This window comes from Duganella kummerowiae, from assembly GCF_053572355.1.
The window spans coordinates 1-113935 of the sequence record NZ_JBKFEH010000004.1 but is presented as its reverse complement, the minus strand read 5'-3'; the positions used below and the strand labels follow the sequence as shown (position 1 = coordinate 113935).

General features: G+C 65.8%; 98 protein-coding genes, 1 tRNA gene, 1 pseudogene and 2 riboswitches (1 of these 102 cut by a window edge). Of the genes and pseudogenes, 57 read left to right on the top strand and 43 right to left on the bottom strand.

Annotated elements, in window-relative coordinates; all coding sequences use genetic code 11:
* From rhlP to ACLB1G_RS03865, 6 genes are all read right to left on the bottom strand, one after another.
* Positions 1-67 carry the 5' end (the start) of a rhombotarget lipoprotein gene (gene rhlP / locus ACLB1G_RS03890; RefSeq protein WP_491625873.1) on the bottom strand. The gene continues 770 nt to the left of window position 1, outside the view, so 67 of the gene's 837 nt are visible here — the first part of the coding sequence; it begins with the start codon at positions 65-67; its stop codon lies off the left edge, out of view.
* Positions 54-770, bottom strand: a complete 717-nt coding sequence (locus ACLB1G_RS03885) for a CPBP family intramembrane glutamic endopeptidase (protein ID WP_491625872.1) — start codon at positions 768-770, stop codon at positions 54-56. Before ACLB1G_RS03885 ends, rhlP begins: the two co-directional genes overlap by 14 nt.
* A gap of 141 nt (positions 771-911) precedes the next feature.
* On the bottom strand, positions 912-3095 hold the full coding sequence (locus ACLB1G_RS03880; protein ID WP_491625871.1) for a TonB-dependent receptor: 2184 nt from the start codon (positions 3093-3095) through the stop codon (positions 912-914).
* 289 nt (positions 3096-3384) lie between these two features.
* Positions 3385-3705, bottom strand: a complete 321-nt coding sequence (locus ACLB1G_RS03875) for a hypothetical protein (RefSeq protein WP_491625870.1) — start codon at positions 3703-3705, stop codon at positions 3385-3387.
* A gap of 37 nt (positions 3706-3742) precedes the next feature.
* Positions 3743-4366, bottom strand: coding sequence for a LuxR C-terminal-related transcriptional regulator (locus tag ACLB1G_RS03870; RefSeq protein WP_491625869.1), 624 nt, complete (start codon positions 4364-4366; stop codon positions 3743-3745).
* 34 nt (positions 4367-4400) lie between these two features.
* The gene (locus ACLB1G_RS03865; RefSeq protein ID WP_491625868.1) at positions 4401-4772 is read right to left on the bottom strand and encodes a hypothetical protein; all 372 of its coding nucleotides are present in this window, start codon (positions 4770-4772) and stop codon (positions 4401-4403) included.
* A gap of 165 nt (positions 4773-4937) precedes the next feature.
* On the opposite strand from ACLB1G_RS03865, the gene ACLB1G_RS03860 reads away from it, so the two are divergent.
* From ACLB1G_RS03860 to ACLB1G_RS03835, 6 genes are all read left to right on the top strand, one after another.
* Complete coding sequence (locus ACLB1G_RS03860) at positions 4938-5624, top strand: response regulator (protein WP_491625867.1); 687 nt, start codon at positions 4938-4940, stop codon at positions 5622-5624.
* 131 nt (positions 5625-5755) lie between these two features.
* Positions 5756-6409, top strand: a complete 654-nt coding sequence (locus ACLB1G_RS03855; RefSeq protein ID WP_491625866.1) for a hydrolase — start codon at positions 5756-5758, stop codon at positions 6407-6409.
* A 74-nt stretch (positions 6410-6483) separates the two neighbouring features.
* The gene (locus tag ACLB1G_RS03850) at positions 6484-6747 is read left to right on the top strand and encodes a XapX domain-containing protein (RefSeq protein WP_491625865.1); all 264 of its coding nucleotides are present in this window, start codon (positions 6484-6486) and stop codon (positions 6745-6747) included.
* Between the two features lie 21 nt (positions 6748-6768).
* Complete coding sequence (locus tag ACLB1G_RS03845; protein WP_491625864.1) at positions 6769-8691, top strand: amidohydrolase; 1923 nt, start codon at positions 6769-6771, stop codon at positions 8689-8691.
* Positions 8692-8834: 143 nt separating this feature from the next.
* Positions 8835-9245, top strand: coding sequence for a DoxX family protein (locus ACLB1G_RS03840; protein WP_491625863.1), 411 nt, complete (start codon positions 8835-8837; stop codon positions 9243-9245).
* Positions 9245-9898: a YoaK family protein gene (locus ACLB1G_RS03835; protein WP_491625862.1), complete on the top strand. Its 654-nt coding sequence runs from the start codon at positions 9245-9247 to the stop codon at positions 9896-9898. The genes ACLB1G_RS03840 and ACLB1G_RS03835 overlap by 1 nt, the downstream gene beginning before the upstream one ends.
* Here ACLB1G_RS03835 and ACLB1G_RS03830 read toward each other — a convergent pair.
* Together ACLB1G_RS03830 and ACLB1G_RS03825 are read right to left on the bottom strand one after the other, a co-directional pair.
* Positions 9890-10537 carry a response regulator gene (locus tag ACLB1G_RS03830; RefSeq protein WP_491625861.1) on the bottom strand — a complete coding sequence of 216 codons (648 nt, stop codon included), beginning with the start codon at positions 10535-10537 and terminating at the stop codon, positions 9890-9892. The genes ACLB1G_RS03835 and ACLB1G_RS03830 overlap by 9 nt on opposite strands.
* A 74-nt stretch (positions 10538-10611) precedes the next feature.
* Positions 10612-11562, bottom strand: a complete 951-nt coding sequence (locus ACLB1G_RS03825; protein WP_491625860.1) for a tetratricopeptide repeat protein — start codon at positions 11560-11562, stop codon at positions 10612-10614.
* 157 nt (positions 11563-11719) lie between these two features.
* Here ACLB1G_RS03825 and ACLB1G_RS03820 point away from each other — a divergent pair, with 157 nt between their 5' ends.
* The gene (locus ACLB1G_RS03820; RefSeq protein ID WP_491625859.1) at positions 11720-13501 is read left to right on the top strand and encodes a putative bifunctional diguanylate cyclase/phosphodiesterase; all 1782 of its coding nucleotides are present in this window, start codon (positions 11720-11722) and stop codon (positions 13499-13501) included.
* A 20-nt stretch (positions 13502-13521) separates the two neighbouring features.
* Here the strand turns inward: ACLB1G_RS03820 and ACLB1G_RS03815 are convergent, their stop codons facing one another.
* The 5 genes from ACLB1G_RS03815 to ACLB1G_RS03795 all read right to left on the bottom strand — a co-directional run bounded on the left by ACLB1G_RS03815 (position 13522) and on the right by ACLB1G_RS03795 (position 18224).
* Positions 13522-14808 (bottom strand): D-amino acid dehydrogenase, encoded by a 1287-nt coding sequence (locus ACLB1G_RS03815; protein ID WP_491626025.1) that lies wholly within the window; start codon positions 14806-14808, stop codon positions 13522-13524.
* A gap of 23 nt (positions 14809-14831) precedes the next feature.
* Positions 14832-14942: riboswitch (glycine riboswitch) on the bottom strand.
* Positions 14943-15034, bottom strand: a riboswitch (glycine riboswitch).
* 41 nt (positions 15035-15075) lie between these two features.
* Complete coding sequence (locus tag ACLB1G_RS03810; protein ID WP_491625858.1) at positions 15076-16944, bottom strand: DUF885 domain-containing protein; 1869 nt, start codon at positions 16942-16944, stop codon at positions 15076-15078.
* Between the two features lie 69 nt (positions 16945-17013).
* Entirely contained in the window at positions 17014-17382 is a 369-nt protein-coding gene (locus ACLB1G_RS03805) for a hypothetical protein (RefSeq protein WP_491625857.1), read from the bottom strand.
* Positions 17383-17430: 48 nt separating this feature from the next.
* Positions 17431-17853 (bottom strand): hypothetical protein, encoded by a 423-nt coding sequence (locus tag ACLB1G_RS03800; RefSeq protein WP_491625856.1) that lies wholly within the window; start codon positions 17851-17853, stop codon positions 17431-17433.
* Positions 17781-18224, bottom strand: coding sequence for a hypothetical protein (locus tag ACLB1G_RS03795; RefSeq protein ID WP_491625855.1), 444 nt, complete (start codon positions 18222-18224; stop codon positions 17781-17783). Before ACLB1G_RS03795 ends, ACLB1G_RS03800 begins: the two co-directional genes overlap by 73 nt.
* 116 nt (positions 18225-18340) lie before the next feature.
* On the opposite strand from ACLB1G_RS03795, the gene ACLB1G_RS03790 reads away from it, so the two are divergent.
* On the top strand, positions 18341-19450 hold the full coding sequence (locus ACLB1G_RS03790) for an HAF repeat-containing protein (RefSeq protein WP_491625854.1): 1110 nt from the start codon (positions 18341-18343) through the stop codon (positions 19448-19450).
* 43 nt (positions 19451-19493) lie between these two features.
* On the opposite strand, the gene ACLB1G_RS03785 is transcribed toward ACLB1G_RS03790, so the two are convergent.
* On the bottom strand, positions 19494-21011 hold the full coding sequence (locus ACLB1G_RS03785) for an FAD-dependent monooxygenase (protein ID WP_491625853.1): 1518 nt from the start codon (positions 21009-21011) through the stop codon (positions 19494-19496).
* A gap of 125 nt (positions 21012-21136) precedes the next feature.
* Between ACLB1G_RS03785 and bla the strand changes: the two genes are divergently transcribed.
* Positions 21137-22000 (top strand): class A beta-lactamase, encoded by an 864-nt coding sequence (gene bla / locus ACLB1G_RS03780; RefSeq protein WP_491625852.1) that lies wholly within the window; start codon positions 21137-21139, stop codon positions 21998-22000.
* Positions 22001-22012: 12 nt separating this feature from the next.
* On the opposite strand, the gene ACLB1G_RS03775 is transcribed toward bla, so the two are convergent.
* Together ACLB1G_RS03775 and ACLB1G_RS03770 are read right to left on the bottom strand one after the other, a co-directional pair.
* Positions 22013-22633, bottom strand: coding sequence for a 4'-phosphopantetheinyl transferase family protein (locus ACLB1G_RS03775; RefSeq protein ID WP_491625851.1), 621 nt, complete (start codon positions 22631-22633; stop codon positions 22013-22015).
* A complete protein-coding gene (locus ACLB1G_RS03770; protein ID WP_491625850.1) occupies positions 22630-26679 on the bottom strand; it encodes a Pls/PosA family non-ribosomal peptide synthetase in 4050 nt (1349 codons plus the stop codon). Before ACLB1G_RS03770 ends, ACLB1G_RS03775 begins: the two co-directional genes overlap by 4 nt.
* 160 nt (positions 26680-26839) lie before the next feature.
* On the opposite strand from ACLB1G_RS03770, the gene ACLB1G_RS03765 reads away from it, so the two are divergent.
* The 20 genes from ACLB1G_RS03765 to ACLB1G_RS03670 all read left to right on the top strand — a co-directional run bounded on the left by ACLB1G_RS03765 (position 26840) and on the right by ACLB1G_RS03670 (position 55613).
* Positions 26840-28339, top strand: a complete 1500-nt coding sequence (locus ACLB1G_RS03765; RefSeq protein WP_491625849.1) for an AMP nucleosidase — start codon at positions 26840-26842, stop codon at positions 28337-28339.
* Positions 28340-28598: 259 nt separating this feature from the next.
* Positions 28599-31205 (top strand): TonB-dependent receptor, encoded by a 2607-nt coding sequence (locus ACLB1G_RS03760; RefSeq protein WP_491625848.1) that lies wholly within the window; start codon positions 28599-28601, stop codon positions 31203-31205.
* Positions 31206-31275: 70 nt separating this feature from the next.
* On the top strand, positions 31276-32628 hold the full coding sequence (locus ACLB1G_RS03755) for an MFS transporter (RefSeq protein ID WP_491625847.1): 1353 nt from the start codon (positions 31276-31278) through the stop codon (positions 32626-32628).
* An 18-nt stretch (positions 32629-32646) separates the two neighbouring features.
* On the top strand, positions 32647-33594 hold the full coding sequence (locus tag ACLB1G_RS03750; protein WP_491625846.1) for a glycoside hydrolase family 43 protein: 948 nt from the start codon (positions 32647-32649) through the stop codon (positions 33592-33594).
* A 168-nt stretch (positions 33595-33762) separates the two neighbouring features.
* A complete protein-coding gene (locus ACLB1G_RS03745) occupies positions 33763-34824 on the top strand; it encodes an aldose epimerase family protein (protein WP_491625845.1) in 1062 nt (353 codons plus the stop codon).
* Between the two features lie 127 nt (positions 34825-34951).
* Positions 34952-36691 carry an IlvD/Edd family dehydratase gene (locus ACLB1G_RS03740; RefSeq protein WP_491625844.1) on the top strand — a complete coding sequence of 580 codons (1740 nt, stop codon included), beginning with the start codon at positions 34952-34954 and terminating at the stop codon, positions 36689-36691.
* 27 nt (positions 36692-36718) lie between these two features.
* The gene (araD1, locus tag ACLB1G_RS03735) at positions 36719-37711 is read left to right on the top strand and encodes an AraD1 family protein (protein WP_491625843.1); all 993 of its coding nucleotides are present in this window, start codon (positions 36719-36721) and stop codon (positions 37709-37711) included.
* On the top strand, positions 37708-39279 hold the full coding sequence (locus tag ACLB1G_RS03730; protein ID WP_491625842.1) for an aldehyde dehydrogenase (NADP(+)): 1572 nt from the start codon (positions 37708-37710) through the stop codon (positions 39277-39279). The genes araD1 and ACLB1G_RS03730 overlap by 4 nt, the downstream gene beginning before the upstream one ends.
* A 153-nt stretch (positions 39280-39432) precedes the next feature.
* A complete protein-coding gene (locus tag ACLB1G_RS03725; RefSeq protein ID WP_491625841.1) occupies positions 39433-40203 on the top strand; it encodes an SDR family NAD(P)-dependent oxidoreductase in 771 nt (256 codons plus the stop codon).
* 92 nt (positions 40204-40295) lie between these two features.
* Positions 40296-42278 carry a glycoside hydrolase family 97 protein gene (locus tag ACLB1G_RS03720; protein ID WP_491625840.1) on the top strand — a complete coding sequence of 661 codons (1983 nt, stop codon included), beginning with the start codon at positions 40296-40298 and terminating at the stop codon, positions 42276-42278.
* Between the two features lie 28 nt (positions 42279-42306).
* A complete protein-coding gene (locus ACLB1G_RS03715; protein ID WP_491625839.1) occupies positions 42307-43848 on the top strand; it encodes an alpha-N-arabinofuranosidase in 1542 nt (513 codons plus the stop codon).
* A gap of 17 nt (positions 43849-43865) precedes the next feature.
* Positions 43866-45404, top strand: coding sequence for a glycoside hydrolase family 43 protein (locus ACLB1G_RS03710; protein WP_491625838.1), 1539 nt, complete (start codon positions 43866-43868; stop codon positions 45402-45404).
* Between the two features lie 89 nt (positions 45405-45493).
* Positions 45494-46501 (top strand): arabinan endo-1,5-alpha-L-arabinosidase, encoded by a 1008-nt coding sequence (locus tag ACLB1G_RS03705; RefSeq protein ID WP_491625837.1) that lies wholly within the window; start codon positions 45494-45496, stop codon positions 46499-46501.
* Complete coding sequence (locus ACLB1G_RS03700) at positions 46501-48855, top strand: beta-L-arabinofuranosidase domain-containing protein (RefSeq protein ID WP_491625836.1); 2355 nt, start codon at positions 46501-46503, stop codon at positions 48853-48855. Before ACLB1G_RS03705 ends, ACLB1G_RS03700 begins: the two co-directional genes overlap by 1 nt.
* 113 nt (positions 48856-48968) lie before the next feature.
* On the top strand, positions 48969-49934 hold the full coding sequence (locus ACLB1G_RS03695; protein WP_491625835.1) for an ABC transporter substrate-binding protein: 966 nt from the start codon (positions 48969-48971) through the stop codon (positions 49932-49934).
* 11 nt (positions 49935-49945) lie between these two features.
* Positions 49946-51505, top strand: coding sequence for a sugar ABC transporter ATP-binding protein (locus ACLB1G_RS03690; protein WP_491625834.1), 1560 nt, complete (start codon positions 49946-49948; stop codon positions 51503-51505).
* Between the two features lie 80 nt (positions 51506-51585).
* On the top strand, positions 51586-52605 hold the full coding sequence (locus ACLB1G_RS03685; protein ID WP_491626024.1) for an ABC transporter permease: 1020 nt from the start codon (positions 51586-51588) through the stop codon (positions 52603-52605).
* A gap of 13 nt (positions 52606-52618) precedes the next feature.
* Entirely contained in the window at positions 52619-53608 is a 990-nt protein-coding gene (gene yjfF, locus ACLB1G_RS03680; protein WP_491625833.1) for a galactofuranose ABC transporter, permease protein YjfF, read from the top strand.
* 24 nt (positions 53609-53632) lie between these two features.
* On the top strand, positions 53633-54604 hold the full coding sequence (locus ACLB1G_RS03675; protein ID WP_491625832.1) for a glycoside hydrolase family 43 protein: 972 nt from the start codon (positions 53633-53635) through the stop codon (positions 54602-54604).
* Between the two features lie 70 nt (positions 54605-54674).
* Complete coding sequence (locus ACLB1G_RS03670; protein WP_491625831.1) at positions 54675-55613, top strand: LysR family transcriptional regulator; 939 nt, start codon at positions 54675-54677, stop codon at positions 55611-55613.
* 1 nt (position 55614) lies between these two features.
* Here the strand turns inward: ACLB1G_RS03670 and ACLB1G_RS03665 are convergent, their stop codons facing one another.
* The gene (locus ACLB1G_RS03665) at positions 55615-55950 is read right to left on the bottom strand and encodes a four-helix bundle copper-binding protein (protein WP_491625830.1); all 336 of its coding nucleotides are present in this window, start codon (positions 55948-55950) and stop codon (positions 55615-55617) included.
* Positions 55951-56176: 226 nt separating this feature from the next.
* Here ACLB1G_RS03665 and ACLB1G_RS03660 point away from each other — a divergent pair, with 226 nt between their 5' ends.
* The gene (locus ACLB1G_RS03660; protein WP_491625829.1) at positions 56177-58621 is read left to right on the top strand and encodes a penicillin acylase family protein; all 2445 of its coding nucleotides are present in this window, start codon (positions 56177-56179) and stop codon (positions 58619-58621) included.
* Here the strand turns inward: ACLB1G_RS03660 and ACLB1G_RS03655 are convergent, their stop codons facing one another.
* Positions 58622-59824, bottom strand: coding sequence for an acyltransferase family protein (locus ACLB1G_RS03655; RefSeq protein ID WP_491625828.1), 1203 nt, complete (start codon positions 59822-59824; stop codon positions 58622-58624).
* Positions 59825-60171: 347 nt separating this feature from the next.
* Here ACLB1G_RS03655 and ACLB1G_RS03650 point away from each other — a divergent pair.
* The 3 genes and pseudogenes from ACLB1G_RS03650 to ACLB1G_RS03640 all read left to right on the top strand — a co-directional run.
* Positions 60172-60261 (top strand): annotated as a pseudogene (locus tag ACLB1G_RS03650) (PEP-CTERM sorting domain-containing protein); the annotation flags it as partial.
* Positions 60262-60328: 67 nt separating this feature from the next.
* The gene (locus ACLB1G_RS03645) at positions 60329-61135 is read left to right on the top strand and encodes a PEP-CTERM sorting domain-containing protein (protein WP_491625827.1); all 807 of its coding nucleotides are present in this window, start codon (positions 60329-60331) and stop codon (positions 61133-61135) included.
* 160 nt (positions 61136-61295) lie between these two features.
* Positions 61296-61712, top strand: a complete 417-nt coding sequence (locus tag ACLB1G_RS03640) for a hypothetical protein (protein WP_491625826.1) — start codon at positions 61296-61298, stop codon at positions 61710-61712.
* A gap of 92 nt (positions 61713-61804) precedes the next feature.
* Here ACLB1G_RS03640 and ACLB1G_RS03635 read toward each other — a convergent pair whose 3' ends face one another.
* Positions 61805-62698, bottom strand: coding sequence for a LysR family transcriptional regulator (locus ACLB1G_RS03635; protein WP_491625825.1), 894 nt, complete (start codon positions 62696-62698; stop codon positions 61805-61807).
* Positions 62699-62827: 129 nt separating this feature from the next.
* Between ACLB1G_RS03635 and ACLB1G_RS03630 the strand changes: the two genes are divergently transcribed.
* From ACLB1G_RS03630 to ACLB1G_RS03595, 8 genes are all read left to right on the top strand, one after another.
* Positions 62828-63679: a fumarylacetoacetate hydrolase family protein gene (locus tag ACLB1G_RS03630; RefSeq protein WP_491625824.1), complete on the top strand. Its 852-nt coding sequence runs from the start codon at positions 62828-62830 to the stop codon at positions 63677-63679.
* A 23-nt stretch (positions 63680-63702) separates the two neighbouring features.
* A complete protein-coding gene (locus ACLB1G_RS03625; RefSeq protein ID WP_491625823.1) occupies positions 63703-65808 on the top strand; it encodes a hydantoinase/oxoprolinase family protein in 2106 nt (701 codons plus the stop codon).
* Positions 65805-67553 (top strand): hydantoinase B/oxoprolinase family protein, encoded by a 1749-nt coding sequence (locus ACLB1G_RS03620; protein ID WP_491625822.1) that lies wholly within the window; start codon positions 65805-65807, stop codon positions 67551-67553. The genes ACLB1G_RS03625 and ACLB1G_RS03620 overlap by 4 nt, the downstream gene beginning before the upstream one ends.
* Positions 67554-67623: 70 nt before the next feature.
* Positions 67624-67929 carry a hypothetical protein gene (locus ACLB1G_RS03615; protein ID WP_491625821.1) on the top strand — a complete coding sequence of 102 codons (306 nt, stop codon included), beginning with the start codon at positions 67624-67626 and terminating at the stop codon, positions 67927-67929.
* Between the two features lie 12 nt (positions 67930-67941).
* Positions 67942-68991 carry a CobW family GTP-binding protein gene (locus ACLB1G_RS03610; RefSeq protein WP_491625820.1) on the top strand — a complete coding sequence of 350 codons (1050 nt, stop codon included), beginning with the start codon at positions 67942-67944 and terminating at the stop codon, positions 68989-68991.
* A gap of 46 nt (positions 68992-69037) precedes the next feature.
* Entirely contained in the window at positions 69038-70465 is a 1428-nt protein-coding gene (locus ACLB1G_RS03605) for an MFS transporter (RefSeq protein ID WP_491625819.1), read from the top strand.
* A 115-nt stretch (positions 70466-70580) separates the two neighbouring features.
* Positions 70581-71600: a porin gene (locus ACLB1G_RS03600; RefSeq protein WP_491625818.1), complete on the top strand. Its 1020-nt coding sequence runs from the start codon at positions 70581-70583 to the stop codon at positions 71598-71600.
* Positions 71601-71661: 61 nt separating this feature from the next.
* Positions 71662-73278 (top strand): methyl-accepting chemotaxis protein, encoded by a 1617-nt coding sequence (locus tag ACLB1G_RS03595; protein ID WP_491625817.1) that lies wholly within the window; start codon positions 71662-71664, stop codon positions 73276-73278.
* A gap of 29 nt (positions 73279-73307) precedes the next feature.
* Here the strand turns inward: ACLB1G_RS03595 and ACLB1G_RS03590 are convergent, their stop codons facing one another.
* Genes ACLB1G_RS03590 through ACLB1G_RS03580 form a run of 3 tightly spaced genes read right to left on the bottom strand, consistent with a single transcriptional unit; the run spans position 73308 to position 76884 of the window.
* On the bottom strand, positions 73308-74180 hold the full coding sequence (locus ACLB1G_RS03590) for a LytR/AlgR family response regulator transcription factor (RefSeq protein ID WP_491625816.1): 873 nt from the start codon (positions 74178-74180) through the stop codon (positions 73308-73310).
* Complete coding sequence (locus tag ACLB1G_RS03585) at positions 74171-75250, bottom strand: sensor histidine kinase (protein WP_491625815.1); 1080 nt, start codon at positions 75248-75250, stop codon at positions 74171-74173. The genes ACLB1G_RS03590 and ACLB1G_RS03585 overlap by 10 nt, the downstream gene beginning before the upstream one ends.
* Positions 75247-76884, bottom strand: a complete 1638-nt coding sequence (locus ACLB1G_RS03580; RefSeq protein ID WP_491625814.1) for a Na+/H+ antiporter — start codon at positions 76882-76884, stop codon at positions 75247-75249. Before ACLB1G_RS03580 ends, ACLB1G_RS03585 begins: the two co-directional genes overlap by 4 nt.
* 125 nt (positions 76885-77009) lie before the next feature.
* Between ACLB1G_RS03580 and ACLB1G_RS03575 the strand changes: the two genes are divergently transcribed.
* Positions 77010-77085, top strand: a tRNA-Gly gene (locus ACLB1G_RS03575).
* A gap of 63 nt (positions 77086-77148) precedes the next feature.
* On the opposite strand, the gene ACLB1G_RS03570 is transcribed toward ACLB1G_RS03575, so the two are convergent.
* Positions 77149-77598, bottom strand: coding sequence for a DUF2442 domain-containing protein (locus tag ACLB1G_RS03570; protein ID WP_491625813.1), 450 nt, complete (start codon positions 77596-77598; stop codon positions 77149-77151).
* The gene (locus tag ACLB1G_RS03565) at positions 77595-77828 is read right to left on the bottom strand and encodes a hypothetical protein (protein ID WP_491625812.1); all 234 of its coding nucleotides are present in this window, start codon (positions 77826-77828) and stop codon (positions 77595-77597) included. Before ACLB1G_RS03565 ends, ACLB1G_RS03570 begins: the two co-directional genes overlap by 4 nt.
* 444 nt (positions 77829-78272) lie before the next feature.
* Here ACLB1G_RS03565 and ACLB1G_RS03560 point away from each other — a divergent pair, with 444 nt between their 5' ends.
* Together ACLB1G_RS03560 and ACLB1G_RS03555 are read left to right on the top strand one after the other, a co-directional pair.
* Positions 78273-79226: a chemotaxis protein gene (locus ACLB1G_RS03560; protein ID WP_491625811.1), complete on the top strand. Its 954-nt coding sequence runs from the start codon at positions 78273-78275 to the stop codon at positions 79224-79226.
* 103 nt (positions 79227-79329) lie between these two features.
* Complete coding sequence (locus tag ACLB1G_RS03555) at positions 79330-79911, top strand: DJ-1/PfpI family protein (protein WP_491625810.1); 582 nt, start codon at positions 79330-79332, stop codon at positions 79909-79911.
* Here the strand turns inward: ACLB1G_RS03555 and fghA are convergent, their stop codons facing one another.
* On the bottom strand, positions 79912-80763 hold the full coding sequence (gene fghA, locus ACLB1G_RS03550) for an S-formylglutathione hydrolase (RefSeq protein WP_491625809.1): 852 nt from the start codon (positions 80761-80763) through the stop codon (positions 79912-79914). It abuts the gene before it with no gap.
* An 86-nt stretch (positions 80764-80849) separates the two neighbouring features.
* On the opposite strand from fghA, the gene ACLB1G_RS03545 reads away from it, so the two are divergent.
* Both ACLB1G_RS03545 and ACLB1G_RS03540 read left to right on the top strand, forming a co-directional pair.
* A complete protein-coding gene (locus ACLB1G_RS03545) occupies positions 80850-82031 on the top strand; it encodes a cation:proton antiporter (RefSeq protein WP_491625808.1) in 1182 nt (393 codons plus the stop codon).
* Position 82032: 1 nt separating this feature from the next.
* The gene (locus ACLB1G_RS03540) at positions 82033-83151 is read left to right on the top strand and encodes a YbdK family carboxylate-amine ligase (RefSeq protein WP_491625807.1); all 1119 of its coding nucleotides are present in this window, start codon (positions 82033-82035) and stop codon (positions 83149-83151) included.
* Positions 83152-83160: 9 nt separating this feature from the next.
* On the opposite strand, the gene ACLB1G_RS03535 is transcribed toward ACLB1G_RS03540, so the two are convergent.
* The 10 genes from ACLB1G_RS03535 to tssF form a co-directional block, all read right to left on the bottom strand.
* Complete coding sequence (locus tag ACLB1G_RS03535) at positions 83161-83502, bottom strand: hypothetical protein (protein ID WP_491625806.1); 342 nt, start codon at positions 83500-83502, stop codon at positions 83161-83163.
* 41 nt (positions 83503-83543) lie between these two features.
* Positions 83544-83885, bottom strand: coding sequence for a hypothetical protein (locus ACLB1G_RS03530; RefSeq protein ID WP_491625805.1), 342 nt, complete (start codon positions 83883-83885; stop codon positions 83544-83546).
* Positions 83886-84063: 178 nt separating this feature from the next.
* On the bottom strand, positions 84064-84327 hold the full coding sequence (locus ACLB1G_RS03525) for a PAAR domain-containing protein (RefSeq protein WP_491625804.1): 264 nt from the start codon (positions 84325-84327) through the stop codon (positions 84064-84066).
* Positions 84328-84343: 16 nt separating this feature from the next.
* A complete protein-coding gene (locus ACLB1G_RS03520) occupies positions 84344-85669 on the bottom strand; it encodes a virulence factor (RefSeq protein ID WP_491625803.1) in 1326 nt (441 codons plus the stop codon).
* Positions 85666-87831: a T6SS effector phospholipase Tle3 domain-containing protein gene (locus ACLB1G_RS03515; RefSeq protein ID WP_491625802.1), complete on the bottom strand. Its 2166-nt coding sequence runs from the start codon at positions 87829-87831 to the stop codon at positions 85666-85668. Before ACLB1G_RS03515 ends, ACLB1G_RS03520 begins: the two co-directional genes overlap by 4 nt.
* A 17-nt stretch (positions 87832-87848) precedes the next feature.
* Positions 87849-89189, bottom strand: coding sequence for a hypothetical protein (locus ACLB1G_RS03510; RefSeq protein ID WP_491625801.1), 1341 nt, complete (start codon positions 89187-89189; stop codon positions 87849-87851).
* A complete protein-coding gene (locus ACLB1G_RS03505; protein ID WP_491625800.1) occupies positions 89186-91336 on the bottom strand; it encodes a T6SS effector phospholipase Tle3 domain-containing protein in 2151 nt (716 codons plus the stop codon). Before ACLB1G_RS03505 ends, ACLB1G_RS03510 begins: the two co-directional genes overlap by 4 nt.
* Positions 91337-91339: 3 nt before the next feature.
* Positions 91340-94075, bottom strand: coding sequence for a type VI secretion system Vgr family protein (locus ACLB1G_RS03500; RefSeq protein WP_491625799.1), 2736 nt, complete (start codon positions 94073-94075; stop codon positions 91340-91342).
* Positions 94076-94147: 72 nt separating this feature from the next.
* Entirely contained in the window at positions 94148-95143 is a 996-nt protein-coding gene (gene tssG, locus ACLB1G_RS03495) for a type VI secretion system baseplate subunit TssG (RefSeq protein ID WP_491625798.1), read from the bottom strand.
* Positions 95107-96897 (bottom strand): type VI secretion system baseplate subunit TssF, encoded by a 1791-nt coding sequence (gene tssF / locus ACLB1G_RS03490; protein WP_491625797.1) that lies wholly within the window; start codon positions 96895-96897, stop codon positions 95107-95109. The genes tssG and tssF overlap by 37 nt, the downstream gene beginning before the upstream one ends.
* A 169-nt stretch (positions 96898-97066) precedes the next feature.
* On the opposite strand from tssF, the gene ACLB1G_RS03485 reads away from it, so the two are divergent.
* Positions 97067-98476: a glycoside hydrolase family 28 protein gene (locus ACLB1G_RS03485; protein ID WP_491625796.1), complete on the top strand. Its 1410-nt coding sequence runs from the start codon at positions 97067-97069 to the stop codon at positions 98474-98476.
* Here the strand turns inward: ACLB1G_RS03485 and ACLB1G_RS03480 are convergent.
* From ACLB1G_RS03480 to ACLB1G_RS03470, 3 genes are all read right to left on the bottom strand, one after another.
* Positions 98463-99167 carry a hypothetical protein gene (locus ACLB1G_RS03480; protein ID WP_491625795.1) on the bottom strand — a complete coding sequence of 235 codons (705 nt, stop codon included), beginning with the start codon at positions 99165-99167 and terminating at the stop codon, positions 98463-98465. The genes ACLB1G_RS03485 and ACLB1G_RS03480 overlap by 14 nt on opposite strands.
* Before the next feature lie 115 nt (positions 99168-99282).
* On the bottom strand, positions 99283-100221 hold the full coding sequence (locus ACLB1G_RS03475) for a gamma-glutamyl-gamma-aminobutyrate hydrolase family protein (RefSeq protein ID WP_491625794.1): 939 nt from the start codon (positions 100219-100221) through the stop codon (positions 99283-99285).
* A gap of 64 nt (positions 100222-100285) precedes the next feature.
* Positions 100286-100612 carry a flagellar basal body rod C-terminal domain-containing protein gene (locus ACLB1G_RS03470; RefSeq protein WP_491625793.1) on the bottom strand — a complete coding sequence of 109 codons (327 nt, stop codon included), beginning with the start codon at positions 100610-100612 and terminating at the stop codon, positions 100286-100288.
* A gap of 151 nt (positions 100613-100763) precedes the next feature.
* Between ACLB1G_RS03470 and ACLB1G_RS03465 the strand changes: the two genes are divergently transcribed.
* The 4 genes from ACLB1G_RS03465 to trxC all read left to right on the top strand — a co-directional run bounded on the left by ACLB1G_RS03465 (position 100764) and on the right by trxC (position 104479).
* Positions 100764-101630 (top strand): ABC transporter ATP-binding protein, encoded by an 867-nt coding sequence (locus ACLB1G_RS03465; protein ID WP_491625792.1) that lies wholly within the window; start codon positions 100764-100766, stop codon positions 101628-101630.
* Positions 101627-103207 (top strand): hypothetical protein, encoded by a 1581-nt coding sequence (locus ACLB1G_RS03460; protein ID WP_491625791.1) that lies wholly within the window; start codon positions 101627-101629, stop codon positions 103205-103207. The genes ACLB1G_RS03465 and ACLB1G_RS03460 overlap by 4 nt, the downstream gene beginning before the upstream one ends.
* A gap of 91 nt (positions 103208-103298) precedes the next feature.
* Complete coding sequence (gene phaP / locus ACLB1G_RS03455; protein ID WP_491625790.1) at positions 103299-103955, top strand: TIGR01841 family phasin; 657 nt, start codon at positions 103299-103301, stop codon at positions 103953-103955.
* 65 nt (positions 103956-104020) lie between these two features.
* A complete protein-coding gene (gene trxC / locus ACLB1G_RS03450; RefSeq protein WP_491625789.1) occupies positions 104021-104479 on the top strand; it encodes a thioredoxin TrxC in 459 nt (152 codons plus the stop codon).
* 115 nt (positions 104480-104594) lie between these two features.
* Here trxC and ACLB1G_RS03445 read toward each other — a convergent pair whose 3' ends face one another.
* A complete protein-coding gene (locus ACLB1G_RS03445) occupies positions 104595-105053 on the bottom strand; it encodes an RrF2 family transcriptional regulator (protein WP_491625788.1) in 459 nt (152 codons plus the stop codon).
* 143 nt (positions 105054-105196) lie between these two features.
* On the opposite strand from ACLB1G_RS03445, the gene ACLB1G_RS03440 reads away from it, so the two are divergent.
* On the top strand, positions 105197-105451 hold the full coding sequence (locus ACLB1G_RS03440; RefSeq protein WP_491625787.1) for a hypothetical protein: 255 nt from the start codon (positions 105197-105199) through the stop codon (positions 105449-105451).
* Here the strand turns inward: ACLB1G_RS03440 and ACLB1G_RS03435 are convergent, their stop codons facing one another.
* Positions 105452-106630, bottom strand: coding sequence for a multidrug effflux MFS transporter (locus ACLB1G_RS03435; protein ID WP_491625786.1), 1179 nt, complete (start codon positions 106628-106630; stop codon positions 105452-105454). It lies immediately after the preceding gene.
* 95 nt (positions 106631-106725) lie between these two features.
* Between ACLB1G_RS03435 and epsC the strand changes: the two genes are divergently transcribed.
* Positions 106726-107649, top strand: coding sequence for a serine O-acetyltransferase EpsC (gene epsC / locus ACLB1G_RS03430; protein ID WP_491625785.1), 924 nt, complete (start codon positions 106726-106728; stop codon positions 107647-107649).
* A gap of 9 nt (positions 107650-107658) precedes the next feature.
* Here epsC and ACLB1G_RS03425 read toward each other — a convergent pair whose 3' ends face one another.
* The 3 genes from ACLB1G_RS03425 to ACLB1G_RS03415 are packed head-to-tail and all read right to left on the bottom strand — an operon-like array spanning position 107659 to position 110000.
* Positions 107659-108510 carry a MetQ/NlpA family ABC transporter substrate-binding protein gene (locus tag ACLB1G_RS03425; RefSeq protein WP_491625784.1) on the bottom strand — a complete coding sequence of 284 codons (852 nt, stop codon included), beginning with the start codon at positions 108508-108510 and terminating at the stop codon, positions 107659-107661.
* A 16-nt stretch (positions 108511-108526) separates the two neighbouring features.
* On the bottom strand, positions 108527-109198 hold the full coding sequence (locus ACLB1G_RS03420; protein ID WP_491625783.1) for a methionine ABC transporter permease: 672 nt from the start codon (positions 109196-109198) through the stop codon (positions 108527-108529).
* A complete protein-coding gene (locus tag ACLB1G_RS03415) occupies positions 109191-110000 on the bottom strand; it encodes a methionine ABC transporter ATP-binding protein (protein WP_491625782.1) in 810 nt (269 codons plus the stop codon). Before ACLB1G_RS03415 ends, ACLB1G_RS03420 begins: the two co-directional genes overlap by 8 nt.
* A gap of 216 nt (positions 110001-110216) precedes the next feature.
* Here ACLB1G_RS03415 and ssuE point away from each other — a divergent pair, with 216 nt between their 5' ends.
* The 4 genes from ssuE to ssuC are packed head-to-tail and all read left to right on the top strand — an operon-like array spanning position 110217 to position 113843.
* Entirely contained in the window at positions 110217-110810 is a 594-nt protein-coding gene (ssuE, locus tag ACLB1G_RS03410) for an NADPH-dependent FMN reductase (RefSeq protein WP_491625781.1), read from the top strand.
* A gap of 9 nt (positions 110811-110819) precedes the next feature.
* Positions 110820-111818: a sulfonate ABC transporter substrate-binding protein gene (locus ACLB1G_RS03405; protein ID WP_491625780.1), complete on the top strand. Its 999-nt coding sequence runs from the start codon at positions 110820-110822 to the stop codon at positions 111816-111818.
* A 17-nt stretch (positions 111819-111835) separates the two neighbouring features.
* Complete coding sequence (gene ssuD, locus ACLB1G_RS03400) at positions 111836-112987, top strand: FMNH2-dependent alkanesulfonate monooxygenase (protein WP_491626023.1); 1152 nt, start codon at positions 111836-111838, stop codon at positions 112985-112987.
* 1 nt (position 112988) lies between these two features.
* The gene (gene ssuC / locus ACLB1G_RS03395; protein WP_491625779.1) at positions 112989-113843 is read left to right on the top strand and encodes an aliphatic sulfonate ABC transporter permease SsuC; all 855 of its coding nucleotides are present in this window, start codon (positions 112989-112991) and stop codon (positions 113841-113843) included.
* Positions 113844-113935: the final 92 nt, after the last annotated feature.

Here is a 113935-nt window from a genome sequence, read left to right as displayed (position 1 = left end):
GGGTGGAGGCACAGCCGGCCATCACGGACACCGCGATCAGGGCGATCAAGGCTTTACACAGCTTCACGTAAGTCTCCTCTTGGTTGGTGGCGCAGCATGGTCCAGCTGCTGATAGCGGCCGACAGCGGCAGGGCCGTGTGGATCAGCATCAGCCACCACAAGCTGCCCGAGGCCACATAGGCCAGCGCGAACAGCAGGGCGGAGACTATGCTGAGGATGAACTGGCGCGCATTGCTGTAGCCGTGTCCGGCGCCGTAGGCAATGGCGCTGAGCGCGATGGCGGCCGGCATGCCGGTCAGCGGCGGCAGCACCAGCAGCAGGTAGGCGCGGTACAGCAGCTCCCAGCCGCAGCCGAGCAGCAGCACGGTGGGCAGGAACAGAAGCATGTCGGCGTCGCCGCGCGGCATGCCGGGCATGTCGCGCAGCCTGGCGCGGTAGGCCGCGCGCTTTTCCGGTGTCATGCGGCGTTCCGACAGCGGCGTGCCTGCCAGCAGCACCAGCGCCGCAATGGCGGCGCCGATCAGGCACCACAAGGGAGCGCCACTGGCGGGCGCGGACAGTCCGAGGTCGGCTGTGCCGTAGCCGTTCAGCCGGCAGGCGATGGCCATGGCGGCCAGCGGCAGGCCGGCCAGGCGCAGGTTGGCGAGCAGTTTGCGCAGCGGCGTGTGCCGGTCGGCAGGGGGCGCCGCGTCCTTGCGGCGCAGGCTGCGCCACATCTGCGTGCCGGGAAGGACCAGCAGCAGATAGAGCGCCAGTAGTGCATCGGTCATGCGTTCACCTGGTTGGAACGGATAATGCGCGGATTATACGTTACAAAATGCGCTACAAAATTAGATAACAAATTCTACAAAGTGAACGCGCTTTGTGCATGCGGGGCCGGCGCCTGCGCGGGCGCCGGTCCGCCGCGATGATCAGAAGCTGGCCGACAGGCCCGCGTACAGCGAGCGGCGCTCGCCATACTGCGGCGCGCCCACGCCGACGCCGGAGCCGTCGCGCAGCAGATACGATTTGTCGAAGGCGTTGACCACGGCCAGGCGGCCTTCCACCGTGCCGGCCGCCGTGTTCTTCCACGTATGCGTGAGCGCCAGGTTGACGGTGGCGTAGTGCGGCAGGTGGCCGGAGTTCGGCGCGGCGCCGTCCGGCGTCATGCGCAGGCCGCTGCCGTACAGGAAGTCGGCGCTGACCTGGCTGTCGCCGAAGTGGTAGTGGGCGCCGCCGGACAGGCTCACGGTCTGGTCGTGGTCCACATGGATGTAGTGGTTCTGGATGTAAGCCAGTTCGTCCGGTCCGAACAGCGACTGGCCGGAGATGATGTTCTCGCCCATGGCCTTCTGCGTGGTGACATTCAGGAAGCCGCCCCAGTGGGCCTGGTTGTAGACGGCGGACAGCTCCAGCCCCTTGGCAAAGCCATGCTGGTAGTTGAACGGCGAGAGTATCAGCGCCTGGCCGAACTGGCCCTCGTCCAGCATGTTGCTGATCTTCTTGTAGTAGGCGTCGGCCGTCAGCGTCAGGTTCGCGCTGAGCTGCTGGCTCAGGCCCACGTCATAGTAGCGAGTGCGTTCGGACTTCACGTTGTCCGACTGCGCCACCTCCGGCGCATTGCTGGTGCCGGCGTACTTGTCGATGCTGGACTGTGCGGCCAGTTCCTGCGGCGGCGGGGTGAAGTAGCGCGAATAGCCGGCGTGCAGGGCGGTGCCGGGCGCCAGCTGGTAGGCCAGGTTGACGCGCGGGCTCCATTGCTGTTCCTCGACGTAGGCCGATACCTTGTCGAAGCGGACCCCGTAGTTCAGCGTCAGCGGCTGCGCAATATGCCATTCATCCTGCAGGTACAGGCTGGAGGTGTGGCCGGTCTTGCTGCTGTTGTCGATGATGGTGAGCGGGTCGGTGCCGGCCTGGTTGCCGTTGCCGTCCACCGCGAACACGCCCACGCTGTTGTCGCTGTGGGTGGTCTGGCGGGTGTAGGCCAGGCCGGCGCGCAGGGTGTGGGACTCGCTCAATTTATAGCTGGCGTCGAATTGGGCGCCGCTGGAGGAATTGGAGCGCAGCGTGTCGGAGGCCACCCCGTTGTAGTTCAGGTCCCCCACCGGGTCCGGGGTGTAGTGCAGCTCGGAATACTGGTGGAAGGCGGACAGCTGGTAATTGGCGTCGCCCACGCTTTTTTGCAGCGACAGCACCAGGAAGCGGTTCTTCTCGCGCTGGTTCTCGTTCAGCTGCGCGGACGGCACGCTGGCCCCGCCTGTCAGGGCAAAGGCGGGCGACTGGTCCGGGTTGTTGGGGATCTCGAAGCGGCCGTTGTAGGTGCCGAACATCAGGCCCAGGCGGGTCTGGTCGTCCAGGAAGTAGGACAGGGAGCCGAACGACTTGCCCTGGCGGGTGTCATCGTGCAGCGCGCTGCGGGTGGGCAGGGGATTTTCTATGCCCAGGCTGTTGGCCAGGTAGCTGCCGGACAGGTAGTAGTTGAACGCGCCCTGGGTGCCGAAGGCTTCCGCGCTGGGTTCCAGGTAGCCATGGCTGCCGGCCAGGATGCCCACGCGGCCGCCTGGCTGGGCCGTGCCTTCCTTGGTCTGGATGTCGATGATGCCGGCCGTGCGCAGGCCGAACTGGGCCGGCAGGGCGCCGGTGATGAAATCGGTCTGCGAGATGAAGCGGGTATCGATGGACTGGCCGAAGCCGGTGATGCTTTCCGGGAGCTGCACGCCGTTCACGCGGTACTGCACATTGGCGTGGTCGTCGCGCACGTGGATGGAGCCGGAACCCTTGGAGTCCTGGCTCACGCCGGGCAGGCGCAGCAGCACTTCGTTGAAGGGCGTGTTGTCGCCCTGGCCCAGCTGGTCCACCATGTGGCGGTCTATGGTGTAGACCGTGGTGCCTACCGTGGGCGAGAGTTCGATGCGGGCGCTTTTCAGGTGGGCGGCCGTGACTTCCACGGTGGGCATGGCGGCGTTGCCGCCCGCTGCGGAAGCGGGTCCCGCAGGCGCTGCGTCGGCAGCGGTGGCGTCGGTATCGGCGGCGCGGGCCGGGCCGGCCAGGAAGGCGGCGTTGAGCAGGGCTGCCAGCAGCAGCGGCAGGGGACGGAGTTTGGGCTGGTGTTGCATGTCGTATCCTTCATCTTGTGGTCCGTGCGCGGCCGGATGGGCCGCGCGTGCGCCCGCAGCCGGATGGGCGGCGTGGCGCGCAATGTTTTGGCGGCTGAAGGGCGGGCTGCGGCGGCAAAGGGGCGACCCGATGGGGCGGCTCAAGAGAGCGGCCCAGTAGCCGATCCGATGGGGCGGCCCGATGGGTCGGGCGGTGCGTCCGGTGGAGCGCCATGGAACGGCTCCACAGGCCTGGCGGCCGGCCACGCGCCGCACTGGCGCGCGCAAGCGCTGCTTCAGCGGGAAAAGATCAGGAGACGACGGGTGGGGCGTGCGAGGGCGGCGTCAGGAAGGCCAGGCGGCGCAGGCGGACCGTGCGCGGCGCGCAGGCCAGCGCCAGGCCGATGACGACAGCGGCCGCGATGGCCAGCACGGTTGGCGGCGGCGCCCCGGCTGGCAGGTGGGCGGCCACGCAGGCCGCGCAGTCCGACTGGGTATCGGTGTAGCTATGCTCGTGGTGGCCGGCGCCCAGCAGCTGCAGGGCCAGGAACAGCAGGGCGAACAGCATCACGACGCGCTGCTGCAGCGTCTTGCGGTGCTCCTGGCGGGTGTGCTGGGCTGGCGCGGACATGGCCCGTATTCTACGGGGATACGGGAATGCGCGCAAATCAGTGGTGGCCGGCCGCTTCGCGGTAGCTGTCGCCCACCAGGCCGCGCCGGGTGGCCAGCACCACGGCATGGGTGCGGGCGGTGGCGCCCAGCTTGTCGAACAAGCCCTTGACGTGGGTTTTCACCGTGCCCACGCCGATGCCCAGCTCGCGCGCGATGGATTTGTTGCACTGGCCCTGGGCCAGCAGCTGCAGCACGTCCGATTCGCGGTTGGTCAGGCCGACGCGGGTGAAGCTGTCCGCCACGCAGCGGCTCAGGTCCGCGCTCAGGTAGCGCATGCCGCGGCTGAGGGTGCGCACGGCCGACTGCAGCTGGTCCGGGCTGGTGCTTTGCAGCAGGTAGCCGTGCACGCCGGCCATCATGGCGGTGCGCACTTCCCACTCGCGGTCCAGCTGGGTCACGATCAGCATGCGCGGCTGGCTGTCGGACGCGCCGCCGCGGCGCAGGCGCTCGATGCCGCCACGGTGGTCGGCAATGATGACGTCGGACGCCGGTTCCGGCTGGCCTTCGCAGGCCGAGCTCACTTCCATGTCGGCGCAGCCGGCCAGCAGGGCGTTCAGGCCCGCGCGCACCACGGCGTCTTCATGCATGATATGGACCCTGATCTTGTCGCTGCGATTCATACTTCCTCCCTGATTCATGATGTAATCAAATCCATTACTCGTAGCCATCTGTCTGTTGCGGCAGCACCAGGCGGCGCCGTCCGAACAGGCCTGCATCCAGCGCGTAGGCGCCGGGACCCAGCAGCAGCAGGGCAGCTGCCGTCAGGGCGGCGATGGCCAGGTAAGGCGCCACCGCCCACGGGGCGCTGGCCAGGCACAGCAGTTGATACACCGCGCCCACGGCCGCCGCCACCTGTGTCAGCAGGCCCGGCACCAGCAGCAGCACCAGCACCCCGAGCAGCAGCAGCTGCCACCAGGCGACGGCGCCGGCCCCGGTCACGGCCAGCTGGGTGGCTACCGCCAGGCGCAGCAATAGCAAGCCGGCGCCGGCGCCCCCGCGGGGGAAACTGGAACTGAAACCCTGCATGTCCTGCGCCCCTGAGTAGCCATCTGATATGCAAAGATTAAGGTCTGGCGCACGCTTTGCCACGCCCCGATCCGGTGCCTCCTGTCTACCCAGATGGAGGTATAGGCAAAATTTTAATTTTGTGTCATAGTTGGGCGTTTGCCTGCAACGCTTGAGGATCACTGCATGAACACCGCAGAAGGGCCGGCCGCAACCCCGCCGATTACCGTACTGAGCGTGGATGACCACCCCATGTTCCGCGAGGGGATAGCCAGCGTCATTGCCGACGAGCCGGACATGCGCCTGGTGGCCGAGGCCACCAACGGCCGCGAGGCGGTCGAGTGCTACCGCCGCCTGCGTCCCGACATTACCCTGATGGATATCCAGATGCCCGACATGAACGGCATCGACGCCACCCTGGCCATCCGCGCCGAGTTTCCCGATGCCCGCATCGTGGTGCTGACCACCTATGACGGCGACGTGCTGGCCCTGCGCGCCATCAAGGCCGGCGCCGCCGGCTATCTGCTCAAGAGCATGCTGCGCAAGGAGTTGCTGGCCACGGTGCGCGGCGTGCACCAGGGCCGGCGCTGCATACCGCCCTCGGTGGCCAGCGGCATTGCCGAACACTGGCACGTGGGCGCGCTCAGCAAGCGCGAGGTGGAGGTGCTGCAGCTGGCGGCCGGAGGCCAGAGCAACAAGCGCATCGGCATGCACCTCGCCATTTCCGAGGAAACCGTCAAGGTCCACATGAAAAGCATACTGGCCAAGCTGAACGCCAGCGACCGCACCCACGCGGTCACGCTGGCCATCGAGCGCGGCATCCTCGACCTGCACGGCAGCGGCGGGATCGGCATCGCCAGCGGCATGCTGTAACTCGAAAGGGGGAGTATCCTCCATCCACGACAGTCGATGGCAGAAGGGAGGCACGGTCCTAGACTATGCCCATGCCGCCGCAGCCCACCGCGACGGACGGCAGACCACCCTTTCAACTCAAGGAATACACCATGTCCATCAAGGCTACCCCAACCCCCGGTTCCAAGCTGCTGACCCCGAAGGATCACACGCTGATCATGATCGACCACCAGTCGCAGATGGCATTCGCCACCCATTCCATCGACGCCACCCTCCTGCGCACCAATGCCGCCCTGGTGGCCAACGCCGCCGCCGGTTTCGGCGTGTCGACCATCCTGACCACCGTGGCCGAGAAATCCTTCTCCGGCCCGATCTTCTACGAGATCAAGGATGCCTTCCCGGGCGCCGAAGTGAGCGACCGCACCTCCATGAACACCTGGGAAGACGCCGCCGTCATCGCGCGCGTGAACGCCATCGGCAAGGACCGCATCGTGCTGGCCGGCCTGTGGACCTCGGTGTGCATCGTCGGCCCGGCCCTGTCGGCGCTGGAGCAGGGCTATGAAGTGTATGTGATCACCGACTGCTGCGGCGACGTGTCGGCCGAAGCCCACCAGAGCGCCATTACGCGCATGGTGCAGGCCGGCGCGCGTACCATGACCTCGCTGCAATACATGCTGGAACTGCAGCGCGACTGGGCCCGCACCGAGACCTACGAGCTGACCACCGGCATCGCCAAGAAGTTCGGCGGCTCCTACGGCCTGGGCATCACCTACGCCAAGACCATGTTCAACGCCCACGAGGGCTGATGCACCGCACGGCCGCGCCGTCCGGTCCTTGCGTGGCCGGCGGCGCGGCCGTTGCGCAAACGGGAGTAACATCCATGAAAATGTATATCGTATCGCTGGCGGTCGGCCTGCTCGTGGGGTTGATCTATGGCTTCCTGAATGTGCGCTCGCCGGCGCCGCCGGTGATCGCGCTGGTCGGCCTGCTCGGCATCCTGGTGGGCGAACAGCTGCCGCCGCTGATCCGCCAGCTGTGGCAGAAGGAAAGCGCCCAGGTGTCGTGGTTCCACGACCAGGTCAAGCCGCACTGCTTCGGCCAGCTGCCCGCCGCCAAGGACAGCGACGAGCGCGCCCCAACCTAAGATAGCTAAGGAGTACACGCAATGAGCCAGCATCCCGATCTGATCCTGCATCGCGGCCTGTTCACCACCCTGGACCGCAGCAATCCGCACGCGGAAGCGGTGGCGATCAAGGATGGCCGCTACACCCATGTCGGCCGTGCCGACGAAGTCATGGCCAAGGCCGGTCCCAATACCAGGATCATCGACCTGCAGGGCAAGCGCGTGCTGCCCGGCCTGATCGACAACCACCTGCACATCATCCGCGGCGGCCTGAATTTCAACCTGGAGCTGCGCTGGGACGGCGTGCGCAGCCTGGCCGACGCCATGGCCATGCTCAAGGCCCAGGTGGCCATCACTCCGGCGCCGCAATGGGTGCGCGTGGTGGGCGGCTTCACCGAGCACCAGTTCGTGGAAAAGCGCCTGCCCACCATCGAGGAATTGAACGCCGTGGCGCCTGATACGCCGGTGTTCATCCTGCACCTGTATGACCGCGCCCTGTTGAACGGGGCCGCGCTGCGCGCCGTCGGCTACACCAAGGATACGCCGGAACCGCCGGGCGGCCAGATCCTGCGCGACGGCGCCGGCAATCCGACCGGCCTGCTGCTGGCCAAGCCCAACGCCGGCATCCTGTATTCGACCCTGGCCAAGGGGCCCAAGCTGCCGCTGGAATACCAGGTCAATTCGACCCGCCACTTCATGCGCGAACTGAACCGCCTGGGCGTGACCGGCGCCATCGACGCTGGCGGCGGCTTCCAGAATTATCCCGAGGATTACCAGGTCATCCAGCAGCTGGCGGACGCCCAGCAGCTGACCATACGCCTGGCCTACAACCTCTTCACCCAAAAGCCCAAGCAGGAAAAGGAAGACTTCCTGAACTGGACCCAGAGCGTCAAGTACCAGCAGGGCGACGACTACTTCCGCCACAACGGCGCCGGCGAGATGCTGACTTTCTCGGCGGCCGACTTCGAGGACTTCCGCGAACCGCGTCCCGACATGCCGGCCAACATGGAAGACGACCTGGAAGGGGTGGTGCGCATCCTGGCCCAGAACCGCTGGCCATGGCGCATGCACGCCACCTACGACGAAACCATCAGCCGTGCGCTGGACGTGTTCGAGAAGGTCAACCAGGAGATCCCGCTGGCGGGCCTGAACTGGTTCTTCGACCATGCCGAAACCATCTCCGGCGAATCCATAGACCGCATCGCGGCGCTGGGCGGCGGCATCGCGGTGCAGCACCGCATGGCTTACCAGGGCGAGTACTTCGTCGAGCGCTATGGCCATGGCGCGGCCGAGGCCACGCCGCCGGTCAAGAAGATCCTGGAGGCCGGCGTCAAGGTGTCGGCCGGTACCGACGCCACCCGGGTCGCATCCTACAATCCCTGGGTGTCGCTGGCCTGGCTGATCACCGGCAAGACCGTGGGCGGCATGCAGCTGTACCCGCGCGCCAACTGCCTGGACCGCGAGACGGCGCTGCGCATGTGGACCGAGAACGTGACCTGGTTCTCCAACGAGGTGGGCAAGAAGGGCCGCATCCAGCAGGGCCAGCTGGCCGACCTGATCGTGCCGGACAAGGACTTCTTTGCCTGCGCCGAGAGCGAGATTGCCGACCTGACGTCGCAGCTGACCATCGTAGGCGGCAAGGTGGTGTATGGCGCGGGCCCGTTCGCGTCCTACGACCAGGCGCCGCCGCCGGCCATGCCGGACTGGTCGCCTGTGCGCCGCTACGGCGGCTATGCCGGCTGGGGCCAGCTCACCAGCGGCCAGGCCCGCGCCCTGCGCGCCGACCAGGCGCGTGAGCGCAGCAAGCAGCAGGCGCTGGAGCAGCAGCGCGCCGCCGCCTGCGGCTGCGCCCACCAGTGCAATGTGCACGGCCACCAGCATGCGACGGCCTGGACCAGCTCCCTGCCGATCAAGGACTTGAAGAGCTTCTGGGGTGCGCTGGGCTGCGCCTGCTGGGCGGTGTAAGCCACGCCACGCCGCGTGCGCGTCGCTGCCGCGCACGCGGCAGCCTATGCTGAGCTTGCGGTAACGCGCGCCCGGCATGGATTGCCGCTCGCGCGGCAATGACGTGCCGGGGCCGGTGATTTCCATAGACTGAAAGGACTGCTGTGTCCAAAACCTCCCCGTTTTACCTTTCCGGCAAGCTGCAGTGGCTGTTCCTGCTGCTGCTGTGCGCCGCCTACCTCCAGGGCGGCATCAACAAGCTGACCGATTTCCAGTCCGCCATCGGCGAAATGCAGCACTTCGGCCTGTCGCCGGCGGCGCCGCTGGCGGGCCTGGTGATCCTCGGCGAACTGGGCGCCTCGGCCCTGATCCTCTCCGGCTACTACCGCTGGCTGGGCGCCGGTTTCCTGGCCGTGTTCACCTTGATGGCGACCTTCGTCGCCAACCGCTACTGGGAAATCGCCGGCCCCGAGCGCTTCATGGCGGCCAACAGCTTCTATGAACACCTGGGCCTGGCCGGCGGCTTCCTGCTGGTGGCCTGGCACGACCTGCGCAGCCGCGAAGGAGAGGGCTGATGCAGCGCGGCGATACCCGCCAGGCCGTGGGCCTGGGCTTTTTGGCCGGCTATGTCGATACGCTGGTGTTTGTCGGGCTGTTCGGCCTGTTCACGGCCCACGTCACCGGCAACTTCGTGCTGATCGGCCGGGCCCTGATTTCGCCCTCGCACGAGATTCTCATCAAGCTGCTGGTGTTCCCGGTGTTTATCCTGTTCGTGGCCATCACCCGGCTGCTGATACTGTGGTGGGACCGGCGCGGCTGGCCGGCGCTGCGCTGCGGCCTGCTGTTGCAGCTGCTGCTGATGCTGGCCACCGTCGCGTGCGCGCACGCCGCCCGGCCCATGGTGGTGGATGCACCTCTGAGCCTGCTGACCGGCATGCTGGCGGCCGGCGCCATGGCGGTGCAGAATGCCTATAACAAGCTGTTGATGGGCAAGGCCGCCGCCACCACCGTCATGACCGGCAACGTGACCCAGCTGGTGATCGACCTGGTCGATTCCTTCCGTGGCGATCCCGCCGCGCTGGGCCGCTGCAAGGTGCTGTTCTGGCCGGTCGTGGCCTTCGCCCTGGGCTGCATCAGCGGGGCCTATGCCTACGTGGCCTTCCAGTTCAACGGCCTGCTGCTGGCCTGCGCCGTGCTGCTGTGGCTGGCGCTGACCGCCTCAGATTGAGATCATCCCGCGCCGCAGCGCAATGGTGACGGCGTGGGTGCGGTCGTTGGCGGCCAGTTTGGTGCGCACATTCTTCATGTGGGCCTTGACGGTCTCCTCGGAGATCGCCATGGCTTCCGCGATCTGCTTGTTGGACTGGCCGCGCGCCGCGTGCGCCAGCACCACGGCCTCGCGTTCGGTCAGCGGGCCCTGGCCGATGTGCTGGGCCAATTCCATCGCGATCTCGGGCGGGATGCGGCGTTCGCCCGCGTGCACGGCCCGTATGGTGTCCAGCAAGTCCTTGCGCACCGCGCTCTTGAGCAAAAAACCGGACGCGCCGGCCTTCACCGCGCGCATGATCTGCACGTCGCCCTTGTAGGTGGTGAGCATGAGCACGCGTGCATTGGGCGCCTCGCGGCGGATTTCCTGCATGGCCGTCACGCCGCACATCTCGGGCATGGCGATATCCATCACCGTCACATCCGGCCGCCAGGCGCGGTAGCCGGCAATGGCCTCGCGGCCGTTGCTGGCTTCGCCGACCAGGCGCATGTCCTGCTGCAGGCCGATGACTTCGCCCAGGCCGGTGCGCAATAGCGGATGGTCGTCCACCACCATGACGGTGATGGGGCGGGGTGCTGCGGTGGGAGTGTCCTGTTCCATCTGGTGTAAAGCGTGGTTGTAAAAAAAAGGGGCGCTGTGCAAGCGCCCCGCCATGATACAGCTAGTACGGCCGGTTAGGTCCAGTCGTCGCTGCCGCCGCTGTCGCCGCCGCCACCGCCGTCGTCCCAGCCGCCGCTCACGCCGAAGTCGTTGCCGCCCATGTCGTCATTGCGCAGCAGATCGTTGCGCGAGGGGTCGTCGTAGACGATGTCGTTGCGGGCGTGGTCGCCGCCCGAGGATTGCTCGTGATTGCTGCCGTCGCCGGTGAAGTGGCGCATCAGCGCTTCGCCCGCCACGATGCCGGCGCCCACGGCGGCGCCGGTGGCCAGGCCGCGGCCCAGGGTCGAGCCCAGTCCGGGCTGGGCCGGCTGGCCGTAGCCCGGGCCATAGCCGCCCTGTTGCGGATAGCCGCCGCTGGCCGGGTAGCCGCCGTTGGCAGGATAGCCTTGCGAACCCCAGCCGGGGCCGGCCGGCGCGTATTCGGGCGCGGGCTGGGCTTGCGCGCGGCGCTGCATGAAGCGGCTGGCCAGCACGATGAAGCCGATCAGCAGGCCGCCAAAGACCAGCATGCTGCCCCAGGGCAGGCCGCCGCCGGCGCTGTTGCCGGCGTTATTGCCGTAGCTGGCCGGGGCCGCCGCTGTCGGGCGCTGCGAGTAATCGCTGCGGGCCTGCGGCCTCGCCTGGGCCTGGGCCTGCCCCTGGGCCAGCAGCTTGCGCAGGTTTTCCACCGCCGCCGGCTTGATCTTGGGCAGGGCGGGGTCGATCTTCTCGGCCGCGCGCAGCTCGCCCTGGGCTTCGCTGAAGCGGCCCTGCTTGGCCAGCAGCTCGGCCTGGACGAAGTGGGCCTGGTAACTGTTCGGATGTTCCTTGAGCACCTGGTCCATCAGGGCCTGGGCCTGAGTGTAGTTGCCGGCTTCGGCGGCCTGGTAAATATCGTGCACGGTGGGGCTGGCGGCCAGCACGGGCACGCTCAGGGCCATGGCGCTGGCCAGCACGGTAATGCGTAAAAGCGACTTGGGCGACATGACGACCTCCTTTGGAATTATGATTCCAGATAATATCGATTGCGGCTTAATTCAAGATGAATTGATTTGGATCAAAGTTTTTGTTGATGTAAATCAATACAGTTGCCCCGTAGTTTAATCAAGGAAGTAAGAGCAGTCTATGACTCACCTAACAAATGTGAATTGTAGTCCCGATTCCGTATCCGAACAGCGCATCGCCGCCGTGGTGTTTGAAGCCAGCGTCGGGCTGATGGTCACGGATGCGCACGGTATCATCGAACGGGTCAACGGCGCCTTCAGCGCGATTACCGGATACAGCCGCGAAGAAGCGCTGGGCCGCACCCCCTCCATGCTGAGCTCGGGACGGCACGACGCCGCCTTCTACCAGGACATGTGGAGCGCCCTGCGCGAGCAGGGCGACTGGGAGGGGGAAATCTGGAACCGCCGCAAGAATGGCGAAATCTATCCCGAGCAGCTGCATATCCGCGCCGTCCATGCGGGGCCGCCGGAGGCGCGCGAAGTCACGCACTACGTGGCCGAGCTGACCGACATCACCCTGCGCAAGCAGGCCACCGAGGAAATCCGCAGCCTGGCCTTCTACGATCCGCTGACCCGCCTGCCCAACCGGCGCCTGCTGCAGGACCGGCTGCGCCAGGCGCTGGCCGCGCTGGCGCGCAGCAACCACGTGGGCGCGCTGATGTTCATCGACCTGGACAACTTCAAGCAGCTCAACGATACCCTGGGCCACAACACCGGCGACCTGCTGCTGCAGCAGGTGGCGCAGCGCATCCAGGCCTGCGTGCGTGCGCACGATACCGTGGCGCGCCTGGGCGGCGACGAGTTCGTCGTGATCCTGGAAGACCTGAGCCGCGCGCCGCTGGCCGCCGCCGGCCAGGCCGAGGTGGTGGCCACCAAGATCCTGGGCGCGCTCAACCTGCCGTTCCGGCTGGGCCAGCATGCTTGCCACAGCACGGCCAGCATCGGCATCACGCTGTTTTCCGATCCGCGCCGCGATCCGGACGAACTGCTGATCCAGGCCGATATCGCCATGTACCAGGCCAAGAGCGGCGGCCGCAATGCCATGCGCTTCTTCGACCAGCAGATGCAGGACAGCGTCAACGCCCGCGCCGAGATGGAGGAGCAGCTGCGCCGTGCGCTGGACTTGCACCAGCTGCAGCTGTACTACCAGGTGCAGGTCGACCGCCAGGGCCGTCCGCTGGGCGCGGAAGCCTTGCTGCGCTGGCAGAAGCCGCAGGGGGAGGGCGGCGGCTTCGTGCCGCCGGCCGAGTTCATTCCGCTGGCCGAGGAAACCGGCCTGATACTGCCGATCGGCGCCTTCGTGCTGGAGCAGGCCTGCGCCCAGCTGGCCGCCTGGCGCGGCGATCCGCTCATGGGCGGCCTGGTGCTGGCGATCAACGTCAGCGCGCGCCAGTTCCACCAGTCCGGCTTCCCCGAGGAGGTGGAGCAGGCCCTGCGCCGCCACGACGTGCCGCGCGGCCTGCTCAAGCTGGAGCTGACCGAGAGCATCCTGGTGGAGAACATCGGCGAGACCGTCGCCACCATGGAGCGCCTCAAGCAGCAGGGCATCCGTTTTTCGCTGGACGACTTCGGCACCGGCTACTCCTCGCTGCAGTACTTGAAGCAGCTGCCGCTGGACCAGCTCAAGATCGACCAGTCCTTCGTGCGCGACCTGGCCACCGACAGCAGCGACCAGGCCATCGTTTCCACCATTGCCGGCATGGCGCGCAGCCTGGGCCTGGACGTGATCGCGGAAGGAGTGGAAAGCGAGACCCAGGCCAGCCGCCTGTACGCGGTCGGCTGCCACCACTATCAGGGCTACCTGTATGGACGTCCGCTGCCGCTGGCGGAATTCGAGCAGCTGGTGGCGCGCCAGGCCGCGCTGCCGCGCCCCCAGGCCAGCGCGCCGGTGCAGCTGACGCCGGTGCCGACGCCGTACTGACACGCCCGCGTTCGCGGCCCTCAGGCCAGAGCGCCGGCCACCACCCTGGCCCTGCCTGGCTGCAGCGCGGTGGACATGGTCTGCGCGATGATCTCGGCGGTGGCGGCCGACAGGGTCCAGCCCAGGTGGCCGTGGCCGGTGTTGTAGAACACCGTGGGCAGCCTGCCGCGTCCCACGCGCGGCATCAGGTCCGGCATCATGGGCCGCAGTCCGGCCCAGGGCGTGACGGCGCGCGTGTTCACGCCGGGGAAGCACTGCTGCACCCAGTCGACCAGCGGCTGGATGCGGTCGGCCCGGATGTCGCGGTTGTAGCCGTTGAATTCGGCCGTGCCGGCCACGCGGAAGCGGTCCGGCCCCAGGCGGCTGGTGACCAGCTTGGTCTCGTCGTCCAGCAGACTGACGTTCGGTGCGGCGGCCTGGCTGGCGGCGTCGTTCAGGTGCACCGTGATCGAATAGCCTTTGACCGGATAGATGTTGACGCGGTCGCCCAGGCTGGCGGCCAGGGCGCGGCTGGCCACGCCGGCGCATATCACCACCGCGTCCGCCTCCAGCTGCGAGACCAGGCCGTCCTGGCGCAGCGTGATGCGGGCGCCGCGCGCGTCGGCCTGCACCTGTTGAACTTCGGCGCCGCAGCGCAGCTGCATGCCCAGGCGCTGGGCCGCCTGCGCCAGGCCGTTGGTGAACTTGTGGATGTCGCCGGTGCTGTCGCTCTCGGTGTAGTAGCCGCCGTAATAGGTGCCGGCCAGCGCCGGCTCGATGGCGCGCATCTCTTCCGGGGTGACGGCGCGGCGCGCCAGGCCGCCTTCGGCCAGCAGGCGCGAGACCTGGCCGGCGTGCTCGAAACCGGCCCGGTCGCGGTAGATGTGCAGGATGCCCGCGCGCTGGTGGTCGAACTGCACGCCCTCGCTGGCGGCCCAGTCGAACAGGTGCTGGCGCGCCGCCACCGCCAGGCGCGCGGTGGCGACGGTATTGCGCTCGTAGTGCGGGATGCTGGCGATGAATTCGGCGAACCAGGACAGCTTGTGCCAGCCGGGCCTGGGGTTGACCAGCAGCGGCGCATCGTTCTTCAGCATCCACTTCAGGCCCTTGATGATGGTGGAGCGGTGGTTCCAGACTTCGGCATTGGAGGCCGACAGCTGGCCGCCGTTGGCAAACGAGGTTTCCATTGCGGGATAGCGGTGGCGTTCCAGCAGGGTGACGTCGAAACCGCGTTTGGCGAGGGCGTAGGCGGTCGTGACGCCGGTGATGCCGCCGCCGATGATGGCTATGGTTTTCATGGGATGGAGCTCCGGCGCGTCAAAGGGGATGGCCGCCGTGCGACATGCGCGGCGGCACCCCCTCTGTTCCGGACCTGAGAGATTCACGCGCCGCCCGATTGCCGGCGCGCTTGCTCCTTCGGTGTGCCGGGCGACGCTGGCGCCGGCAGCTCTTCAGAGTGTACTGTGCGGTATCGGTCCGTTGGCCTGAGAGATTCCGGGGCGGTTGCTCCTTCGGCGCCGTGCCGGGAGGCAGGGGCTCTCCCGATATCGCTTTTTTAGCTTAACCGGGAAGCGGCCCCGCCGTCAACGGCGTTTTCAGGCTTTCTGGCGCAGCCCGATGTACTGGTCCACCACGGTGGGCAGCACCGCCAGCGGCACCCCGCAGCTGGCGACCAGGGCGTCGTTGAAGCCGGCCAGGTCGAATTTCGCGCCCAGCACGGCCTTGGCGCGCTGGCGCTGGCGCAGGATTTCGTTGTGGCCCATCTTGTAGCCGCAGGCCTGGCCCGGCGACACCGTGTAGCGGTCGATCTCGCTGGTCATGGCCTGCCGGCCGCGCCCGGTGTTCTCGACCAGGAACTCGATGGCCTGCTCGCGGCTCCACTTGAGCGCGTGGATGCCGGTGTCCACCACCAGGCGGCAGGCGCGGAACTGCTGCGCCTGCAGGTAGCCGACCTGGCTGAACGGGTCGTTGGCGTACAGTCCGAATTCATCGACCAGCTGTTCCGCATACAGGGCCCAGCCCTCGACGAAGGCGTTGAAGCCGACCAGGGATGAGATCAGCGGCAGTTCGCCGTGGTGCTCGGCCAGGTAGGCGCCCTGCCAGGCATGGCCGGGCAGCCCCTCGTGGGCGGTCAGGGTGGTCAGCTCGTGCCTGGGCCACAGCGTGGTGGACTTCAGGTTGACGTAATAGATGGCCGGGCGCGAGCCGTCCAGCGAGGCGAAGTTCATGTAGCCGAGCGGCGCGCCGGCCTCGATGTCGGGCGGCACCCGCTTGATTTGCAGCGGGGCTTTCATGTCCAGGTGCGAGATGCGCGGCATCAGCTGGCGGATGGCGGCAATCTTCTCGTTGCAGAAGGCGATCAGCTGGGCGCGGCCCTGGTCGTCGTCGGCATAGAAGCGGGACGGGTCCTTGGACAGCGCCGTCATGCGCGCACCCACGGTGCCCTGGCTCAGGCCCTGCTTCCTCAGGATGGCGTCGATGCGCGACTGCAGCTCCTTGTTCTGTTGCAGGCCGATGGCGTGGATCTCCTGCGGGCTGCGGTTGGTCGAGGTGCCCAGGCGCAGGGCCCAGTCGTAATAGGCGGCGCCGTCCGGCAGGCGGTGAACGCCGGCCACGTCGGTGGCTTTTTCGGTGGCCTTGGCAAATGCCGCGATCTGCCGCTCCAGGGCCGGGTAGACGCTGCCGGCCACCAGCTTGCCGGCGCGGCCTTCCCAGTCGCCCGCCAGGCCCAGCTTGGCGGCGCGGTCGCGCACCGAGGTCACCAGTTTCTGTTCTGCCGCCGGCGTCTTGCGGAAGTCGCGCAGCTGGCCCAGCGCGGTGCGGGCGATGAAGTCGGGCGGCAGCACGCCCTTGGCGGCCTGCGCTTCGATGCGGGCGGTTTCGTCGTCCAGCACCTTGCCCAGCGCGGCCAGGCGCGCCAGGTAGGCCTCGGCGTCGGCGCCTGTCTTGATGATGTGCTGCGAGTCCAGGAATTCGGGGATGCTGGTGATGGCGCCGTCCTGCTGGGTGACGGGGAAGGGCGCGGTGCCGCCGTGGAAGCCGGCGGCGGCGCCGCCAAACGGGAAGCGCAGGCCGTCCATGCCGGCGTTGGCCGAGTAGCGTACCGTGTCGTACTGGATTTGCCCGCGCGCGGTGAGAGCGCCGCGTTCTATCTTCTGCAGGCGCGCCAGCATGGACTTGACCTGTGCCGCCCATTGCTCGTCGGCCGTGAAGGAGACGTCGTCCAGCTGCGACTTGAGGCCTGCGCGCGGGCCCGAGTCCAGGCCCAGCGAGGTGGCCGTGGTCGGCGACAGGCGCAGCAGTTCTTCGGCGAATTCATCCAGCAGGGCGTGCAGCCGGGTGTCGTCCGCGGTGGCGGGTTTGACGGCGGCCAGTACGGCGCCGGGCAGGGTGGCTGCGGCGGCGGTGGACAGGGTGGCCAGCAGCAGGTCGCGCCGGCTCAGGCCAGGGGTGGCAGGTTTCATGGCATCCTTGATCGGTCTATCGGTGGAAGCCGACCATAGCGCGCGGCGCGCAGTACGTCAATATCGGCCTCAATAGACCTCACCGCCAGGCTTCAGGCTGGTGCTGAAATTGACGGCGCCCGATGGCGTGAACTCCAGCGCGATGCTGCCTTCGCTGCCGCGTTCGATGGGGGTGTCGAGGATGGCGCGGACGCGCCCGTCTATTTCCAGGGTGACGCGGGTATCGCCGCTGGGGCGCACCTTGACGGTGGCCGAGGCGCCAGGCGCGATGTCGCCGACAGGATAGGAGGTATCGGTCACGCGTATCACCAGTTCGCGTATGGTCTTGCCGCTGCCGTTATAGGCCGTCACCGTGATGGCGCCTGCCGATTGCAGGTTGATATAGAACAGGCCGGCGACACCGGCCGCTGCCGCTGCGAAGATGAACAACTTTTTCATGAAGCTCGTGCGTGATGCGTAGCCCGCCATTTTATCCTGAAACAGCTACTATGGCGGCGGGTCGAGGTACTGGCGCACCAGCTGCGAGAACAGGCGCTTGCCGCCGCCGCCCAGCCAGCGCCACATGGCTTCGACCTGCTGCGGATGGGCGTCATAGTAAGCCTTGCTGGCGACCAGCCAGACATGGTCGCCGAACATCGGCTTTTCCAGCCGCACGAACTGCTTGCCGTAGCGGGCGGCCACATAGGCGTCCATGTCGCCAGCCCACGCCAGCGACACCGCGAAAGCGTCGACCCGGCCCAGGCGCAACTTCTCGAAATTGCGCGCCACGTCGGCGGCGCCGCTGTCGACCTGGACCCCGGCCCTGGCCAGGCGCTCGGCATAGGGCGAGCCCAGGGTCAGTCCGACAGGGTGGTTCTGGAAGAATGGCAGCGGGTCGGTGTCCGGCCGGAGACGGTCGGCCGCCCGCACCACACCACCACCAGCATGGGCGTGGCCCGTTCCGGATCGGGGCTGCCGTTGCCGGTGCGCGGGAATACCACGCCTGGCGTATCCTGTGCGCTGGTGTCGAGCGGCAGGAAGTCGATTTCCCCGGCCGCCAGCATGGCCCGCAGGCGCAACACCGGCAGGCGCACGAACTCGGCGCTGCAGCCGGCGCTGGCCGCGAAGCGGCGCAGCAGTTCGACCCCGGCGCCGGGATGGCTGGCCGGTACCTCGTGGCCATTGCCCAGCCAGTAGGGCGGGCGATGCTGGTCGGGATAGCCGAACCGCACCGGCTCGCATGCCGCCGCCCTGCCGCAGGCCAGGGCCGCGGCCAGCAGCAGGGCGGTCTTGATACGCATGGGGGGGCTCCTTGCAGGCACGGACTTACAGTGTACTGCGATGTTGATGATTTGTTTAGCATCGTGATGTGATAACCTGCCGTTTCCCTTGTCCACCTGCCATGAAGGATGCCGCCATGCTGAAGAAATCCTTGCTGCTGTACGCCATCTTCCACGCCGTCTGCCAATCCGCCGCCGCCGCGCCGCCGCACTCGCCGGGCCTGGGCGAGCGTCCCGGCGAATCCAGCGTGGCCGCCGATGTGAACGCGGCCGGGCAGGTGGCCGGCGTCATCACGGAGGACAGCGGGCGCCGCCGCGCCGTGCTGTACGACCGCCAGCTGGTGGAACTGGGCACGCTGGGCGGCAGCGACGGCTATGCGCGCGCCCTCAACGCCGACGGCGTGGTGGTGGGCGCGGCGCAGGATGGCGCCGGCCGCTGGCGCGCCTACGCCTGGCGCCGCGGCGAGGGCATGCGCGACCTCGGCACCCTGGGCGGCGACAGCAGCTACGGCGCGGCGGTCAACGCGCGCGGCCAGGTGGCCGGCTTTGCCGATACGGCCGGCGGCGACTTCCACGCCTTCGTGCACGATGCAAGCGGCATGCGCGACCTGGGCACCCTGGGCGGCAACATCAGCTACGCCAGCGGCATCAATACGGACGGCGTGGTGGTCGGCACCGCCGCGCTGCCCGACGGCTACCGGCGCGCCTTCCTGTACCGCGAGGGCGAAGGCATGCGCGACCTGGGCACCCTGGGCGGACGCTCCAGCGCCGCCACCGCCATCAACGACAGCGGCGTGGTGGTGGGCGCCTCCGAGATGCCGGACCGGCGCTGGCACGCCTTCGTGTGGGAAAAAGGCCGCATGGCCGACCTCGGCGCGCTGGTCGGCTTCGGCGACAGCTACGCCACCGGTATCAACGCCGCCGGCCACGTGGCCGGCACGGTGCAGATGGGCGAGCGGCGCAAGGCCTTCGTCTACCGCGACGGCCGCATGTATGTGCACGATCCGGCCTACAGCCTGTGGGAGGTGAACGCCATCAACGACGCCGAGCTGGTGATAGGCGCCAAGTACACCGGCAAGCACCTGGAGGCGGCCACCATGCGCTCCAGCCGGGTGCCAGCGGTGGCGCGCGGCGGCTCGGAAATGCTGGTGCTGATCGCCGGCTTGCTGCTGGCCGCGGGCGCGGTCGTGGTCTACCGCCGGCGCTACCGGGGGCTGCAGCTGCGCGGCACGGCGCTGCGCATCTAGCCCGCAGGCTGGGCGCAGGCGGGGCCGGCTGGGCAGCGCCTGCTCAGCCGGCCGTTAAGCACAGGCCGTGGCGTACCGCGTATTCGGGCAGGGCTCCGGCTTCCTGGCGCGGCAGGCACAGGCCCACGTAGCCGTCCGGACGCACCAGGTAGGCGGCGTCGCGCAGCAACCCGGCATCGTGGGCGGCCTGGCTCCAGGCGTAGCGCTGAAGCGGCACGCCGAGGGCCTGCGCCTCGCCGTACAAGTTCTCGCTCAAGGTGCCATAGATGTGCAGCTGCCAGTCCAGCGACGCCAGCGCGGCGTGGTTGTCGCTGTCGCCGCTGCGCACCCAGGGCAGGCGGTCGCCGCCCACCACTTCGCCGGCGCGGCCGCCGCTCAGCGGCCCTTCGTGGTAGTTGAGCTGGATTTGCGAGATGGTCCTGAACAGCAGGCGGCGCGCCGCGCCCACGTGCTCCAGCATGGGCAGGGCGCCCGGCAGCAGCCAGGCGCGCAGCAGTTCGCCGCCCACGCCCTGGGCCACGATGGCGCGGAAGGCGCGGTCTGTGGTGGCCACCAGCTTGCGGGCGAAGGCCATGCGTTCGGCCTGGTAGCTGTCCAGGATGGCGGGCGCGGCGCGGCCCTGCATCACCTGCGCCAGCTTCCATGACAGGTTGACGGCGTCGCCCAGGCCGGTGTTCATGCCCTGGCCGCCGGCCGGGCTGTGCACGTGGGCGGCGTCGCCCAGCAGGAAGCAGCGGCCCTGGCGGAACTGGCTGGCCACGCGGTGGTGCACGCGGTAGGTGGAAAACCAGTTGACGGCGCGCACCTGCACGCCCAGCAGGGGCTCGGCGCTGTCGCGCACGTCCTCGAAGGTGGGTTCAGGATTGCCTTCGGCGCCGGCCGGCATGATGCCGATCAGGCGCTGCATGCCGCGTGTGCGCACCGGCAGCATCAGTGCGAAGGAGTCGGGTCCGAGGTTGACGTACAGGTCGCTGTTGTCCTGGCCGATGTCCACATCGGCCACGTAGTACAGGTGTTCGTAGGTGCCGCCCTCGAAGTCCAGTCCCAGCTGGCTGCGCACCTGGCTGCGCACGCCGTCGCAGCCGCATACCCACGCCGCCTGGCCCTGTTCCGCCAAGCCGCCGCGCTCCAGCCGGAAATGCACGGCACCATCCTGTTCCACCAGGCGGTCCAGCCGGGTGTTCCATTCCACCTCGACGCCGGCGGCGCGCAGCTGCTCCACCAGGTAGCGCTCGTGCTCATCCTGCGCATAGGCCAGCACGTAGGGATAGGGACTGAGGCCGGCGCCGATCTCGCCCAAGGCCAGTTGGGCCAGTTCCTTGCCGCCTTCGCACAGGTGCATGTGGACGATGGGCAGGCCCTGCGCCACGATGGCGTCCGCCAGGCCCAGCTGCCGGTACAGTTCCAGGGTGCGCGCGTGCACCACCATGGCGCGAGAGGCGCGCCCCGGTCCCGGGTTCTGGTCTATGATGCGCACGCCCAGCCCGCGGCGCGCCAGTTGCATCGCGAGCATCAGGCCGGTCGGCCCGGCGCCGGCAATCAGAATGGTATCGGTACTCATGGCCAGAGTATAGGACGTGCGGCGCCGGCGGCGCGCCCGCCTGGCCTGGTTGCTGTCGCCATTCCTTTTCTTTGCATAAATTGACTGCTAAAATGGCAATGTTTTCTCATGTAAAGATTTCGATAATGAATCATTTTCACACCCGCCGTGCCTTGTTGCTGGCGCTGGCCGCCGCTCCCTTCGCCCGCGCCGTGGAAGCCGACGCACCTGTCGCGCAGTTTGCTGCGCTGGAGGAAGCGTGCGGCGGGTGGCTGGGCGTGGCGGCGCTGAACACGGCGGACGGTACGCGCCTGCTGCACCGCGCGGATGAGAATTTCCCCGTCTGCAGCACCTTCAAGATGATGCTGGCGGCCAAGGTCCTGCAGCGCAGCGCTCTCGACACCAGCCTGCTGGCGCGCCGCATCCGCTACGGCCAGGGCGAACTGGTGAACTGGTCGCCCGTGACCGAGCAGCATGTGGGCGAAGGCATGACCGTGGCGGAACTGTGCCGCGCCGCCCTGCAGCGCAGCGACAACAGCGCCGCCAACCTGCTGATGAAAATGGTGGGCGGCCCATCCGCCGTGACGGCCTATGCCCGCTCCATCGGCGACAGCGCGTTCCGCCTGGACCGCTGGGAAACCGAGCTCAATTCCGCCATCCCCGGCGACCTGCGCGACACCACCACGCCGCAAGCGATGATGGCCTCGGTCCACAGGCTGCTGGTGGAAAACGCGCTGGGCGACGCGCAGCGCGAGCAGCTGAAAGGCTGGATGCTGGGCAACCTGACCGGCGACGAGCGCATCCGCGCTGGCGTGCCGGCTGGCTGGCAGGTAGCGGACAAGACCGGCACCGGCGACTATGGCACGGTCAACGACGTCGGCGTGATCTGGCCACCGGGCCGCGCGCCCATCGTGGTGGCGATTTACCTGACCCATCCGGTACGCGCGCGCGAGCCGCGCAGCGACGTGATCGCCGCCGCCACCCGCATCGTTGCCACCGCCTTTGCCTGAATAGCGGGGGTTTTACAGGCGGCGTTGGGCGGGCAGGACCAAGCTGCCGGCCAGGCCGGGGTCCAGGCGCAGCGTGCGCAGTTCCAGCGGGGCGGACGGCGCGGCGGCGCCGGCGTCCCATTCGGCCAGCTGGCGGCCCAGGCATTTGAGGCGCGCTTCGTTGGCGGTCCAGGCCTGGGCGTAGGTCTGCATGCGGCGCTCCGGCGGGCAGGCCAGCAGTTCCTGCTCCATCTCGGGGCCCAGATAGTCGCGCGCCACGCGATGCCAGTCGGGGCTGTCCTGCACTTTCATCAGGTCCACGCCCACCGGGCCGTACAGGTTGACCGCCGCCAGCGACAAGCCCGCTTCGTGGGTGAACGAGCAGCCGGGCGCCGGCGGCACGTCGCGCGTGCTCAGTATCAGGATGCGCGGCGGCTCGCCCGGCGTGGACTGTATCTTGACGCTGCTGGACGCGATGCCCAGCAGGCTGCCCAGCACCTCACGCACCGCTTCGCGCACCAGCAGGCGCGCGCGGTCGCGCCGGGTGTGGCCGTCGGTGCGCACGGCAATCACGAACACGCCGCGCTGCGGCGCCGGCAGCATGCCCGGCCACGGCCACACCACCAGCTCGCCGGACGGTTGCAAGCGGCTCATGCGCGCTCCGGCGCGGCAGGCAGGCCGCTCCAGCGTCCGCCGCCGGGGATGTGCTCGCCCTTCATCACCAGCGTCAGCGGCCCCAGGCGCGCATTGTCGCCCACCCTGGCGCTGTACAGCACCGCGCTGCGCGGCCCGAGGTAGACCCGGCTGCCGATCACCACGTGGTCTATCTTCATCACGCGGTCCTCGAACAAATGGGTTTGCGGGCAGGCGAGGGCGTTCAACTCGCTGTGCTCGCCCACGTGCACGCAGTCGAATTCCGTGATGTCGGTGGTGTCCAGGTAGACGCCCTTGCCGATGCGGGCGCCTAGCAGGTTGAAGGCCAGCGGCAGCCACGGCGTGCCGCGCAGATAGCGCATGAAGTTGGGCACGGCGATGCCTTCGTACAGATTGGTCACCGCCTCGGACAGCCACACGAACGGCGTCCACATCGGCTCCGATTGCTTCTTGTAGCGCCCGATCAGCAGCCATTTCAGCGCCGCCACGAAGAAGAAATTGCCGACCCCGTACACCAGCCCGGCCAGCGTCAGGGTGGACACCACATAGCCCCAGCGCCCGGCGCCGGCGGCCGGCATCACGTCCAGCACCAGCGTGTAGCCGACCGCGATCACCAGCGCGTGCGGCGCGACGATGCGGAACCCCTCTACCAGCCCGCGGCCGATGCGCCGCAGCGGCGAGGGCCGGAAGGTCAGCGACTCCGGATAGCCGCTGGTCTGCTCGCGCGCCGGCAGGTTGATGGGCGGGGAGCCCAGCCAGGTGTCGCCCTGTTTCATGTGGGCGTTGTCCGGCGCCCGCGAGTGCACGCCGATCAGCACGTGCTCGGGCAGCACGGTGCCGTCCGGTATGTAGGCGCCGTTGCCGACGAAGCTGCGGTGCGACACCACGGTGGGCTGCATGGTCATCCAGCCGCCGTCGATTTCCTCGTCGCCCAGCATGACGGCGTCGGCAATGAAGGTTTCGTCGCCCAGGGTCAGCATGTCGGGCACCACGCCCAGCGCGGTGGAGATTTCGGCGTCACGGCCCACCTTGGCGCCCAGCAGCCGGTACCAGAACGGCGCGTACACGGTGGCGTAGATGCCGTGCAGGACATTCAGGCTCGATTCCTGGATCTGGCTGACCAGCCACTTGGCGCAATAGGTATTGCTGTGCACGGCAAAGCGGCCCGGCTGCAGGCGGGGCAGGGCGCTCCAGCGTATCCCGGCCGACACCAGGGCGGTCAGCACGATCAGCACCGCGCTGGCCGGGAAAGCCAGCAGGAAGTAGCGCAGCAGCTGCACTTTGGCGCTGTCGCCCTGCACCCAGGGCAGCCAGCCCGCTTCGTCGAACCAGTCGATCAGCACGAAGCTGGGGAACACCGGCATGAAGAACAGGGTGACCACGCCCAGGATGCCCAGCACGAAGAACAGGGCCTCGGCCGCACGCCGTCCATGGCCCACCACGGGGCGCGGCGGCAGCGCATGCGGATCGAAGGCGCCGGCGTCGCGCGCGGGCGAGCCGCTCCACACCCGGCCCGGCGGCACGCTGGCGCCGTCGCGCAGAGCCGACTGGCCTTCCAGGTGGCCGGCCGCGCCGATATGGGTATTGCCTTCCAAAATCGCGTAGGAACTGACCCAGGCGTCGCGCTCCAGCACGATGCGGCCCAGCCGCAAACGGCCGCGCTCGACGCGGGCGTTCTCGAAGTTGGCGGCGTTGCCTATGCTGGCGTAGTCGCCTATCTCCAGCAGGTCGGGCGCGCGCAAGGTCATGGAGCCGATCACCACGTCATGGCCGACTTTGGCGCCCAGCGCCCGCAGCCACCAGTTGTTGAGCGAGGAGCCGGACAGCAGATAGGCCGGCGCCGCTTCCACCAGCCGGTCGGCCAGCCACCAGCGGTAGTAGGTGAGGCCCCACAGCGGGTAGTCGCCCGCCTGCAGGCGTCCGGCGATCAGCCATTTGCCGGCAATGGCGATGCCGAATTCGGCCAGCGTCGCCAGCAGGAACACGCCCACCGAGGCGGCAATGGCGCGCGCCACCGAGTCGCCCGGGTCGCCGGTGAAGAAGTGGTAAGTGAAGAAGGGCGCCAGCCACTGCGCCATGCGCAGCCCGACCAGCACCGGCATGGCGGCCGCCTGGGCCGCGCCGCAAGTCCAGCGTTTCCAGGCCGGCGGCGGCGTCCACTGGTCTTCCGGCGCCGCTTGTACCGCGCCTTCATCCATGGCCAGCGCGATCTTGCCGACCTGGCGCTGCTGGTAGATGTCGCGCACCGTGACGTGGGTGTAGCGGGCATCGGCGCGCAGGGCCGAGGCCAGGCGCGCGGCAAAGAAGGAATGCCCGCCCAGGTCGGAGAAAAAGTCGGCCTGGCGCAGGATGGGCTGGCCCGGGAACAGCGTGGCCAGGGCGGCAAACAGCACTTCCTCGGCCGGCGTTTCGGGCAGGTCGGAATCGGCCGCGCTGCCGGGCGGCGGGGCGCCCAGCGGCAGGGCCTTGAGGGCCTTGCGGTCTATCTTGCCCGAGGTCAGGCGCGGCATGGCGGACATCATCTCGTAGCGGCCCGGGACCATGTAGGGCGGCAGCTTCTCAGCCAGGGCGTGGCGCAGGGCGCGCGGGTCCAGTTCCCCGCCGCCTTCCGCCACCAGGTAGGCCACCAGCTGGTCGATGCCGTCATCCTTGCGCAGCAGGACCGCCACCGTGCCCACGCCGGGCTGCTGCGCCAGCAGGGCTTCGATCTCGCCCAGTTCCACGCGGAAGCCGCGTATCTTGACCTGGTCGTCGGCGCGGCCCAGGCACACCACCTCGCCATCGGCCCCGATGCGCGCCAGGTCGCCGGTGCGGTACAGGCGCGCGTCGTGCGGGCCGGACGACCAGGGATTGGGCAGGAATTTTTCCGCCGTCAGGTCGGGCCGGCCCAGGTAGCCTGCCGCCAGGCCTGGACCGGTGATGCACAGCTCGCCGACTTCGCCGCGCGGCAGCAGCGTCATGCGGGCCGGCGCGCCGTCCGAGGGCGCGGCGTAGCTGGCCACGTCGATCACCAGCAGGCCGTAGTTGGGCAGCGGCGTGCCGATGGTGATGGGCACGCCCGGCTTCAGGCGCGCCAGGCTGGCCGACACCGTGGCCTCGGTGGGACCGTAGGTGTTGAACATCCGGCGCCCGGCATGGGACCAGCGCTCGACCACGGATTCCGGACACATCTCGCCGCCCAGGTTGATGATGCGCAGGGTAGGCACGTCCTGCGCGAACAGGGCCAGCAGGGTGGGCACGGCGTGCAGCACCGTGACGTGGTTGTCGGCCAGCGCGCGCGGCAGCGCCTCCGGGTCGCCCGTGATGTCCTTGGGCCCCAGCCACAGGGTGGCGCCGACCAGGTAGGAAATCCAGATTTCCTCGAACGACATGTCGAAGGCCACCGAGAAGCCCTGGTACACCTTGTCCAAGGCCTGCACGCCCAGCACCTCGTTTTCGCTGCGCAGGAAGTGGCAGATGCTGCGCTGCGAGATCAAGATGCCTTTCGGCTTGCCGGTCGAGCCGGAGGTGTAGATCACGTAGGCCGGCTGGTCCGGGGATACCGGGCCGCGCACGGCCAGGACCTCGTCCGGCGCCGGTTCGGCCAGCAGGGTGTCGGCGGTCCACACGGCGCAGTCCAGGCCGTCCAGTCGCGGCGCCATGGCGGCGCTGGTCAGCACGCCGGCCGCGCTGGCGTCCTCCAGGCAGACCTGCAGGCGCTCGACCGGGGTGTCCTCGTCCACCGGCAGCCAGGCCGCGCCGGCCTTGGCGATCCCGGCCTGCAGCACCAGCTGGTCTATGCCGCGCTGCAGCCACAGGCCGACGATACGGCCCGGCCCGACACCGGCGGCGATCAGGCGCGCCGCCACCAGGGCGGCCTGGCGGTCCAGTTCCGCGTAGCTCAGGGTGCGGTCGCCCGACACCAGGGCCGGATGGTCCGGAGTACGGCGCGCCGTGGCCTCCAGCAGGTCGGCCAGGATTTCTTCGCGCAGCAGATCGGCACGCGGCGCGCCAAACAGGATGTCGTCCCGGGTGGCCGCAGGTAGCGGCAAGGCTAGTTCAGTCATGTGGTGCTTTTTTTATATTGAAACCGTCTCCGCCCCTGCATCAGGGGTGGCTTGCCATTGTACGGCACGCTCACCGCGCACCATAGGGACAAAGTGTATCAACCCATTAACGTTTCCAGCCCGTACAATACATTACGGACACACACTGTGAAGGAACCGTATGCTACCGAACCGCCCATTCATCGCCCCCGCGCGCTTTGACGATCCGCTGGCCGCCTACCGGCAGGTGCGCGCCATCTACGATGCCAACATAGCCCACCTGCGCGACGCCATGCGCCGCTTCGTGGCCGGGGAGGACATTGGCGAGCACGTGCGCGCCTGCTATCCCTTCGTGCGGGTGCATACCGACACCGTGGCGCGCGCCGATTCGCGCCTGTCGTTCGGCTTCGTGGCCGGCCCCGGCACCTATGAGACCACGCTGACCCGGCCCGATTTGTTCGAGCGCTACTACATCCAGCAATTCAAGCTGCTGCTGAAAAACCACGGCAGCCACCACGTGCAGCTGGAAGTGGGCACCAGCGCCCAGCCCATCCCCATCCATTTCTCGTTTGGCGAAAACGAGCATATCGAAGGCAATATGGACGCCGCCCGGCGCCTGCTGATGCGCGACGTGTTCGACCTGCCCAACCTGGCCGCCATGGACGACGGCATCCCCAACGGCACCCACGAGCCGCCGCCGGGCGAGGCCCAGCCGCTGGCCCTGTTCACGGCTCCGCGCGTGGACTATTCGCTGCAGCGCCTGCGCCACTACACGGGCACCTCCTGCGAGCACTTCCAGAAGTTCGTGCTGTTCACCAACTACCAGTTCTACATGGATGAATTCATCAAGCTGGGGCATGAGCTGATGGCCAAACCGGCGCAGTCGGACGACGATTACATCGCCTTCATCGAGCCGGGCAACATCGTCACGCGCCGGGTGGGGCAGACGGTGCAGGCCGGCGACGAGCTGGGGGCGGCCCTGCCGCGTTTGCCGCAGATGCCGGCCTACCACCTGGTGCGCAAGGATGGCGCCGGCATCTCCATGGTCAATATCGGGGTCGGCCCGGCCAACGCCAAGACCATCACCGACCATGTGGCCGTGCTGCGCCCGCACGCCTGGCTGATGCTGGGCCACTGCGCCGGCCTGCGCAACACCCAGCAGCTGGGCGACTACGTGCTGGCGCACGGCTATGTGCGCGAAGACCACGTGCTGGACGAGGATTTGCCGCTGTGGGTGCCTATCCCGCCGCTGGCCGAGGTGCAGGTGGCCATCGAGGCGGCCGTGGCCGAGGTGACCCAGCTGACCGGCCACGACCTCAAGCAGGTGATGCGTACCGGCACCGTGGCCAGCACGGACAACCGCAACTGGGAATTGCTGCCGCAGCGCACACCGGAACGCCGCTTCAGCCAGAGCCGCGCCATCGCGCTGGACATGGAAAGCGCCACCATCGCCGCCAACGGCTTCCGTTTCCGCGTGCCCTACGGTACCTTGTTGTGTGTAAGCGACAAGCCCATGCACGGCGAGATCAAGCTGCCCGGCATGGCCAACCAGTTCTACCGCGACCGCGTGGACCAGCACCTGCGCATCGGCATACGGGCGGTGGAAAAGCTGCGCGCCCTGGGGGTGGACCGCCTGCACAGCCGAAAATTGCGCAGCTTCACGGAAGTGGCCTTCCAATAACCGTAGGAAAACGATTGATAACCAACAGGACAGGGCTGCCGTCGCGTTGTGTTACAGCGCGACGGTAGCGCTGTCAGCTTGTCGTATCACTTAAATAAAAAATATTTCCTCACGTGGCGATATATTTTTCGGTATCGAAAACCGGAAAAAATTGATTAGTTTATTTGGTCTCCAGCCCCTAAGATCAGCTCCGAGATAGCTGCAATGTTGTCGTAACGCCCCCCGAGTACGCTCGACAAAACTATAAGTCTGGAGACCCATGAAACATCATGCATCCGGGACCACCATGTCCCTGGCGAAGCCTCGCCTCGTCCTGAAATCTTCCGTCGCTACCCTGGCCGCCGCCGGCCTGCTCACCAGTTTCTCCGTGTGGGCGCAGGAAGCAGCCGCCGTCAACGACAGCAATACCGTGGTCGTGACCGGCGTGCGCAAGGCGGCCCAGAGCTCGCAGAAGCTCAAGCAAGACGCCGACAGCATCGTGGACGTCATCGTCGCCGATGATATCGGCAAGTTCCCGGATACCAACGTGGCCGAATCCGTGGCCCGCATCACCGGCATCCAGGTTCGCCGCGACGGCGGCGAAGCCAACTCGGTGCTGATACGCGGCCTGCCCGGCATTGCCACCCTGCTGAACGGCCGCGAGCTGTTCACCACCACCGGCCGCTACATCCAACTGGCCGATGTGCCTTCCACCATGCTGCAAAGCGTGGCGGTGCACAAGGCCCAGGAAGCCAACATCCCCGAGGGCGGCATCGCCGGCGCCATCGACGTGCAAACCTGGCGTCCTTTCGACTTCAAGGGCTTCAACGCCACCGTCAACACCGGCGCCACCTACAAGTCGCAGTCGGAAAAGACCGATCCGACCCTGAACGCCATGGTGTCCAACCGCTGGAAGACCGACATCGGCGAAATCGGCGCCCTGTTCGGCGTGTCCTACGTGCGCAGCCACTACTCGGAAGAGCGGGTGTTCAACACCAAGCCCATCGACAAGAGCTGGCTGCTGCCCAAGCTGACCGGTCCCGACCTGCTGGGCCTGGAAAACATCAAGGGCGACCGCCGCCGCACGGCCGCCAACTACGCGCTGCAGTGGAAGCCCAACAAGGATGTGGAACTGTACGCCGAAGGCCTGGCCTCCCACTACCTGAACAACTTCGAGACCGACTTCTTCGTGGCCCTGCCATGGTGGGGCGACGGCGCCCTGATGTCGGCCACCAAGATACCCGGCACCGACCAGCTGCAGCAGCTGACCTCGCACAACGTCAACACCATTTCGTCGACCCAGGCCAACCGCGCCAGCAACGTGACCCAGCAGCACGCCATCGGCGGCAAGTGGAACGCCGCGCCCGGCCTGCGCCTGAGCAGCGAGATCGCCCGCACCCTGTCCACGTACGACTGGCAAAACCCCATCCTGGACACCCTGGCAAACGTGCCCAACGCCACCGTCAACACCAGCATAGGCGGTTCCGCCTACGTGAACTACGGCGGCATGGACATGAACAGCGCCAACAACTACAAGCTGTACCAGTTGTTCGACCGCTATGGCCGCGACCATGGCGCATCGACCGACTGGCGCGCCGACGGCAGTTACACGCCATCGAGCGACGGCCTGGTGCAAAACATCGACTTCGGCGTGCGCGCCGCCAAGCGCACCGCGGAATCGATCAAGTCCTTCGAAGGGTCGGTGCCCTCGGTCAGCAGCGCCGCCGCGGCTACCCTGCCGGGCATGACTTGCGTGTCCGAGATGCAGAACAACTGGGGCCTGACCTCCTGGTACACCCCGTGCGCCAGCTACCTGATACAGAACACGGCCGACGTGCGCAAGGCCGTCACCGGCAGCAGCAACGCCAAGGCGCTGGACCCGGGATCGTTCTTCGCCGACGAGGAAAAGAACTACGCCCTGTACGGCAAGGTGCACCTGGGCTGGGAAACGGCCGGCTACCCGTTCGACGGCGTGATCGGCATGCGCGCCACCAAGACCGACGCCGACCTGCTGGGCAATTCGCTGGTGGGCAGCAGCTATGTGGCCACCCGCAAGAGCAGCAGCAACACCGACTATCTGCCCAGCGCCAACTTCAAGGTCAAGCTGCGCGACGACGTGATCGGCCGGGTCTCGCTGTACAAGACCCTGACCCGTCCCGACTTCTCGCAGCTCAATCCAGGCACCGCCTACGTCAATTCGGGCGTGACCGTGCAGGCCACGGCCTCGGGCGGCAATCCTGACCTGAAACCGGTCACGGCGCAAAACTTCGACGCCTCGCTGGAGTGGTACATGTCCTCCACCGGCATGGCCAGCGTGGCCCTGTTCCGCCATGACTTCAAGGGCTACATCCAGTCGCGCGTGGCCAAGGAAACCTTCCAGGGCATCAGCTACGACACCACCCGTCCGTACAACACGGACGACGGCTACCTGCAAGGCGCCGAACTGGCCTATCGCACCTTCTTCGACAAGCTGCCGGGCTGGCTGGGCGGTTTCGGCGTGGAAGCCAATACCACCTTCACCGTGGGCCGCACCACCACCAACGGCGTCGACAGCACCTTCCCGGGCATGTCGAAATGGTCCTACAATCTGGTCGCGCTGTACGAGAAGTATGGTTTCTCGGGCCGCCTGGCGTACAACTGGCGTTCCAAGTTCACCCAGGTGTACAACGACACCGGCGATGGCAAGGACCTGATCGCCGGCGCCATGTCCTCGCTCGATGGTTCGCTGAGCTACAAGATCAACGAGAACACCTCGGTCACGATCAACGGCACCAACCTGCTGGACTTCAAGTACAAGGATTACTGGACCAACAACCCGTCGCTGTACCCGCGCGACACCCGCAAGTATGACCGTACCGTGGGCCTGTTCCTGAACTGGAAGCTGTAAGCGTTAGCAATGACACGGCCGCGTCCCCTGCATCCCGCGGGGGCGCGGCCTCGCACCTTGAGGGAATACGATGTCGTATCAAAAACTGCCGGTAATCGAGAAGATAGGCTTCGGCGCCGGCGACATGGCGCTGAACGTGGTGATCTCGTCCATGATGTTGATGATCACCTTCTTCTACACCGATGTGTATGGCCTGGCCACCACCGACCTGGCCCTGCTGTTCGTGCTGGTGAAGGTGATAGGCGCCGCCAGCGACCTGGTGATGGGCCAGGTCACCGACCGCGTCATGACGCGCTGGGGCCGTTATCGTCCGTGGCTGCTGTTCCTGGCCGTGCCCTATGGCCTCAGCGTCTACTTCGTATTTTCCACCCCGGACTGGGGCTACAGCGCCAAGCTGGTGTGGGCGTATTCGACCTACATCATCATGACGGTGATGACCTCGGGCGTCGGCGTATCCTATATTTCCCTGCCCAGCACCCTGTCCAACGACCCGCTGCAAGTGCTGTCGGCCAATGGCTACCGCCTGTTCCTGGCCAAGGTTGGCGCCTTCATGGTGACCGTGGTGGTGCCGGTGCTGTCCGAGCGCTGGGGCGGCGGCAATGCGGCAGTAGGCTACCAGGCCGCCATGGGCCTGATGGCCGCCATGGGCATCGCCCTGTTCCTGTTCTGCTTCTTCACGACCAAAGAGCGGGTGGTGCACAAGGTGCAGCGCCAGTCGCTGACGGCCCAGATCAAGGTGCTGATGCAGAACGACCAGTGGCTGATCCTGTGCGCCGTGTGCGTGGTCGGCACCATAGGCTATGTGATACGCGGCTCGGTCGCCATCTACTACGCCAAGTACTTCCTCGGTGCGAATACCGAAACCGTGTCGGCTTTCCTGTCGACCGGGGTGGCGGCCGCCATCCTGTCCATGGTGGCGTCCACCTGGATCACCAAGTTCTATTGCAAGGTCAAGCTGTTCCGCTGGACCCAGATCGGCGTCGGGCTGATCAGCGCCGCCATGTATTTCCTGGTCAAGCCGGGTGATACCGCCCTGGCCTTCGTGCTGTACTTCCTGCTGTCCTTCGTGGTGGACCTGCATGCCCCCGTGTTCTGGTCGGCCATTGCCGAGGCCATCGACTACGGTACCGTCAAGACCGGCAAGCGCGTGTCCGGCTTCGCCTTTGGCGGCATTTCCGTGTGCCAGAAGGCTGGCATGGGCATCGCCGGCGCCCTGGTGGGCGTGCTGCTGACTTATTTCCAGTACCAGCCGAATCACGAGCAAACGGCGTTCGCCCTGCACGGCATCGTGCTGATGCTGACGCTGATTCCCGGTTTCTTCCATACCGTCATGGGCCTGCTGATGTTCAAGTACCGTCTCAACAACGAGTACTACGGCGAGGTCAAGGCGAAGATGGGAGCCCAGACTTATGTGGCAGTCTAACTTTTGGAAATCGAAGCAATGGACCAAGTATTGAAACCCCTGATCGAGCAGCGCGCCGATCCCCATATCTACCGCCACACGGACGGCTATTACTACTTCACGGCCTCGGTGCCGCAGTACGACCGCATCGAACTGCGGCGCGCGAAAACCACCGCCGGCCTGGTCGACGCGGAAAAAACCGACGTCTGGTTCAAGCCCGACAGCGGCGCCTGGAGCGAACTGGTGTGGGCGCCCGAGCTGCACTACAACGAAGGCGCCTGGTATGTGTATTTCGCCGCCGCGCCCAGCCGCGAGATCAAGGACAAGCTGTTCCAGCACCGCATGTACGCCATCCGTAACACCAATGCCAACCCCCTGGAAGGCGAGTGGGAGTTCATGGGCCAGATCGATACCGGCATCGACACCTTCTGCCTGGACGCCACCACCTTCACCCACAACGGCCAGCTGTACTACGTGTGGGCGCAGAAGGATGTGGCCATCGAGGGCAATTCCAATCTCTACATCGCACCCATGAAAACCCCTTGGCAGCTGGGCGGCAAGCCTGTCATGCTGAGCAAGCCGGAGTTCGACTGGGAGATACGCGGCTTCTGGGTCAACGAAGGCCCGTCCGTGCTCAAGCGCAACGGCAAGATCTTCATCAGCTACTCGGCCAGCGCCACCGACGCCAATTACGCCATGGGCCTGCTGTGGGCCGATGACAACGCCGACCTGCTGGACCCGGCCTCGTGGACCAAGGCCACCGAGCCGGTGCTGCAAACCTGCTTCGAGCACGGCGTGTATGGCCCCGGCCACAACAGTTTCACGGTGGACGAGGATGGCGAGTCCGTGCTGCTGGTGTACCATGCGCGTACCTACACCGAGATCGAAGGCGATCCGCTGTGGAATCCGGACCGCCACACCTACGTGAAACCGTTGAAGTGGGACGCCGACGGCATGCCCGTGTTCGGGCGGCCATCCGTGGCCTAGAAACCCGGCATGGACACCCCGGCGGGTGCGGCCTGTTTCGGCCTGAGGCCGTAGAGCCCTCGCCGCCGCGCAGGCGGCAGTCCAAGCCGGGCATGCGTCGCCGATCAGCCCACGGCTGACCCGGACCCCTGCGGTCCGCGTCGGCCGTCCATCATTTAGAGAGTACATATGCAGCACACCATCACTGCCTCCCCCTTCGGCCAGCTGCCCGACGGCCGTACCGCCCAGCTGTACACCCTGACCAACGCCAACGGCATCGTCGCCAGGATCAGCAACTACGGCGGCGTCATCACCGAACTGCACGTCCCGGACCGCAACGGCGCCCTGGCGGACATCGTGCACGGCTTCGATACCCTGGAACCCTACACCGGCGACTCGGAATACTTCGGCGCCCTGGTAGGCCGCTCCGGCAACCGCATCGCCAACGGCCGCTACGAGCTCGATGGCAAGACCGTGCAGCTGAGCGTCAACAATGGCCCCAACCACCTGCACGGCGGTGCGGTGGGCTTCAACCTCGCCCTGTGGGACGCCGAGATTTTTGAAACCCCCACCTCGGTGGTGCTGGTGCTGCGCCACCTGAGCCCGGACGGCGACCAGGGCTATCCCGGCAACCTGCAAGCCACTGTCATCTACGAACTGCGCAACGATAACGAATTGCGTATCGCTTACAACGCCACCACCGACCAGGCCACCCCCGTCAACCTGACCAACCACAGTTATTTCAACCTGGCAGGGCAGGGCGACATCCTTGCCCATGAGTTGACCATCTACGCCGACCGCTACACCCCGGTGGACGCCACCCTGATCCCCACCGGCGAGCTGGCCCCCGTGGCCGGCACCCCGTTCGATTTCACCACGCCGCACACCATAGGCGAGCGCATCGCCGCCGATGACGAGCAATTGCGCCACGGCTTGGGTTACGACCACAACTTCGTGCTCAACAAATCGGCCCCGCGCGCCATGGAGGCGGCCTGCCGCTTTGCCGATCCGGTATCGGGCCGTGTCATGGAGGTGTGGACCCAGGAACCCGGCCTGCAGTTCTACAGCGGCAACTTCCTCGATGGCCGTCTGACGGGAAAAGGGCGCAATTACGGTTATCGCAGCGGCATTTGCGTGGAACCCCAGCACTTCCCCGACGCGCCCAACCAGCCCGGTTTCCCGTCCACCATCCTGCGCCCCGGCCAGGAATACGATACCGTGATGGCTTACCGCTTCTCCACCACGGCTTGATATCCAATTCGATATCAATATCGTTTAAGAATTTATTGGAAAGATATCTCAGTACATTTTAGTATCCCGATATCGATGCGGAGGCCGACAACTAGCCGCTGCACAAGGACAATCTGAGGAGAAGTGCATGTCTGAGAAGAAAAAAGTGGCCCTGCGTTCGGCGCAATGGTTCGGTACGCAGGACAAGAACGGCTTCATGTATCGCAGCTGGATGAAAAACCAGGGCATCCCGGACCACGAATTCCAGGGCAAGCCCATCATCGGCATCTGCAATACCTGGTCCGAACTGACGCCATGCAACGCGCATTTCCGCAAACTCGCCGAGCACGTCAAGCGCGGCATCCTGGAGGCGGGCGGCTTCCCGGTGGAATTCCCGGTATTCTCCAACGGCGAATCCAACCTGCGCCCGACCGCCATGCTTACCCGTAACCTGGCTTCCATGGACGTGGAAGAATCCATACGCGGCAACCCCATGGACGCCGTGGTGCTGCTGGTCGGCTGCGACAAGACCACCCCGGCCCTGCTGATGGGCGCCGCCTCGGTGGACATCCCCACCATCGTGGTCACCGGCGGCCCCATGCTGAACGGTAAGCTGAACGGCAAGACCATAGGCTCCGGCACCGCCGTCTGGCAGCTGCACGAGCAGGTCAAGGCCGGCGAGATCACCATGCACGAATTCATGGGCGCCGAAGCGGGCCACTCGCGCTCGGCCGGCACCTGCAACACCATGGGCACTGCCTCCACCATGGCCTGCATGGCCGAAGCCCTGGGCACCTCGCTGCCGCACAATGCCGCCATTCCGGCCGTCGATGCGCGCCGCTACGTGCTGGCCCATATGTCCGGCATCCGCATCGTCGAGATGGTGTGGGAAGACCTCAAGCTGTCCAAGGTGCTCAAGCGCGAGAACTTCGAGAACGCCATCCGCGTCAACGCCGCCATCGGCGGCTCCACCAATGCCGTGATCCACCTGAAGGCCATTGCCGGCCGCATCGGCGTGGACCTGGAGCTGGAAGACTGGACCAAAATCGGCCGCGGCACCCCGACCATCGTCGACCTGATGCCCTCGGGCCGCTTCCTGATGGAGGAGTTCTACTACGCCGGCGGCCTGCCGGCCACCATCCGCCGCCTGGGCGAGGGCAATCTGCTGCCGCACCCGGACGCGCTGACCGTGAACGGCAAGAGCATCTGGCAGAACTGCGTGGACGCGCCCATCTACGACGACGAATGCATACGCACCCTGGACAACCCGCTGATCAAGGATGGCGGCATCTGCATCCTGCGCGGCAACCTGGCGCCGCGCGGCGCCGTGCTGAAACCCTCGGCCGCCACCCCGGCCCTGATGCAGCACCGCGGCCGCGCCGTGGTGTTCGAGAACTTCGAGGAATACAAGGCCCGCATCGTCGATCCGAATCTGGAAGTGGACGAGAACTCCATCCTGGTGATGAAGAACTGCGGTCCCAAGGGCTATCCCGGCATGGCCGAGGTGGGCAACATGGGCCTGCCGCCCAAGCTGCTGGCCAAGGGCGTCAAGGACATGGTGCGCATTTCGGACGCGCGCATGAGCGGCACCGCCTACGGCACCGTGGTGCTGCACGTGGCGCCGGAAGCCATGGCCGGCGGCCCGCTGGGCATCGTGAAAGAGGGCGACTGGATCACCCTGGACTGCGCAGGCGGCAAGCTGAATCTGGAAGTGTCGGACGAGGAAATCGCCGCGCGCCAGGAAGAGCGCGCGAAAAACCAGCCCGCGACGCCCACCACCGGCTACCAGGGCCTGTACATCAGCCACGTGCTGCAGGCCGATGAGGGCTGCGATTTCGACTTCCTGGTCGGCAGCCGCGGTTCGGCAGTGCCCAAGCATTCCCACTAAAACCAGCACGCCCACGGAGACTTCCCCATGCTACTGATACAATTCAAGAACGAACAAGGCGTACGCCAGGTCGGCATCCTGGAAAACACCACCATCAAGATCCTGAGCGGCTACCACAGCACCTACGAGCTGGCCTGGTCCGCCATCCGCCAGAAGACCGGCCTGGCCGAACTGGCGCAAGCCGCTGTCGGCAGCGCCACCGCCGACTACAACGCCGTGCTGGAAGCGGGCCGCATCCTGCCGCCGCTGGACCACCAGGACCCGGCCCACTGCTACGTCACCGGCACCGGCCTGACCCACCTGGGCAGCGCCGACACGCGCGACTCCATGCACAAGAAAATCGGCGGCGACGTCGAAGCCCTGAGCGACTCGATGAAGATGTTCCGCCTGGGCGTGGAGGGCGGCAAGCCGGCCGATGGCGGCGTGGGCGTGCAGCCCGAGTGGTTCTACAAGGGCGACGGTTCCATCGTGGTCGGCAGCGGCCAGCCCCTGGCCATGCCGGACTTCTCGCTGGATGGCGGCGAGGAGCCGGAAGTGGCAGGCCTGTACATCATCGGCGACGACAACCAGCCTTACCGCGTCGGCTTCGCGGTCGGCAACGAGTTCTCCGACCACGTCACCGAGCGCAAGAACTACCTCTACCTGGCGCATTCCAAGCTGCGCGCCTGCAGCTTCGGCCCGGCCCTGCGCGTGGGCGAGGCCCCGGACAGCATCGAAGGCACTTCGCGCATCTACGACAAGGAAGGCAAGGTACGCTGGGAGAAACCGTTCTTCAGCGGCGAACAGAATATGTCGCACACCATCGCCAACCTGGAACACCACCACTTCAAGTACCCGCTGTTCAAGCGTCCCGGCGACGTGCATGTGCACTTCTTCGGCACCGCCACCCTGAGCGTGGCCGACAACATCGTGGTGCAGCCCGGTGAAACCTTCGAGATCGACGCGCCGCAATTCGGTCCGGCCCTGCGCAACCCGCTGGCCGTGTTCAAGACCGAAACAGCGAAAGTGAAAGTGCTATGAGCCAGATCAGCGGCGACGCCCTGATAGGCGGCGCTGGCGTCAAGGGCAAGGGCGCTGCGATGCGCGCCTGGAATCCGGCCACCTGCCAGCACCTGGAGCCGGAATTCTATGGCGTCGACAACGGGCAGATAGACCAGGCCTGCCGCCTGGCCGAACAAGCCTTTGATACCTTCCGTTCCATCAGCGACGAGCAGCGCGCCGTGTTCCTGGAGACCGTGGCGGAGCAAATCCTGGCCCTGGGCGAGGAACTGGTGGAACGCGTCATGGCCGAAACCGGCCTGCCGCGCCCGCGCATCGAAGGCGAGCGCGGACGCACCGTGGGCCAGCTCAAGCTGTTCGCCAGCCTGCTGCGCGAAGGCTCCTGGAACGACGTGCGCATCGATGCCGCCCTGCCCGAGCGCACCCCGCCGCGTCCCGACATCCGCATGCGCATGATAGGCCTCGGTCCGGTGGCCGTGTTCGCGGCCTCCAACTTCCCGCTGGCCTTTTCGGTGGCGGGCGGAGACACCGCCTCGGCCTTCGCGGCCGGCTGCCCGGTGGTGCTGCGCGGCCATTCGGCCCACCCCGGCACCTCCGAGCTGGTGGGACGCGCCATCGTCAAGGCCGTCGAACTGTGCGGCCTGCCGGCCGGCGTGTTCTCTCTGCTGACCGGGGCCGGCAACGCCATCGGCCAGGCCTTGGTGGCGCATCCGGCCATCAAGGCGGTCGGCTTCACCGGCTCGCGCGCCGGCGGCCTGGCCCTGATGGGCGTGGCGGCCGCGCGTGCGGTGCCGATTCCCGTCTATGCCGAGATGAGCAGCATCAATCCCGTGTTCCTGCTGCCGGCAGCGCTGGCGGCGCGCGGCGCCGAGATCGCGTCCGGCTTTGCCGCCTCGCTGACCCTGGGCGTGGGCCAGATGTGCACCAACCCCGGCCTGGTGATCGGCCTGGCCGGCCCCGAGCTGGAGCGCTTTGCCGCCGGCGCGGCTAATCCGCTGGCGCAGGGCGCGGCCGGCACCATGCTGTCGCCCGGTATCGCCAGCGCCTTCCAGCGCGGCGTGTCGGCCCTGGCCGGCCACGAGGACGTGCAGACCCTGGCGCTGGCGCCGCAGGAGGAGGGCAAGGGCGCACCGGCGCTGTTCACCACCTCGGCGGCGTCCTTCCTCAGGCAGCATGAGCTGGGCGAGGAAGTGTTCGGCCCGGCCTCGCTGGTGATCTCCTGCCAGGACGTGGAAGAATTGCTGAAAGTGGCGGAAAGCCTGGAAGGCCAGCTGACCGCCACCCTGCAACTGGACGACGCCGATATGGCCCTGGCGCGCCAGCTGCTGCCGGTATTGGAGCGCAAGGTAGGCCGCATCCTGGCCAACGGCTTCCCCACCGGCGTGGAAGTGTGCAGCGCCATGGTGCACGGCGGCCCGTTCCCGTCCACCTCGGACGGCCGCAGCACCTCGGTCGGCACCGGCGCGATACAGCGCTTCCTGCGTCCGGTCTCGTACCAGAACCTGCCGCAGGCGCTGCTGCCCGAAGTGCTGAAGGACGGCGGCTCGGCCACCTGGCTGCGCCGCGAAGGCGAACTGACCCGCGCCTGACACGGGGCGCAAAACCGTCACTCCCGCGAGAGCGGGAGTCCATGCTGGGCGTGGGGCCTGCGGCAGGCACGCCGCAGGCCTGCCGGCTCAGCATAGGCTGCCGCTTGCGCGGCAGCGACGAGATAACAATACCGATAAAATCCGGAGACAGGTATGACCCAATTGGCCACATTCGCCAGCCTGCGCGGCAAGCGCGTGTTCATCACCGGCGGCGGCACCGGCATCGGCGAAGCGATGGTGATTTCCTTCGCGGAACAGGGCGCCAAGGTCGCCTTTGTCGACATCGCCCGCGACGCCAGCCTGGCCCTGGTGCGCCGCGTGACGGAAGCCGGCTATCCGGCCCCGCTGTTCCGCCTATGCGACATCACCGACATCCCCGTGCTGCAGCAGACCATGGCCGCCATGGCGGTGGAGGCGGGCGGCGATTTCGACATCCTGGTCAACAACGCCGCCAACGACCAGCGCCACCAGACCGAGGAAGTCACGCCCGAGTACTGGGACGAGCGCATCGCCATCAACCAGCGCCCCATGTTCTTCACCTGCCAGGCGGTCTACCCCGGCATGAAAAAGAAGGGTGCCGGTTCCATCATCAATGTCGGATCGATTTCATGGCACGTCAAGAACGCGGGCTACCCGGTGTACGCCACGTCCAAGGCAGCCGTGCACGGCCTGACGCGCGGCCTGGCGCGCGAATTCGGCGCCCACGGCATCCGCGTCAACACGGTCACGCCGGGCTGGGTCATGACCCAGCGCCAGATCGACCTGTGGCTGGACGAAGCCGGTGAAGACGAGATCAAGCGCAACCAATGCCTGCCCGACAAGCTGATGCCGCAGCACGTGGCGTCCATGGTGCTGTTCCTGGCGGCCGACGACGGCGCCATGTGCACGGCCCAGGAATTCATCGTCGACGCCGGCTGGGTGTAAGACCTTCCGCAGTACCTCTGATCGTTCCCGCGTGATACGCCTTTGGAGCAAGGCGGCGGGGACGAATAACCCTAAAAAATGGCGAGGACAAGATGAAACCCCTATTCCGCGCATTGGCCCCGCTGGCGCCGGCCGCCCTGATGCCGCTGCTGGTGCTGGTGTTCAGCAAGCCTGCGCACGCCGCACCCGATACGGCAGCAATCCTGAAAAGCCCGGACGGCCATGTGACCCTCAAGGTCCATCCCTCCGCCGGCAATGCGCTGGTGTACTCGGTGGAACGCGACGGCAAGCCGGTACTGCTCGATTCCGACCTGGGCCTGCAGCTGGACGGCGCCGACCTGGCCAGCGGCCTGGTGGTGGCCGCCGTATCGAAGCCGGCCAAGGTTGATGAGCAATACGAGATGGCGGTCGGGAAGAAGCGCCATATTCATTCCCGCGCCAACGAGCGCACCTGGACCGTGCGCAATCGCCGCCAGCAGAAGATGGACATCATCTTCCGCGTCTCCGACGATGGCGTGGCCTTCCGCTACGTGGTCGGCGACGTCGGCCTGCCGATGAAAAAAGTGGTCCAGGAACGCACCACCTTCGCGCTGCCGCAGGGCGCCAAGGCCTGGCTGCAGCCCATGTCGGTGGCGCAGACCGGCTGGTCCAACACCAACCCGTCCTACGAGGAGCACTACCAGAAGGAGATCCCGGTCGGCACGCCATCGCCTACGGAAGCCGGCTGGGTGTTCCCGGCCCTGTTCCACACTGGGTCCACCTGGGTGGCGCTGACCGAGGCCAATATGGATGGCAGCTACCAGGCTTCGCGCCTGGCGCAGCAGTCGCCCAACGGCAAATACGCTATCGGCAATCCCATGGCGGCCGAGGTCTACACCAATGGCAAGCTGCTGGCCGAGACCAGCGGCGTGCTGGCCACGCCGTGGCGCATCATCGCCCTGGGCTCACTGCACCAGCTGACCGCATCCACCCTGGGCACCGACCTGGCGGCGCCCGCCATCGCGTTTGATAAAAAGCTGGTCCAGCCCGGCCATGCCTCGTGGAGCTGGGCCATCCTCAAGGACGACGGCACCGTCTACGACGTGCAGAAGCGCTTCATCGACTACGCGGCCGACATGCACTGGGATTACACCCTGATCGACGCCGACTGGGACCGCAAGATAGGCTACGACAAGGTCAAGGAGCTGGCCGATTACGCTGCGCAGAAGAAGGTTGGCCTGCTGTTGTGGTACAACTCGTCCGGCGCATGGAACAAGACCGAGTACTCGCCCAAGAACGCGCTGCTGACCCATGAACAGCGTGTCCGGGAATTCAGGCGCATCCGCGACATGGGCATCAAGGGCGTGAAAGTGGACTTCTTCGGCGGCGATGGCCAGTCCATGATCGCCTACTACGTGGACATCCTGAAGGACGCGGCCGACGCCGGCCTGCTGGTCAACTTCCACGGCGCCACCTTGCCGCGCGGGTGGTCCCGCACCTGGCCCAACCTGATGACCATGGAAGCAGTGCGCGGCTTCGAGTTCACTTCCTTCGAGCAGAAGGACGAGGACCTGATGCCTGCCCACGCGGCCACGCTGCCGTTCGCGCGCAACCTGTTCGACCCCATGGACTTTACGCCCATGGTGTTTGGCGATATCCCGAAAATCAGGCGTAGCGCCAGCAATGGCTTCGAGCTGGCCACCTCGGTGCTCTACCTGTCCGGCATCCAGCACTACGCCGAGACCCCGGACGGCATGGCGACCGTGCCGGATTACGTGAAGCAGTTCCTGCGCGAACTGCCGCGCAGCTGGGATGACAGCCGCCTGGTAGAGGGCTATCCCGGCAAATACGTGGTGATGGCGCGCAGGGCGGGCGCTACCTGGTACCTGTGCGGCATCAACGCCACCGATGGCGAGCAGCAGCTCAAGCTGGACCTGTCCTTCGTGGGCAAGGGCGAGGGCGTGCTGATCGCCGACGGCCTGGCCGAACGCAGCTTCACCCAGGCCCGGCTCCAGCCAGGCAGGCAAGTACCAGTGACCATCAAGCCGCATGGCGGCTTCGTGGCGAGCTTCAACGCCGCGACCTTTAAACAATAACAATCAGGAGATCAACCGTATGAAACCTATGAACCATATCCAACGCGCCGTACTCACCCTGTGCATGATGGCTGGCGGCAGCGCCATGGCCGACGCCACCATCACCATCGACGCCGCCAAGCCGGGTCCCGTCATCAACAAGCACGTATACGGCCAGTTTGCCGAACATCTGGGCACCGGCATCTACGAAGGCATCTGGGTCGGGCCCAAGTCCAGGATCCCCAACACCCGCGGCTGGCGCAACGACGTGGTCGGCGCCCTGAAGGAATTGCACGTGCCGCTGATACGCTGGCCGGGCGGCTGCTTTGCCGACGAATACCACTGGCGCGACGGCATAGGCCCGCGCGACAAGCGCCCTGTCAAGGTCAACACCAACTGGGGTGGCGTCCCCGAGAACAATGCGGTCGGCACCCACGAGTTCTTCGACCTTGCGGAACAGGTCGGCGCCGACACCTATGTCAACGGCAACCTGGGCACCGGCACGGCGCAGGAAATGTCGGAGTGGGTCGAGTACATGACCTCGGACAGCAAGTCCACCCTGGCCGAGCTGCGCCGCAAGAATGGCCGCGACAAACCGTTCAAGGTCGATTACTTCGCCATTGGTAACGAGGCCTGGGGCTGCGGCGGCAATATGAGTCCGCAGCACTACGTCGATTTGTACAAGAACTACGAAACCTTCCTGCGCGCGCCCAAGCAATACCGTCCCAAGATGATTGCCAGCGGCGGCAACGGCGGCGACAGCAGCTGGACCACGCTGCTGAGCAAGGAACTCAAGAAGCAGACCACCGGCATTACCTTCCACTACTACACTCTCCCCACCGGCAAGTGGGACGTAAAGGGCGCCGCTGTCGGCTTCCCTGAGCAGGAGTGGATGTCCACCCTGGCCAACACCCTGGTGATGGACCAGTACATCAAGCGCAACACGGCGGAGATGGACAAGTATGACCCGGAAAAGAAGCTGGGCTTCCTGGTGGACGAGTGGGGCACCTGGTACGACGTGGAGAAAGGCACCAACCCCGGCTTCCTGTTCCAGCAGAACACCCTGCGCGACGCGGTGGTGGCGGCGCTGAACTTCAACATCTTCCATGAGCATGCCGACCGGGTGCGCATGACCAATATCGCGCAGATGGTCAATGTGCTGCAGGCCATGATCATCACCGACAAGGACAAGATGGTGCTGACGCCGACCTACTATGCCTACCAGATGTACGTGCCGTTCCAGGATGCGACCTCGCTGCCGCTGACCCTGGAAAACAACGCCAGGTATGAACTGGACGGCAAGAGCATCCCCGAGGTGAGCGCTTCGGCCGCGCGCGCCAAGGATGGCAAGCTGTATGTGGCGCTGGTGAACACCAATCCCAACCGCTCCGCCAGCGTGGCGCTGAACGTGGCCGGCCAGGAGCTGAAATCGGCCAAGGGCAGCGTGCTGACCGCCGCCACCATGGATGCGCACAACACCTTCAAGGAGCCCAAGGCGATCAAGCCGGCGCCGTTCAGCGCCGAGGCGGCCGGCGGCAAGCTGTCGGTCACCATCCCGGCCAAGGCCGTGGTCGTCGTCGTCGTGGAGTAAAGCGCATGAAAACCAGCATGAATCGACGCCTTGTCCTGAAGGCAGGGGCAGGTGCGGCCATCGCGGGCGGTTTGCCCATGTTCCTGACGGCTTGCGGCGGTGGCGGCGGTGGCTCCACCGCCAGCACCGGCACCGGTACGACCACGACCACGCCCACCACACCGACCACGCCAACCACCAGCATCAGCTTCGTCAACGCCTCGGTGCACGACCCGTCCGTGATCAAGGTGGACAGTACCTACTACGTGTTCGGCTCGCACCTGGCGGCGGCCAAGACCACCGACCTGATGAACTGGACCAAGATCGCCGACGGCGTCACGGCCACCAATCCGCTGTTCAGCAACGTGGTGACGGCGCTGGCCGACACCTTCGCCTGGGCCCAGGTCACCGACCTGTGGGCGCCGGACGTGACCAGGCTCGATGACGGCAAGTTCTACATATACTACTGCGCCTGCAAGGGCGACTCGCCGCGCTCGGCGCTGGGCGTGGCGGTGGCCGACAAGGTCGAGGGCCCCTACGTCAACAAGAAGATCCTGCTCAAGTCCGGCATGTGGAACGAGATCAGCGAAGATGGCAAGACCGTCTACGACGCGCTGACCATGCCCAATGTGGTGGACCCCAACGTGTTCCGCGACGCGAACAACAAGCTGTGGATGATGTACGGCTCCTACTCGGGCGGCATCTTCATCCTGGAGATGGACCCGGCCACCGGCTACCAGAAGGCGGGGCAGGGTTACGGCAAGCGCATCACGGGCGGCAACCATGCGCGCATCGAGGGTTCCTATGTGCTGTACAGCCCAGCCACCAAGTACTACTACCTGTTCCTGTCCTTCGGCGGCCTGGATTCCACCGGCGGCTACAACATGCGTGTGGCGCGCTCGCTGAACCCCGATGGCCCCTATCTGGACGCCAAGGGCAACGACATGGCAAACGCCAAGGCCAATGCCGCGCTGCCGCTGTGGGACGACGCCAGCATTGCGCCGTACGGCCAGAAGATCATGGGCAACTACCAGTGGGCGCTGACGTCCTCGGAAACCGGCACCGCGGTCGGCTATGTCTCGCCCGGCCACAACTCGGCCTATTACGACGCCAGCACCGGCAAGTACTTCCTGATCTTCCACACCCGCTTTCCCAACCAGGGCGAAACCCACGAACTGCGCGTGCACGAATTCTTCCTCAACGAGGATGGCTGGATCGTGGTGGCGCCGTTCCGCTACGCACCTTTGAGCCTGAACGCGACCACCTTGTCGTCCGAGGTGACGGCCGCCGACGTGGCGGGCAGTTACAAGATGGTCAATCACGGCAAGGATATATCGACTACCATCAAGACTTCGTCGGCCATCACGCTGGCGGCGGACGGCACGGTGTCAGGCGCGGTGGCGGGCACCTGGAAGCACAACGGCAGCAACAGGATTACCCTGACGCTGGGCGCGACCGGCACCTTCAAGGGCGTCCTGTCGCGCGGCTGGAATACCAATGCCAGCGCCTTCGTGGTCACCTTCACGGCGCAATCGGTGGATGGCGTGTCGATCTGGGGGGCGCGGACTGGAAGCTAAGCGCCAAGCCGTTCGCGCCCGCTGTGGATGGACGCGTGTCGCTCCCGTCGGGAGCCCATGCCGGGCATGATACTAGTTACAGAGGTTATATGAAGCACACCCTACTCGCAATGCTCCTGCTGGCCGGCGCCGCGCAGGCCAAACAGGTCAGCATCCACGATCCGGTCATGGCCAGGGAAGGCAATACCTATTACCTGTACAGCACCGGCCCCGGCATCACCTTCTACAGCTCCACCGACATGGTGAACTGGAAGCTCGAAGGCCGCGTGTTCCCCGGCCAGCCGGTGTGGGCGAAAAAGGCGGCGCCCACCTTCAACGACCATATCTGGGCGCCGGACATCCAGCACCACAACGGCAAGTACTACCTGTACTACTCGGTGTCCGGCTTTGGCAAGAACACCTCCGGCATAGGCGTCACCGTCAACAAGACGCTGGACCCGCGTTCGCCCGACTACCGCTGGGTAGACCAGGGCATGGTACTGCAGTCCATTCCCAACCGGGACGACTGGAACGCCATCGACCCCAACATCATCGAGGATGAGCAGGGCAACGGCTGGATGTCCTTCGGCTCGTTCTGGAGCGGCCTGAAACTGGTCAAGCTGAACCAGGACTGGACCGGCCTGGCCGAACCTCAGGAATGGCACGCGCTGGCGCGCCGCCCCGGCGCCGCGTCCAAGCCGGGCGAGGACGCCGGCCCCGAGGAAATCGAGGCGCCCTTCATCTTCCGCAAGAACGGCTATTACTACCTGTTCGCCTCCTGGGGGCTGTGCTGCAAAAAAGAGAAGAGCACCTACCGCGTCGTCGTCGGCCGTTCCAGGGCGGTGGCCGGTCCCTACCTGGACAAGGATGGCAAGGACATGATGAAAGGCGGCGGCACGCTGCTGATCGCCGGCGACAAGGACTGGCAGGGCCTGGGCCACAACAGCGCCTACACCTTCGACGGCAAGGACTACCTGGTGCTGCATGCCTATGAAACGGCGGACAACTACCTGCAGAAGCTGAAGATACTGGAGATGAAATGGGACAAGGACAATTGGCCAAGCGTCGATCCGCGCGACCTGAACAAGTACCAGAGCAATCAACTGCCCGCAAAGTGATGCGCGCCGCCCTGGCCGCGCTGCTGCTGTCGGCAGGCCTGGGAGGCACGTTGCAGGCCGCGCCGCTGCAGCTGTTCCAGCTGCAGGACGTGCGCCTCACACCGGGTCCCTTCCTGGAAGCGCAGCAGACCGACCTGCACTACATGATGGCCATGGACCCGGACAGGCTGCTGGCGCCTTTCCTGCGCGAGGCCGGCCTCACGCCCAGGGAGCCGAGCTATGGCAACTGGGAATCCAGCGGCCTGGATGGCCACATGGGCGGCCACTACCTGTCGGCGCTAGCCCTTATGTACGCTTCCACCGGCGACCAGGAAGTGCTCAAGCGCCTCAACTACTTCGTGGCCGAGCTGAAACGCTGCCAGGACAAGAATGGCAACGGCTATATCGGCGGCGTACCGAACGGCAGCGAAGCGTGGCAGAAGGTGGCGCGCGGCGAAATCAAGGCCGACAGCTTCTCCGTCAACAGCCGCTGGGTGCCCTGGTATAACCTGCACAAGGTCTATGCCGGCCTGCGCGACGCCTACCGCTACGCCGGCAACCAGGATGCACGCGCCATGCTGGTCGCGATGGCCGACTGGGCCCTCCAGCTGACATCCAGATTGACCGACGCGCAGATGCAAACCATGCTGCGCGCCGAGCATGGCGGCATGAACGAGGTGCTGGCCGACGTGGCCGAGATCACGGGCGACAAGAAATACATGGAGCTGGCGATGCGCTTCTCGCACCAGGCCATCCTGCAGCCGCTGGAGGAGGGCAGGGACAAGCTCACCGGCCTGCATGCCAACACGCAAATCCCCAAGGTCATCGGCTTCAAGCGCATCGGCGACCTGACCGGCCGCACGGATTGGCAGCAGGCCGCCGCCTTCTTCTGGCAGACCGTGCACGACCATCGCACCGTGGCCATAGGCGGCAACAGCGTCAAGGAGCACTTCCACGACGACAAGAACTTCGCGCCCATGGTGGAGGAAGTGGAGGGGCCGGAGACCTGCAACACCTACAATATGCTCAAGCTGACGGAGATGCTGTTCCTGGGCGACGCCAGGTCGCGCTACGGCGATTACTACGAGCGCGCGCTGTATAACCACATCCTCGGCTCGCAGCGCCCCGGGACCGGCGGCTTCGTTTACTTCACGCCCATGCGGCCCAACCATTATCGCGTGTATTCGCAGGTGGACCAGGCCATGTGGTGCTGCGTGGGTTCCGGCATCGAGAGCCACGCCAAGTACGGTGAATTCATCTACGCCCACGACAGCAATGACTTGTACGTCAACCTGTTCATTCCTTCCAAGCTGGAATGGAAGGAGCAGGGCGTGCGCCTCGCCCAGAGCACCCGTTTCCCGGACGAGGACCGGACCTCGCTGCTGATCGAGCAGCCGGGCAAGCTGCGCCAGCTCAAGCTGCGCCATCCGGAATGGGTGGCCCAAGGGGCGCTGCGCATCACCGTCAACGGCAAGCCGGTGCAGGCCGTGGCCGGCCAGGATGGCTATGTGGCCATCTCCCGCGCCTGGCGCGCCGGCGACAAGGTGGAACTACAGCTGCCCATGAAGACCCGCCTGGAGCAGATGCCGGACCAGTCCAATTACTACGCCGTGCTGCACGGCCCCATCGTCCTGGCCGCCAAGACCACTCCCTTTGCCAATGAAAAGCTCAACTACTTTGCGGACGGATCGCGCATGGGCCACATCGCCAAGGGCGAAATGTGCCCGCTGGAGGCGGCGCCCACCCTGGTCAGCGACACCAGGGCCTTCATGGACAAGTTCAAGCCGGTCAAGGGACAGCCGCTGACCTTTACCGCCCCTGATCTGGTGCGGGGGCCGGGCGCGGCCAGCATCCAGTTCATCCCCTTCTTCCGCCTGCACGACTCGCGCTACATGGTGTACTGGCCGTATGCAACACCGGACACCTATGCCGCCATGCGCGAACAGGCCGCCGCCGGCGAAGCTGAACGGCTGGCGCTGGACGCGCAAACCATAGACCAGGTGGCGCCCGGCGAGCAGCAGCCCGAGTCCGACCACTTCTTCAAGGGCGAGGGCGCTGATGCCGGCCTCAACAAGGGCCGCCACTGGCGCCATGCCTCCGGCTGGTTCAGCTATGAACTCAACGACCCGAAAGGCGAGGCCAGGACCCTGCGCCTCAGCTACTCGACCCGGGACGCGGGCCGCCGCTTCGATATCTATATCAATGAGAAATTGCTGGCGGAAGTGACGCTGGAGGCATCGGCGCCGCAGGAAATCTACACGAAAGACTATGCGATACCGCCGGGCGCGGCCAGGGACGGCAAGCTGGTAGTGCGCTTCGTGGCCCGGCCGGGCTCGATAGCGGGCGGCCTGTATGGCTTGCGTTTGCTACGCTAGTGCCGCACGATATCGAAAACGGCATCAAGACAAACAAAAATGTCATTAGCTAGATATTTATGTTTCTTTTACCATGCAGAACAGATATATAAAAATTCATTTTGGAGACTGAAATGATATCCACTCGCAGGACTTTCCTGGCCGCCGCCGTCATGGGCGCCTTTGCCGTTACCGCCCCGCAGGCCTTTGCCGCCAAGCCGCTGGTGATGGGCTTCTCCCAGGTGGGAGCGGAAAGTGAATGGCGCACCGCCAACACGAATTCCATCAAGAACGCCGCCAAGGCCGAGGGCATCACCCTCAAGTTCGCCGACGCCCAGCAGAAGCAGGAAAACCAGGTCAAGGCGCTGCGCTCCTTCATCGCCCAGCGCGTCGACGTGATCGCCTTCTCGCCCGTGGTGGAATCGGGCTGGGACACCGTGCTGCGTGAAGCGAAAGCCGCCAAGATACCGGTGATCCTGACCGACCGCGCCGTCAAGGTCAGCGACCCCTCGCTGTACGCCACCTTCATCGGTTCCGACTTCGTGGAGGAGGGCCGCCGCGCCGGCCGCTGGCTGGTGGAAAAGGCCAAGACCCTGCCGCAGCCGGTGCTCAACATCGTCGAACTGCAGGGCACCGTGGGCTCGGCCCCGGCGCTGGACCGCAAGAAGGGCTTCGATGAAGTCATCGCCGGTAATCCCAAGCTCAAGGTGATACGCTCGCAGACCGGCGACTTCACCCGCGCCAAGGGCAAGGAAGTGATGGAAGCCTTCCTCAAGGCGGAAGGCAAGAAGATCAACGTGCTGTATGCGCACAATGACGACATGGCCATCGGCGCCATCCAGGCCATCGAGGAAGCGGGCCTGAAACCGGGCAAGGATATCCTGATCATCTCCATCGACGGCGTCAAGGGCGCGTTCGAGGCCATGATCGCCGGCAAGCTCAACGTCACGGTCGAATGCAGCCCGCTGCTCGGACCCCAGCTGATGCAGCTGGCGCGCGACGTGGTGGCCGGCAAGCCGGTCGCCAAGCGCATCACCACGCAGGAAGGCGTGTTCCCGGCCGAAACCGCGGCCAAGGAATTCCCGAACCGTAAATACTGACCGAAGGCGCCATGAGCAATACTGCGCAAGCCGTTGCCGCAGCCACGGGAGCGCCTGCGCGCGCCCCGGTGCTGGAGCTGCGCGGCATCAGCAAGTCCTTCCCCGGCGTGCGCGCCCTGCATGACGTGGCGCTGCGCCTGTATCCGGGCGAGGTGCACACCCTGATGGGCCAGAACGGCGCCGGCAAGTCCACCCTGATCAAGGTGCTGACCGGGATCTACACGCCCGATGCGGGCGAGATCGTGCTGGGTGGCCGCGCCATCCATCCCACGTCCACCCAGGACGCCCAGGACCTGGGCATCAGCACCGTGTACCAGGAAGTCAACCTGTGTCCGAACCTGACGGTGTCGGAGAATATCTTCATCGGCCGCTATCCGCGCAAATTCGGCTTCATCGATTGGAAAACCATGCACCAGCGCGCCGCCGAGCTGCTGGCGCGCATGCAGATCCACATCGACGTGACCCAGCCGCTGGGCCGCTACCCGCTGGCCATCCAGCAGATGGTGGCGATTTCGCGCGCGCTCAGCGTGTCGGCCCAGGTGCTGATCCTGGACGAGCCGACCTCCAGCCTGGATGAATCGGAAGTGGCGACATTGTTCGCGGCGCTGCGCAAGCTGCGCGAGGAGGGCATGGCCATTTTGTTCGTGACCCACTTCCTGGACCAGACCTACGCCATTTCCGACCGCATCACCGTGATGCGCAACGGCGAGCGCGAAGGCGAGTACCCGGCCGCCGAGCTGTCGCGCCTGGCGCTGGTCAACAAGATGATAGGGCAGGCTGACGACGCCGCCGAACCGGGTTCGCCAGCCGGCGCCGCCGCTGGCGCGGTGCAGCGCGGCGCGCCCTTCATGCAGGCCCGGGGCCTGGGCCGCAAGGGCGCCCTGACGCCCACCGATATCGATTTCCACCACGGCGAGCTGCTGGGCCTGGCCGGCCTGCTGGGCTCCGGCCGCACCGAGACCGCGCGCCTGCTGTTCGGCGCCGACAAGGCCGACAGCGGCAGCATCAGCATCGACGGCAAGCAAACCAACTTCACCAGCCCGCGCGACGCCATCGCGGCCGGCATCGCCTTCTGCTCCGAGGACCGCAAGCTGGAAGGCGCCATCCTGGACCTGTCGGTGCGCGAAAACCTGATCCTGGCGCTGCAGGCCCGCAGCGGCATGCTGCGCGCCATTCCGCTCAAGCGCCAGCAGGCCCTGGCCCAGGAATACGTGAAGGCACTGGGCATCAAGACCGCCAGCATCGAAACGCCCATAGGCACCCTGTCCGGCGGCAACCAGCAGAAAGTGCTGCTGGCGCGCTGGCTGGTGACCGAGCCGCACTTGCTGATACTGGACGAGCCGACGCGGGGCATCGACGTGCGCGCCAAGCAGGAGATCATGGATTACGTGTCCGCGCTGTGCCGCAAGGGCTTGTCCATCCTGTTCATCTCGTCCGAGCTGCCGGAAGTGCTGCGCCTGAGCGACCGCGTGGTGGTCATGCGCGACCGCAAGGCTTGCGGCGAATACCAGCGCGGCGAGCTCGATGACACCTCGGTGCTGCACGTGATCGCGGCCGGGGAGGCGCACTGATGAACAGCCCGCTGAACCAGGCCGGCGCCGCCAGGCTGTCGGCCGCTTCCTCCGCCGTGACCGAACCACGCAAGGTCTCCATGTTTGTACGCCATCCTTTGTTCCGCCCCATCGCCGCGCTGGCCATCCTGCTGCTGGTCGACCTGATCATGGTGCCCGGCTTCTTCCACCTGGAAGTCAAGGATGGCCACCTGTACGGCGCCCTGATCGACATCGTCAACCGCGCCGCGCCGCTGATGCTGGCCGCCATCGGCATGACGCTGGTGATCGCCACGCGCGGCGTCGACATTTCGGTCGGCGCCGTGGTGGCCATCAGCGGCACCGTGGCCGCCACCCTGATAGGCGGCGACATGGTGATGAACAACGGCGTGCCGGAATATGTCAGCCACATCCCCATGAGCTACGCGCTGGCCGCCGCCATGGGCGCGGCCCTGCTGTGCGGACTGTGGAACGGCCTGCTGGTCTCCACCCTGGGCCTGCAGCCCATCGTCGCCACCCTGATCCTGATGGTGGCGGGGCGCGGCCTGGCCCAGCTGATGACGGACGGCCAGATCATCACGGTCTACTACAAGCCCTTCTTCTTCCTTGGCAGCGGCTATTTGCTGGGCCTGCCGGTGGCGCTGTTCGTGGTGGCCGCCGTATTCGCGGTGACCATGCTGTTGATGCGCAGGACGGCGCTGGGCCTGTTCATCCAGTCGGTCGGCATCAATCCGGTGGCGGCGCGGCTGGCCGGCCTGAAGACGGCGGCCCTGGTGTTCTTTGTCTACATCTTCTGCTCGGCCTGCGCCGGCCTGGCCGGCTTGATGATCACCTCCAACATCAAGAGCGCGGACGCCAACAATGCAGGCCTGCTGCTGGAACTGGACGCCATCCTGGCCGTGACCCTGGGCGGCACCTCGCTGGCCGGCGGCAAATTCTCGCTGGTGGGCAGCGTGATCGGCGCCCTCATCATCCAGACCCTGACCTACACCATTTACTCGATCGGCCTGCCGCCCGAGATCAACATGGTGGTCAAGTCGCTGGTGGTGTTCCTGGTGTGCCTGTCGCAATCGGCCGAATTCAAGACCATGTGGCGCCGGGCCTTCCCGCGCCGCGCCTGAAAGCTCTCGCATCATGACGACACTCGCGCTACGTGGCCGGGCCATCATGGCCTCGCCGTACTTCACTTCCCTGGTCACCGTGTTCCTGCTGATCGTGCTGCTGGCCGCCGGCGGCAGCGCCTATCCCGGCTTTTTGTCGGAGCAGGTGATCTTCAACCTGCTGATCGATAACGCCTTCCTGCTGGTGATCGCGGTCGGCATGAGCTTCGTGATCCTGTCCGGCGGCATCGACCTGTCGGTCGGTTCCGTGCTGGCACTGACCACCATGGTCTCGGCCTGGCTGCTGCAGACCGCGCACTGGCCACCGCTGCTGGTGATTGCCGTGGCGCTGCTGATGGGCGCCCTGTTCGGCGCCTTCATGGGCGCGCTGATCCACTACTTCAAGCTGCAGCCCTTCATCGTCACCCTGGCCGGCATGTTTTTGGCGCGCGGCCTGTGCTACCTGATCAGCATAGACTCCGTCACCATCGACAACCCCATGTTCGTGGCCATGTCGCAGACCCAGCTGCCGCTGCTGGACGGCTTTGTCTCGCCCGGCGTGGTGATTGCCGTGCTGATGCTGGCGCTGGCCATCTATGTGGCGCACTACACGCCGTTCGGCCGCGCCGTGTACGCCATCGGCGGCAACGAGCAATCGGCCCTGATGATGGGCCTGGCCGTGGGCCGCACCAAGGTGCTGATCTACGCCTTCAGCGGCTTTTGCGCCGCGCTGGCCGGGGTGCTGTTCTCTTTCTACATGCTGTCCGGCTATGGCCTGCATGCCCAGGGCACGGAACTGGACGCTATCGCGGCGGTGGTGATAGGCGGCACCCTGCTGACCGGCGGCTACGGCTATGTTGCCGGCGCCCTGTCCGGCGTGCTGGTGCTGGGCACCATACAAACCCTGATTGCCTTTGACGGCACCCTGAGCTCGTGGTGGACCAAGATCGTGATCGGCGCGCTGCTGTTCATCTTCTGCCTGGTGCAGCGCCTGCTGGCCCTCGGGGCCGGACCAAAAAAATAATGACTGCAGATCGGGAGATCCCCCATGTTGAAAAAAGCCGCGCACTACACGCTGGCCGCGATGTTCGGCGCCGCCGCCCTGGCCGCCCACGCCGCCAATCCCTTGTTCCCACACCTGTTTACGGCCGATCCCTCGGCCTATGTGGAAGGCGGCAAGGTCTACCTGTTCGTCGGCGTGGATGAAGCCACCCCGAAAAGCCCGGACTACGTGATGAACCAGTGGCGTTTGTACAGCAGCTGCGACATGAAGAACTGGAAGGACGAGGGTTCGCCGGTGCAGGCCGCCACCTTCAAGTGGGCCAAGGGCCACGCCTGGGCGGCCGACATCACCAAGCGCGACGGCAAATACTATTTCTATTCCACCGTGGATCACGCCACCATCCCCGGCCACGCCATCGGCGTCGCGGTGGCGGACAAGATAGAAGGCCCCTACGTGGATGCGCGCGGGAGCGCCCTGGTCACCAACGACATGACACGTGAAACGCCCATCACCTGGGACGATATCGACCCCGCCGTGTTCCAGGATGATGACGGCCAGGCTTATCTTTACTGGGGCAACACGGTGCTGAAGTGGGCCAAGCTCAAGCCCAACATGATCGAGTTCGATGGCCCCATCCACACCGTGGGCGTGGACCGTTTTACCGAAGCCTCCTACCTGCACAAGCATAACGGCACTTACTACCTGTCGTACTCGCGCGAGTTCCCCGAGGAGACCGCCTACATGACCGGTCCCAGCCCGACCGGCCCGTGGACATTCGGCGGCGTGATCATGAAGAAGAACCGCAAGGTCAAGACCATCCACCAGGCCATCGTAGACTTCAACGGCAAGTCCTACATCTTTTACCATAACGCGGAACTGCCCGGCGGCGGCGAATACCGCCGTTCGGTGGCGGTGGAGGAGCTGCACTACAATGCCGACGGCTCCATTGCCTTCGTGCCGCAGACCAGGGAAGGTCCGGCGGCCAACCCCAGCGCAGCCTGCGCGGCCGCCAAGTAAGGTGTCAAATCGATATCGAAATGCGTAATTAGAGCGCGACTTCGATATCGATGATGATATCATTCCTCCCATGGAAACTAACCCGAACTGGTTCCTCCGTGCGCGCCTGAAGACGCGCCAGCTGCTGCTGCTGATCGCGCTGGACGAGCAGCGCAACATCCACCGCGCCGCCGAGGAACTGCACATGACGCAGCCGGCCGCGTCCAAGCAGCTCAAGGACCTCGAAGAAATGCTGGACGTGCAGCTGTTCGAGCGCCTGCCGCGCGGCATGGAACCGACCATCTACGGCGAGACCATGATACGCCACGCGCGCATGGCCCTGACCAGCCTGTCCCTGGCGCACGAGGACATCGTCGCCATCAAGTCCGGCCTGACGGGCCAGGTCGATATCGGCTCCATCATGACGCCCGGCATAGCGCTGCTGCCGCGCGCCATCACCAAGATCAAGCAGACCTCGCCGCGCCTGCGCATAGGCGTGGAAATGGAGCAGAGTAATATCCTGCTGGAGCAGCTGCAGCGCGGCCGCCTGGACTTCATGATAGGCCGCATCCCGGAGCGCCAGAGCGCGGCGGGGCTGAGCTACGAGGAGCTGAGCGACGAACCGGCCTGCGCCGTGGTGCGCACCGGCCATCCGCTGATGGGCGCGCGCAACCTGCAGTTGAAGGATATCGCCGGCCAGCCGTGGATATTGCCGCCGCAAGGCTCCATCCTGCGCGCGCGCTGCGAGCTGATGTTCCGCCGCGCCGGGCTGGAAGTGCCGGTCAACGTGATCGACACCACCGCCATGCTGCTGATCGTGCCGCTGCTGCAGGAAACCGACGCGCTCAACGTGATGCCGATCGCGGTGGCGCGCTATTACGAGTCACGCGGGGTGCTGAGCATCCTGCCTATCGAGCTGCCGTGCCGCATGGACGCCTTCGGCATCATCACGGTGGATGGCCATTTGCTGTCGCCCGGCGCCCGGCTGCTGCTGGACACCGTGCGCCAGGTGGCGCGAGAGCTGTATTGATTCATTCGGCTGCCGCCATTGCGCGGCAGCTGCGTTCGCAGGCCTCGCAGGCGCGCACGCATTCTTCCATGCCATCGAGCTCGCGGCAGCTGTAGGCGCAGGCGTGGCAGGCTTCCGCGCACAGCGCGCACAGGCGGCGCGCGAACGGCGAGCCGTGCAGCTGCAAATCGGCCGAGGCCTGGCACAGCAGGGCGCAATCCATCATCAGGCGCAAGTGCGTGTGTTCCACATGCGCTCCGCCCATTTTCAGGCAGTGGGTCATGGCCATTTGCAAACAGGCCTGATGGCAATTGGTGCAGGCGTCTATGCAGTCCTGCATGTCGGGAGTGCGGTCCATGGCATATCCTTTCGTGTAGGTGTCGCTGCCATGGTGAGGGACGCGTTCACGCACGTCTGTGCGGCATGCCTCTTACCAGGGGGACGCGCCGGATCGGCATGCTGCGCGAGGGCCAGCAGGCATGAAACAGGCCCCGTCTGGCGGCCAGACCGGCGCGCCGGCACCTTATTTGTTGCCCGCGCCATCGGTCTCTGGCACCATCCCCTTCATCTTTAACGGAGATGCCATGCGTAAAAGCGGTTGGATGGTGTGGGGCAAGCGCGTCCTTTGGACGTTGCTGGGATTCATGGTGCTGGCGGTGCTGGGCGCATGGCTGTATTTGCGCGCCAGCCTGGCCCAGCTGGACGGCCAGATCACGGCGCCGGGCCTGGACACCGGGGCCAGCGTGGCGCGCGATGGCCATGGCGTGCCGCTGATCAGCGGCGGCAGCCGGGCCGACGTGGCCTACGCCACCGGCTATGTGCACGCCCAGGACCGCTTCTTCCAGATGGACTTGCTGCGCCGCGTGGCGGCCGGCGAATTGTCCGAGATGTTTGGCGCCCGTGCGCTGGAAGTCGACAAGGCGCACCGCATGCACCGCTTCCGCGCCCGCGCCGAGGCGGCCATCGCCGCGCTGCCGGCCGCCGACCGCGCACTGCTGCAGCGCTATGCGGACGGCGTCAACGCCGGCCTGCAGGCGCTGGCCGCCAGGCCGTTTGAATATGTGCTGTCGGGCAGTACCCCACGCCCGTGGGCGCCGTCCGATTCCATGCTGGTGATCTGGGCCATGTACTTTGACTTGCAGGGCAACCTGGAAAGCCGCGAACTGGCGCGTGGCTGGCTGCGGGAACACGCCACCGCGGAGCAGCGCGCCTTCCTGGCGCCGGAAATCACGCGCTGGGATGCGCCCCTGGACTTGGCGCCCGGCGCGCCCGCCGTGGCGGCCGGACAGGAGGCGCCGCTGCCCGCCAGCGCGCCTTCGTGGTGGGGCTTGCCGCCTCCGGCGGGCACACCGGCCGCCAAGCCGGCCCTGGCTGCCGCCATGGGCGGGGCCATGGCCGAATACCAGCACATGGTCGGCAGTAACAACTGGGCGGTGGCCGGCAGCCGCAGCAAGGATGGCCGCGCCATCGTGGCCGACGACATGCACCTGGGGATTTCGCTGCCGGTGATCTGGTACCGGGCCGCGCTGCAATTCCCGGACGGGAAGGGCGGTCAGCGCCGCGTGGTGGGCGTGACCCTGCCCGGCGCGCCGGTGGTGGTGGTCGGCAGCAATGGCCACGTGGCCTGGGGCTATACCAACAGCTACGGCGACTACCTGGACCTGGTGGCGCTGGACACCGACGCCGCCAGGCCCGGCCAGTTCCGGACCCAGGCCGGCTGGGAGACGCCGGTACGGCATGAGGAAACCATCCTGGTGAAGGGCGCCCCGGCCGAGAAGCTGGTGGTGCGCGAGACCTCGCTCGGTCCCATCCGCGCAGCGCTGGGCCGCAGCTATGCCGTGCACTGGACCGCGCACCTGCCGGGCGCCGTCAACGTCAATATCCGCAAGCTGGAGGATGCCGATACCCTGGACGAGGCGCTGGCGATCGCGCCCACCATGGGCATCCCGGCCCAGAACTTCGTGGCCGGCGACGACCAGGGCAATATCGGCTGGACCATCGCCGGCCCCTTGCCGCGCCGTGGCGCCACCGGCATCGCCACCACCTATCCGCTCCAGGCCGGCGACCAGGCCGGGCAGTGGCAGGGCTGGCTGGCGCCGGCCGAGTACCCGCGCGTGGTCAATCCGGCCTCTGGCCAGCTGGCCACGGCCAACAGCCGCCAGCTGGCGGGCGCCGGGGCTGAGCTGATCGGCGACGGCGGCTACGATTTGGGTGCGCGTACCCACCAGGTGCGCGACGGGCTGACCGCGCTGGGCCGCAGGACCGATGTGCAGAGCGTCTACGCCATCGGCCTGGACGACCGCGCCATCTTCCTGTCCGGCTGGCGCGAGCGGGCCATTGCCGCGCTGGACGCCCAGGCCGTGGCCGGCAACGCCCAGCGCGCCGAGGCGCTGCGCCTGCTGCAAACCAGCTGGAGCGGGCGCGCCAGCGTGGAGTCGGTCGGCTACCGCATCGCGCGCGGCTATATGTACGCCGTGTATGAGATCCTGTTCGAGAACGCCAACGCGGAGCTGGCCAGGATCGATCCCAAGGCCAGCTTCGCCAGCATCACGGCGCGCTGGCCGGAGGTGGTGGCGCGGTTGCTGGAGCAGCAGCCGCCCGGTTGGCTGCCTTCCCGCTACAAGAGCTGGCATGAGCTGCAGCTGGCGGCCGTCGACCGCGTGATCGCCGACCTGACCCGTGACAAGCAGCCGCTGTCGGCCGCCACCTGGGGACAGCGCAATACGGCCACCAGCGCCCATCCGTTCGCCTCGGCCATACCGCTGCTGGGCAGCTGGCTGCGGGTGCGTCCCGACCAGCTGCCGGGCGACGCCCACATGCCGCGCGTGTCCGGCCCCAGCTTCGGCCAGTCGGAGCGCCTGGCGGTGTCGCCGGGCCGCGAGGAGGAGGGCATCTTCAACATGCCGGGCGGGCAGAGCGGACATCCGCTGTCGCCGTACTTCCTGGACGGGCGCAGCGCCTGGTTGGAGGGGCGGCCCACGCAGCTGCTGCCGCAGCCGGCCCAGCACAAGCTGATCTTCGTGAAGTAGTCAGGCCGCCTGCCGGCGCGCCGGGGCGGCGTCCAGCTGCTGCGGGGCCGCCATGCGGCCCAGGCCGAAGAGAGGGCGCAGCAGCGCGATGCGGCGCACGATCTCGAAGCCGGCAAAGCTCAGCACCAGGGTCAGTATCACCAGCACCATGCCTTCGGTGAAGGGCGCCAGCCCGACCGGCTTGAGCCAGTGCGCCATGCTGACGATCAGGGTCTGGTGCAGGATATAGACCGGGAACACGGCCTGGGTCAGGTAGCGCCGCTGGTTGCTGTCGAAGTTCAGGTGGCGCCGCCCGAAGCCGCACAGGGCCATGATGGGCGCCCACTGGTCGCAGCAATAGGCGAGCCGCCACAGGGGGCGCCACAGCCGTACCTGGGCTTCGCTCAGCACACCCTCCGGCAGCGTATTGACGATAACGACGACGGCCCAGGCGCCCAGCCACAGGGCCAGCGCCAGCCAGCGCTGCCGCTCCATCTCCTGCCAGATGCGCGGCTGGGTGGCGATCAGGGCGCCCAGCAGGAACAGGAACAGGTACAGGGCGTGGTTGTACCAGTCCCAGGTGAGGTTGTGGGTGGAGGGGAAGCTGTCGGCCAGCAGCATGCGGGCCGCCCACAGCACGGCCACCGGCAGCGCGGCCAGTTTCCAGCCCGTCAGCCATGCACCCATGCGGTCCGGCACGCGCTGCACGGCGCCGCCGGCCAGCACCGCCAGTCCGCCCAGCACCATGGTGTAGACCCACAGGTAGGCCACGAACCACAGGTGGTTCCAGGTCGGCAGCTCCAGGCAGTCATTGCCCCGACAAAAGCCATGGTAGGCCTGCAGGTAGAGGCGCATGAAGTCGCCGTAACTGCCCTGGTAGGCGATCTTTTCCACCACTTCGAAGTAGGGCTGGGGCGGCACGATCACCAGCATGCCGAACACCAGCGGCAGCAGCAAGCGCCAGCTGCGCTGGCCAAGGAAGCTGCGCACCGGCGTGCGGGTCAGCATCCAGGCCGAGGCCACGCCCGAGATCAGGAACAGCAATCCCAGGCGCCAGGGTGAGGACAGCATCATCAGCGGCTCGATCTGGCCGCTGGCGTGGGGGCTTTTGACGTGCCAGTCCCAGCTCACGTAATACATGCCGGTATGGTAGAACACCAGAATGATGAAGGCGTAAATGCGTATCCAGTCGAGGAAGTAGAGGCGCTGCGTGGAGGGCGTCATGGCGTTGTCCGCTGTGGTTGATCCGATAACGCCAGCCTAAGCGCGACCCTGTCAGTTGCCCAGCATTATGGGGCGAAATGGGATGTGGCAGGGGCAAGACGGGAATCAAATAAAAACTGCACGAAAAATTGCTTTTATAATAAGATAAGTGCTCATTAAACAAAATTAGGGATTTATAATGAAATGGAATAAAGCTCTTGCGGGCCTGTCTTTCCTGGCGTTGTCGGCTGCTGCGCATGCCGAGGTACTGCAATACAACTTCACTGGCCATGCCATTTACGCTCAACTGGGGCGATGATCAACGCAACTACATCGTCTATGTGGGGCGCCTGGACAGCGTCGCCCTGGCCGTCCCGGAACCGGAGACCTGCGCCATGCTGGGCGCCGGCCTGCTGCTGATTGGCGCAGCACAGCGACGTAAGCGCAAGCCCTCCTGATACGCACCATCTCCACCCAATACGCAGCCTGTGCTGCGGTTCTTTTATGGACAGTGCAGGGCGGCACGTGCTGGTGGCCGAAGCGAAACGGCTGCCGCGCGCGCTTGGCGATCCGCTACAGAAAAATTTTTTTCTGGTTAAAATCTTTCTTCAATTAACAACATTGGGGGCGGCCATGTGTAAAAACGGGTACTTGCGGAAACTGTCGTTGCTGGCCTTGTTGCCACTCTCCATGGCGGGCCATGCCGAGGTGTTGCAATACAACTTTGTATCGCATGCGACGTCCGTCGAATATTGGGACCGGAACGGTCCTACCTCCGCAGCGAATATGCCAGCAGGCGCGCCGGTCTCGACTCTTCTATCCAATTCCACCATCGTCGGTTCATTTTTTGTCGATACCAGTGAAGTGCCCACTTTTACCTCCAATGAGAACGTCAGCTTCGCGGCCTATAGCAGCAGCGTACATCTGGTTTTCGCGAACAGTGGGGGGTATCGCTTTGATGACAACCTGGCGCCAGGCTCTTCTCCTGCGGGCCTGAGCGTGATTGACGGCCATGTGTCATGGGCTGGTGACGGCCTGGGAGTGTCCGCAACCCATGCCTACGATGCCACCACCACGGCCACTGCGGAACTTTTCCTCAGTGGTGATGCGGGCGTCTTCGCCGACACGAGTTTGCCGAGGTTTTTACCGCCGGACCGGTTCACTGGTTCATTCAATCTGACCTGGCGGGATGGTAACTATAATGCGGTCTATTTTTACACCACGGTCGATAGCGTGACCTTGGCAGTGCCCGAGCCAGCAACGTATTCCATGCTGGGGGGCGGGCTGCTCCTGTTAGGCGCGGTGCGCAGCCGCAGACGCAAGGCGTTTTGACCAGGCCCACGGAAATGGGGCCGACGCGCATGCCTTGCCGTCGATGACGGCTTGCGTGGTGCCGCGCACGTAGACTTCGCTCTGGAAAGTGACGCTTCGTGCGCCGCATGGTATAAGCAATATGTACAATGCGACAACACGCTACTATAAGGAGAAAATCTTGCGTAACCACTTGATGAAACTGAGCGCCGCGTGCGCCGCCATGCTGCTTGCCGCAGGTTGCCAGACCATGGGCGCCAAGCCCGATGACAATGAACCGCAGCCGCCATCCAACCCGGCCTTCGCGGGGGAAATGAACAAGTTCAATGCCCAGTTCCCCAACGAGCAGGCCAGCAAGTACGAGGAAATCTCGATCAACTACAACAACGCCAACAAGCTCGATGAAAAAGGCGATTGCCACGGCCTGTCCAAGTACCCGGTGATCGTGGTGCTGGTGCTCGATGCCCAGGGCAAGGTCACCAGTTCCACCGCCGACGTGCAGAACAAGAAAGCCGAGTGCTTCCAGAAGGCCTATGCCACGGCGCAGTTCCCGGCGCCGCCGTTTGCTCCCTACCGCAAGCCTATCCGCCTGAAATAAGCCGGTCCGGTCGCCTTCTCAGGCGATCGGCCGCGCGCCTGCGCCGGTACGGGGCCGCGCGTGCGCAGGCGTTCCGGCCGCCGGCTCATTTCTCACCAGCCGGCCGAAGCGCCATCCTCGATCAATTTCATGACCGCGCGCCCTGCAAGGCTGAGATGGCCGTGGCGCGACATGGCCAGGGCGATATGGCGCGACAAGTCCGGCTCCACCACCCGCGCCGCCTGCAGGCGCAAGTCAACGTGGGCCCCTGCGATCGCATACGGGCCCAGTAGCGCATAAATTCCTCCATCGCTGACGATCCTCGTTTGCAGGGCCAGCGAATCGGCTTCGGCCGCCACATCCAGCACGATGCCGCGCTCGGCGGCAAGCTGGTCGAGCCTGTCGCGCCAGGAATTGGGGCGGCAGAACAGCACCAGCGGCAGCCGGTCCAGGACCTCGAAGCGTACGGTCTCGGCGCGCGTCAGCGGATCGCCCGCCGGTCCCACCAGGAAGGTGGGCACGCGCGACAAATAAATGTCGCCGTGGTTGGGTGTCGGGCTGTGCCGGTAGAGGATGGCCAGATCGACGTCGCCGTTATCCAGCCAGGTTTCAAGCTGCGAGCCCTGTCCCTCCCGCACGACCAGCTGTATCAGTGGATAGCGCTGCTTCAATTGATGGTAGAGCGCGCTGACCAGGGGGTGGGCGGTCGACGGCAAGATGCCCATGCGCACCGTGCCGACCGGGGTGCCGGCCGTGGCCTGGATATCGTTGGCCAATTGCTCGGTCTGGGTGATCCAGTTGCGGATGAGCGGCGCGATGCGGCGCCCCAGTTCCGTCAGCACCACGCCGCGCCCGTTGCGCTGGAACAGGCGGGCGCCACACACGCGTTCCAGTTCCCCGATGCGGCGGCTGATATGCGGCTGCGTGGTCTCATGCGCGGCGGCGGCCTTGGTCAAGCTGCCGAGCTCACTGACATCGATAAACAGTTTCCATGCTGCGTAATCCACCGCCCCTCCGTTATGCCTGTTCTGAATAGCTGAAATGTCGGAACGCTATCTTCTCGCATATCGTAGCATGTCCTACACTCGTCGGTAACTCTGGTTCAGCCAGCCCATCGAGAACAAAGGAGACCTGCCATGAAGTTAGTCGCATATGAACATAACGGGACCGCCGCCTATGGCGTCCTGACCGGAACCCAGATCATCGTGCCGGATGCCGCCACGCTGGCGCGCTATCCTGACATCCGCGCCGTGCTCGACGCCCAGGCCTTGCCGGAACTGGCCGCCGCGGTGGCCGGCAAGCCCGCCACGCTGGCGTTGGCCGACGTGCAGCTGTTGCCGCCGGTGGGCAATCCGCGCAAGATCTTTTGCGTCGGCCTCAATTACAAATCCCACGTGGCCGAGACCAAGCGGCCGGACGCGGCCCATCCCTCGATCTTCGTGCGCTTCGCCGACACGCTGACCGCCGACGGCGCGCCGATGCGCTTCCCCGGCGGCAAATCGAAGATGTTCGACTACGAGGGCGAGCTGGCGGTGGTGATCGGCAAGGGCGGCACCGACATCGCCGAAGCCGACGCGTTCGCGCACATCGCCGGCTACGCCTGCTTCAACGACGGCACCGTGCGCGACTGGCAGCGCCATACCCACCAGTGGACCCCGGGCAAGAACTTCGCCGATACCGGCGTGTTCGGCCCGGCGCTGGTCACGGCGGACGAGATTGCCGACATCACCCAGTCGCAACTGACGACGCGCCTCAACGGCGAGATCGTCCAGCAGGCGCCGATTTCCGACCTGATTTTCACGCTGCCCGTCATCATCGCCTATCTGTCGAGCTTTACCGCACTCAATCCGGGCGACATCATCGCCACCGGCACGCCGGGCGGGGTCGGCGACCGGCGCGATCCGCCCGCCTACATGAAGCATGGCGACATCGTCGAGGTGGAAATCAGCGGTGTCGGCCATCTGCGCAACACCGTGCAAGTCATCTAATGCCTATCAATCGGAGACTTCCCATGACCCGCCCAAGCACTCCCGGCAAACGCAGCGCCGGCCACCTCCGCATCGCCGTCGACATCGGCGGCACTTTCACCGATCTGGCGATCCTGAACGAACAAACCGGCGAACTGTCCTTCGGCAAGGCCCTGTCGACGCACGGCCAGCTGGTGGACGGCATCCAGAACACCCTGGACAATGCCGGCGCCCACGTCGAAGACGGCGGCCTGTTCCTGCACGGCTCGACCATCGCCATCAACACCCTGCTCGAACGCAACGGCGCCAAGACCGCGCTGCTGATCACCCAGGGCTTCCGCGACATTTACGAGATCGGCCGCGTCAACCGTCCCGACGCCTACAACCTGTTCTTCTCCAAGCACGAGCCGCTGATACGCCGTTCGCTGCGCTACGAAGTGCCCGAGCGCCTGCTGGCCGACGGCACCGTCCACGTGCCGCTGGACGAGGAGCGCGTGCGCGAGCTGGCGCGTGAACTCAAGGCCGAGGGCGTCGACGCCGTCGCCATCCTGCTGCTGCATTCCTACCGCAACGCGGCCCACGAGATCCGGGTGCGCGAGATCGTGCGCGAAGAGCTGCCTGGCGTGTTCGTCACCGCCTCGCACGAGCTGTCGCAGGAGTACCGCGAGTTCGAGCGCGTCTCCACCGTGGCGGCCAACGCCTACGTCGGCCCTCGCGTGTCCGATTACCTGGGCCAGTTGGAAACCCACCTGACCGAGCAGGGATTCCCGGGCGACTTCTACGCCGTGCAATCGACCGGCGGCCTGTTCCCGCTCGATCACGCCCGCCGCGAATGCGTGCGCATGCTCGAATCCGGCCCGGCGGCTGGGGTGATCGGCGCCCAGGCCATCTGCGCCCAGCTCGGCTTGGGCGACGCCATCGCCTTCGATATGGGCGGCACCACCGCCAAGGCCGGCGTGATCAGCGAGGGCAAGCCTCTCACCAGCAGCAGCGCCCTGATCGGCGGCTACGAAAAGGCCTTGCCGATCCAGATCCCGATGATCGACATCTTCGAAGTGGGTACCGGCGGCGGCAGTATCGCCCGCCTGGAGGTGGGCAATGCGCTGCGCGTCGGCCCGCAGAGCGCCGGTTCCAACCCCGGTCCGGTATGTTACCGCCGCGGCGGCGCCGAACCGACCGTCACCGACGCCAACCTGCTGCTCGGCCGCCTGGACGAGAACAACTTCCTCGGCGGCGAGATGCTGCTCGATAAGCAGGCCGCGCATGCGGCCATGGTGGAACGCATCGCCAATCCGCTGGACCTCGATCCGATCAAGGCCGCCGACGGTATCCTGCGCATTGCCGTGACGTCGATGTCGCACGCGGTCAAGGCAGTCACCACCGAACGCGGACTCGACGCCGGCGCCTTCACGATGGTGGTCTACGGCGGCGCCGGTCCGCTGCACGCGTCGGCGATCGCCCGCGAACTGGGCATCCGCAAGGTGCTCATTCCGTATGCGCCCGGCTATTTCTCCGCCTACGGCATGCTGTTCTCCGATCTGCGCTACGACTATGTGCGCTCGGTGTTCCGCAAGCTCGACGACGTATCGTTCGAGGAAATCGAGGCGATTTACGCCGAGATGGAGGAAGAGGGCCGTGCCGCGCTGGCGCAGTCGGCCGTCACGCCGGAGTCCATCGTCATCGAACGCGCCGCCGACATGCGCTATGTCGGCCAGGAGCACGCGGTGGCGGTCGACCTGGAAACCGAATACTTCGCGCGCCAGGACCGCGCCGCCATCAAGCAGCGTTTCGACGCGGTCCACGCGGTGCGCTACGGCACCTCGGCGCCGGCCGAACCGGCCGACCTGGTCAGCCTGCGGGTGACGGTGCTGGGCGTGATGCGCAAGCCGCCGCGCCACGCGGTGGAGGAGGGCAGCGCGACACCGCCGGCCGAAGCGCTGCGCGCCAGCAAACCGGTGTACTTCCGTTCGGCCCAGGGCTTTGTAGCCGCCAACGTCTACAAACGCCATCTGCTACGCAGCGGCAACCGGATCGACGGTCCGGCGCTGGTTGAGGAACATGCCTCGACCACGGTCATCCAGCCCGGCGACTCGGCACTGGTCGACGCCTGCGGCAACCTGCAAATTTCCATCGGGAGCGAACTGCAATGAACGGACCACAATCGGTTGACGCCGTTACCGTCGAAATCATCCGCAACGGCCTGATCGCCGTGACGGAGGAAATGAAGTCCAACCTGACCCGCACCGCCTACAACCTGATCATCTACGAGGCGCTCGACTTCACGGTCGGCCTGTTCACCGTCGAGGGTGATTCGATCTCGATCGGGCTGGGCCTGCCGATGTTCATCCGCGGCATGAGCGAAACGGTCAAGGCCAAGATCCGCCACTTCGGCCTGGAGAACATCGAACCGGGCGATATCCTGGTCACCAACGATGCCTACACCACCGGCAGCCACCTGAACCACTTCACCTTCACCATGCCGGTGTTCCATGAAGATCAGCTGATCGGCTTTACCTGCTGCATGGCGCACTGGCTCGACGTCGGCGGCACGCTGGGCCAGATCACCACCGACATCTACTCGGAAGGCATCCAGATCCCCATCGTCAAGTACCGCAAGCGCGGCGTCGTCAACCAGGACCTGGTCGACATCATCGCCATGAACGTGCGCCTGTCCGAGCGCGCCATGGGCGACCTGCGCGCCCAGATCACCGCCATCACCACCGGCGAGCGCCGCTTCCTGGAACTGGTGCGGCGTTACAGCTGGCCGGCGGTGAAGGGCGCGGTGGCGCAGATCATGGACCATTCGGAAGCGCTGGCGCGCGCCAACACGCTGACCATCCCGGATGGCGTGTACGAAGCGGAGTCGTTCATGGACGACGACGGCCTGGAAGTGGGCAAGCGCATTCCTATCCGCGTCAAGGTGACCGTCAGCGGCGACGAGATGACGGTGGACTTCACCGACGTCGCCAAGCAGGTGCGCGGCTTCTACAATTCCGGCTTCACCACCGGCATCGCCTGCGCGCAGGTGGCCTACAAATGCCTGACCACGCCGACCGACTATCCGGTCAACGACGGCAGCTTCCGCCCGCTCAAGGTCATCATGCCCATGGGTACGGTGATCAGCGCCGAACGGCCGTTCCCGATGCGGGTCTGGATGACCTTCCCGATGACGGTGATCGACACCATCTTCAAGGCGCTGGCGCCGGCCATACCCGACCGCGCCATCGCCGGCCACCACGCCGACCTGGTGTTCCCCAACATCCACGGCATTTCGCCGGAAGACGGCCGCTTGTTCATCGTCGGTATCGGCCCGCTGGGCGGCGGCTGGGGCGCCAAGGCGCGCGAGGATGGGGTTTCGGCCACGGTCTGCATCAACGACGGCGACACCCACAACAGCCCGACCGAGCAACTCGAGGCCAAGTATCCGGTGCTGGTGGAAAGCTACCGGCTGCGCGAGGACAGCGCCGGGCCGGGCCGCCAGCGCGGCGGCCTGGGCGCCGAAATGGTGGTGCAGGCGCTCTCGCCGTTTGCCGTCACCACCCGCATCGACCGTGTCCACTGCAAGCCGTGGGGACTCGATGGCGGCCACGATGCAGCCGGCAACGGCATCGGCATCCGCCGCAACGGGGTGTGGGACGAGGAACAGCCGAACGCCAAGATCTTCAACGTCAGGCTGGCGCGCGGCGATGCCTACAAGATGCGCTCCGGCGGTGGCGGCGGCTTTGGATCGCCGGCCGAGCGCGATCCCGAACTGGTGGCGCATGATGTCCGCGAAGGCTATGTCAGCGCGGCCCAGGCGGCTGACGCCTACCGGGTGGCGCTGACGGCCGACGGCCAGGTCGATGCGGCCGCCACCGCCCGCCTGCGCGCCGGCGGCCAGGCCGCCACGGTGTAAGGCCATGGCGCCCGCCCAACCCGTTCCGGCGGTCGGCGTCGCCAGCGAACTGCTCGAGATCTGGCAACGCTTGTCCAGCCAGCACGTGGCCCTGGCGACGGGCTGCGCCTGCGGCGTCGGCGGCGTCACCCTGCGGCTGGAGGATTTCGAGCAGGACATCGCCGATTACCTGCTGGCGCAGGCTGAACGCAGCCAGCGCGCCGACGTCGTCGCGCTGCTGCGCCGCCATGGCTACGACGAGGCGGCAGGCGCCTGGCGCCTCGGCGCCTTGCTGCAGGGCTTGATCGACACTCCCGAAGCCGACGCCGGGATGGCCGATTTCATCCTGTCCCGGCTGGGCAAGACACTGCGTTCGTTCGCCAAGCTGCACGGGTGAAAGGGAAACGATATGAAGCTAGCTACTCAAAAGGCCACGTCCACGCTGCCGGTGACGGTGCTGACCGGGTTTCTCGGCAGCGGCAAGACCACCTTGCTGTCGCACATACTGCGCGATCCGGGCTACGCCCGCGCCGCCGTCATCATCAATGAGTATGGGGCCGTCGGTCTGGACCACGAGCTGCTCGAGCAGACCCGCGAAGAGCTGGTGTTGCTGGCCAACGGCTGCGTGTGCTGCACGGTGCGCGGCGACCTGCTGGCGGCCTTGAAACGCCTGCAGGCAGAGGGCGGCGCGCTTGGCGTCAACCGGGTGCTGGTCGAGACCACCGGACTGGCCGACCCGGCGCCCATACTGCACACGCTGATGTCGGACGAGACACTGCGCGGGCACTTTCATTTCGAGCGGCTGATCACCACGGTGGACGCGGTCAACGGCGGCTCCACGCTGGACCTGCACCCGGCCGCCGTCAACCAGGTGGCGCTGGCCGACCGCCTGGTGCTGACCAAGGACGACCTGGTGAGCGAGGCGCAGCGCCAGGCCTTGCTCGGGCGGCTGCAGCGGCTCAATCACGGCGCGCCGGTGAACGTGGTGCTGCATGGACGGATCGCGCCGGAACTGCTGTTCGGCGCTGCGCCGGCCGAACGTCACGGCAGCCCCGGTCACGGCGATGGACACCAGCACGAGCACGGGCACGGGCACCAGCATGGGCACCACCACGACCACGATCACGATCACGGCGTACCCCACGGCCACCACGACGACGGCATCCGTTCCTATGCGGTGGTGCTGGACGAGCCGATCTCGCGCCAGGCCTTCGAATCCTGGCTGGCCTTGATCACTTCCATGCGCGGGCCCGACCTGCTGCGCATCAAGGGCCTGGTGCAGGTGCGCGAGCACCCCGGCCAGCCGGTGCTGTTCCACGGCGTGCAGCATGTGTTCCACCCGCCGCGCGTGCTCGACGCGTGGCCCGGCGAGGACCGGCGCACCCGGCTGGTGTTCATCACCCGCGGCATCGAACTGGAGGAGATCGAGGACACGCTGTCCATCTTCGCCCACAAATAAAAAATCGCCGCGCAGACGGCGAACAACCCCATATAACGGAGACACCATGAGCATTGCATCATACCCGGCGGGACTGCAACAAAAAGAGGCCGCCGCCGCAGCGCCAGGCAGGCGCGCCGCCGGCCTGCTATTCCGCTTCGAAAATGTCCACATGAGCCGCTGGCACACCAGGGCGCGCATCGTCATGGGCACGGCCACTTTCTTCGATGCGTTCGACGCCTTGTCGCTGGCCTTCGTGCTGCCGGTGCTGATCGGGCTATGGCACATCACGCCCGGCGAGGTGGGCCTGCTGATTGCCGCCGGCTACCTGGGACAGGTGATCGGCGCCTTGTTCTTCGGCTGGCTGGCCGAGCGGATCGGGCGCGTGCGCAGCGCCGGCCTCACCATCGGCCTGATGTCGGTGATGAGCATCCTGTGCGCCTGCACCGGCAACCTGCACATGCTGTTCCTGGCGCGCTTCGTCCAGGGCATAGGCGTAGGCGGCGAGGTGCCGGTGGCCGCGACCTACATCAACGAGCTGTCGCAGACACACGGCCGCGGCCGTTTCTTCATGCTGTATGAAATGATCTTTCCGATCGGCCTGCTGGGCGCGGCCCAGATCGGCGCCTTCGTCGTCCCCCGTTACGGCTGGGAGTGCATGTTCCTGGTCGGCGGGCTGCCTGGCCTGGTGATCACGTATTTTGTCTGCCGCCTGCCGGAGTCGCCGCGCTGGCTGATCGCGCGCGGCCGCTACGACGCGGCCGAAAAGATCATCGCCGGCGCCGAAGCGGCCTCGCCGGCGCGGCACATCGACCCGGCCGACAGCGCCGCCGTCGAGCAGCGCATCGCCGCCATCATCAACACCCAGCAAAACCAGCGCAAGCGCTCCTGGAAAGAGCTGTTCTCGCCCATCTACCGCCCGCGCACGCTGGTGGTCTGGGTGCTGTGGGCGAGCGCCTATTTCATCGCCAACGGTATCAACAACTGGTTGCCCAGCCTGTATAAAACCGTGTATCACCTGCCGCTGCAGGAGGCCTTGCGCATGGCGTCGCTGTCGAATGTGCTCAGCACCTGCGCCGTCATTTGCTGCGCGCTGATCATCGATCGCGTCGGCCGGCGCCGCTGGGCCATCGGCAGTTTCTGCGTGGCCGGCATGCTGCTCGTCGGGCTGGTCGCGCTGGGCACGGAAAGCGCCACCAATGTGATGATACTGGCTTCGGGCGCCTACGCGGTGATGGGCACCACCACCGTCATGCTGTACCTGTACACCTCGGAGATTTATCCGACCCGGATGCGGGCCATCGGCACCGGATTGGCGACCTCGTGGCTGCGTGCGGCCTCGGCCGCCGCCCCGGCCATGGTGGGCGTGGTATTGGCCAAGCAGGGCATCGCCATGGTGTTCCTGGTGTTCGCCGGCGTCACCGTCGTCGGACTGGTCGCGAGCTGGCGCATGATAGAGACCAGCAACCGCTCACTCGAAGAAATTTCCCCCTGATCGTTGCCGGCCGCCATGGCGTCCGCTGTGGCGGTTTAGTAACGCTACCGATTATTCCATTGCTCTGCAGAACTGCTGCGTGTAGCCTGGACTCAAACTAAAAAAAGGAAATGTCATGGAGACAAACCGTTTATCCGTGCTGGTGGCGCTCAGCCTTGCCAGCGGCGCCGCCATGGAGGCGCAGGCCCAATCATCGATCGAGGTTTACGGCCTGGTCGGCGCCTACGCCGGGCGTATGCAACGCAGTGGCGATGCCGCTGCCGCCACCCAGGTCAACGGCGGTGGACTGACCACCTCGTTTATCGGCTTCCGCGGCAAGGAGGATCTGGGCGGCGACCTCAGGGCGGTCTATTCGCTGGAGAGCTTCTTCCGTCCCGATACCGGCGAACAAGGCCGCAGCACGGCCGATCCCTTGTTCTCCCGTAACGCCTGGGTAGGCCTGGAAGGAAACTGGGGACGCCTGAGCCTGGGACGCCAGACCAATCCTGCCTATGCGGCGATGCTGCAATTGAGTCCGTTCGGCACCTCGGTGGTGTTTTCGCCCCTGGTGCTGCAGACCTTCGTCGCCACCTACGGCAGCAACGTGCTGGGCGATACGGTCTGGAATAACGTCATCCAATACGCTACGCCCACGGTCAACGGCTTCCGCGGCACGGTGCAGTATGGCCCGGGCGAAGTGGCTGGCAAATCCGGGGTGGCCAATCTCGGCCTGCATGGCACGTATAGCAGCGGCGCTTTCGTGGCCTCGCTGTCCGCGCAGCGCTTGCGGGTCAATGTCCTGACGCCGGTGGCGGCAGAACAGAGGGTCGTGCTGGGCGGCGCCAGCTACGATTTCGGCGTGCTCCGGCTCTACGGCAACGGCTCGCGCACACTCATCGATGGCGGCCGCTCCACGCGCACTGGCGACATCGGCGTGTCGGTGCCGGTCTCGCAGGCCGGCTCGTTGATGGCGGAGATCGCCCGTTCGCGCATCGATGCGCCGCGCGTGGCAGACACCTTCCGCACCACGTCATCGTTCGGCTACGACTACCGGTTGTCGAAGCGCACCGACGTCTATGCGGTCTACTCGCGCGACAAGCGCAGCGGCGCCGCCTCGGCCGGCAGCCAGGCTATCGGTCTCAGGCATATGTTCTGACACGGCGTATCGCGGCGTATCACGGTGTATCACGGTGGTTTTCAAGTATTGAGAGGTATGTATGCGCTGGTTCTACGATTTGAAAATCGCGACCAAATTGTTTGTCGCTTTCGGCCTGGTGCTGCTGCTGACGCTGGCGATGGGCGTCAGTGCCATCTATTCGATGGGCCGCGTCAACCAGGCCAGCCGCGATCTGTCGCAGGATTGGATGCCCGGGGTAAGGGTGGCCATGAGCCTGCGCACCGACCTGGCCGAGATGCGCCGCTGGGAGCTGGCCCATTTGCTTGCCGACGACGACAAGGCGATGGCCGGCTACGAAAAGCGGATGAACGAAATCGAGGCGGGCACCAATGCCGACCGCGCCGCGTACAACAAGCTGATCTCCAGCGACGAGGAACGCACGCTGACCGCTGATTTCGACCGCGACTGGGCCACCTTCATGGCTGAACATCCGAAGATCATGGCGCTGTCGCGCCAGCACCAGAAGGCCGAGGCGCGGACCTTGCTGATCGGGCCGTCGGCCAAGGCCATGGCGGGAATTTTCGAGACGGTCAATCAGCTGGTCAAGTTCAACACCGCCGGCGGCGATGCCACCAGCGACGCCGCGGCCGTCACCTACGATAAGGCGCGCATGAGCGCGGTCGTGCTGCTGGCGCTGAACATCGGTATCGGCATCGCGTTGGCGGCCTGGATCGCCCGCGTCGTGTCGGTGCCGCTGCAACAAGCCGTCTCGCTGGCGCGTGCGGTCGCAGGCGGCGATCTGACGCCGGATATCGAAGCCAGGTCGGCGTGTGAAACCGGACAGTTGATGCAGGCGCTGCGGGAGATGACGGGCAATCTGGCCCAACTGGTAAGCCAGGTGCGCGGCAGTACCGAGACCATCGCCACCGCATCGTCGCAAATCGCCTCGGGCAACCTGGATTTGTCGTCCCGCACCGAGGAGCAGGCCAGTTCGCTGGAGGAAACGGCGTCGTCGATGGAAGAACTGACCAGCACCGTGAAACAGAACGCCGACAATGCACGCCAGGCCAACCAGCTGGCACAATCGGCGTCGGACATCGCGGCGCAGGGCGGCGACGCGGTAGCGCGGGTGGTCGAGACGATGGAGTCGATCAACGCGTCGTCGGCAAAGATCGTCGATATCATCAGCGTGATCGATGGCATCGCGTTCCAGACCAACATCCTGGCCTTGAACGCCGCGGTCGAGGCGGCGCGCGCCGGTGAGCAGGGGCGCGGTTTCGCGGTGGTGGCCAGCGAGGTGCGCACGCTGGCCCAGCGTTCGGCGGCGGCGGCCAAGGACATCAAGGCGCTCATCGGCGACTCGGTGGAAAAGGTCCGGGGCGGCTCGGAGCTGGTCAATGCGGCGGGGACCACGATGGACAAGGTGGTTGCCAGCATCACCCGCGTGACCGACATCATGCGCGAAATCACCTCGGCCAGCCTGGAACAGAGCGAAGGCATAGAGCAGGTCAACCAGGCCATCACCCAGATGGACCAGGTAACACAGCAGAACGCGGCCCTGGTCGAGCAGGCCGCCGCTGCGGCCGAATCGATGCAGGAGCAGGCGGCCCGCTTGAGCGAGATGGTGATGGTGTTCAAGCTGGGATCGACGCCGGCCGGCGCCATCCAGGTGCGGCGTGGGGAGCCGGCGGGCGCGGCGCAGTTCCGGCTGAAATAAGCCGGTCGTCCGGTCGGCATGCCGGGTGATCAGCCCGGCGGCGCGCCCGCAGCCAGTGATGCGCCGCAGGCGCGCAGGCGTTCCAGCAGCTCGGCGCGGTACTGGCGGCTGCAAGGCACGCGGGCCCCGCCGCGCAGCAGTAGTTCGGCGTCGCCTTTTTCCAGGTTGACGATGCTGTCCACCCAGTCCAGCCGCACGGCGGCGCGCCGGTGGCAGCGGGCGAAGCCTGGGCCGAGCTTGTCGAGCAGCCCGGCCAGGGTCTGGCGCATCAGCGGCGCGCCGCCGGCCGTGTGCAGGACCACATAATTGTCGGCCGTTTCTATCCACTGGATGTCCTCTACCCGCACCACGCGCGTCCTGCCGCGTTCCGGGATCAGCAGCTGGGCCGGAGGCGGCAGCAGCGGCGTCTGGAGCGCTCCCGGGGCCGCTTGCGCCGTGGTTACGCCGCCGTAGCTGCCTGGGTCCGCGTGCGCCGCGGTGGCGCCGTTGTTGCCGTCGGGGCCACAGGCGGCGGACGCCACTACCGTGGTGGGCCCTGCTGGCGGCGCCATCAGGCGTGCGCGCACGCGCGCCAGGGCGCGCGCCAGGCGCTGCTGGTCGTAGGGCTTGAGCAGGTAGTCGACCGCGTTGGCGTCAAAGGCGCGGATCGCATATTGGTCGTAAGCGGTCACGAACACCACCAGCGGCGCCGGCGCGGGCAGCGAGGCTGCCACATCGAGGCCGCTCACCTCCGGCATCTGGATATCGAGCAGCAGCAGGTCCGGCGCAAAGGCGGGCAGCTGCTCCAGCGCCTCGACGCCGTCGCGCGCCTCGCCAATGGCCGTGATGCCCGTATCCTGCTCCAGCAGGCGGCGCAGCTTGTCGCGCGCCGGGCGCTCGTCATCCACGATCATCACGCGCATGGCAGCCTCATTTCCGCCCGCACCCCGGCGGGCTGCAGTTGGATCAACTCGAAGGAGGCGGCGTCGCCATGCAGGGCTTCCAGCCGGCGCCGCAGGTTCTGCACGCCGATGCCGGAGGAGGGCGGCCGATCGCAGTCCGCCAGGCGGCCGGCGTCATCCTCCAGCCGCAGAACCAGGGCGCCGTCCTCGCGGCGGGCCGAGATGGCGATGCGGGTGGGCTGGCGGCGCCGCTCCACCGTGTGCTTGAACACGTTTTCCAGCAGCGGCTGCAGGCTCATGACCGGCACCTCGCAGGCCAGCGCTGCCGGGTCGATGTCCCACGCGATCTCCACCCGGTCGGCAAACCGTTCCGCCATCAGGGCCGCGTAGCCGCGCAGCAGCCGCAGCTCGGTCTCCAGCGCCACCTGCGGCTGGCCGCCCGCGTCCAGGGTGGCGCGCAGGACGTCGGCCAGCTGGACCAGCATGGCGTCGGCGCGCTGCACATCGCTGTGCATCAGCGACGAAATGGTGTTGAGGGCGTTGAACAGGAAATGCGGCTGGATCTGCTGGGTAAGCTGGTGCAGCCGGGTCTCGCGCAGGGCCGCGTCGGCTTGCGCCGCCAGCAGCTTTTCCTGCTGCAGGGCGTGGTAGGACAGCACGCCGAACAGGATGATGACGAAGATGGAAAAGAACACCGTCATCTTGATGTCCTCGTACAGGAATACCTCGGCCCAGCCGCCATGCGTGTAGCGCTGTCCGGCCAGCGCATACACGGCGTGGCGGATACCGAATGCCAGCGGCACGAAGGCGGCCCAGTACACCAGCAGCCAGGGCAGCTGGCGCGCGAACCAGCGCGCCGGCTGGGTCACCAGGTGGTCGTGGCGCCGCGTTGCGCGCCGCTGCAGCAACAGCAGCAGGGTGCCGACCACGGCGGAAGAACCTTCCCACAGCACCGGTTTCCACAGCTCGTGGCCCCCATCGCGCAAATAATCCTGCACGGCGGTGGCGATCATCAGCATCCAGAAGATGATCCAGGCCAGGCGTATGGCCAGCCGGCTGGCCGGCGGCAGCTGCAGGGGGGCGGCGCTCATCGGTAGCGCGCCTCGGTCAGGTCGATCTCGCGCACCAGCTTGCGCGAGATCTCATCGGACAGCCTGCCGTTGCGGGTCAGGTTGAAGATGGTGCGGCGTTCGGCCTCCAGCGCCTGCAAGCGCAGCACGCGTTCGGCGCGGTCGGTCTTGCGGTAAGTCTTGTTGTTGCCCGGCTCCTCGTCCTCGGCTTCGTTCAGGCGATGCTGGTACAGCGCGATCACACGCGCGGCCGCCTGCGGATAGACCTCGGCGTCGGGGCTGGCCGGCATGTGCTCCAGCTGCGCCTGTTCGACGGCGACGATGGCCGCGCCGGCGGCCGCGCGCCGCGCCGCATCCTCTTCCTTCTGTTCCGTGCTCTCCTCCGGGAAGTGGACCCCGTTCAGCAAGCGCGGCAGGGCGATGCTGGCCACCAGCAGCGACACCAGTATCACCGAGCAGGCCAGGAACACGGCCAGTTCGCGGGCCGGGAAGGGATGGCCGCCCGGCGTGGCCAGTGGCAACGTCAGCACGCCGGCCAGCGTGATGGTGCCGCGCGCGCCGGCCAGGGTGGTGGCCAGCAGCAGCCGTGGCTGTATCTTGTGGCGCGGCTGGCCGCGCTTCTTCTGCTTGTACACGGTCAGGCGCAGCGAGGCCCATACCCACACCATGCGCAGCGCCAGCAGGCCGAAGCAGATCACGCAGGTGTACACGGCCAGCCACCAGGGATTCATGTGGCCGCCCTGTTCGATGGAGTCGCGCGCGCCGCGGAAAATGTCGGGCAGTTGCTCGCCCAGCAGCACGAACATGATGCCGTTCAGCGCGAACTGCACCGTGTCCCAAACGGCCGAGCGCTGGATGCGGGTGGCGGCCAGCGCATGGCCGCTCAGTTCCACATAGCTCATGGCGATGCCGGCGGCGACGGCGGCCAGGATGCCGGAGGCATGCAGGCGCTCGGCCACCAGGTAGGCCCCGAACGGGATCAGCAGGTTGACCAGGATGGGCGAGCCGGCCGGCTCGCCGAAGTGGCGCGTCAGCCAGCGCTGCACCCAGGTGATGGCCATGGTAACGGCCACCCCGGCCGCGATGCCGCCGGCCGCCAGCCACAGGAAGGTGAGGGCGGCCTGGCCCAGCGAGAAGCTGCCGGTCATGGCAGCCGCCACGGCGAAGCGGAAGCACACCAGGCCGCTGGCGTCGTTCAGCAGCGATTCGCCTTCCAGGATGTGCATCAGGCGCTTGGGGATAGGCGTGCTGGCGGCGATGGAACTGACCGCCACCGGATCGGTGGGCGAGATGATGGCGGCCAGCGCGAACGCCACCGGCAGCGGCATGGCCGGTATCATCCAGTGGATCAGGAAACCGGCGCCGACCACGGTGAACACCACCAGGCCCAGCGCCAGCTCCAGGATGATGCCCTTGTCGCGCAGCAGGCCGTTTTTGGGGATGCGCCAGCCGTCCAGGAACAGCAGGGGCGGCAGGAAGGCCAGGAAGAACAGGTCCGGTTCCAGTTCCACGCCGTGCGAGGACTTGGCGGCGATCAGCGCGCCCAGCGCGATTTGAACCAGCGGCAGCGGCACCGTGAACGGGATCAGGCGCACCAGGTAGGCGCTGGCCACCACCGCCAGCAGCATCAACAACACGACTTCGATGGCATCCATTCCCGGTACGGCTCCTTGCTAGGCATCATGATAAGGATGGCTAGCTTACACTACGCGGCGGCTGGCAAAAACTTAGCCGCTGGCACTGGCGTTCCTGAAACCTTTCTGTCATAATACGGCCTTCTGCGGGAGTAGCTCAGTTGGTAGAGCGCAACCTTGCCAAGGTTGAGGTCGAGAGTTCGAGACTCTTCTCCCGCTCCAGAATTCAAAAAAGCCGTTTGGTCGAAAGACCGAGCGGCTTTTTTAATGGCGGCGAGAACTTTGCTATTCGGCCTGAGCGAGTTTGCGTGGGCGGCCACCTTTATGGCCGTTCTCGCGTGCAGCCAGGACTTTCGCTGCGCTGCGGCGACTGCCATTACGAACAGCGATCACGCTAGAAGCCAGTTCCATTAGCGGTTTGCTTGCCGAAACCAAGCCTGCAATTGACACATGCAGGTCATGCTCTTCCAGGCACAATGCACTGCCAGCCAGGCCAATCTTGATACGTTCCAGGTCGTCCAAACTCAGCCGCGCGAATTCTGCATATTTTGTTACTGGCAGTAAAATAGCCGCGTTATCGGCAAAGCTGACAGCCAGCGCCTTGAACTCGGGCAGGTAGCGTACAGCTTGGGCAGGCGGCATTTTACTGCGGTGTTTGCGCTCTTCAACGGCTTGTTCCCGTATTTCCTCCGTCACCGGTTCGTCTTTGTATTCCCGTGCGTTGACTATCTTCATAATTGAATCTCCAAGGGAGCAGGCTGACCCGCCAATTGCAGTAGAGTTCGGTTGCCCTGACCATCAAAACGCGCCGCCACAATATCCAGCGCACCTCGCCGGCGCTGCTGCGGGCTAACGACTTCTTCCGCAGCCACATCCCATTGCTGGTTCTCCAAGCAAGCCGTATTCCGGCTGACCCACCACAGTTCACGCGCCCGACGCAGTTCCCGCTTGAGCGCTTGGCGCAACTCTTCGAGCACCGCTGAACTTGGTTCTTTTTTTTTTCAGGAGTGACATCCCACAACCTGACACCGTTGTGCCAGAAACTGAACTGGAAGCGTGCATCCCATCTTTCGGTACCCACATGCACATGAGGCGGACAGTGTTCGTTCCTTGTCAGGACGACCAAATCCAATCCTTTGTGTGTGCAAATTTTCATACAAACCTAACAGTTGGGTTTATGTCATATTACGCTCAGTGAGCATATCGTGCAAACGAGGACGTATTTCGCGGTGTAATTCATTTCTACGTTGGCTGGATTGTCAATTTTCCACGTCAATCTGTTGCACGGCTCGCACGCTGAGACGCAATTCCCGTCAAAGGACTGGTACTCTGGAGCAATTTCGTTATACTGGAACGCACCACGCGCCGGTATCTGCCGGACGCTTTCAGGGAACCACGGAGAAGACTTTATGAAATCAGTCCAGCAGGAAGTTGATGAGCGCAGTAATTTGACCAACTCGAACAAGTTCGAATTGCTGCTGTTCCGCCTGGGCGGCGACGCCACCGGCAATCACTCCGAGCTGTTCGGCATCAACGTCTTCAAGATACGAGAGATCGTCGCCATGCCGGAAGTGACGGCCGTGGCCGGCTCGCCGCCGCACATGCTGGGCGTGGTCAACCTGCGCGGCCAGATCATCACGGTGCTGGACTTGCCGGGCATCGTCGGCGTCACGCCCAAGACCGGCCTGAACATCATGCTGGTGACGGAGTTCGCGCGCACCACGCAAGCGTTCGCGGTCGAGTCCGTGGACGAGATCGTGCGCCTGGACTGGAGCCAGGTGCTGACCGCCGAAGGCACGGCCGGCGGCAAGGTCACCTCCATCGCGCGCGTCGACGGCGACGTGCAGAACACCCGCCTGGCCCAGGTGCTGGACGTGGAAACCATCCTGCGCGACCTGGTCCCGCCGGAAAAAGAGGATGTGGATCCGGAAACCATCGGTCCCAAGGTGCTGCTCAAGCCGGGTTCCGTGGTGCTGGCCGCCGACGACTCGGTGGTGGCGCGCAACCTGATCGAGAAGGGCTTGAACGCCATGGGCGTGCACTTCATCATGACCAAGTCCGGCAAGGAAGCCTGGGACCGCCTGCAGGTCATGGCCGATAGCGCCAAGGCCGAAGGCATCCCCGTCGAAAACAAGGTCGCCATGATACTGACCGACCTGGAAATGCCGGAAATGGATGGCTTCACCCTGACCCGCCTGGTCAAGCAGGACGCCCGCTTCAGCAAGATTCCCGTGGTGATCCATTCCTCGCTGTCCGGCAAGACCAATGAAGACCACGTCAAGGGCGTGGGCGCGGACGCCTACGTGGCCAAATTCTCGGCCGAGGACCTGGCCGGCACCATCCGCAGCGTTCTCAGTAAATAAACTCGGCGGCCGCCACGCGGCTGTCACAGGATCGCGGTAAGATCGCAGGGCCGGGGCGGCGTCAGCTACCCCGGCCCTGTTCATTTTCTCGAAAGGAGATACCGTGGCAGCTAAAAAGATACTTTTTCTGACGGGCGATTTCGCGGAGGATTATGAAACCATGGTGCCGTTCCAGGCACTGCAGGCCGTGGGCCACACGGTGCACGCCGTCTGCCCGGACAAGAAGGCCGGCGACAGCGTGAAAACCGCTATCCATGACTTCGAAGGCGACCAGACCTACACCGAGAAGCCGGGCCATCGCTTCACCCTGAACGCCAGCTTTGCCGAGGCCGACGTGGCCAACTACGACGCCCTGGCCATCGCTGGCGGCCGCGCGCCGGAATACCTGCGCCTGAACCCGCGCGTAATCGAGCTGGTCCGGCAGTTCGCGCAGGCCGGCAAGCCGATTGCCGCCATCTGCCACGCGGCCCAGCTGCTGGCTGCCGCCGACGTCATCCGCGGCAAGAAGATTTCCGCCTATCCGGCCTGCTCGCCGGAGGTGAAACTGGCGGGCGGCGAGTATGCCGACATCCCTGTGGACCAGGCCGTCACAGACGGCATCTTCGTGACCGCCCCGGCCTGGCCCGCGCATCCGGCCTGGATCGCCCAGTTCCTGCGCGTGCTGGGCACGGAAATCAAACTCTAGCTACAGCGCCTTCAGCTGGCGGCTGTGGAAGCGCAGGTGGTCTTCCATGAAGGTCGCGATGAAGTAATAGCCGTGGTCGTAGCCCGCGTGGCGCCGCAATTCCAGCGGCTGCGCGGCGTTGCGGCAGGCCGCCTCGAACACTTCCGGATACAGCTGCTCGGCCAGGAATTTGTCGCTCATACCCTGGTCGATCAGGATGCCGGCCGGGAAGGGCGTATGGGCGCGCGACATCAGCAGGCTGGCGTCGTATTGCTCCCAGTCGGCCTGGTTGTCGCCCAGATAGCCGCTGAAGGCCTTCTTGCCCCAGGGGCACAGGGACGGCGCGGCAATGGGCGCGAAGGCCGACACCGAGCGGAACAAATCAGGACGCTTCAGGGCCATGGTCAGCGCCCCGTGGCCGCCCATGGAGTGGCCGAAGATGCCGGTGCGTTCACCATCGACAGGCAATTCCCGGATGAGCAGCTCGCGCAGCTCGTGGATGTAGCTGTACATGCGGTAGTGCTGGCGCCAGGCGGGGGTGGTGGCGTCCAGGTAGAAGCCGGCGCCTACGCCGAAGTCCCAGCTGTCGGTCTCGCCTTCGACGCCGGCGCCGCGCGGGCTGGTGTCGGGCGCCACCAGGATCAGGCCTTCCTCGGCCGCCACGCGCTGGGCGCCGGCCTTGATGGGGAAGGTCTCCTCGGTGCAGGTCAGGCCGGCCAGGTAGAACAGGGCCGGCAGCTTGCCGGCGCCTTCCTGTGCCTGGGCCGGGATGAAGACGGAAAAACGCATGGCCAATCCGATGGCGTCGGATTGGTGGCGGTAAAACCGCTGCACGCCGCCATGGCAGGCGTGTTCGCTCAATAGTTCCAGCATGTGGGATTCCTTATGTTCCCCAGCGCACAGATGGCTGGGCCGCTATAGGTCAGAATTGTACAAGTATCTTTAAAAAGGAGAAGTACATGCCGGATTTCCAGGTCTTGATGACCGACCTCGGTTGGCCCTTCGCCATTGCCCTGGCCTGGCTGGGCGGTGAACTGGTGCACCGCTGGACCCGTTTGCCGCGCATCAGTGCGTATGGCCTGATCGGCTTCTTGCTGTCCCAGGCCCTGCCGGACGAGCTGAGCAGCGGCGCCGCCAGCAGCGTCACCATCCTCGCCAACCTGGCCTTCGGCCTGATCCTGTTTGAATTCGGCTACCGCATCAACCTGCACTGGCTGCGCATCAATCCCTGGATCGCGCTCAGCGGCCTGGTGGAATCGGCCGCCACCTTTGGCGTGGTGTACGCCATTGCCACCGTCACCGGCATGCCGCCGCTGACGGCGCTGCTGCTGGCGTCGCTGGCCATGTCCACCTCGCCCGCCGGCGTGCTGCGCGTGATCAACGAGGAAAACAGCGCCGGCCAGGTGACCGAGCGCGTGCTGCACCTGGTGGCCATCAACTGCGTGCTGGCCGTGTTCACTTTTAAAACCGTGGTGGGATTCTGGGTGTTCCAGACCTCGGGCAGCCTGACCCAGGCGATTTCGCACAGCGGCATCGAACTGCTGGTGTCGGCCGCCATGGGCGCCGTGCTGGGCAAGCTGGTGCCGGCCGTGCTGCGCATGCTGGGCGCGCTGGCCCGCGACGGCACGGTGGCCTTCGCCCTCGGCGTGGTGCTGCTGGTGGCGCTCGCCAACGCCTTTGAAGTGTCGCCGGTGCTTGCCGCGCTCACCTTCGGCATCACGGCGCGCCACAGCCGCGTCGTGTTCAGCCGCACCGAGCGCAATTTCGGCGGCCTGGGCGAACTGCTGACCGTGCTGCTGTTCGTGTTTGCCGTGTCCACCCTGGAGTGGCAGCGGGTGGTGGCAGGCGCCGGGCTGGCCCTGGTGCTGCTGCTGGCGCGTTTCATCGTCAAGGCGGCCAGCGTGGCGCTGTTTGCGCGCGTCAGCGGCATCACCTGGCGCAAGGGCCTCCTGACCGGTATCGCGCTGGCGCCCATGTCGGTGTTCGTCACCCTGCTGCTGGAGCAGACCCGTTACATGGGCATCGTGCTGGTCGACGAACTGGCCGCCCTGGCCGCCATGACCCTGCTGATGGAAGTATTCGGCCCCATCCTCACCCAGCGCGCCCTGATCTGGGCCCGCGAATCTCAACCGGAGGACTGACATGCCCTTGGAACCGTTCAAATCCTCCACCCCGCTGACCATGGGCGTGGAGCTGGAGCTGCAGCTGGTCAGCTTGTCCGACTACGACCTGACCGCGTCCAGCCCCGACCTGCTGCACCTGCTGAGCCGCAAGCCTTTCCCCGGCAACGTCACGCCGGAAATCACGGAAAGCATGATCGAGATTAACAGCGACGTGCACACCGAGCATACGGCCCTGCTGGCGCAGCTGGAACTGATCCGCGATACCCTCGTGCAGGCCGGCGAGCAGCTCAATATCGGCATCTGCGGCGGCGGCACCCATCCGTTCCAGAAATGGTCGGAGCGGCGCATCTTTTCCAAGCCGCGCTTCAAGGAAGTGTCCGAGCTGTATGGCTACCTGGCCAAGCAGTTCACCATCTTCGGCCAGCATGTGCACATAGGCTGCGGCAATGGCGACGATGCGCTGTACCTGCTGCATGCGCTGAGCCGCTATGTGCCGCATTTCATTGCGCTCTCGTCTTCTTCGCCGTATGTGCAGGGCAATGACACCCTGTTCAATTCGGCGCGCCTGAATTCCGTGTTTGCCTTCCCCATGAGCGGACGGGCGCCGTTCCTGCTGAACTGGCAGGAATTCGAGCAGCAGTATTTCGCCAAGATGGAGCACACCGGCGTCATCAAGAGCATGAAGGACTTTTACTGGGACATCCGGCCCAAGCCGGAGTACGGCACCATCGAGCTGCGCGTGTGCGACACGCCGCTGACGGTGGAGCGGGCGGCGGCCATCGCCAGCTACCTGCAGGCCCTGTGCCGCTACCTGCTGGAGCGGCGCGAGGCGGCCCCGGCCGAGGATGATTACCTGGTCTACAACTACAACCGCTTCCAGGCTTGCCGCTTCGGGCTGGATGGCACGGTGGTGCATCCGAAGACCTACGAGAGCCTGTCGCTGCGCGAGGATATCCTGACCACCTTGCGCAAGATGGAGCAGCACGGCGCCGCGTTAGGGGGCAGCGCCGCGCTGGCCCATCTGATGCGCGTCACCCACGAGGGCAGCGACGCGCATTATTTGCGCCAGCAGTTCGAGCAGAGCGGCAGCGCCGAAGGCATGGTGGCGGCTGCGATCGGCCGCTTCCGCGGTCGCTGATGGCGCTGGTCAGCCGTAGTCCCAGAAGCCGCTGGTGTTGCCGGACACCCTGCCGTTGTTGCAGGTGAAGGTGATTTTTTCGCTGTTGTACTGGTCCGGCGTCATGACGTGGTAGCCGGAATAGTCCTGCCAGCTCATGGATGCGCCCACTTCCACGCTCTGGCCGTCGGCCAGCGCGGGGATCTCCCAGCTGAACCAGGCGTAGCTCCAGTCTTCGGAATAGACGGTGGGATTGCAGCCGCCATCGCCGGAGGGGTTGTCCAGCCAGTAGCCGAACACGGTGGCCTGGGCCGGGACGGACGCGGCGCCGGCGAGCAGTGCGAGGGTTAGTGCAGCCATCAGTTTTTTCATTGCTGTCTCCTTATGCGTGGCGGGAAGTGTGGTCGCAGCGGTTAATTGCCGGCCCAGTAGCCATTGCCACCGCCGGAAATCGTGCCGTTATTGCAGGTAAAGGTGGCCTTGGGGCTGTAGTACTGATCCGCCGGCAGGAAGTAGTAGCCCGAGTTGTTCCACCAGTACTTGTCTGCGCCCACATCGATGCTCTCCCCATCCGCCAGCGCGGGTATGTTCCAGGTATAGGATTCGTTGCCACTCCAGTCTTCAAAGTAGGCGGCCGCGTTGCAGCCGCCGTCTTCGCCCGGGTTGTAGTACGTTGGCGTGTAACCTGCCTCGGCTGGCAGGGCGATCAGGGTAGAGAGCAATGCGGCGGTCACTGCAGCGTACAGTTTCTTCATTCCTTGTCTCCTCATGCGTTGTGGATGTCGGCGCGCCTAGTGTTGCTGGCGCCGAGGAATGGTAGCAACTTGATAACGGATTGCTGCTCAATTTCTTGATTATCGTCTCAGGCGTGGGCTGAAACAGACACTGCGGAGCTGACGTATCAACATGAGTTTTCCGCCGGGGATGAGGCGGTTATCCGCGCCCGCTGGCCGGCATCGTGGAGATGAGCGTTGCCCCGCAACTGGTGCGGTGGCCGTCGAAGGCTACCGGCACGCCATCGATCAGGACATCGGGGTCTCCTTCCGCGATGACGCAGTTGTCGTGTCCGCGTATCGGGCACATGCAGCGGTCGCCCTGGCGCGCGACCGCCACGCCGTGGACCTTGCTGTTGGGCGCGGCCTGCATGACTTTGCCGCCGTGGCTGGTGGGGTCGTTCAAGCGGATGACGCCTCGCATGGTGAGTCTCCTGGTATCAGCGTGAATAGCCTTGGGTGTAGTCTGCCGGTGCGTCGTCGCGAAGCCCCCACCACATCAGGTAGGCGTATTTGCCGCTGCGGGCGCGGAACCAGGGCTCGTCGGGCTTGATCGGGCGGACCTTGGCTGGCGGGGTGACCACCACGGCGGTGAGTTTGTCGGCTTCGGTTGTGCCGGCCACTAGTACATTCGCGCCCAGGTGGTTGGCGTAGGCGATGGCCAGGGCGACATTGGTGAGGGCGGAGCCGGCGCCCATATCGCCCAGCAGCGCCGAGGTGTTGAAGGTTTGCTGCACGAAGTCCAGCCCGGGCAGCTCGGTGGTGATGGTTTGCGCCAGCGGTCCCAAGCGGTCGGAGGATAGAGGATGGACGTTGCCCGCGTCGTGGATGACGTAGCCGATATCGGTGGTTTGTTTGCCCGAATTGGCGGCGGCTTGCTTGAAGGCGGCGCTCCAGGCCTGCACGGGGCGCGGTGGCAGCTCGGTCTTCGCTTCGTAGTTGTCCAGTTGCTCAACGGCAGGCATGCCGATCCAGGCTAAAGGCGCCCGCCCGGTCTTGTAGGTGGGGCCAGCGAGCACCAGCAGGACCAGGTTTTCAGTCATCTGTTCATCTTGCGGAAAAGCGGGGGCATCCCAGTTCATGGCCCACACTGTTTCGTCAGGATGATTACGCAAATAGTTCAACGCGTTCTCCAATGAAACGAAGCCTGCACTACATCCTCCGGTATTAAGATGAATATCGGGCGGGCTGCCTTTTGACCATAAGGTCGGCTCGTGTGGATTCCCTATTTGCAGGATGCCTAACATTTCGTCCAGAAGAACGTGTTTCGCCGATGACAAGTTTTCCGAGCGTGTCGAGACTGCATATTCGATGTGAGCGCCACCTAGCTCGCGCCACCTTTTTTGGTCTTTTCCCTGAACATTGTAGAAGTATTCAGTGTCGCCAAAGTATTGGCTTTGCATTGGTGCAATGAGCTGAGTGATATACCCACGATGAAATCCATTAAATACGTCCGGGTTGCCGCTTGAGTCTATTATTGCGGTTACAGGTTGAACTTTAGTGTATTTTTGAGGATTACTTTTAACCATTTCGTCATTCGGGTTCGGCTTAACCTTCCCTAAAGTCCATAATAATTGCCATTCTGTCGAATAATCTTTCCGTTGTAGAGGATTGAGCCATTGCAGACCTACTACTTGGGCCACCTGAGGCAGGCTTCCCGTCGGGGCTGCCGAGGATACAAGCCCTTGGCTGAGCAAAGGAATCGTCACGGAAATTATCTTGGCTTTATTTTTATTTTTCCTTATTAGTTCTGATAAGATTTTCACAGTATTCCTCCATGTGGTGACTTAATAGGTTTGTTTCTTCTCTGGTTTGAAATTAGTGAAGGCATACTGGCCTCGGAGTTGTCCTGGTTGGCCCACTTATGCAATTCCAGATCGAGAAACTTACCGCGGGTGTTATATGCATTCATCGGAACCGAGTTATATTCCGGCTTCATTGCAACCAGACGCCAATCAGCCAATATTCGCAGCTCACGCATTTTTCGAGGAGGGATATACGCCACCCCAATCGCCACGTCATACGCCAGCGCCTTTTCCGCGTGCATGGGATTGGTCAAAATACTGGAATGGTCGGTGGCGTAGGCGCCGGCTGTGTCCGCCAGGTGCTGTTTGATTTTCTGGTTGCGCCAGGCGGTGTATTCGGGACTGGCCTTGTCCGGGTCGTCCTCTTGCACGACTTTTTCATCGCTGCGGTACAGCTTCTCGCGCTTGGCCTGCATGCGCAGCTGGGCGTGGTGTTCGTAGCGCAGCGCCGCCTCGTCGGTGGCCGTGCCTTTGCCTGCCGTGGTGCGCTGGTGCGCGCCGTCCATGCCGCCCATGGGGATCACGTAGTCGCCGGCATAGGCGTCGCCATCGCCGCGAACCGCGTTTGCGTTGCGCGACTCGCCGGGGGCGTCGTAATCCTGGTCGAACTGGCTTGAGCTTTTGCCAAAGCGCATGGCCTCTGGCATGAAGCAGGGAAGCGCGGGCGCCTTGATCGGGATTTCCCAATCCTTGGGCGGCAGGCCGTTGACGCTCAGCGGCAGCGCCCTGGTGGCGAAAATCAGCAGCGGCGCCGTCACCACGGTGAGGATTTTCGCGGCCCAGGAATCGGCGGCCGCCAGCCCCTGGACCATCGAATACTGTGCCGTCTTGGCGCGCGGATACCAGAAATCCTCGCTGCCGGGATTGGGCTTGCGGTAGTGGTCATGCCAATAGTGGTAAGCCTTGCCGTACTGGCCGACTTCGTATCCCTGGGCGAACACGCGCTGGGTGAACACGCCTTCCCCTTGCGCTTTGGCGATGTCGTCGGCCGACAGGCCGCGCCAGCCCATGCCTTGCACCGCCAGCGATCCGATCACCTGGTCGTGCGGGCAGCAATACAGGGTGACGCGGCCATAGGTCCAGTCATGGCCGGGCAGGGCGTACTTGGCCGCATCGCTGGCGGCGGTGAAGCCATGCGTGGCATTGGCCATCTCCTTGTCGATGCGCACGCTGGTCTGCGTGGCGGCCAGTTCCTGCCGCTTGCGCACAATGGCGAAGAAGTTTTTCAGCGTATCGAGACGGGCCTGGAGGGTCTGGCGGCCGCTGCGCCCGGCGGCATCCTTGATGCGGCCCTGGGACCAGTCCTCGGTCATGTTGGATTCGAGCACGCTGTAGGGCGGATTGCACAGCACGTAGTTGTCGGCCACGCAGGGCGCGCTCTTGCCGTTTTTCGTGACCGGCGCCATGCGCTCGCCGAGAAAGGCGGCCGCCATCCCGACCATGTTGCCCTGGCTGTGGCAGACGATGGTGATGGGGCAGTCGACCTGGACCTGCCGGATGGCCTCGACCAGCTTGGCCAGGCGGTAGGCGGCCAGCACCATGTAGGCGCGCGGCGGGCAGGTGTAGACCTGGCGTTCGGCCATGGGGTTCAGGTGCTGCACCTGCAGCCACATGAACAGCTCGGCCGACAGTCCCTCGGTCCACAGGTCGGGCAGGGAAGTGCACCCATTGGCAAAGGGGCCGCCGCCCCAGTAGTCTTCCTCGTTGAGGTAGATGCCGCTGCCGTATTCCTGCAGCTCGCGGCCTGCAGCCTTGTAGCCCCAGCGGAAGCGCAGCACGGGCGAATAGCTGTGCGTGTCGTCGATGAAGGTCTTGGGGCCGTAGTCGGGATTGAGGTAACCCTGGTCGGTGAGTTCGCGGCGGTAAGTGGGCGGCGTCAGCTGTCCGCCTGCCGGACCGGGATAGGCGAGGTGCTGGTCCTCGCGCCGCAGCCGGCTGTTGAGGCCTTTGCACAGGCCGGCTTCGGCGGCGTCATACCACTCGCCATCGGAGTTCACGCCGTGCACCAAGATGACGATGCCGGGCAGGGGCAGCGGCCAGGGGACGTTGTCGTCGCCGCCGCCAGGATAGGGCAGGGTGATTGCAAGTTTGCACAAGGAATGATCGGCTTCAGGTGTCTGCATGGCACGCCCTGCTCTCGCTACTGCGAAAAACCTTGGCTATAGTCTTGGGGAGCGTCGTCGCGGAGACCCCACCACATCAGGTAGGCGTATTTGCCGCTGCGGGCGCGGAACCAGGGCTCGTCGGGCTTGATGGGGCGGACTTTGGCAGGCGGCGCGACGACGACGGCGGTCAGCTTGTCTGGCTCGGTGGTGCCGGCCACAAGTACGCTGTCGCCAAAATGATTGGCGTGCGCGATGGCCAACGCGACATTGGTGAGGGCCGTTCCAGCGCCCATTTCGCCCAGCAATGCCGGCGTGTTGAATGTCTGTTTGGTGAAATCCAGGCCTTGCAGTTCAGTGGCGATGGTTTGAGCGAGCGGGCGGATGCGCTCAGACGATGCCGGGTGCACGGTGTTTGCGTCATGGATGATGTAGCCGATGTCGCTGATTTTCTTACCTGAGTGGATTGCTGCCTGTTTGAATGCGCTGGTCCAGGCTTGCACTTCACGGGAAGGCAGATCGTCTTTCGCTTCGTAGCGTTCCAACGGTTCCACTGCGGGAGGACCGATCCACGCCAGCGGCGCTCGGCCTGTTTTGTAGTTGGGCCCCGCCAGCACGAGCAGTACCATGTTCTCATTGATCTGTTCGTCCAGCGGATAGCTTGGAGCATCTGCATTCATCACCCAGGCCGTTTCGTTGGGGTGGGACTGCAGATAAGCCATCGCCTTTTCCAATGATTGAAAGCCCGCGCTGGCGCCACCCTGGGTAACGTGGATGTCTGGCGGGCTGTCCCGTGTCCATGTTGTCGGCATGGACGGATTTCCCATTGCAAAGATCTGCTGCATTGTTTGCTTTAGGTAATCATGAGCTGCCGCGGCCGTAATGCGTGTTGCAGGCACAGCATATTCAACGTGTATTCCCGCAAGTTCACGCCAAGTAGTTTTATTCTCTAAAGAATGAACGTTGTAAAAATATCGTGAGTCGCCAAAGTAGCGGCCATGGAAACGAGACAAGAGCGTAAGTATATATGATCCAATAAAGCTATTGAAAAAGTCCGTCTCCCCATTTGAAACTGCAATTGCCGTAACCGAATTAATGGCCGAATATTTTTTCGGATTATTTTTTGCCATTTCGTCATCATGATTCGGCATGGCTTTTCCTAAGGTCCAAAGCAGCTGCCATTCGGTTGGGTAATCTTTTCTCTGTAGAGGATTCAACCACTGCAGGCCTACAACCTGGAAAATCTTTGGTTCTACTACCTTTGGGCTATCAGGTAACGCCGTATTTCCTGACTGTACCACTGTACTTAATAATGAAAAGGCAATGGTTTTAGTGCGCGAAGGTATGATTTGTTTGAAAATTTTTATTAATAAGTTCATGGGAGACCTCTTGGTGTGGGAAATTTTGAATTTTTTCTGATATTAAGTATTGATAATGGCATGGATACAATCGCCTCTTGATTGGACCAATCATGTAGTTCCTTATTCCCATAGAGGCCGGAGATGAAATATCGGTATAAGAAATCATCAGGGTAATCTGTGGCCGCTAATCGCCAATCAGCCAATATTCGCAGCTCATGCATTTTTAGAGGAGGGATATACGCCACCCCAATCGCCACGTCATACGCCAGCGCTTTTTCGGCATGCATAGGATTGGTCAAAATGCTGGAGTGGTCGGTGGCGTAGGCGTCGGCCGTGTCGGCCAGGTGCTGTTTGATTTTCTTGTTGCGCCAGTCGGTATATGTGGGACTGGCCTTGTCCGGCTCATCCTCTTGCACGACTTTTTCATCGCTGCGGTACAGCTTTTCGCGTTTGGCCTGCATGCGCAGCTGGGCGTGGTGTTCATAGCGCAGCCCCGCCTCGTCGGTGGCCGTGCCTCTGCCTGCCGTGGTGCGCTGTTGCGCGCCGTCCATGCCGCCCATGGGGATTACATAATCTCCGGCATAGGCGTCGCCTTCGCTGCGCACCGCGCTGGCGTTGCGCGACTCGCCGGGAGCGTCGTAATCCTGGTCGAACTGGCTGGAGCTGCAGCCAAAGCGCATGGCTTGCGGCACGAAAGTGGAAAGCGCGGGCGCCGCGATCGGGATTTTCCAGTCCTTGGGCGGCAGGCCGTTGACGCTCAAGGGCAGCGCCCTGGTGGCGAAAATTAGCAGCGGCGCCGTCACCACGGTGAGAATCTTGGCGACCCAGGAATCGGAAGCCGCCAAGCCCCTGTCGATCGAATACCGCGCCGTTTTGGCGCGCGGATACCAGAAATCCTCGCTGCCGGGATTGGGCTTGCGATAGTGGTCATGCCAATAGTGGTAAGCCTTGCCGTACTGGCCGACTTCGTATCCCTGCGCGAACACGCGCTGGGTGAACACGCCTTCGCCTTGCGTCTTGGCGATTTCGTCGGCCGACAGGCCGCGCCAGCCCATGCCCTGCACCGCCAGCGATCCGATCACCTGGTCGTGCGGGCAGCAATACAGGGTGACGCGGCCATAGGTCCAGTCATGGCCCGGCAGGGCATACTTGGCCGCGTCGCTGGCGGCGGTAAAGCCATGCGTGGCATTGGCCATCTCATTGTCGATGCGCACGCTGGTCTGCGTGGCGGCCAGTTCCTGCCGCTTGCGCAGGATGGCGAAGAAGTTTTTCAGCGTATCGAGGCGGGCTTGCACGGTCTGGCGGCCGCTGCGCCCGGCGGCATCCTTGATGCGGCCCTGCGACCAGTCTTCGGTCATGTTGGATTCGATCACGCTGTAGGGTGGATTGCAGAGTACGTAGTTGTCGGCCACGCAGGGCGCGCTCTTGCCGTTCTTGGCGACCGGCGCCATGCGTTCGCCGAGGAAGGCGGCCGCCATCCCGACCATGTTGCCCTGGCTGTGGCAGACAATGGTGATGGGACAGTCGACCTGGACCTGGCGGATGGATTCGACCAGCCTGGCCAGGCGGTAGGCGGCCAGCACCATGTAGGCGCGCGGCGGGCAGGTGTAGACCTGGCGTTCGGCCACGGGGTTGAGGTGCTGGACTTGCAGCCACATGAACAGCTCGGCCGACAGGCCCTCGGTCCACAGGTCGGGCAGGGAGGTGCAGCCGTTGGCGAAGGGGCCGCCGCCCCAGTAGTCTTCCTCGTTGAGGTAGATGCCGCTGCCGTATTCCTGCAGCTCGCGGCCGGCGGCCTTGTAGCCCCAGCGAAAGCGCAGCACGGGAGAGTAGCTGTGTTGGTCGTCGATGAAGGTCTTGGGGCCGTAGTCGGGATTGAGGTAACCCTGGTCGGTGAGTTCGCGGCGGTAAGTGGGCGGCGTCAGCTGTCCGCCTGCCGGACCGGGATAGGCGAGGTGCTGGTCCTCGCGCCGCAGCCGGCTGTTGAGGCCTTTGCACAGGCCGGCTTCGGCGGCGTCATACCACTCGCCATCGGAGTTCACGCCGTGCACCAAGATGACGATGCCCGGCAGGGGCAGCGGCCAGGGGATGTTGTCGTCGCCGCCGCCGGGATAGGGCAGGGTGACAGCAAGTTTGCACTGCATGGTATCGGCGGACGTGGACATGGGTCAGCCCCCGTTGTCGTCGCCCAGCACCGCGCTGATCTCATAGGGCTGGAACTGGTCGGTGACAATTTCGCTGGTCCTGCCGTCGGCGCCGCTGGGCTGGCCGGCGCCCGCTTCGCCCTTGGGCGCCACGACCAGCTTACGGCCCTCGATGGGACCGCCATCGGTCGAACGCACCAGGCGCGGTGTGCGCCGCAGGGGCGCCTCCTGGAATACCGGCAGCTCGGCCCGCATGCTGGCTGGTCCATTCCAGTGATGGCTGGCGCTCTTGACGGTGAAGGCGCCCGGCCCGCCCAGCTCTACCTCACCACCAGAGAGCTTCAGGTAAGCGCCGCCCGCCGTCATGAAGACGATTTCATCCTGCGCCATGCCCTGCATGCGCGTCCTGGAGGTCAATTGCAGCTCCCTGGCTGCGTTCAGGCTCATGCTGTCGTGCTGGCTCTGCATCAGGAACTGGCCGTGATGGGCGATTGCGCGCACCCCGCCCTGGTGCGCGAACAGGGCCACGCCTTGTCCTGCCTGCACACTGCAGCGCTGGGCCGCGCTGAGCTGGACATGTCCTTGCGCCACGCTATCGAGGTTGCCACCGGCCGTGCTCAGCACCGACTTCGGCGTGGCCAGCGCGATACCGTCAGGCGCCGTGATGCCAATAATGGGTTTGCCGCCTGCGATGCTGCCGGCCGCCTGCACGTCCGCTTGCAGCTCGGCCGAGGCCGACTCGTCCAGCGGCATGCCACCATGCTCTGCCGCATAGCGTCCCAGCGATTTGAAGAGTTCCAGGCAGTCGCCCATGAGCGCGGCCTGTTCGCTGTTGCTCAAGTGCGGTCCGGCGCCATCGAGCCTCTGCCAGGCCGAGATCAGCAGCGACTTGGCGGTGCGCAGGCTGCCGTGGGCGTCGCTGCGCAGCTCGAACCCTGCGCCGCGCGGCTCAGCCTGGCCGTTGCTGCGCGGCGTGGTGAGGTAGCCGAGGTTGAGCTGGGTCGCCGCATGGTCACTGGCCAACTGCGCGCTGATCTGGCCGCCGGTATCGTCGAAGCGCAGCTGGTTGCCGCGCTGGCCCCGCATTTCCCTGCTGCGCAGGCCGGAAAGCATCCTGTTGCCGGGCAGCCCATCGGCGCCGCCGAAGGCGGGCGGAAGCGCGACGGCATTGTACAGCTGCCCCACCACCACCGGGCGGTCGGGGTCGCCACCCAGGAAATCGACCAGTACTTCGCTGCCGACGCGCGGCAGCAGCACGGTCCCGCATTGCTGGCGCATGCCGGGGCCGTTGCCCGCCCAGCTGGTGGCCACGCGCACCCAGGCTGAGTCGGTCTCCGTGCCCGATGCACCGGCGCCTTGCGCATGGGCGTGATCGGCGCTGCGCGTGCCTGCCAGCCGTATCTTGATGCGGCCCTGGACATCGCAGTACACCTCGTCCGCCACCGGACCGACCACCGTCGCGCTTTGCAGGCGCGGATGCGGCAGGTCGCGTTCGGGATCGTAATCGGGCACGATGGCCACGCCGCGCCGCACGCAGCTGAACTCGCTGGTGTAGCGCAGGTCCGATTGCCGGACGCTGGCGTCCGTGGCGCCCCAGCCGCTCTCGGAAAACAGGCGGTCGATGCGCGCATCGACCGCCTTGGGCAGGTTGCTGCGGGCCTGCACCGAGAGCGAGGTGACCACGAACTGGCGCTCCTCGCTGGCGTGCTGGTCGATTTCCGCGTGTCCGGCCAGGCTGAACCATTCTCCAGCGCGCAGGTCGCGCACGCCGCCTTCGCCGCGGAAGCATTTGCTGTCGTAGGCATAGCGGGACATGCGCAGCTGGCCGAAACGCTGGAAGTCATCGCCATCCTCGCCCAGGTGGGGCATTACGACGCGATAGTCGTCCAGTGTGGCGGCCAGCCGGTTGCCCTGCCGGCCCTGGTCGGTATCGCTGCTGGACCGGGTTTGCATGAAGTCGCTGTTGCCAGGAGACGCGTAATCCCAGCTGAACAAGGCGGCCGATCCTGGCTGCAGTGTGCGCACCGCGTTCCAGGCGGTGACGGTGTCGCGCTGTTCGGTGGCATTGTCGCGGTGATAGCGCACTTCGCCTGCCATGCTGGGCGGCAGGCGCAGGGCATCGTCGAACAGCAGCAGCGTATGCATGGGGTAGCCGTCCTGCGCATGCGTTGGCCTGGTCACCCAGGAGATGCCGCGCCGCTTGAGCAGGCGGCGGACGAAAGCCGCATCCGATTCGTTATGCTGGAAGATGAATTCGCGCCTGGGCAGGTGACGGGAAGACAGCAGCGTGTCGATGGAAAAATCGAAGCCGGCGGCCAGCACCGTGTTGTACTGGCGCCATTCGTCCAGCAGCAGCCGGACGATATCGAGCTCGCTCTGCTGGCGGAACACGCGGGTGTTGACGCGCTTTTCCATCAGGGCCAGGGCGTCCCGCAGCACCAGCTGGTAGGTCGCCAATCCGCCATCGCTTTGCCCGGCGGCCGCTTCCGCCACGATGCCGTGGACGCCGTGCAGATTGCCCCGGTCCGTGACGATCTGCAGTTCCGCCGCCACGCCGATGAATTGTTTGAGCGCCAGGCAGGCGTCGCCGGCGACGCACAGGATGCGGTATTCGAGCCCGCCGCAAATGGCTTCCCGCCCCTGTATGCGCTGCGGCAGCAGCAAGTTTTCGGTGATGCCTTCGGCCATGGTCAGGCGTAGCCGCAGGGGGCGGTTGCTGCTGATGATATTGAGTGCAAGGTGCTGTTCGTCGCTATACATGCTGCCTCCAGTGCGTGGTCTCATCGAGCTGGCCAGTATCTGGCTTCCGTTGCCGGGCTGACTTGTGCAGGCTCAAGACGGGTGGATGTCGTAGCTCAGGTCGTCGCGATCCCGTCGCGGGCCTGTCTCGGGGAGAAAGCATTCCCAGCCCAGCCTCACGCCGCCTTGTCTTCCAAGCTGCACCGGCTGGACGTCGGCTGCACGCAATACCAGGCGCACCCGGTAGCACAGCGGCGGCAGGGCGGTCAGCTGCAGGAGTTGTCTTAGCGCCGCATACGCGCTGCCGTGATGCGGCAGGAACTCCTCGTATTGCGCGGTGTTCAGTGGGCCGATGCGCAATTCCACCCACAGGTCGGCGCGCCGGCTGGTTGCGCCCAGCATGGCGCCCTGGCCCAGGCGGCAGTTTTGCTTGCCCAGCAAGCTGCGGTCTTCCTCGCTGCACGCGACGCGGGCGGACAGATGTGTGACCACCTGGAACGGCACGGAAAAATAGTCGGATAACAGGTGTTCCAGCATGCCGGCGCTGAGATGGCGTTGCCTGAGGAGGGCGGCGTAGCGCGAGACGGTCTCGGGCGCGATCTGCAGTCGGCCTGCGCCGCTGGGCCAGCTGCCGGCCAGGGCGTGCTGCGCGGACTGGTATCCTGCTGCGGCCTCTGCATCGCACTCCATGCGGTGGGCGGCCCAGGCCCGGTACAGGCGCATGGGCGCATTGGCTGCCAGGCTGTCCAGGAAGGCGCGCGGAGCGCTGTCGCCATGCTGCTGCTCGTGGCGCAGCAGCGCTTCCGTGTAGTGCACGGGCAGCACGCCCTGGGCGCCCAGCAAGCTGAAGATGGGGGTCGTGATATGTACCTGCGGCCAGCCATCGTCGGCCAGGTATTCCAGGCTGATGGCTTCGATCTCGGCCGCGGCAAACGAGAGTTCCAGGCTGTTGTGGAAGTGCAGGCGCCGTGCCGGGTCCGGCAACCAGTCGCGTAGCAGCCGTATGGCTTGCAGCAGCTGGTAGCGGCCCGGATCCGCCAGCAGCTGCGCGATCAGAGCTGGCAGCGGTTGCCGTTGCGTGGTGGGCATCGCAGGATTTCCTGGCCGCTGTGCTGCGAGCGCAGCACCAGTCTCGTATAGCTGTTCAGGTGCACGTACAGTCCCAGCACATGCTCCAGCAATTGTGCGAACACGTGCAGTCCGCCGCCCACGTAGGCTTCCTCATCCACGGTGATGGTGATCTCCAGGCCGGCCACCTGGCCGCCGCCGTAAGCGTCGCGCATCCAGATGCAGCCTGGCCTCATGGACAGGCCGGTGATGCCGCTGATCTGGCGCTGCGTGGCTGATGTGCGGGGCAGGTTGTGGAGTTCCAGCATTTCCTTGAAGGCCGCCATTCCCTGTAGCCCCAAGGCTTGGTGATGCAGCGACAGTTGCGAGATCAAGCGCCAGTGCGCCTCGGCGTGGCTACCGACACGCCAGGGCTGCGTTGGCGCTTGCAGCAGGCGAACCGGCAGCTCCGCAGCAGGGCCTTGATGGCGCAACACGGCGCCCTCGCGCAGCCGGGTGGGCAGGGAGCGGTTGCTGCAAGTGAGTTCCACCGAGACCAGCCGCGCTTCCCCTGCGGACCGGCCCAAGCCGGGGTCGACCAGGCCCATGCGGTACTCGAAGCCGGGCCGGCTGGCGGCCGCCAGGTCGTCGCGGCGGGCGACCCAGTAGCGCCCATGCGCGCCGCCCGCCTCGCCGTGCCGCAGCGACTGGTAGGGACGGAATTCCTCGGGCGCGCCGGCGTGCTGGTCCTCGCGCATCACCCGTACCTGGTCGATGCTGTAGATATCGTAAGCATGGGCAAGCCTGGCGTCGGGCAGCAGGGGATAGTCGGCGCAGGTATGGTTGATGCGGATGGGCGCGGCCGCCTTGCTGAACAGGTTGACCACGGGCGTGCAATTGGACAGCAGGTGCTGCGGACCCAGTGTGCGCAGCAGCGTGTTGGCCTGGGTGAGAACCAGGTGCAGCGTCATGCGGCGCGCATCCGGGGGCAACTGCGCAGCGATGGCGCCGAGGTCGATATCAACGAAATTGAACTTGGCCGGGAAGGCAAAGTATTCGGTCATCAGCCGGTGCGCCGGATGCGTCATGCCATGCGGGGGCAGCAGCGCATGCGCGGGACCGAAACCCACCGGCAGCAGCGGCATGTGCGCCAGCGCCGTCCAGCTTCCTCCGGGCAGCTCGGCAAACGCGGCTGTCGCGTGCAGGAACAGCGCGTCGTGCAGGGCTGCGGCGAAGGAGGGCTCGCCGGCCAGGTGCAAGCGCAGCGGCTGCTGCTCCGCCGCCAGCGGTTCGGCGGATTGCAGGCTGATGGAGATCATCGCAGCCGCATGCCTGGGCATGTTGACAGCGGTGGGAGCCTCGATCACGCCGGTGTAGCGGGCGCCATCGAGCATGAGCGGCGTGATGCCGACGTCGTAGGCCGTGCTGAACTTGCAGATCACGCCATCCCGTTCGGCGGCGCTCATCAGCGTGCCACGCGGGATGATCGTGCGGCTGTGGCTTCCATCGTGGGCGACCTGAGCGATGGCGCAGGCAGGGAAGGGGCGCAGGCTATGGGGGAAATTGACCTCCAGCATGGCTTCCGTGAACTGCCGGTGCGAGTCGTCCAGCCGCTTGGCGCTGCGGGCGTTGAGCAAGGCCAGGGCCTGGATCAGCCGCTCAACATGGGGATCGCCCTGTTCACGGGCGCCCAGTCCCAGCCGGCCCGCCACGGCTGGGTAGCGCTGCGCGAAATCCGCTCCCAGCCGATACAGCTCGGACAGTTCGCTCTCGTAATATTTCAGCAATTGCTCCATGCCGGCTCCGTCGGTCTGACGGACCATTATGGAATAACTTTCCACGGCGCAAGTTGATCATCCGCAATCAGATCTGCGCGTCAACTCCATGATTGATTCTCCCGCCCGCCCCGCCGGCGCGCCCAGCTGGGCTAAGATAGTGCGCCGCTTTTTCCTTGCTGGAGGTCTCATGGCTCTCATATCCCCCGCGCGCCGTAAGCTGGTGCTGGCCGGCGCGGCGCTGCCGCTGGTAGGCGCCTGCGCCCAGCTGCCGCGCTCCTCGTCCACCGCGCTGCAGGAGGTGCGCGTGAGCGCGCCGTTCGACATGCCGTCCATCACCGTGCCGGACTTCTCGTCCAGCCGCCGCTTCCTGATCACCGATTACGGCGCCGCCCAGGACGACCTGCGCAAGACCTCCGAGGCCATCGCCAGGGCCATCACCGCCGCCAACTCGGCTGGCTCGGGCACCGTGGTGGTGCCGCCCGGGACTTGGCCCACCGGCAAGGTGCACCTGAAAAGCAATGTGAACCTGCACCTGTCCAAGGGTGCGACGCTGCTGTTCTCGGAAAACCCTGCCGATTACCTGCCGGCCGTGTTTACCACCTGGGAAGGCCTGGAGTGCTACAACTATTCGCCCCTGGTGTACGCCTACGAGTGCGAGAACGTGGCCATCACCGGCGAGGGCCGCCTGCAGGCCAAACTCGATGTGTGGAAGGTCTGGTATGCGCGCCCCAAGCCGCACATGGATGCGCTGGTCGCGCTGTACAACATGTCGGCCAAAGACGTGCCGGTGCAGCAGCGCCAGATGACCACGGGCGAAGCCAACCTGCGTCCGCAGTTCGTGCAGTTCAACCGCTGCCGCCATGTGCTGGTCGAGGATATCTCCATCAAGGACAGTCCGTTCTGGGTGGTGCACCCCTACCTGTGCCAGGACGTGGTGATACGCCGCGTGAAGATAGAGGCCCATGGCCACAACAACGATGGCGTCGATCCCGAGTCCAGCCAGAACGTGCTGATCGAGGATTGCGTGTTCGACCAGGGCGACGACGCCGTATCCGTCAAGTCCGGCCGCGACCGCGACGCCTGGCGCGTCGGCGTGGCGGCCCGCAACATCGTGATGCGCAATTGCCGCATCAGGAACGGCCACCAGTTGATGGCCATCGGCAGCGAGCTGTCGGGCGGCATCGAGAACGTGTGGGTCGATAACTGCCACTTCGACCACACCGGTTCCTCGGTGCGCAGCACCATCAACAACTTGCTGTACGTGAAGACCAACGAGCGGCGCGGCGGCTACGTGCGCAACATCCACATGTCCAACGTGAGCGCCTCCACCTCCATCCAGGGCGGGGTGCTGGCGGTGGAAACCGATGTGCTCTACCAGTGGAAAACCCTGGTGCCGACCTATGAGCGGCGCCTGACGCCCATCGAAGGCCTACACGTCAGCAACGTCACCGTCAACGACGCCGGTTTCCTGTGCCTGATCAAGGCCGAGCGGGAACTGCCGGTCAGGAACGTCACGCTGGATAACATCAAGGTCCAGCGCACCACCGGCCCGGCCATCATCACGGACTACGTGGAAGGCTTCGTCAACCGGGCTTGATGGCCTTGTTGAGCCGGGCGATCACGTCGTCCGGCACGCTCTTGCTGCACATGAGGTAGCGCTCGTTCCCGGCCGGCATGTCCTTGTAATGCAGCAGGCGCAGGCTGGCCGCCCGCTCGCCCGCGTGCGCCAACAGGTAGCTGCCTTCCTCCTCGGGGAGCAAGGTCAGGTCGGCGGCCCCCATGCTGATCAGCTGTATCAGCTTGGCGGTGGGCTCGGTCAGCACGGCGCGGGTGGGCTGGAGCCGGGTGATCAGGCGGTCCAGCTCGGCGCCGTAGGTGTAATTGTCCTTGACCAGCAAGCGCGTCTCGCGGCTGCGCAGCGCCTCCTCCAGCGTGGCATGGCCGCGCGCCGCGAAGGCGGGATGGGCCAGCACTATCCAGGCTTTATCCCGGTAGATGGACTTGGTGAACTTGGCGAACTGCTCGCGCCCGGGCATGCGGAACCAGCCGATGGTGCAGTTGGGCGTGCTGTCTTCCTTGACCATCATCAGCTGGCGGTTGCTCGGCACCTGCACCCAGGTGACGGGGATGCCGGCCGCCTTGAACGCGGCGGTGGCGGGGGCCCCCGTCAGGCCGCCGGGGCCGCCGTCGGCCCCGCCCAACAGGTAAGGCGGGCGTACGCTGTAGGTGACGGTGATGGCGGGACCGGTGGCGCAGGCGTGGCCGGCCAGCAGGCTTGCCGTTGCCATCCACCATGCGCCGCGCCGCTTCCCCATCAGTCCCGCTCCCGGTTGTCCAGGGCTGAGTCTACACTGCGATGTATGTTCAGACAACTGAAAGTCACACGCCCGCCCGGCGCCCCGCTCAGAAGCGGGTTTCCCGGGCCACGCGCAGGAAGTTGTCCAGGATGGGCGTGCAGTCCAGCAGTTCGACGCCGCCGGCGCGGTGGAATTCCGGGTGCCATTGCAAGCCCATGACAAAGGGCGCCTTGCGGTAGCGTATGGCTTCTATCATGTTGTCCGGCACGGACAGGGCTTCCACTTCCATGTCGCGCCCCAGCTGCTTGACGGCCTGGTGGTGGATGGAGTTGACCAGGCCGCCGCGCGTACCCTTCAGCATGCGGCCCAGCGAGGAACCGGCCGGGAAGCTGATTTCGTGGCGGTGGCGGTCGTACAGGTCGTGCACGTGAGGCAGGGCTTCGGGTACGTCGGTGGCGATGTCCTGGTACAGCGAGCCGCCGAAGGCCACGTTGATCAGCTGGCAGCCACGGCAGATGCCCAGCACCGGCTTGCCCGCTTCCACGAATTCATGCAGCAGTTCCAGCTCGTACATGTCGCGCGCGCGGTCGCCGCTCCATTCGGGCCGGGTCGGGGTTTCGGAATAGCTTTGCGGCGAGACGTCGGCGCCGCCCTGCAGCACCAGGCCGTCCAGGTGGCGCGCATAGTCGCGCAGGCGGATGTTGCTAGGGTGTAGCAGGCCGCTGGTGTTGACGGTCGGTATCATGAACACCAGCACATCGCGCGACATCACCCACTGGGCGATGGACTCCTCGAGGTACTGCAGGTTCTTGCTGCGCAGCCCGGTGGCGCCCGGTTCGGGGTGGAAGATGCGGGCCGAAACGCCGATGTGCAGGGGGCGCTGGATGATGTGGCGGGTGGCGGCGGCCGCGATGCGGCGGTAGCGCGCCTGTATCACCCGGCCCCACAGGCTGAACACGGTGTCGCCCGGGTCCAGGTAGCGCGGCGCGTCGTCGCGGTCGGTGCTGCGGCGTTTGTGATGGGGGCCATCCGATCCTTCACTCATCCTGCGCTACTCCCTTGGTCTGCAAGGCTAGAGTGTGCCACAAGCGCGGTGGCGGGGGCGTCCGCTAGGCCCGGATGTCCAGTAGCGTACCCAACTGCTGGTCGGCGGCCTGCACCACCTTGGCGGACAGCTGGAACTGGGCCTGGTAGACCAGCGAGTTGACGTTCTCGCTGGCGAAGTCGGTGCCGCTGGCGCCGTCGGCCTGGGCCATCTGCACGCCCTGGGCGGACAGGGTGACGCCGCTGCCGGCCGGCGCAGCCTCGGACATTCCGGCGCGCTGCGGCTGGAAGCCCTGGGTCCCCATGTTGGCCACGTTGTGCGCGGACACGCCCAGCGCACCTTGCGCCGCATTCATCCCGCTGGCTCCCGCGGCGAGTGCTGTAACAGTCATTCATTCCTCCTGGCAACAACGAGATTGTACGCCTGTTGCCGTGGAGCACGATACGGCGGCGTAAATATCGTCCCGCCTTACCACAGAGTTGCAACACTGCCAGCGCATGAGTCATCATGGTCGCGGGTATCATTAATCACAAGGAAACCGGATGCTGGAATTGCGCAAGGTAGTCAAGACCTTCGACAAGGGGTTCAAGGCGGTGGACGATGTCAGCCTGCTGCTGGAGCCGGGCGTGGTGGGACTGATCGGCCACAATGGCGCCGGCAAGACCACGCTGATGCAGATGATCGCCACCCTGACCAAACCGACCAGCGGCCAGATCCTGTTTGACGGGGTGGACATCGCCAAACGGCCGGATGCGATCCGCCGCCGGCTCGGCTTCCTGCCGCAGGACTTCGGCGTCTATCCCAACCTCAGCGCGCTGGAATTTCTGCAGTATTTTGCTGCCCTCAAGGGCGTGCGCGACCCGGCCCGGCTGCGCACCCTGCTGGAGCTGGTCAACCTGCAGGACCATGCGCACCGCCAGGCAGCCGGCTTCTCGGGCGGCATGCGGCGCCGGCTGGGCATCGCCCAGGCCCTGCTGAACGATCCCGATATACTGATCGTGGACGAGCCCACCGCCGGCCTGGACCCGGAGGAGCGGCTGCGCTTCCGCCACCTGTTGTCGGAAATCGGCTTCAACAAGCTGGTGATCGTGTCCACCCACATCGTGTCCGATATCGAGAACATGGCGGGCCGGCTGGCCATCATGCGGCGCGGCCGGCTGATCGCCTATGACACGCCGGACAGCTTTGTCAGCCAGGCGCGCGCCCGGCTGTGGAGCGTGACCGTGGACGCGGACGACTATGAACTGCTGCGCCAGCAGGTGCAAGTGCTGCAGGCGCAGCGCCATGCAGGCGGCATTACCCTGCGCATCGCCCACGACCGCTCGCCTTTCCCCGGCGCGGCGCCGGCCGAGCCTACCCTGGAGGAAGCGCTGATGACGCAGCGCTACGCCATCCAGGACGCGGCATGAGCGCGCTGGCGATACGCGGCATGCTGCAGGCCGAGCTGCGCCTGCGCCTGCGCCGCACCGGCACCCTGGTGACCTTGCTGGCGCTGGTGGCCCTGACCTGGGCCATGGTGCCCGATCCCGCCACCGGCCAGGCCATGATCTCGGTCGATGGCGCGCGGGCGCGCTATACCAGCACCTGCCTGGCCCTGTGCAGCGCGCTGCTGGCGGCGCTGGCCCTGGGCCTGGCTGGCTTCTACCTGCTGCGCGGCCGCATGGGCGAGGATTTGCGTAGCGGAGTAGGGATGGCGCTGGCCGCCACCCCGGTCGGCAACGGCGTTTTCCTGCTGGGCCGCTGGCTGGCCAGCGTGGCCTACCTGTGCGTACTGGTGCTGGTGTTCCAGCTGGCCATGCTGGCCATGCATGTGCTGCGTGGCGAAGGGCCGATCGAACCGGGCATCTACCTGCAAACCTACGCCCTGGTGCTGCTGCCGGTGATACTGTTCAGCGCCAGCATGGCCCTGCTGTTCGACGCCTGGGGCCCGCTGACCGGCAAGGCCGGGGACGTGCTGTACATGCTGCTGTTCCTGGCGCAGATGGGGACGGTGGTGGCGGTGATCACCCGGCCGGGCCAGTGGTCGCCGGCGCTGCTGGTGGATTTTGGCGGCAGCGGCTCGGTGGTCAAGCTGCTGCAAACGGCGCTGCACAGCAATGAGGTCAGCGTCGGCAGCGCGCCCTTCGACCCGGCGCTAACGCCGCTGGTACTGCCGGCCGTGCCTTGGGACGCCGCCATGGTGTGGAGCCGCGTCGGCTGCGCGCTGGTGGCCATGCTGCCGCTGCTGCCCGCACTAGCGCTGTTTCACCGCTACGAGCCGCAGAAGGTGCGCATCGCGGCGCGCGCCGGTGGGGCCGAGCGCTGGTCGCCGCTGGCGCTGCTCAACCGTGCGCTGCGCCCGCTGTCGCGTGCGGCCGCGCCGCTGTACGCACTGGCGGCGCGCCTGCCGGGCGTGCTGGGCGAAGCAGTGGCGGTGCTGGCGCTGGCCTTGAGCGCCAATCCCGCCGCCGTGGCGGCCGTGCTGGCGCTGCAGCTGTGCGGCTGGAGCGTAGCCAGTGCCGCGCTGCCCGGCGTGCTGATTGCCGCCACGGCCATCTGGGGCATCCTGGTGAGCGAATTCAGCGTGCGCGACCTGCGCTACGGCGTGGACGCCATCGCGGCGGCCGCGCCCGGCGGCGCACTGCGCCGCTATGGCGCCCAGCTGCTGGCGGCGCTGTTGCTGGGCGCCCTGCTGACGGCGCCGGTGGGGCTGCGCTGGCTGGCGCAGGCGCCGCTGCTGGCGGCGGCCCTGGCCAGCGGCTTATGCATGCTGGCGGCGGCTGCTGCGGTGCTGGGCCTGGCCAGCCGCGGTTCGCGCACCTTCCTGGCGCTGTTCCTGTTCGGCCTGTACGTGGCCACCCAGACCCGCGCCGTGCCGGCGCTGGACGTGGTGGGCTTCAACGGCGCCGCCACCGCTGGCTCTGTGCTGTGGCAGACCGCCGCCGCAGTGCTGCTGGGGGCGCTCGGGTGCGGGCTCGCGGCCCGTACACAAGGTGGGCACCTTTGATGTAGATCATGCCCGCAAGGTGGCCGGGTCTTAGCCTGACCGTTCGCGCCCATGGCGCGTCATCGACCACCTTTTTTTCGGAGGCATCAGCATGTATCCCTATTCCGAATCCCTTACCCCCGCAGCCCGCAACCATCTCGAAGCCCAGATGTCGTTCTTCAACGACATGACCAGGTCGCTGTTCCGCACGGCCCAGCAATACCAGGAACTCAATTTGCAACTGGCCCAGACCCTGCTGGAGGAAAGCGCCATCACCGGCCAGCGCATCTTCAGCGCCAACCGCCCCACCGAGGCCATCACGGCGGCGGCCTCGCACGCCCAGCCCGCCACCGACAAGCTGTGCGCCTACCACCAGCATATCTCGCGCATGGCGGCCGACACCCAGGCCAACCTGGCCCAGGTGGCCGAGCAGCACGCGGTGGAAACCAGCCGCACCGCCAAGGCCCTGGCCGAGGAGGTGGCGCGCGTCACCAGCGAGGAAACCGAAAAAGGCTTGCGCGCCCAGCAGGAAGCGGTGCGCAAGTTCACGGATCCCTTCCAGCGCGCTGCCGACGGCGCCGCACGACCGCAGCAGGACGGGCAGGCGGGCGATCAGCACCTCGGCCCGGGCGCGCAGCACCGCAGTGCGAACGGTAGCGATGCGCGCGAGCACACCGCTTCCGCCGGCGCGCCGGCCGCCTCAGCCACGCAGGCCGCCCACACGGCCCAGGGCGGCAAGCAACAACCGGGCGTACGCAAGGACAGCTGAGGCGTCCGGCAAGACCGGACGCGATGATTTATCATGCGCTCTGCATTGAAACACGGAGATTGCGCATGAGTACGTCCACCAGCACGCAGCCGGAAGCGCTGCACATCGTTTGCCCCCATTGCGACGCGGTCAACCGCGTCCCCGCCGCGCGCCTGGCGCAGCATCCGGTGTGCGGCAAATGCCAGAAGGAGTTGTTCACCGGCCAGCCCACCGACCTGGGCAGCGCGCGCTTCCTCAAGCACATCGAGCGCAGCGACTTGCCGGTGCTGGTGGATTTCTGGGCGCCATGGTGCGGTCCGTGCCGCACCATGGCGCCGTTCTACGCCCAGGCCACGCAGGGCCTGGAACCGTACTATCGCGTGGTGAAAGTCAATACCGAAGAAGCCCAGGACCTGGCCGCGCGCTACGCCATCCGCAGCATCCCCACCCTGGCCCTGTTCAAGGGCGGGCGCGAAGTGGCGCGCCAGCCGGGCGCCATGGATGCGGCCAACATCATGGCCTGGGCCCGGCAGAACAACCGCTAAGCCGTGGAAGCAGAGAACTTGTTTCAACGTGAGCAGGGCTAGGCGCGGCGACGAAGACAGTGCGCCTGCACGGCTAGGAGCCGTAACGACGCCATGGTCATGTTGAAACAAGTTCTCAATGGTGGGCGGCGCCGCGGATGAATTGCAGTATTTGCGCGCCGCCGGGCGTCGCTTCGTCGTGCATGACGTCGGCCAGGGTCACCTTGTCCAGCTCCGCCAGGAAGGCGCGCATGGCGGCGGCCAGCACGCCCTTGAGCTTGCAGCCCGGCGTCAGCGGGCAGGCGTCGCTGGACTGGTCGAAGCACTCGGCGATGAAGAAATCGCTCTCGGTCTGTCGCACCAGGGCGCCAATGTTGATCTCGGCCGGGTCGCGGCCCAGGCGCAGGCCGCCGTTACGTCCGCGCACGGTCTCGATCAGGCCGGACTGCCCCAGCTCGTAGACCACTTTCATCAAGTGGTTTTTCGATATCTTGTGCATGTCGGCGATGTCCTGGATGGTCACCAGTTTGTCGCGGCTGGCGCTCAGGTGGAGCAGCGTGCGCAAGGAATAATCGGTAAAGGAAGTCAGACGCATGGTAGGGCAGGTTGCTCACCCCTCATTTCACATCCTGGTATTGTAGCACCGCGCCAGGTGGCCGGTGGGGCGTGTGCGCTGGCGTACCGACGCCGGACCCGGCCGGCCGCACACTGCGCTGCAAGCAAACAAAGGAGCATGCCATGGAGCTTAGCGAAGAGACGCGCCGCCAGTTTATCCAGGAACTGTGGCGGCGCTTCGAGGATTTGCAGCAGTGGGCGGTGGACAACTGGCCGGACCGCGACCATCCGCTGTCCAGCGCCGATTTTGTCGAGGCCCGCAAGGAAATCCTGGGCCTGCGCGCCCCGCACCAGTCGGCCGCCACGCCCAGGGACGCTGCCGAACCCGAGGACGGCGGCCCGCAGTACGTGGACGTGACGCCCGCGCCCTGGCCCTGATCAGTCCTTGCCGTCGCGCGGCAGGGCCAGCACCAGCGCCACGGTGGCGATGGCCAGTCCCACGGCCACGCCGCAGGCCAGCTTGAAGGCGCTGTCGAACAGCAGCGGCGCCACCAGGCCGGAGACGGCGGCAAACAGCAGCATCTGCACGAACGATTGCAGGGAGGCCGCCAGCCCGCTGTTGTCGGGGAAGTGGTTCATGGCCATCAGGGTCATGGGCGGCATGGTGAGCGCCATGGCAAAGGCGTAGCCGAACAGCGGCAGCACGGCCCACGGCACCTCGGCCGCGTACAGGTAGTTGTAGCCAACGTTGGCGGCGGTGGACAGCGCCATCAGCGCATAGCCGGTCCAGACCTGGGCCCGCGGCGTATAGCGGTGCGCGAATTTGGCCGACAGGGCCGAGCCCAGCACCATGCCGCTGATCAGCGGGATGAACATCCAGGCAAAGGCCGTTTCCGGCAGGCGCAGGATGTTCATCACGAAGTAGGCGGCCGAGCCTATGTACAGCGCGAAACCGGAAAAGCTCATGCCTAGCGCCACGGCCAGCAGCAGGAACTGGCGGTGGCGCAGCACCTTCCAGTAGTTGGCCGCGATCACGCCCGGGTGGAAGGCGTGGCGCCTGGCGGGCGGCAGGCTTTCCGGCAGCCAGCGCTGTACGGCCACCATCATCAGCACGGCGAAGGCGGCCAGGAACCAGAAGATCGAGCGCCAGCCATGGGTCACCTGCAGCCAGCCGCCCAGCACCGGCGCAATCGCGGGCGCCAGGCCGAACACCATCATGATATGCGACAGGATCTTTTGCGCGGCCGCGCCCTCGAAGCGGTCCTGTACGATGGCGCGTCCCACCACCGAACCGGCGCCGGCCGCCAGGCCCTGCACGATGCGGCAGGCCAGCAGCACGCCCAGCGAGGGCGCCAGCGCCGCGCCCACGGAGGCCAGCACGTACAGCGCCAGCGACCACAGGATCACCGGGCGGCGGCCGAAGGAATCGGACAGGGTGCCGTAGAACAGCATCATGAAGGCAAAGCAGAACAGGAACATGCTCAGGGTCTGCTGCACCAGGATGGGACTGGCGTCGAAAGTGCGGGCGATGGCCGGGAACGAGGGCAAATAGGTGTCGATGGCCAGCGGGCCGACCATGGTCAGGCCGGCCAGCAGCACGGTAAGCAGGAAATTCATGGAAGGGGTATTGTTCAGGATTGACCGCGCATTGTACGTCAGGTGGGCAGCGGTTATCATCAAAAACCTGAATTGCAAGCAAACTGGAAACAACCATGACCATCGACACCTATGACGGCACCGGCGTCAAGCCTACGCACTGGAACCTGGGCAGCGTCATCGAGCAGCTGCGCGTGTCGCGCGAAGCCACCCACAACATCCGCCACCATGGCAAGGTACGCGAACTGCCGTCGCGCGAGGCGCTCAGCATCATCGTCAACGGCCTGCAGGCGGCGCTGTTCCCCACCCATTACGGGCGGCCCAACCTGACCGACGAAAGCATCGATTATTTTGTCGGCGACACCCTGAACACCACCCTCAACCGCCTCAGCGAGCAGGTGCGGCGCGGCCTGCAGTTCAATGCCGACGACACGGTGCCGGACGAACCGGCCCTGACCCGGCAGGCACACGACATCACGCGCCAGTTCGCGGCCGGACTGCCGGAAATCCGCGCGCTGCTGGTGTCGGACGTGCTGGCCGCCTATTCGGGCGACCCGGCCGCCACCTCGGTGGCCGAGATCATGCTGTGCTATCCGGGCACCATCGCCATCCTGCATTACCGCCTGGCGCATTTGCTGCACAAGCTGGGCGTGCCTTTCCTGGCGCGCCTGGTGTGCGACATCAGTCATTCGCTGACCGGGATCGATATCCACCCCGGCGCCACCATAGGCGGCAGCTTCTTCATCGACCATGGCACCGGCGTGGTGATAGGCGAGACCGCCATCATCGGCCAGCGCGTGCGCCTGTACCAGCATGTCACGCTGGGCGCCAAGCGCTTCCCGGCCGACGAACAGGGCGTGCTGATCAAGGGCGTGCCGCGCCACCCCATCGTGGAGGACGACGTGGTGATCTACGCCGGCGCCACTATCCTGGGCCGCATCACCATAGGCGCCGGCTCCACCATAGGCGGCAACGTGTGGCTGACCCAGAGCGTCCCGCCGGGCAGCAGCGTGTCGCAGGCGCAGATGCAGAACAGCTGATGCCTGGGTTTATTTAACCTTTGCCTTGGCGGCCGGCTTGGCCAGCTGGGCTTCCAGCTGCAGCTGGTCGTCGGTCTTGGCCAGGTCCGGGAAGCGCTGGTTGGTGATATCGAGGAATTCGCGCGAGCGGTAGGCGGCGGCCAGGTCGCGTGCGAACGGCTTGTCCTTGTCGGCCGTGCGCACCGCCGCCAGGTTGACGTAGGAGGGCGAAATCTTTTCGGTGACCAGGGCGTCCTTGAGCTTCAGGCCGGAGGCCACGGCGAAGTTCCCGTTGATGAAGGCGTAGTCGGTATCCTGCAGGGAGCGCGGCAGCTGCGCCGCTTCCAGCGGAATCAGCTTGATCTTTTTAATGTTGACCGCCACGTCTTTTTCCGAGGCCTTGAGCGGGTCGGTTTTCTCGCGCAGCTGTATCCAGCCCAGCTGCGACAGCACCACCAGCGCACGCGCCTGGTTGGTCGGGTCGTTGGGCAAGGCCACGCGGGCGCCTTCCTTCACTTCCGCCAGCGTCTTGTGCTTGCTGCTGTAGAGCGCGATGGGGGCGGTGGGTACGGTGACGATGTCGGTCAGGGCCAGCTTGTGGTCGGCCTTGAACTTGTTCAGGTAGACGATGTGCTGGAACACGTTGGCGTCCAGCGAACCTTCGGCCAGGGCGAAGTTGGGCTGTATATAGTCGTTGAATTCCACGATCTTTACCTTGTAGCCTTTTTTCTCCAGGATGGGCTTGATGCCCAGCTTGAGCGGGTCGGCGTAGGGACCGGCGCTGGTGCCGATCACGATTTCGTTGGCGTCCTTGGCAAAGGAAGGCGCGGCGGCGGTCAGCGCCAGCGCGGCGGCCAGCAGGGTGCGGCGGGTGATGTTCATGATGTCCTTTGTATGCTTAGCGTTTGTCGAGTTTTTTGGCGATGCGGCTGCCGGTGAACTGTATCAGCTGCACCAGCACGATCAGCACCGCCACCGTGGCGACCATGACGTCGGTCTCGAAGCGGTAATAGCCGTAGCGGATGGCGAGGTCGCCAATGCCGCCGCCGCCCACCACCCCGGCCACGGCCGAATAGGACAGGAAGCTGATCGCCAGCACCGTCAGCGCCGACACCAGCCCGGCGCGCGCCTCCACCAGCAGCACGCGCAGCACGATCTGCAGTTCCGTCGCGCCCATGGCGTGCGCCGCCTCGATCACGCCGCGCGGCACTTCGCGCAGGCTTTGCTCGACCATGCGGGCGAAATAGGGGATGGCCGCGAACGACAGCGGTACGGCCGCCGCCAGCGGACCGATGGAGGTGCCGGCGATCAAGCGCGTGAACGGCACCAGCGCCACCAGCAGGATGATGAAGGGGAAGGAGCGCACCGTATTCACCAGCCAGCCCAGCACCAGGGCGGCCGGGCGGTTCTGCAGCGACTGGCCTTCGGACACCAGGAACAGCAAGATGCCCAGCGGGCCTCCGATGAAGATGGCGCTGCCCAGGCCTATGCCCAGCATGGTCAGGGTTTGCAGCAGGGCTTCCCACATCTCGGGCAGCATGGCGGCGATGTTGTTCCAGGACTCAAGCATGGACCGCCTCCCGTGCCTGTGCATGGGCAGCCCGGGCATACTCGGACAGTTCGCGTCCCAGCACGGTCTTGCGCGGCGCGCCGTCGTCCAGCGCGAACAGTTCGGCGATGGCGCCGTCTTCCACCACGGCGGCGCGGTGGCAGATCTCGCCCAGCACCGACAATTCATGGCTGACGAAGACGATGGTCACGCCCAGGCGGCGGTTGATGTCCTGCAGGGTGGCCAGTAAAGCGCGGGTGGTTTCGGAATCCAGCGCGGAAGTCGGCTCGTCGCACAGCAGCACGGCCGGCTTGCTGGCCAGGGCGCGGGCGATGGCCACGCGCTGTTTCTGGCCGCCGGACAGCTGGGCCGGATAGACCTCCGCCTTGCCGCCCAATTCCACCAGGGCCAGGCAGTCGCCCACGCGCTCGGCGATCTGCTCTTTGCTGTAGCCGCCGTGTATGCGCAGCGGGAAGGCCACGTTGTCGTACACGGTGGCGTTCTGCAGCAGGTTGAACTGCTGGAATATCATGCCGATATGGCTGCGCGCCTCGCGCAGCTCGCGCTTGGACAGGGCGGTCAGTTCCTGGCCGGCGACTGTGATGGTGCCCGCATCCGGGCGCTCCAGCAGGTTGAGCAAGCGTAGCAGGGTGGATTTGCCGGCGCCGCTCTTGCCGATCAAGCCGAAGATTTCGCCGGCGGCGATGTCCAGCGTGACATCGCGTACGGCCTGGAAGCGGCTGCCGCCGGGGAGTGAAAACGCCTTGCTGGCGTGTTCGACCCGTATCAGCGGGACGGTGGATGAACTGCTCAAATGACTCATGTAAGGGTATCTGAAGTGGGCGGCCGGCTGGATCGCAGCGCGGCGCAAGACCGCGCAGTATGCCTTCGGCGCCTTATGCTTGCCACGATTTATTTTTGCTTTGCATATGCGTTTAAAGCATAAAAAGGGCAGCGCATATCAAAACATAAAAGTATTCGTTTTGATTTGACGGGGGCAGGCCTAAGCTCTGGTCACGCGTATATCGGGGACCGTACCATGACCATACTCCTGCTCAGCGGCAGCCCAGCCGCCCACTCCAGCTCCGCCCGGCTGCTCCAGCATGTCGGCGACCGCCTGGCCGTGCTCGGCCACCGCGTCAGCAAGCTGCACATCCGCGACCTGCCGGCGCGCGCCCTGCTGCACGCCGACTGCGAAGATGCCCAGATCAGGCGCGCGCTGGACGACGTGGCCCAGGCCGACGCCATCATCATCGGCACCCCGATCTACAAGGCGGCCTACACCGGCCTGCTCAAGACTTTCCTTGACCTGCTGCCGCAGGATGGGCTGAACGGCAAGCTGGTGCTGCCGATCGCCACCGCCGGCAGCCAGTCGCACGTGCTGGCGCTCGACTACGCGCTGCGTCCCGTGCTGCAGGCGCTTGATGCGCGCCAGGTGCTGACCAGCATCTACGCCACCTCGCAGCAGCTGGTGTGGAACGAGGGCAGCGGCCTGGCCATCGACCAGGCCATCGCCTGGCGCGTGACGGCCGGCCTGGAGGCGCTGTCCTCCGGATTGCGCGTGCTGCAGCAGGAGGCGGAACTGGCTGACGCCCTGCACGTGGCGGCCCAACCCGTGCGCCTGGCGCGCTGAGGAGAGAGCATGACTGTTGAACACAAGCGGCGCGCGCGCCGCCACACCCTGGGCCTGCTGTTTGCCGCCGGCGTGCTGGCCGCGTCGGGCCCTAACCAGGCGGTGGCCCAGCAGGCCGCGCAGGAAGTCCAGGTGTTACGGATAGGCTACCAGAAATACGGCACGCTAACCCTGCTGAAGGGGCGCGGCACGCTGGAAAAACGGCTGGCGGCTAAAAACATCAGCGTGAAATGGACCGAATTCCCGTCCGGTCCGCCGCTGCTGGAGGGCTTGAACGTGGGCAGCATCGATGTCGGCTCGGTGGGCGAAGCGCCGCCCATTTTTGCCCAGGCGGCCGGCGCCAATCTGGTGTATGTGGCCAACGAGCCGCCGGCGCCGGGCGGCGAAGCCATCATCGTCCCCAAGGATTCCAGGCTGCGCAGCCTGGCTGAGCTGAAAGGCAAGAAGGTGGCGCTCAACAAAGGCTCGAACGTGCACTACCTGCTGGTCAAGGCGCTGGAAAAAGCCGGGCTGGCCTACAGCGACATCCAGGTGGCCTACCTAGCCCCGGCCGACGCCCGCGCCGCCTTCGAACGCGGCAGCGTGGACGCCTGGGTGATCTGGGACCCGTTCCTGGCCGCCGCCGAGAAGCAGCTGGGCGCGCGCGTGCTGGCCGATGGCAAGGGACTGGTGTCCAACCACCAGTTCTACCTGGCCTCGCGCAGCTACGCCGAGCGCAACCCGGACATCGTGCGCATCATCATCGAGGAGCTGGCCAAGGTCGATGCCTGGGGCGAGAAACATCCCGGCGAAGCGGCGGCCGTGCTGGCCCGGCAGACCAGCCTCGATCCGGCTGTGGTGGCGCTGGCCGTCTCGCGCTTTGCCTGGGGCGTGAAGCCCATCACACCGGAAGTGCTGGAACAGCAGCAGAAAGTGGCGGACGCCTTCTCCCATTTGAAACTGATCCCCAAACCCATCGCGGTCAAGGATGCACAGCCGCCGCTGAAGGTGGCGCAGGCCACGCACTGAAAGGAAACACGATGTCGTTGAATGTATTCTGGTTCATCCCCACCCACGGCGACAGCCGTTATCTCGGCACCTCCCGGGGGGCGCGCGCCATTGATGCCGACTACCTGCAGCAGGTGGCCGTGGCCGCCGACTCGCTGGGCTACGACGGCGTGCTGCTGCCCACCGGCCGTTCCTGTGAGGACGCCTGGGTGGTGGCCTCGTCGCTGATACACTCCACCAAAAAGCTGAAATTCCTGGTCGCGGTGCGGCCCGGCCTGTCCACGCCCGGGCTGGCGGTGCGCATGGCCGCCACCTTCGACCGCCTGTCCAGGGGCCGCTTGCTGATCAACGTGGTCACGGGCGGCGACCAGGGCGAGCTGGAAGCGGACGGCCTGTTTGCCGACCACGCCAAGCGCTATGAAATCTCGGATGAATTCATCCGCGTGTGGCGCGCCTCGCTGGCAGGCGAGGGCGGCGACAAGGGCTATGACTTCGAGGGCAGGCATATCAAGGTCAAGGGCGCCCGCACCCTGTATCCGGCGGTGCAGAAGCCGCACCCGCCGCTGTATTTCGGCGGCTCCTCGGAGCCGGCGCACGAACTGGCGGCGCAGCAGATGGACGTGTATCTCACCTGGGGCGAGCCGCCGGCCGCCGTGGCCGGGAAAATCGCCGACGTGCGCGCCCGCGCCGCCCGATATGGCCGCACGCTGCACTTCGGCATCCGTTTGCACGTGATCGTGCGCGAAACCAACGAAGCCGCATGGCGCGCCGCCGATGAACTGATCAGCCACCTGGACGACGAGACCATCGCCAAGGCCCAGGCTTCGCTGGGCAAGATGGATTCGGTCGGCCAGCAGCGCATGGCCGCGCTGCACGGCGGCCGCCGCGACAAGCTGGAAGTGTCGCCCAACCTGTGGGCCGGGGTCGGCCTGGTGCGCGGCGGCGCCGGCACCGCGCTGGTGGGCGATCCGGAGACGGTGGCGGCCCGCATCCGCGAATACCAGGAGCTGGGCATAGAGACCTTCATCTTTTCCGGCTATCCGCACCTGGAGGAATCCTACCGCTTCGCCGAGCTGGTGTTCCCGCTGCTGGGCAAGGGCAAGGAGGTTGGCGAGCAATCCATCACCGGGCCGTTCGGCGAGGTGATGGCGACCGGTATCGTGCCGGATTCTGGCAAGAAGGCGGCCTGACATGGGCGCCAACTATACCGCCGGCCTGCCCGGCAGCGTCGGCCTGCCGCGCGCCGCAGCCAGGCCGGCCCGCAAGCCCGCCCGTGCTGCGTCCGGCCGCCAGCAGCACGGCGCCTGGACCGCATGGATACTGCCGGTGCTGCTGGTCGCCGGCTGGCAGGTCGCGTCCCAGCTTGGCTGGCTGTCCAGCCGCATCCTGCCGGAACCGTGGGCCGTGGCCAAGGCCTTCTGGACACTGGCCGCCTCGGGCGAGCTGTGGATACATTTGCGCACCAGCCTGTGGCGCGCGGTGACCGGCTTTGCCATCGGCGGCGGCCTGGGTCTGGCGCTGGGCCTCTTGACCGGCAGCTTCCGCCGCGCCGAAACCCTGCTCGACACCACCCTGCAAATGGTGCGCAACATCCCGGCCCTGGCCCTGATCCCGCTGGTCATCCTGTGGTTCGGGATCGACGAGACGGCCAAGCTGTTCCTGCTGGCCGTGGGCGTGTTCTTCCCGGTCTACCTGAACACCTTCCACGGCATCCGCTCCGCCGACCAGGGCTTGATCGAGATGGCGCGCAGCTACGGCCTGTCCGGCTGGCCGCTGTACCGCGACGTGATCCTGCCGGCTGCGCTGCCGTCCATCCTGGTTGGCGTGCGCTTCTCGCTGGGCCTGGTGTGGGTGTTGCTGATCGTGGCCGAAACCATCTCGGCCCAGGCCGGCATCGGTTACATGACCATGAATGCGCGCGAATTCCTGCAGACCGACGTGGTCCTGGTCGGCATCCTGCTGTACGCGCTGCTGGGCAAGCTGGCCGATTTGCTGTCGCGTGCGCTGGAGCGCTATTTCCTGCGCTGGAACCCGGCGTACCGTTAAGGCTAGAACATCATGCTGCACACCGCATCCCCCATTGAAGCCGACCTGCTGTCGGTGTTTTCTCCCAGCGTGGGGGGGGGGGAGGGGGGGGG

Excerpts from the sequence above, each read along its gene's own strand:
- ACLB1G_RS03885 (WP_491625872.1), bottom strand. The coding sequence starts at position 770 with ATGACCGATGCACTACTGGCGCTCTATCTGCTGCTGGTCCTTCCCGGC.
- ACLB1G_RS03880 (WP_491625871.1), bottom strand. The coding sequence starts at position 3,095 with ATGCAACACCAGCCCAAACTCCGTCCCCTGCCGCTGCTGCTGGCAGCC.
- ACLB1G_RS03875 (WP_491625870.1), bottom strand. The coding sequence starts at position 3,705 with ATGTCCGCGCCAGCCCAGCACACCCGCCAGGAGCACCGCAAGACGCTG.
- ACLB1G_RS03870 (WP_491625869.1), bottom strand. The coding sequence starts at position 4,366 with ATGAATCGCAGCGACAAGATCAGGGTCCATATCATGCATGAAGACGCC.
- ACLB1G_RS03865 (WP_491625868.1), bottom strand. The coding sequence starts at position 4,772 with ATGCAGGGTTTCAGTTCCAGTTTCCCCCGCGGGGGCGCCGGCGCCGGC.
- ACLB1G_RS03860 (WP_491625867.1), top strand. The coding sequence starts at position 4,938 with ATGAACACCGCAGAAGGGCCGGCCGCAACCCCGCCGATTACCGTACTG.
- ACLB1G_RS03855 (WP_491625866.1), top strand. The coding sequence starts at position 5,756 with ATGTCCATCAAGGCTACCCCAACCCCCGGTTCCAAGCTGCTGACCCCG.
- ACLB1G_RS03850 (WP_491625865.1), top strand. The coding sequence starts at position 6,484 with ATGAAAATGTATATCGTATCGCTGGCGGTCGGCCTGCTCGTGGGGTTG.
- ACLB1G_RS03845 (WP_491625864.1), top strand. The coding sequence starts at position 6,769 with ATGAGCCAGCATCCCGATCTGATCCTGCATCGCGGCCTGTTCACCACC.
- ACLB1G_RS03835 (WP_491625862.1), top strand. The coding sequence starts at position 9,245 with ATGCAGCGCGGCGATACCCGCCAGGCCGTGGGCCTGGGCTTTTTGGCC.
- ACLB1G_RS03830 (WP_491625861.1), bottom strand. The coding sequence starts at position 10,537 with ATGGAACAGGACACTCCCACCGCAGCACCCCGCCCCATCACCGTCATG.
- ACLB1G_RS03825 (WP_491625860.1), bottom strand. The coding sequence starts at position 11,562 with ATGTCGCCCAAGTCGCTTTTACGCATTACCGTGCTGGCCAGCGCCATG.
- ACLB1G_RS03810 (WP_491625858.1), bottom strand. The coding sequence starts at position 16,944 with ATGAAACCTGCCACCCCTGGCCTGAGCCGGCGCGACCTGCTGCTGGCC.
- ACLB1G_RS03805 (WP_491625857.1), bottom strand. The coding sequence starts at position 17,382 with ATGAAAAAGTTGTTCATCTTCGCAGCGGCAGCGGCCGGTGTCGCCGGC.
- ACLB1G_RS03795 (WP_491625855.1), bottom strand. The coding sequence starts at position 18,224 with ATGCGTATCAAGACCGCCCTGCTGCTGGCCGCGGCCCTGGCCTGCGGC.
- ACLB1G_RS03790 (WP_491625854.1), top strand. The coding sequence starts at position 18,341 with ATGCTGAAGAAATCCTTGCTGCTGTACGCCATCTTCCACGCCGTCTGC.
- ACLB1G_RS03785 (WP_491625853.1), bottom strand. The coding sequence starts at position 21,011 with ATGAGTACCGATACCATTCTGATTGCCGGCGCCGGGCCGACCGGCCTG.
- bla (WP_491625852.1), top strand. The coding sequence starts at position 21,137 with ATGAATCATTTTCACACCCGCCGTGCCTTGTTGCTGGCGCTGGCCGCC.
- ACLB1G_RS03775 (WP_491625851.1), bottom strand. The coding sequence starts at position 22,633 with ATGAGCCGCTTGCAACCGTCCGGCGAGCTGGTGGTGTGGCCGTGGCCG.
- ACLB1G_RS03770 (WP_491625850.1), bottom strand. The coding sequence starts at position 26,679 with ATGACTGAACTAGCCTTGCCGCTACCTGCGGCCACCCGGGACGACATC.
- ACLB1G_RS03765 (WP_491625849.1), top strand. The coding sequence starts at position 26,840 with ATGCTACCGAACCGCCCATTCATCGCCCCCGCGCGCTTTGACGATCCG.
- ACLB1G_RS03760 (WP_491625848.1), top strand. The coding sequence starts at position 28,599 with ATGAAACATCATGCATCCGGGACCACCATGTCCCTGGCGAAGCCTCGC.
- ACLB1G_RS03755 (WP_491625847.1), top strand. The coding sequence starts at position 31,276 with ATGTCGTATCAAAAACTGCCGGTAATCGAGAAGATAGGCTTCGGCGCC.
- ACLB1G_RS03750 (WP_491625846.1), top strand. The coding sequence starts at position 32,647 with ATGGACCAAGTATTGAAACCCCTGATCGAGCAGCGCGCCGATCCCCAT.
- ACLB1G_RS03745 (WP_491625845.1), top strand. The coding sequence starts at position 33,763 with ATGCAGCACACCATCACTGCCTCCCCCTTCGGCCAGCTGCCCGACGGC.
- ACLB1G_RS03740 (WP_491625844.1), top strand. The coding sequence starts at position 34,952 with ATGTCTGAGAAGAAAAAAGTGGCCCTGCGTTCGGCGCAATGGTTCGGT.
- araD1 (WP_491625843.1), top strand. The coding sequence starts at position 36,719 with ATGCTACTGATACAATTCAAGAACGAACAAGGCGTACGCCAGGTCGGC.
- ACLB1G_RS03730 (WP_491625842.1), top strand. The coding sequence starts at position 37,708 with ATGAGCCAGATCAGCGGCGACGCCCTGATAGGCGGCGCTGGCGTCAAG.
- ACLB1G_RS03725 (WP_491625841.1), top strand. The coding sequence starts at position 39,433 with ATGACCCAATTGGCCACATTCGCCAGCCTGCGCGGCAAGCGCGTGTTC.
- ACLB1G_RS03720 (WP_491625840.1), top strand. The coding sequence starts at position 40,296 with ATGAAACCCCTATTCCGCGCATTGGCCCCGCTGGCGCCGGCCGCCCTG.
- ACLB1G_RS03715 (WP_491625839.1), top strand. The coding sequence starts at position 42,307 with ATGAACCATATCCAACGCGCCGTACTCACCCTGTGCATGATGGCTGGC.
- ACLB1G_RS03710 (WP_491625838.1), top strand. The coding sequence starts at position 43,866 with ATGAATCGACGCCTTGTCCTGAAGGCAGGGGCAGGTGCGGCCATCGCG.
- ACLB1G_RS03705 (WP_491625837.1), top strand. The coding sequence starts at position 45,494 with ATGAAGCACACCCTACTCGCAATGCTCCTGCTGGCCGGCGCCGCGCAG.
- ACLB1G_RS03700 (WP_491625836.1), top strand. The coding sequence starts at position 46,501 with ATGCGCGCCGCCCTGGCCGCGCTGCTGCTGTCGGCAGGCCTGGGAGGC.
- ACLB1G_RS03695 (WP_491625835.1), top strand. The coding sequence starts at position 48,969 with ATGATATCCACTCGCAGGACTTTCCTGGCCGCCGCCGTCATGGGCGCC.
- ACLB1G_RS03690 (WP_491625834.1), top strand. The coding sequence starts at position 49,946 with ATGAGCAATACTGCGCAAGCCGTTGCCGCAGCCACGGGAGCGCCTGCG.
- ACLB1G_RS03685 (WP_491626024.1), top strand. The coding sequence starts at position 51,586 with ATGTTTGTACGCCATCCTTTGTTCCGCCCCATCGCCGCGCTGGCCATC.
- yjfF (WP_491625833.1), top strand. The coding sequence starts at position 52,619 with ATGACGACACTCGCGCTACGTGGCCGGGCCATCATGGCCTCGCCGTAC.
- ACLB1G_RS03675 (WP_491625832.1), top strand. The coding sequence starts at position 53,633 with ATGTTGAAAAAAGCCGCGCACTACACGCTGGCCGCGATGTTCGGCGCC.
- ACLB1G_RS03670 (WP_491625831.1), top strand. The coding sequence starts at position 54,675 with ATGGAAACTAACCCGAACTGGTTCCTCCGTGCGCGCCTGAAGACGCGC.
- ACLB1G_RS03665 (WP_491625830.1), bottom strand. The coding sequence starts at position 55,950 with ATGGACCGCACTCCCGACATGCAGGACTGCATAGACGCCTGCACCAAT.
- ACLB1G_RS03660 (WP_491625829.1), top strand. The coding sequence starts at position 56,177 with ATGCGTAAAAGCGGTTGGATGGTGTGGGGCAAGCGCGTCCTTTGGACG.
- ACLB1G_RS03655 (WP_491625828.1), bottom strand. The coding sequence starts at position 59,824 with ATGACGCCCTCCACGCAGCGCCTCTACTTCCTCGACTGGATACGCATT.
- ACLB1G_RS03630 (WP_491625824.1), top strand. The coding sequence starts at position 62,828 with ATGAAGTTAGTCGCATATGAACATAACGGGACCGCCGCCTATGGCGTC.
- ACLB1G_RS03625 (WP_491625823.1), top strand. The coding sequence starts at position 63,703 with ATGACCCGCCCAAGCACTCCCGGCAAACGCAGCGCCGGCCACCTCCGC.
- ACLB1G_RS03620 (WP_491625822.1), top strand. The coding sequence starts at position 65,805 with ATGAACGGACCACAATCGGTTGACGCCGTTACCGTCGAAATCATCCGC.
- ACLB1G_RS03610 (WP_491625820.1), top strand. The coding sequence starts at position 67,942 with ATGAAGCTAGCTACTCAAAAGGCCACGTCCACGCTGCCGGTGACGGTG.
- ACLB1G_RS03605 (WP_491625819.1), top strand. The coding sequence starts at position 69,038 with ATGAGCATTGCATCATACCCGGCGGGACTGCAACAAAAAGAGGCCGCC.
- ACLB1G_RS03600 (WP_491625818.1), top strand. The coding sequence starts at position 70,581 with ATGGAGACAAACCGTTTATCCGTGCTGGTGGCGCTCAGCCTTGCCAGC.
- ACLB1G_RS03595 (WP_491625817.1), top strand. The coding sequence starts at position 71,662 with ATGCGCTGGTTCTACGATTTGAAAATCGCGACCAAATTGTTTGTCGCT.
- ACLB1G_RS03590 (WP_491625816.1), bottom strand. The coding sequence starts at position 74,180 with ATGCGCGTGATGATCGTGGATGACGAGCGCCCGGCGCGCGACAAGCTG.
- ACLB1G_RS03585 (WP_491625815.1), bottom strand. The coding sequence starts at position 75,250 with ATGAGCGCCGCCCCCCTGCAGCTGCCGCCGGCCAGCCGGCTGGCCATA.
- ACLB1G_RS03580 (WP_491625814.1), bottom strand. The coding sequence starts at position 76,884 with ATGGATGCCATCGAAGTCGTGTTGTTGATGCTGCTGGCGGTGGTGGCC.
- ACLB1G_RS03570 (WP_491625813.1), bottom strand. The coding sequence starts at position 77,598 with ATGAAGATAGTCAACGCACGGGAATACAAAGACGAACCGGTGACGGAG.
- ACLB1G_RS03560 (WP_491625811.1), top strand. The coding sequence starts at position 78,273 with ATGAAATCAGTCCAGCAGGAAGTTGATGAGCGCAGTAATTTGACCAAC.
- fghA (WP_491625809.1), bottom strand. The coding sequence starts at position 80,763 with ATGCTGGAACTATTGAGCGAACACGCCTGCCATGGCGGCGTGCAGCGG.
- ACLB1G_RS03545 (WP_491625808.1), top strand. The coding sequence starts at position 80,850 with ATGCCGGATTTCCAGGTCTTGATGACCGACCTCGGTTGGCCCTTCGCC.
- ACLB1G_RS03540 (WP_491625807.1), top strand. The coding sequence starts at position 82,033 with ATGCCCTTGGAACCGTTCAAATCCTCCACCCCGCTGACCATGGGCGTG.
- ACLB1G_RS03535 (WP_491625806.1), bottom strand. The coding sequence starts at position 83,502 with ATGAAAAAACTGATGGCTGCACTAACCCTCGCACTGCTCGCCGGCGCC.
- ACLB1G_RS03530 (WP_491625805.1), bottom strand. The coding sequence starts at position 83,885 with ATGAAGAAACTGTACGCTGCAGTGACCGCCGCATTGCTCTCTACCCTG.
- ACLB1G_RS03525 (WP_491625804.1), bottom strand. The coding sequence starts at position 84,327 with ATGCGAGGCGTCATCCGCTTGAACGACCCCACCAGCCACGGCGGCAAA.
- ACLB1G_RS03515 (WP_491625802.1), bottom strand. The coding sequence starts at position 87,831 with ATGCAGACACCTGAAGCCGATCATTCCTTGTGCAAACTTGCAATCACC.
- ACLB1G_RS03510 (WP_491625801.1), bottom strand. The coding sequence starts at position 89,189 with ATGAACTTATTAATAAAAATTTTCAAACAAATCATACCTTCGCGCACT.
- ACLB1G_RS03505 (WP_491625800.1), bottom strand. The coding sequence starts at position 91,336 with ATGTCCACGTCCGCCGATACCATGCAGTGCAAACTTGCTGTCACCCTG.
- ACLB1G_RS03500 (WP_491625799.1), bottom strand. The coding sequence starts at position 94,075 with ATGTATAGCGACGAACAGCACCTTGCACTCAATATCATCAGCAGCAAC.
- tssG (WP_491625798.1), bottom strand. The coding sequence starts at position 95,143 with ATGCCCACCACGCAACGGCAACCGCTGCCAGCTCTGATCGCGCAGCTG.
- tssF (WP_491625797.1), bottom strand. The coding sequence starts at position 96,897 with ATGGAGCAATTGCTGAAATATTACGAGAGCGAACTGTCCGAGCTGTAT.
- ACLB1G_RS03485 (WP_491625796.1), top strand. The coding sequence starts at position 97,067 with ATGGCTCTCATATCCCCCGCGCGCCGTAAGCTGGTGCTGGCCGGCGCG.
- ACLB1G_RS03480 (WP_491625795.1), bottom strand. The coding sequence starts at position 99,167 with ATGGCAACGGCAAGCCTGCTGGCCGGCCACGCCTGCGCCACCGGTCCC.
- ACLB1G_RS03475 (WP_491625794.1), bottom strand. The coding sequence starts at position 100,221 with ATGAGTGAAGGATCGGATGGCCCCCATCACAAACGCCGCAGCACCGAC.
- ACLB1G_RS03470 (WP_491625793.1), bottom strand. The coding sequence starts at position 100,612 with ATGACTGTTACAGCACTCGCCGCGGGAGCCAGCGGGATGAATGCGGCG.
- ACLB1G_RS03465 (WP_491625792.1), top strand. The coding sequence starts at position 100,764 with ATGCTGGAATTGCGCAAGGTAGTCAAGACCTTCGACAAGGGGTTCAAG.
- ACLB1G_RS03460 (WP_491625791.1), top strand. The coding sequence starts at position 101,627 with ATGAGCGCGCTGGCGATACGCGGCATGCTGCAGGCCGAGCTGCGCCTG.
- phaP (WP_491625790.1), top strand. The coding sequence starts at position 103,299 with ATGTATCCCTATTCCGAATCCCTTACCCCCGCAGCCCGCAACCATCTC.
- trxC (WP_491625789.1), top strand. The coding sequence starts at position 104,021 with ATGAGTACGTCCACCAGCACGCAGCCGGAAGCGCTGCACATCGTTTGC.
- ACLB1G_RS03445 (WP_491625788.1), bottom strand. The coding sequence starts at position 105,053 with ATGCGTCTGACTTCCTTTACCGATTATTCCTTGCGCACGCTGCTCCAC.
- ACLB1G_RS03440 (WP_491625787.1), top strand. The coding sequence starts at position 105,197 with ATGGAGCTTAGCGAAGAGACGCGCCGCCAGTTTATCCAGGAACTGTGG.
- ACLB1G_RS03435 (WP_491625786.1), bottom strand. The coding sequence starts at position 106,630 with ATGAATTTCCTGCTTACCGTGCTGCTGGCCGGCCTGACCATGGTCGGC.
- epsC (WP_491625785.1), top strand. The coding sequence starts at position 106,726 with ATGACCATCGACACCTATGACGGCACCGGCGTCAAGCCTACGCACTGG.
- ACLB1G_RS03425 (WP_491625784.1), bottom strand. The coding sequence starts at position 108,510 with ATGAACATCACCCGCCGCACCCTGCTGGCCGCCGCGCTGGCGCTGACC.
- ACLB1G_RS03420 (WP_491625783.1), bottom strand. The coding sequence starts at position 109,198 with ATGCTTGAGTCCTGGAACAACATCGCCGCCATGCTGCCCGAGATGTGG.
- ACLB1G_RS03415 (WP_491625782.1), bottom strand. The coding sequence starts at position 110,000 with ATGAGTCATTTGAGCAGTTCATCCACCGTCCCGCTGATACGGGTCGAA.
- ssuE (WP_491625781.1), top strand. The coding sequence starts at position 110,217 with ATGACCATACTCCTGCTCAGCGGCAGCCCAGCCGCCCACTCCAGCTCC.
- ACLB1G_RS03405 (WP_491625780.1), top strand. The coding sequence starts at position 110,820 with ATGACTGTTGAACACAAGCGGCGCGCGCGCCGCCACACCCTGGGCCTG.
- ssuC (WP_491625779.1), top strand. The coding sequence starts at position 112,989 with ATGGGCGCCAACTATACCGCCGGCCTGCCCGGCAGCGTCGGCCTGCCG.